The 115,343-nt window shown below is 37.7% G+C and carries 128 protein-coding genes, 3 pseudogenes and 2 other annotated features (2 of these 133 only partly in view); of the genes and pseudogenes, 13 read left to right on the top strand and 118 right to left on the bottom strand.

Going from position 1 to position 115,343, the window contains the following annotated elements; genetic code table 11:
• The 21 genes from UtA1_RS03920 to UtA1_RS03820 form a co-directional block, all read right to left on the bottom strand.
• Positions 1 to 954, bottom strand: the 5' portion of a protein-coding gene (locus UtA1_RS03920; RefSeq protein ID WP_096550103.1) for an ABC transporter substrate-binding protein. The gene continues 645 nt to the left of window position 1, outside the view; only the first 954 of its 1,599 coding nucleotides appear in the window; it begins with the start codon at positions 952 to 954; its stop codon lies beyond the left edge, outside the window.
• A gap of 12 nt (positions 955 to 966) precedes the next feature.
• The gene (gene hypF / locus UtA1_RS03915; protein WP_172597820.1) at positions 967 to 2,952 is read right to left on the bottom strand and encodes a carbamoyltransferase HypF; all 1,986 of its coding nucleotides are present in this window, start codon (positions 2,950 to 2,952) and stop codon (positions 967 to 969) included.
• A gap of 29 nt (positions 2,953 to 2,981) precedes the next feature.
• Positions 2,982 to 4,007, bottom strand: coding sequence for a hydrogenase expression/formation protein HypE (gene hypE / locus UtA1_RS03910; protein ID WP_096550101.1), 1,026 nt, complete (start codon positions 4,005 to 4,007; stop codon positions 2,982 to 2,984).
• 30 nt (positions 4,008 to 4,037) lie between these two features.
• Entirely contained in the window at positions 4,038 to 5,153 is a 1,116-nt protein-coding gene (hypD, locus tag UtA1_RS03905) for a hydrogenase formation protein HypD (protein WP_232019894.1), read from the bottom strand.
• A 23-nt stretch (positions 5,154 to 5,176) separates the two neighbouring features.
• A complete protein-coding gene (locus UtA1_RS03900) occupies positions 5,177 to 5,440 on the bottom strand; it encodes a HypC/HybG/HupF family hydrogenase formation chaperone (protein ID WP_096550100.1) in 264 nt (87 codons plus the stop codon).
• Positions 5,409 to 6,314, bottom strand: a complete 906-nt coding sequence (locus UtA1_RS03895; RefSeq protein WP_232019893.1) for a NifU family protein — start codon at positions 6,312 to 6,314, stop codon at positions 5,409 to 5,411. Before UtA1_RS03895 ends, UtA1_RS03900 begins: the two co-directional genes overlap by 32 nt.
• A gap of 5 nt (positions 6,315 to 6,319) precedes the next feature.
• Positions 6,320 to 6,694, bottom strand: coding sequence for a hypothetical protein (locus tag UtA1_RS03890; RefSeq protein ID WP_096550099.1), 375 nt, complete (start codon positions 6,692 to 6,694; stop codon positions 6,320 to 6,322).
• Positions 6,695 to 6,706: 12 nt separating this feature from the next.
• Positions 6,707 to 7,918 (bottom strand): tetratricopeptide repeat protein, encoded by a 1,212-nt coding sequence (locus UtA1_RS03885; protein ID WP_096550098.1) that lies wholly within the window; start codon positions 7,916 to 7,918, stop codon positions 6,707 to 6,709.
• Positions 7,919 to 8,061: 143 nt separating this feature from the next.
• Positions 8,062 to 8,349 (bottom strand): hydrogenase maturation protease, encoded by a 288-nt coding sequence (locus UtA1_RS03880; protein WP_096550097.1) that lies wholly within the window; start codon positions 8,347 to 8,349, stop codon positions 8,062 to 8,064.
• Positions 8,330 to 8,806 carry a hydrogenase maturation protease gene (locus UtA1_RS03875; RefSeq protein WP_096550096.1) on the bottom strand — a complete coding sequence of 159 codons (477 nt, stop codon included), beginning with the start codon at positions 8,804 to 8,806 and terminating at the stop codon, positions 8,330 to 8,332. Before UtA1_RS03875 ends, UtA1_RS03880 begins: the two co-directional genes overlap by 20 nt.
• A gap of 99 nt (positions 8,807 to 8,905) precedes the next feature.
• On the bottom strand, positions 8,906 to 10,510 hold the full coding sequence (locus UtA1_RS03870; protein WP_096550095.1) for a nickel-dependent hydrogenase large subunit: 1,605 nt from the start codon (positions 10,508 to 10,510) through the stop codon (positions 8,906 to 8,908).
• 37 nt (positions 10,511 to 10,547) lie between these two features.
• Positions 10,548 to 11,519, bottom strand: coding sequence for a hydrogenase small subunit (locus UtA1_RS03865; RefSeq protein ID WP_096550094.1), 972 nt, complete (start codon positions 11,517 to 11,519; stop codon positions 10,548 to 10,550).
• Positions 11,520 to 11,526: 7 nt separating this feature from the next.
• Entirely contained in the window at positions 11,527 to 12,219 is a 693-nt protein-coding gene (gene hypB, locus UtA1_RS03860) for a hydrogenase nickel incorporation protein HypB (protein ID WP_210730816.1), read from the bottom strand.
• A gap of 2 nt (positions 12,220 to 12,221) precedes the next feature.
• Positions 12,222 to 12,566 carry a hydrogenase maturation nickel metallochaperone HypA gene (gene hypA, locus UtA1_RS03855; protein ID WP_096550093.1) on the bottom strand — a complete coding sequence of 115 codons (345 nt, stop codon included), beginning with the start codon at positions 12,564 to 12,566 and terminating at the stop codon, positions 12,222 to 12,224.
• Positions 12,559 to 13,077: a DUF1641 domain-containing protein gene (locus tag UtA1_RS03850; RefSeq protein ID WP_096550092.1), complete on the bottom strand. Its 519-nt coding sequence runs from the start codon at positions 13,075 to 13,077 to the stop codon at positions 12,559 to 12,561. The genes hypA and UtA1_RS03850 overlap by 8 nt, the downstream gene beginning before the upstream one ends.
• Positions 13,078 to 13,461: 384 nt before the next feature.
• Complete coding sequence (locus UtA1_RS03845; protein WP_096550091.1) at positions 13,462 to 14,586, bottom strand: IS4 family transposase; 1,125 nt, start codon at positions 14,584 to 14,586, stop codon at positions 13,462 to 13,464.
• A gap of 326 nt (positions 14,587 to 14,912) precedes the next feature.
• Complete coding sequence (prpB, locus tag UtA1_RS03840) at positions 14,913 to 15,821, bottom strand: methylisocitrate lyase (RefSeq protein ID WP_096550090.1); 909 nt, start codon at positions 15,819 to 15,821, stop codon at positions 14,913 to 14,915.
• Between the two features lie 13 nt (positions 15,822 to 15,834).
• On the bottom strand, positions 15,835 to 17,262 hold the full coding sequence (locus UtA1_RS03835; RefSeq protein ID WP_096550089.1) for a bifunctional 2-methylcitrate dehydratase/aconitate hydratase: 1,428 nt from the start codon (positions 17,260 to 17,262) through the stop codon (positions 15,835 to 15,837).
• 23 nt (positions 17,263 to 17,285) lie between these two features.
• Positions 17,286 to 18,812, bottom strand: a complete 1,527-nt coding sequence (locus UtA1_RS03830; RefSeq protein WP_096550088.1) for a tripartite tricarboxylate transporter permease — start codon at positions 18,810 to 18,812, stop codon at positions 17,286 to 17,288.
• A gap of 15 nt (positions 18,813 to 18,827) precedes the next feature.
• Complete coding sequence (locus UtA1_RS03825) at positions 18,828 to 19,310, bottom strand: tripartite tricarboxylate transporter TctB family protein (protein WP_096550087.1); 483 nt, start codon at positions 19,308 to 19,310, stop codon at positions 18,828 to 18,830.
• 19 nt (positions 19,311 to 19,329) lie between these two features.
• Complete coding sequence (locus tag UtA1_RS03820) at positions 19,330 to 20,343, bottom strand: tripartite tricarboxylate transporter substrate binding protein (RefSeq protein WP_096550086.1); 1,014 nt, start codon at positions 20,341 to 20,343, stop codon at positions 19,330 to 19,332.
• Between the two features lie 409 nt (positions 20,344 to 20,752).
• On the opposite strand from UtA1_RS03820, the gene UtA1_RS03815 reads away from it, so the two are divergent.
• Entirely contained in the window at positions 20,753 to 22,336 is a 1,584-nt protein-coding gene (locus tag UtA1_RS03815) for an ATP-binding protein (RefSeq protein ID WP_096550085.1), read from the top strand.
• Positions 22,337 to 22,339: 3 nt separating this feature from the next.
• On the top strand, positions 22,340 to 23,014 hold the full coding sequence (locus UtA1_RS03810) for a response regulator (RefSeq protein WP_096550084.1): 675 nt from the start codon (positions 22,340 to 22,342) through the stop codon (positions 23,012 to 23,014).
• A gap of 165 nt (positions 23,015 to 23,179) precedes the next feature.
• Here UtA1_RS03810 and UtA1_RS16980 read toward each other — a convergent pair whose 3' ends face one another.
• Together UtA1_RS16980 and rpsI (UtA1_RS03800) are read right to left on the bottom strand one after the other, a co-directional pair.
• Entirely contained in the window at positions 23,180 to 23,323 is a 144-nt protein-coding gene (locus tag UtA1_RS16980) for a hypothetical protein (RefSeq protein WP_172597779.1), read from the bottom strand.
• Between the two features lie 474 nt (positions 23,324 to 23,797).
• Positions 23,798 to 23,866, bottom strand: a pseudogene (rpsI, locus tag UtA1_RS03800) (30S ribosomal protein S9); the annotation flags it as partial.
• 352 nt (positions 23,867 to 24,218) lie between these two features.
• Between rpsI (UtA1_RS03800) and istA (UtA1_RS03795) the strand changes: the two are divergent.
• From istA (UtA1_RS03795) to UtA1_RS03775, 6 genes are all read left to right on the top strand, one after another.
• Complete coding sequence (gene istA, locus UtA1_RS03795; protein WP_232019835.1) at positions 24,219 to 25,343, top strand: IS21 family transposase; 1,125 nt, start codon at positions 24,219 to 24,221, stop codon at positions 25,341 to 25,343.
• 9 nt (positions 25,344 to 25,352) lie between these two features.
• Positions 25,353 to 25,751, top strand: coding sequence for a hypothetical protein (locus UtA1_RS17610; protein ID WP_232019834.1), 399 nt, complete (start codon positions 25,353 to 25,355; stop codon positions 25,749 to 25,751).
• Positions 25,748 to 26,503, top strand: a complete 756-nt coding sequence (gene istB, locus UtA1_RS03790; protein ID WP_016839664.1) for an IS21-like element helper ATPase IstB — start codon at positions 25,748 to 25,750, stop codon at positions 26,501 to 26,503. Before UtA1_RS17610 ends, istB (UtA1_RS03790) begins: the two co-directional genes overlap by 4 nt.
• 1,082 nt (positions 26,504 to 27,585) lie before the next feature.
• Positions 27,586 to 28,710: an IS4 family transposase gene (locus UtA1_RS03785; protein ID WP_096550083.1), complete on the top strand. Its 1,125-nt coding sequence runs from the start codon at positions 27,586 to 27,588 to the stop codon at positions 28,708 to 28,710.
• 185 nt (positions 28,711 to 28,895) lie between these two features.
• Positions 28,896 to 29,354, top strand: a complete 459-nt coding sequence (locus UtA1_RS03780) for a hypothetical protein (protein WP_096550082.1) — start codon at positions 28,896 to 28,898, stop codon at positions 29,352 to 29,354.
• 47 nt (positions 29,355 to 29,401) lie between these two features.
• Positions 29,402 to 29,971: a hypothetical protein gene (locus UtA1_RS03775; RefSeq protein WP_016839623.1), complete on the top strand. Its 570-nt coding sequence runs from the start codon at positions 29,402 to 29,404 to the stop codon at positions 29,969 to 29,971.
• A 625-nt stretch (positions 29,972 to 30,596) separates the two neighbouring features.
• On the opposite strand, the gene UtA1_RS03770 is transcribed toward UtA1_RS03775, so the two are convergent.
• Positions 30,597 to 31,250 (bottom strand): IS3 family transposase, encoded by a 654-nt coding sequence (locus UtA1_RS03770; RefSeq protein WP_096550081.1) that lies wholly within the window; start codon positions 31,248 to 31,250, stop codon positions 30,597 to 30,599.
• Complete coding sequence (locus tag UtA1_RS03765; protein ID WP_016839621.1) at positions 31,207 to 31,434, bottom strand: hypothetical protein; 228 nt, start codon at positions 31,432 to 31,434, stop codon at positions 31,207 to 31,209. The genes UtA1_RS03770 and UtA1_RS03765 overlap by 44 nt, the downstream gene beginning before the upstream one ends.
• A 73-nt stretch (positions 31,435 to 31,507) precedes the next feature.
• Between UtA1_RS03765 and istA (UtA1_RS03760) the strand changes: the two genes are divergently transcribed.
• Positions 31,508 to 33,013 carry an IS21 family transposase gene (istA, locus tag UtA1_RS03760; protein WP_016839620.1) on the top strand — a complete coding sequence of 502 codons (1,506 nt, stop codon included), beginning with the start codon at positions 31,508 to 31,510 and terminating at the stop codon, positions 33,011 to 33,013.
• Positions 33,014 to 33,067: 54 nt separating this feature from the next.
• Here the strand turns inward: istA (UtA1_RS03760) and UtA1_RS03755 are convergent, their stop codons facing one another.
• From UtA1_RS03755 to UtA1_RS03515, 49 genes and pseudogenes are all read right to left on the bottom strand, one after another.
• Complete coding sequence (locus tag UtA1_RS03755) at positions 33,068 to 33,556, bottom strand: ATP-binding protein (RefSeq protein WP_016839619.1); 489 nt, start codon at positions 33,554 to 33,556, stop codon at positions 33,068 to 33,070.
• The gene (gene istA / locus UtA1_RS03750; protein WP_232019932.1) at positions 33,549 to 35,075 is read right to left on the bottom strand and encodes an IS21 family transposase; all 1,527 of its coding nucleotides are present in this window, start codon (positions 35,073 to 35,075) and stop codon (positions 33,549 to 33,551) included. The genes UtA1_RS03755 and istA (UtA1_RS03750) overlap by 8 nt, the downstream gene beginning before the upstream one ends.
• 84 nt (positions 35,076 to 35,159) lie before the next feature.
• Positions 35,160 to 35,708: pseudogene (locus UtA1_RS03745) on the bottom strand (transposase); the annotation flags it as partial.
• A 49-nt stretch (positions 35,709 to 35,757) separates the two neighbouring features.
• Positions 35,758 to 36,483 (bottom strand): IS21-like element helper ATPase IstB, encoded by a 726-nt coding sequence (gene istB, locus UtA1_RS03740; protein ID WP_016839616.1) that lies wholly within the window; start codon positions 36,481 to 36,483, stop codon positions 35,758 to 35,760.
• Positions 36,476 to 37,906: an IS21 family transposase gene (gene istA / locus UtA1_RS03735; RefSeq protein WP_016839615.1), complete on the bottom strand. Its 1,431-nt coding sequence runs from the start codon at positions 37,904 to 37,906 to the stop codon at positions 36,476 to 36,478. Before istA (UtA1_RS03735) ends, istB (UtA1_RS03740) begins: the two co-directional genes overlap by 8 nt.
• Positions 37,907 to 38,224: 318 nt before the next feature.
• Entirely contained in the window at positions 38,225 to 39,286 is a 1,062-nt protein-coding gene (locus tag UtA1_RS03730; RefSeq protein WP_197722741.1) for an ISL3 family transposase, read from the bottom strand.
• Between the two features lies 1 nt (position 39,287).
• Complete coding sequence (locus tag UtA1_RS17440; protein ID WP_197722740.1) at positions 39,288 to 39,497, bottom strand: hypothetical protein; 210 nt, start codon at positions 39,495 to 39,497, stop codon at positions 39,288 to 39,290.
• Positions 39,498 to 39,618: 121 nt separating this feature from the next.
• The gene (gene tnpC, locus UtA1_RS03725) at positions 39,619 to 41,178 is read right to left on the bottom strand and encodes an IS66 family transposase (RefSeq protein ID WP_096550079.1); all 1,560 of its coding nucleotides are present in this window, start codon (positions 41,176 to 41,178) and stop codon (positions 39,619 to 39,621) included.
• Positions 41,179 to 41,226: 48 nt separating this feature from the next.
• Complete coding sequence (gene tnpB / locus UtA1_RS03720) at positions 41,227 to 41,523, bottom strand: IS66 family insertion sequence element accessory protein TnpB (RefSeq protein ID WP_096550078.1); 297 nt, start codon at positions 41,521 to 41,523, stop codon at positions 41,227 to 41,229.
• 46 nt (positions 41,524 to 41,569) lie between these two features.
• Positions 41,570 to 41,767 (bottom strand): hypothetical protein, encoded by a 198-nt coding sequence (locus UtA1_RS03715; RefSeq protein WP_016839676.1) that lies wholly within the window; start codon positions 41,765 to 41,767, stop codon positions 41,570 to 41,572.
• A 271-nt stretch (positions 41,768 to 42,038) separates the two neighbouring features.
• Positions 42,039 to 42,431 carry a 30S ribosomal protein S9 gene (gene rpsI, locus UtA1_RS03710; protein ID WP_016839401.1) on the bottom strand — a complete coding sequence of 131 codons (393 nt, stop codon included), beginning with the start codon at positions 42,429 to 42,431 and terminating at the stop codon, positions 42,039 to 42,041.
• A 22-nt stretch (positions 42,432 to 42,453) separates the two neighbouring features.
• On the bottom strand, positions 42,454 to 42,891 hold the full coding sequence (gene rplM / locus UtA1_RS03705) for a 50S ribosomal protein L13 (RefSeq protein ID WP_016839400.1): 438 nt from the start codon (positions 42,889 to 42,891) through the stop codon (positions 42,454 to 42,456).
• Positions 42,892 to 43,054: 163 nt separating this feature from the next.
• Positions 43,055 to 43,795, bottom strand: coding sequence for a tRNA pseudouridine(38-40) synthase TruA (truA, locus tag UtA1_RS03700; RefSeq protein ID WP_096550077.1), 741 nt, complete (start codon positions 43,793 to 43,795; stop codon positions 43,055 to 43,057).
• 15 nt (positions 43,796 to 43,810) lie between these two features.
• Positions 43,811 to 44,608, bottom strand: a complete 798-nt coding sequence (locus tag UtA1_RS03695; protein ID WP_016839398.1) for an energy-coupling factor transporter transmembrane component T family protein — start codon at positions 44,606 to 44,608, stop codon at positions 43,811 to 43,813.
• Positions 44,605 to 45,474, bottom strand: a complete 870-nt coding sequence (locus tag UtA1_RS03690) for an energy-coupling factor ABC transporter ATP-binding protein (protein ID WP_016839397.1) — start codon at positions 45,472 to 45,474, stop codon at positions 44,605 to 44,607. The genes UtA1_RS03695 and UtA1_RS03690 overlap by 4 nt, the downstream gene beginning before the upstream one ends.
• Positions 45,450 to 46,295 carry an energy-coupling factor ABC transporter ATP-binding protein gene (locus UtA1_RS03685; RefSeq protein ID WP_096550076.1) on the bottom strand — a complete coding sequence of 282 codons (846 nt, stop codon included), beginning with the start codon at positions 46,293 to 46,295 and terminating at the stop codon, positions 45,450 to 45,452. The genes UtA1_RS03690 and UtA1_RS03685 overlap by 25 nt, the downstream gene beginning before the upstream one ends.
• 369 nt (positions 46,296 to 46,664) lie before the next feature.
• Positions 46,665 to 47,045 carry a 50S ribosomal protein L17 gene (gene rplQ / locus UtA1_RS03680; RefSeq protein ID WP_016839395.1) on the bottom strand — a complete coding sequence of 127 codons (381 nt, stop codon included), beginning with the start codon at positions 47,043 to 47,045 and terminating at the stop codon, positions 46,665 to 46,667.
• A gap of 42 nt (positions 47,046 to 47,087) precedes the next feature.
• Positions 47,088 to 48,032, bottom strand: coding sequence for a DNA-directed RNA polymerase subunit alpha (locus UtA1_RS03675; protein ID WP_096550075.1), 945 nt, complete (start codon positions 48,030 to 48,032; stop codon positions 47,088 to 47,090).
• Between the two features lie 128 nt (positions 48,033 to 48,160).
• Positions 48,161 to 48,550, bottom strand: coding sequence for a 30S ribosomal protein S11 (rpsK, locus tag UtA1_RS03670; RefSeq protein WP_016839392.1), 390 nt, complete (start codon positions 48,548 to 48,550; stop codon positions 48,161 to 48,163).
• Between the two features lie 24 nt (positions 48,551 to 48,574).
• Positions 48,575 to 48,940: a 30S ribosomal protein S13 gene (gene rpsM / locus UtA1_RS03665; RefSeq protein WP_096550074.1), complete on the bottom strand. Its 366-nt coding sequence runs from the start codon at positions 48,938 to 48,940 to the stop codon at positions 48,575 to 48,577.
• Positions 48,941 to 48,961: 21 nt separating this feature from the next.
• Positions 48,962 to 49,075, bottom strand: a complete 114-nt coding sequence (gene rpmJ, locus UtA1_RS03660) for a 50S ribosomal protein L36 (RefSeq protein ID WP_000868344.1) — start codon at positions 49,073 to 49,075, stop codon at positions 48,962 to 48,964.
• A 36-nt stretch (positions 49,076 to 49,111) separates the two neighbouring features.
• The gene (gene infA, locus UtA1_RS03655; RefSeq protein WP_016839390.1) at positions 49,112 to 49,330 is read right to left on the bottom strand and encodes a translation initiation factor IF-1; all 219 of its coding nucleotides are present in this window, start codon (positions 49,328 to 49,330) and stop codon (positions 49,112 to 49,114) included.
• Positions 49,331 to 49,739: 409 nt separating this feature from the next.
• Complete coding sequence (locus tag UtA1_RS03650) at positions 49,740 to 50,396, bottom strand: adenylate kinase (protein ID WP_096550073.1); 657 nt, start codon at positions 50,394 to 50,396, stop codon at positions 49,740 to 49,742.
• 58 nt (positions 50,397 to 50,454) lie between these two features.
• The gene (secY, locus tag UtA1_RS03645; protein ID WP_096550072.1) at positions 50,455 to 51,750 is read right to left on the bottom strand and encodes a preprotein translocase subunit SecY; all 1,296 of its coding nucleotides are present in this window, start codon (positions 51,748 to 51,750) and stop codon (positions 50,455 to 50,457) included.
• Positions 51,750 to 52,190 carry a 50S ribosomal protein L15 gene (rplO, locus tag UtA1_RS03640; protein WP_016839387.1) on the bottom strand — a complete coding sequence of 147 codons (441 nt, stop codon included), beginning with the start codon at positions 52,188 to 52,190 and terminating at the stop codon, positions 51,750 to 51,752. The genes secY and rplO overlap by 1 nt, the downstream gene beginning before the upstream one ends.
• Positions 52,191 to 52,225: 35 nt before the next feature.
• Positions 52,226 to 52,408, bottom strand: coding sequence for a 50S ribosomal protein L30 (rpmD, locus tag UtA1_RS03635; protein WP_016839386.1), 183 nt, complete (start codon positions 52,406 to 52,408; stop codon positions 52,226 to 52,228).
• Between the two features lie 12 nt (positions 52,409 to 52,420).
• A complete protein-coding gene (rpsE, locus tag UtA1_RS03630) occupies positions 52,421 to 52,921 on the bottom strand; it encodes a 30S ribosomal protein S5 (protein WP_016839385.1) in 501 nt (166 codons plus the stop codon).
• Between the two features lie 21 nt (positions 52,922 to 52,942).
• Positions 52,943 to 53,302 (bottom strand): 50S ribosomal protein L18, encoded by a 360-nt coding sequence (gene rplR / locus UtA1_RS03625; protein WP_016839384.1) that lies wholly within the window; start codon positions 53,300 to 53,302, stop codon positions 52,943 to 52,945.
• A 31-nt stretch (positions 53,303 to 53,333) separates the two neighbouring features.
• Positions 53,334 to 53,873, bottom strand: a complete 540-nt coding sequence (rplF, locus tag UtA1_RS03620; RefSeq protein WP_016839383.1) for a 50S ribosomal protein L6 — start codon at positions 53,871 to 53,873, stop codon at positions 53,334 to 53,336.
• 30 nt (positions 53,874 to 53,903) lie between these two features.
• Positions 53,904 to 54,302: a 30S ribosomal protein S8 gene (rpsH, locus tag UtA1_RS03615; protein ID WP_096550071.1), complete on the bottom strand. Its 399-nt coding sequence runs from the start codon at positions 54,300 to 54,302 to the stop codon at positions 53,904 to 53,906.
• 32 nt (positions 54,303 to 54,334) lie between these two features.
• Complete coding sequence (locus tag UtA1_RS03610; protein ID WP_016839381.1) at positions 54,335 to 54,520, bottom strand: type Z 30S ribosomal protein S14; 186 nt, start codon at positions 54,518 to 54,520, stop codon at positions 54,335 to 54,337.
• A gap of 18 nt (positions 54,521 to 54,538) precedes the next feature.
• Entirely contained in the window at positions 54,539 to 55,078 is a 540-nt protein-coding gene (gene rplE / locus UtA1_RS03605) for a 50S ribosomal protein L5 (RefSeq protein ID WP_096550070.1), read from the bottom strand.
• Positions 55,079 to 55,105: 27 nt separating this feature from the next.
• Positions 55,106 to 55,414: a 50S ribosomal protein L24 gene (gene rplX, locus UtA1_RS03600; RefSeq protein WP_016839379.1), complete on the bottom strand. Its 309-nt coding sequence runs from the start codon at positions 55,412 to 55,414 to the stop codon at positions 55,106 to 55,108.
• A 37-nt stretch (positions 55,415 to 55,451) separates the two neighbouring features.
• A complete protein-coding gene (gene rplN, locus UtA1_RS03595; RefSeq protein WP_016839378.1) occupies positions 55,452 to 55,820 on the bottom strand; it encodes a 50S ribosomal protein L14 in 369 nt (122 codons plus the stop codon).
• 44 nt (positions 55,821 to 55,864) lie between these two features.
• Positions 55,865 to 56,128 carry a 30S ribosomal protein S17 gene (rpsQ, locus tag UtA1_RS03590; protein WP_016839377.1) on the bottom strand — a complete coding sequence of 88 codons (264 nt, stop codon included), beginning with the start codon at positions 56,126 to 56,128 and terminating at the stop codon, positions 55,865 to 55,867.
• Between the two features lie 18 nt (positions 56,129 to 56,146).
• Positions 56,147 to 56,347: a 50S ribosomal protein L29 gene (rpmC, locus tag UtA1_RS03585; protein ID WP_016839376.1), complete on the bottom strand. Its 201-nt coding sequence runs from the start codon at positions 56,345 to 56,347 to the stop codon at positions 56,147 to 56,149.
• A complete protein-coding gene (gene rplP / locus UtA1_RS03580; protein WP_016839375.1) occupies positions 56,337 to 56,771 on the bottom strand; it encodes a 50S ribosomal protein L16 in 435 nt (144 codons plus the stop codon). Before rplP ends, rpmC begins: the two co-directional genes overlap by 11 nt.
• Before the next feature lie 2 nt (positions 56,772 to 56,773).
• On the bottom strand, positions 56,774 to 57,430 hold the full coding sequence (gene rpsC / locus UtA1_RS03575) for a 30S ribosomal protein S3 (RefSeq protein WP_016839374.1): 657 nt from the start codon (positions 57,428 to 57,430) through the stop codon (positions 56,774 to 56,776).
• Positions 57,431 to 57,432: 2 nt separating this feature from the next.
• Positions 57,433 to 57,780 (bottom strand): 50S ribosomal protein L22, encoded by a 348-nt coding sequence (rplV, locus tag UtA1_RS03570; RefSeq protein ID WP_096550069.1) that lies wholly within the window; start codon positions 57,778 to 57,780, stop codon positions 57,433 to 57,435.
• A 22-nt stretch (positions 57,781 to 57,802) separates the two neighbouring features.
• The gene (gene rpsS, locus UtA1_RS03565; RefSeq protein ID WP_016839372.1) at positions 57,803 to 58,081 is read right to left on the bottom strand and encodes a 30S ribosomal protein S19; all 279 of its coding nucleotides are present in this window, start codon (positions 58,079 to 58,081) and stop codon (positions 57,803 to 57,805) included.
• A 60-nt stretch (positions 58,082 to 58,141) separates the two neighbouring features.
• Positions 58,142 to 58,972, bottom strand: a complete 831-nt coding sequence (rplB, locus tag UtA1_RS03560; protein ID WP_016839371.1) for a 50S ribosomal protein L2 — start codon at positions 58,970 to 58,972, stop codon at positions 58,142 to 58,144.
• 46 nt (positions 58,973 to 59,018) lie between these two features.
• On the bottom strand, positions 59,019 to 59,303 hold the full coding sequence (gene rplW / locus UtA1_RS03555; protein ID WP_096550068.1) for a 50S ribosomal protein L23: 285 nt from the start codon (positions 59,301 to 59,303) through the stop codon (positions 59,019 to 59,021).
• Complete coding sequence (rplD, locus tag UtA1_RS03550) at positions 59,303 to 59,926, bottom strand: 50S ribosomal protein L4 (RefSeq protein WP_096550067.1); 624 nt, start codon at positions 59,924 to 59,926, stop codon at positions 59,303 to 59,305. Before rplD ends, rplW begins: the two co-directional genes overlap by 1 nt.
• Positions 59,927 to 59,952: 26 nt before the next feature.
• Positions 59,953 to 60,585 (bottom strand): 50S ribosomal protein L3, encoded by a 633-nt coding sequence (rplC, locus tag UtA1_RS03545; RefSeq protein ID WP_096550066.1) that lies wholly within the window; start codon positions 60,583 to 60,585, stop codon positions 59,953 to 59,955.
• Positions 60,586 to 60,626: 41 nt separating this feature from the next.
• Positions 60,627 to 60,935: a 30S ribosomal protein S10 gene (gene rpsJ / locus UtA1_RS03540; RefSeq protein WP_016839367.1), complete on the bottom strand. Its 309-nt coding sequence runs from the start codon at positions 60,933 to 60,935 to the stop codon at positions 60,627 to 60,629.
• A 466-nt stretch (positions 60,936 to 61,401) separates the two neighbouring features.
• Positions 61,402 to 63,369, bottom strand: a complete 1,968-nt coding sequence (locus tag UtA1_RS03530) for an FtsX-like permease family protein (RefSeq protein ID WP_232019931.1) — start codon at positions 63,367 to 63,369, stop codon at positions 61,402 to 61,404.
• Entirely contained in the window at positions 63,350 to 64,114 is a 765-nt protein-coding gene (locus UtA1_RS03525; protein ID WP_016839365.1) for an ABC transporter ATP-binding protein, read from the bottom strand. Before UtA1_RS03525 ends, UtA1_RS03530 begins: the two co-directional genes overlap by 20 nt.
• Before the next feature lie 103 nt (positions 64,115 to 64,217).
• Positions 64,218 to 65,210, bottom strand: a complete 993-nt coding sequence (locus UtA1_RS03520) for a sensor histidine kinase (RefSeq protein WP_096550064.1) — start codon at positions 65,208 to 65,210, stop codon at positions 64,218 to 64,220.
• Positions 65,207 to 65,884 (bottom strand): response regulator transcription factor, encoded by a 678-nt coding sequence (locus UtA1_RS03515; RefSeq protein WP_096550063.1) that lies wholly within the window; start codon positions 65,882 to 65,884, stop codon positions 65,207 to 65,209. Before UtA1_RS03515 ends, UtA1_RS03520 begins: the two co-directional genes overlap by 4 nt.
• A 161-nt stretch (positions 65,885 to 66,045) precedes the next feature.
• On the opposite strand from UtA1_RS03515, the gene UtA1_RS03510 reads away from it, so the two are divergent.
• Positions 66,046 to 66,933 (top strand): LysR family transcriptional regulator, encoded by an 888-nt coding sequence (locus UtA1_RS03510; RefSeq protein WP_016839362.1) that lies wholly within the window; start codon positions 66,046 to 66,048, stop codon positions 66,931 to 66,933.
• A 54-nt stretch (positions 66,934 to 66,987) separates the two neighbouring features.
• Here UtA1_RS03510 and UtA1_RS03505 read toward each other — a convergent pair whose 3' ends face one another.
• The 34 genes from UtA1_RS03505 to UtA1_RS03340 all read right to left on the bottom strand — a co-directional run bounded on the left by UtA1_RS03505 (position 66,988) and on the right by UtA1_RS03340 (position 103,085).
• Positions 66,988 to 69,171 carry a malate synthase G gene (locus UtA1_RS03505; protein WP_096550062.1) on the bottom strand — a complete coding sequence of 728 codons (2,184 nt, stop codon included), beginning with the start codon at positions 69,169 to 69,171 and terminating at the stop codon, positions 66,988 to 66,990.
• Between the two features lie 213 nt (positions 69,172 to 69,384).
• On the bottom strand, positions 69,385 to 69,528 hold the full coding sequence (locus UtA1_RS16975; protein WP_172597779.1) for a hypothetical protein: 144 nt from the start codon (positions 69,526 to 69,528) through the stop codon (positions 69,385 to 69,387).
• Between the two features lie 482 nt (positions 69,529 to 70,010).
• Entirely contained in the window at positions 70,011 to 71,198 is a 1,188-nt protein-coding gene (gene tuf, locus UtA1_RS03495; protein WP_096550061.1) for an elongation factor Tu, read from the bottom strand.
• 123 nt (positions 71,199 to 71,321) lie between these two features.
• On the bottom strand, positions 71,322 to 73,400 hold the full coding sequence (fusA, locus tag UtA1_RS03490; protein WP_016838551.1) for an elongation factor G: 2,079 nt from the start codon (positions 73,398 to 73,400) through the stop codon (positions 71,322 to 71,324).
• An 89-nt stretch (positions 73,401 to 73,489) separates the two neighbouring features.
• A complete protein-coding gene (gene rpsG / locus UtA1_RS03485; RefSeq protein ID WP_016838550.1) occupies positions 73,490 to 73,960 on the bottom strand; it encodes a 30S ribosomal protein S7 in 471 nt (156 codons plus the stop codon).
• A gap of 37 nt (positions 73,961 to 73,997) precedes the next feature.
• Entirely contained in the window at positions 73,998 to 74,417 is a 420-nt protein-coding gene (rpsL, locus tag UtA1_RS03480) for a 30S ribosomal protein S12 (RefSeq protein ID WP_016838549.1), read from the bottom strand.
• Between the two features lie 98 nt (positions 74,418 to 74,515).
• Positions 74,516 to 74,767 (bottom strand): 50S ribosomal protein L7ae-like protein, encoded by a 252-nt coding sequence (locus UtA1_RS03475; protein WP_016838548.1) that lies wholly within the window; start codon positions 74,765 to 74,767, stop codon positions 74,516 to 74,518.
• Positions 74,768 to 75,023: 256 nt separating this feature from the next.
• Positions 75,024 to 78,713: a DNA-directed RNA polymerase subunit beta' gene (rpoC, locus tag UtA1_RS03470; RefSeq protein ID WP_096550060.1), complete on the bottom strand. Its 3,690-nt coding sequence runs from the start codon at positions 78,711 to 78,713 to the stop codon at positions 75,024 to 75,026.
• A gap of 111 nt (positions 78,714 to 78,824) precedes the next feature.
• A complete protein-coding gene (gene rpoB, locus UtA1_RS03465; RefSeq protein WP_172597819.1) occupies positions 78,825 to 82,385 on the bottom strand; it encodes a DNA-directed RNA polymerase subunit beta in 3,561 nt (1,186 codons plus the stop codon).
• A gap of 244 nt (positions 82,386 to 82,629) precedes the next feature.
• Entirely contained in the window at positions 82,630 to 83,229 is a 600-nt protein-coding gene (locus UtA1_RS03460) for a class I SAM-dependent methyltransferase (RefSeq protein WP_096550058.1), read from the bottom strand.
• Between the two features lie 88 nt (positions 83,230 to 83,317).
• The gene (rplL, locus tag UtA1_RS03455) at positions 83,318 to 83,683 is read right to left on the bottom strand and encodes a 50S ribosomal protein L7/L12 (protein ID WP_096550057.1); all 366 of its coding nucleotides are present in this window, start codon (positions 83,681 to 83,683) and stop codon (positions 83,318 to 83,320) included.
• Between the two features lie 73 nt (positions 83,684 to 83,756).
• Positions 83,757 to 84,257, bottom strand: a complete 501-nt coding sequence (rplJ, locus tag UtA1_RS03450; protein ID WP_096550056.1) for a 50S ribosomal protein L10 — start codon at positions 84,255 to 84,257, stop codon at positions 83,757 to 83,759.
• Between the two features lie 32 nt (positions 84,258 to 84,289).
• Positions 84,290 to 84,433 (bottom strand) — a sequence feature (ribosomal protein L10 leader region).
• Positions 84,434 to 84,500: 67 nt separating this feature from the next.
• The gene (rplA, locus tag UtA1_RS03445) at positions 84,501 to 85,199 is read right to left on the bottom strand and encodes a 50S ribosomal protein L1 (protein WP_096550055.1); all 699 of its coding nucleotides are present in this window, start codon (positions 85,197 to 85,199) and stop codon (positions 84,501 to 84,503) included.
• Between the two features lie 109 nt (positions 85,200 to 85,308).
• Positions 85,309 to 85,734: a 50S ribosomal protein L11 gene (rplK, locus tag UtA1_RS03440; RefSeq protein WP_016838541.1), complete on the bottom strand. Its 426-nt coding sequence runs from the start codon at positions 85,732 to 85,734 to the stop codon at positions 85,309 to 85,311.
• A 251-nt stretch (positions 85,735 to 85,985) separates the two neighbouring features.
• A complete protein-coding gene (nusG, locus tag UtA1_RS03435; RefSeq protein WP_016838540.1) occupies positions 85,986 to 86,522 on the bottom strand; it encodes a transcription termination/antitermination protein NusG in 537 nt (178 codons plus the stop codon).
• 149 nt (positions 86,523 to 86,671) lie between these two features.
• Complete coding sequence (gene secE, locus UtA1_RS03430; RefSeq protein WP_016838539.1) at positions 86,672 to 86,857, bottom strand: preprotein translocase subunit SecE; 186 nt, start codon at positions 86,855 to 86,857, stop codon at positions 86,672 to 86,674.
• Positions 86,858 to 86,901: 44 nt separating this feature from the next.
• Positions 86,902 to 87,045 carry a 50S ribosomal protein L33 gene (gene rpmG, locus UtA1_RS03425; protein WP_083839531.1) on the bottom strand — a complete coding sequence of 48 codons (144 nt, stop codon included), beginning with the start codon at positions 87,043 to 87,045 and terminating at the stop codon, positions 86,902 to 86,904.
• 81 nt (positions 87,046 to 87,126) lie between these two features.
• Positions 87,127 to 87,774 (bottom strand): RNA polymerase sporulation sigma factor SigH, encoded by a 648-nt coding sequence (sigH, locus tag UtA1_RS03420; RefSeq protein ID WP_016838538.1) that lies wholly within the window; start codon positions 87,772 to 87,774, stop codon positions 87,127 to 87,129.
• A 70-nt stretch (positions 87,775 to 87,844) separates the two neighbouring features.
• A complete protein-coding gene (locus UtA1_RS03415; RefSeq protein WP_016838537.1) occupies positions 87,845 to 88,357 on the bottom strand; it encodes an NYN domain-containing protein in 513 nt (170 codons plus the stop codon).
• A 2-nt stretch (positions 88,358 to 88,359) separates the two neighbouring features.
• Positions 88,360 to 89,109 (bottom strand): 23S rRNA (guanosine(2251)-2'-O)-methyltransferase RlmB, encoded by a 750-nt coding sequence (gene rlmB, locus UtA1_RS03410; protein ID WP_096550054.1) that lies wholly within the window; start codon positions 89,107 to 89,109, stop codon positions 88,360 to 88,362.
• A 1-nt stretch (position 89,110) separates the two neighbouring features.
• A complete protein-coding gene (locus UtA1_RS03405; RefSeq protein ID WP_096550053.1) occupies positions 89,111 to 89,521 on the bottom strand; it encodes a Mini-ribonuclease 3 in 411 nt (136 codons plus the stop codon).
• Position 89,522: 1 nt separating this feature from the next.
• The gene (gene cysS, locus UtA1_RS03400) at positions 89,523 to 90,926 is read right to left on the bottom strand and encodes a cysteine--tRNA ligase (protein ID WP_016838534.1); all 1,404 of its coding nucleotides are present in this window, start codon (positions 90,924 to 90,926) and stop codon (positions 89,523 to 89,525) included.
• Between the two features lie 126 nt (positions 90,927 to 91,052).
• Positions 91,053 to 91,266: a binding site (T-box leader), on the bottom strand.
• Positions 91,267 to 91,314: 48 nt separating this feature from the next.
• Positions 91,315 to 92,775 carry a glutamate--tRNA ligase gene (gltX, locus tag UtA1_RS03395; protein WP_016838533.1) on the bottom strand — a complete coding sequence of 487 codons (1,461 nt, stop codon included), beginning with the start codon at positions 92,773 to 92,775 and terminating at the stop codon, positions 91,315 to 91,317.
• Positions 92,776 to 92,965: 190 nt separating this feature from the next.
• Positions 92,966 to 93,445, bottom strand: coding sequence for a 2-C-methyl-D-erythritol 2,4-cyclodiphosphate synthase (gene ispF / locus UtA1_RS03390; RefSeq protein WP_016838532.1), 480 nt, complete (start codon positions 93,443 to 93,445; stop codon positions 92,966 to 92,968).
• A 177-nt stretch (positions 93,446 to 93,622) separates the two neighbouring features.
• Positions 93,623 to 94,333 carry a 2-C-methyl-D-erythritol 4-phosphate cytidylyltransferase gene (gene ispD / locus UtA1_RS03385; protein ID WP_096550052.1) on the bottom strand — a complete coding sequence of 237 codons (711 nt, stop codon included), beginning with the start codon at positions 94,331 to 94,333 and terminating at the stop codon, positions 93,623 to 93,625.
• A 32-nt stretch (positions 94,334 to 94,365) separates the two neighbouring features.
• Positions 94,366 to 95,460, bottom strand: coding sequence for a PIN/TRAM domain-containing protein (locus UtA1_RS03380; RefSeq protein ID WP_016838530.1), 1,095 nt, complete (start codon positions 95,458 to 95,460; stop codon positions 94,366 to 94,368).
• Between the two features lie 198 nt (positions 95,461 to 95,658).
• A complete protein-coding gene (radA, locus tag UtA1_RS03375; protein ID WP_096550051.1) occupies positions 95,659 to 97,029 on the bottom strand; it encodes a DNA repair protein RadA in 1,371 nt (456 codons plus the stop codon).
• A gap of 119 nt (positions 97,030 to 97,148) precedes the next feature.
• Positions 97,149 to 97,412, bottom strand: a complete 264-nt coding sequence (locus UtA1_RS03370; RefSeq protein WP_126434401.1) for a hypothetical protein — start codon at positions 97,410 to 97,412, stop codon at positions 97,149 to 97,151.
• A gap of 129 nt (positions 97,413 to 97,541) precedes the next feature.
• On the bottom strand, positions 97,542 to 99,980 hold the full coding sequence (locus UtA1_RS03365; protein WP_016838527.1) for an ATP-dependent Clp protease ATP-binding subunit: 2,439 nt from the start codon (positions 99,978 to 99,980) through the stop codon (positions 97,542 to 97,544).
• Entirely contained in the window at positions 99,970 to 101,070 is a 1,101-nt protein-coding gene (locus UtA1_RS03360) for a protein arginine kinase (RefSeq protein ID WP_016838526.1), read from the bottom strand. The genes UtA1_RS03365 and UtA1_RS03360 overlap by 11 nt, the downstream gene beginning before the upstream one ends.
• On the bottom strand, positions 101,067 to 101,621 hold the full coding sequence (locus UtA1_RS03355; RefSeq protein ID WP_096550049.1) for a UvrB/UvrC motif-containing protein: 555 nt from the start codon (positions 101,619 to 101,621) through the stop codon (positions 101,067 to 101,069). The genes UtA1_RS03360 and UtA1_RS03355 overlap by 4 nt, the downstream gene beginning before the upstream one ends.
• A gap of 14 nt (positions 101,622 to 101,635) precedes the next feature.
• A complete protein-coding gene (locus tag UtA1_RS03350; RefSeq protein WP_096552383.1) occupies positions 101,636 to 102,100 on the bottom strand; it encodes a CtsR family transcriptional regulator in 465 nt (154 codons plus the stop codon).
• A gap of 212 nt (positions 102,101 to 102,312) precedes the next feature.
• A complete protein-coding gene (locus tag UtA1_RS03345; RefSeq protein WP_016838523.1) occupies positions 102,313 to 102,618 on the bottom strand; it encodes a DUF4870 domain-containing protein in 306 nt (101 codons plus the stop codon).
• Between the two features lie 239 nt (positions 102,619 to 102,857).
• Positions 102,858 to 103,085: a hypothetical protein gene (locus tag UtA1_RS03340; RefSeq protein ID WP_016838522.1), complete on the bottom strand. Its 228-nt coding sequence runs from the start codon at positions 103,083 to 103,085 to the stop codon at positions 102,858 to 102,860.
• A 151-nt stretch (positions 103,086 to 103,236) separates the two neighbouring features.
• Here UtA1_RS03340 and UtA1_RS18020 point away from each other — a divergent pair.
• Both UtA1_RS18020 and UtA1_RS18015 read left to right on the top strand, forming a co-directional pair.
• A pseudogene (locus tag UtA1_RS18020) lies at positions 103,237 to 103,740 on the top strand (protoglobin domain-containing protein); the annotation flags it as partial.
• A 21-nt stretch (positions 103,741 to 103,761) separates the two neighbouring features.
• Positions 103,762 to 104,553: a methyl-accepting chemotaxis protein gene (locus tag UtA1_RS18015; RefSeq protein WP_408056484.1), complete on the top strand. Its 792-nt coding sequence runs from the start codon at positions 103,762 to 103,764 to the stop codon at positions 104,551 to 104,553.
• Positions 104,554 to 104,667: 114 nt separating this feature from the next.
• Here UtA1_RS18015 and UtA1_RS03330 read toward each other — a convergent pair whose 3' ends face one another.
• The 5 genes from UtA1_RS03330 to adh form a co-directional block, all read right to left on the bottom strand.
• Positions 104,668 to 105,162, bottom strand: coding sequence for an acyl-CoA thioesterase (locus tag UtA1_RS03330; RefSeq protein WP_016838520.1), 495 nt, complete (start codon positions 105,160 to 105,162; stop codon positions 104,668 to 104,670).
• Between the two features lie 100 nt (positions 105,163 to 105,262).
• Positions 105,263 to 106,690 carry an aldehyde dehydrogenase family protein gene (locus UtA1_RS03325; protein ID WP_096550047.1) on the bottom strand — a complete coding sequence of 476 codons (1,428 nt, stop codon included), beginning with the start codon at positions 106,688 to 106,690 and terminating at the stop codon, positions 105,263 to 105,265.
• Between the two features lie 61 nt (positions 106,691 to 106,751).
• On the bottom strand, positions 106,752 to 107,720 hold the full coding sequence (locus UtA1_RS03320; RefSeq protein WP_016838518.1) for a DUF4003 family protein: 969 nt from the start codon (positions 107,718 to 107,720) through the stop codon (positions 106,752 to 106,754).
• A 99-nt stretch (positions 107,721 to 107,819) separates the two neighbouring features.
• On the bottom strand, positions 107,820 to 108,182 hold the full coding sequence (locus UtA1_RS03315; protein ID WP_016838517.1) for a DUF779 domain-containing protein: 363 nt from the start codon (positions 108,180 to 108,182) through the stop codon (positions 107,820 to 107,822).
• Between the two features lie 24 nt (positions 108,183 to 108,206).
• Positions 108,207 to 109,742: an aldehyde dehydrogenase gene (gene adh, locus UtA1_RS03310; protein ID WP_096550046.1), complete on the bottom strand. Its 1,536-nt coding sequence runs from the start codon at positions 109,740 to 109,742 to the stop codon at positions 108,207 to 108,209.
• Between the two features lie 361 nt (positions 109,743 to 110,103).
• Between adh and UtA1_RS03305 the strand changes: the two genes are divergently transcribed.
• Positions 110,104 to 110,823 (top strand): DUF6904 family protein, encoded by a 720-nt coding sequence (locus UtA1_RS03305; protein ID WP_096550045.1) that lies wholly within the window; start codon positions 110,104 to 110,106, stop codon positions 110,821 to 110,823.
• 80 nt (positions 110,824 to 110,903) lie between these two features.
• Here the strand turns inward: UtA1_RS03305 and UtA1_RS03300 are convergent, their stop codons facing one another.
• The 5 genes from UtA1_RS03300 to UtA1_RS03280 all read right to left on the bottom strand — a co-directional run.
• A complete protein-coding gene (locus UtA1_RS03300; RefSeq protein ID WP_096550044.1) occupies positions 110,904 to 111,611 on the bottom strand; it encodes an ABC transporter ATP-binding protein in 708 nt (235 codons plus the stop codon).
• Positions 111,611 to 112,387, bottom strand: a complete 777-nt coding sequence (locus UtA1_RS03295) for an ABC transporter ATP-binding protein (protein ID WP_096550043.1) — start codon at positions 112,385 to 112,387, stop codon at positions 111,611 to 111,613. The genes UtA1_RS03300 and UtA1_RS03295 overlap by 1 nt, the downstream gene beginning before the upstream one ends.
• Positions 112,384 to 113,322, bottom strand: coding sequence for a branched-chain amino acid ABC transporter permease (locus tag UtA1_RS03290; RefSeq protein ID WP_096550042.1), 939 nt, complete (start codon positions 113,320 to 113,322; stop codon positions 112,384 to 112,386). Before UtA1_RS03290 ends, UtA1_RS03295 begins: the two co-directional genes overlap by 4 nt.
• 12 nt (positions 113,323 to 113,334) lie before the next feature.
• Positions 113,335 to 114,210, bottom strand: coding sequence for a branched-chain amino acid ABC transporter permease (locus UtA1_RS03285; protein WP_016838511.1), 876 nt, complete (start codon positions 114,208 to 114,210; stop codon positions 113,335 to 113,337).
• Positions 114,211 to 114,342: 132 nt separating this feature from the next.
• Positions 114,343 to 115,343, bottom strand: the 3' portion of a protein-coding gene (locus UtA1_RS03280) for an ABC transporter substrate-binding protein (protein ID WP_016838510.1). It continues 229 nt past the right edge of the window; the window shows 1,001 of its 1,230 coding nt (coding positions 230-1,230); its start codon lies off the right edge, out of view; the stop codon is at positions 114,343 to 114,345.

The following is a 115,343-nucleotide window of genomic DNA, read 5'->3' as shown; positions in this document are numbered from 1 at the left end:
CGAAAAAGCAGGAGTGCCGAATCCTTCAAGAACATCTTCCACTAGCTTGTCCCTGTCAATGCCGATATTCAGCGCTTTTCGAATGGCCAGATCCGATGTAACCTCATGCCCAATTTCAATTCCTTTTTCAGCATCGTATCCCGGTTTTACGAAAGGCAGCATAATCCCCCGGTTATCTACACTATCCAAGGCGATTAACTTCATTCCAGAAATGGATTCTTTCGCTAAGTTTGGCGGAACGGATACAATATCCACCTGTCCCGCTTTTGCCGCTAAAAATGCGGCATCCTGGGATAAAAAGAGGAATGTTAATTTCTTAAAAGGAGATTTTTTTCCGTAATAATAAGGATTCTCCTCGACAATCAGCTGCTGCCCTTTATCCCATTGCACTAACTTATATGGTCCAGAGCCAATTGGATTTTCCCGATAGTTTTCAGAATAGGCATGTTTCGGCACAATTCCTAGCATTGTTAATGTGTATAAAAAGGTCGATTGGGGTCTTTCTAAAACAAATTTCACTGTTTGGGCATCAAGTTTTTCAATCTTTTTTAAGTTTTGTAAGTCCACCACTGATTGGCTGTTTTTGGCCGTTTCAAAGGTAAATATCACATCCTCGATTGTCAGCGGCTCACCGTCGGAAAACTTCACATCATCGCGAATTTTTACAGTCCACTCCAATCCATCTTCACTCACGCTATAGTCCACGGCCAAATCCGGCTGCACATTGAAATTTCGGTCCAGTGTAAGCAAGGTGCTTTGAAACAATGGGGAACCGTACCGCCCCCATCCAGTCGTTGGATCAAATCCATCGGTCGGTTCTGAGCCGATTGCCAATACTAAACTATCTTTTTTCTTGTCTGTTTCTGAGTCAGAAGCTTGGGATGCGCATGCAACCAGCAGGAAACATGCGAAAATCAGCACTGATAAAAGTAGGAATCGATTATTAACCTTCATAGTGCTCACCTTTTATTCAATGATTGTTGCTGAAAGAATGGCTGCTTGTCCCAAACTGATGCAGTTATCGCCCAATGGAACTTCATCATCATATAAAATTTCAATCTTTGAACCTTCCAATAAATCGAAAATGTCGGAAACCAGCAGACTATTATGGAACACCCCGCCGGACAATACGGCGTAATTCGTATCATATTCTTCACAAAGGGACTGAATCACATCCACAACCGCCTGGGCCAAACTGCGATGGAATCCCCTTGCAATCACTGATGGCGATTGGCCTTTCAGCTTTGATTGAATCATTTCTTCAAATAATGGGCGATAGTCTAATTCTTCACCCGTCCAAGGGAATGTGTAGACTTCTTCCACTTTGGATTGGCTGGCCAAATACTCCAATGCTATAGCCGCTTCCCCCTCAAAAGAGTTGTCCAAATGGAAACCTAGTAATGCCGCCACCGCATCATATAACCTGCCTACAGACGTTGTCGGAAATGTCCGAATATTGTTTTCCTTAATTTTCAGCGCTTTCGGGAACGGATCCGGAAGCTGCAGCCGATCAAACAAGTCTTTGTCAAAATCCCCAATAAATCCAGCTAATGCTTGAAGCGGATATGTTGCTGCGGCATCTCCGCCAATTAAAGATGCTTTTCTTAAATGGCCGCGTCGTGCGAAGCCTTCTTGTACGCTTCCAACAAAGATTTCACCGCCCCAAATTTCTCCATCTTCACCAAATCCAGCACCGTCAAAAACAATGCCAACAACCCGTTCGGACAGTTTATTTTTCACCGCCAATATGGAGGCAAGATGGGCTTTATGATGTTGCACAGCGACATGTTGACAGCCTTCCAATGTTTGGGCGAATTTCGTTGTAAAGTATTCCGGATGTAAATCATAACCGATAATGGTTTCGCTCAAGTCCACCCCATGGATGGCCAAATAATCCTTCACTGTCCGTTCAAACTTCAACTGTGTGCCATATTTCGTCATGTCGCCAAGATGGTGGCTCATAACGACTTTCTGGTCTTTTACCAGTGTAATGGTGCTCTTTAAATCTGCGCCGACCGTTAAAATCGGGCGGGAAGAAGGCAACGCGATATCCAGCAAGTTGTTATAGCCCCTGGATCTTCTGAAAGGCACCGCTCCGAGTTTCGTCACTTTCAATACCGTGTCGTCAACGCTCCGCTCGATTTCACGTTCACCGATCAAAGCCGCACATTGGAAATCTTCCATCAATCCCGTTAATTGGTCATCTTTATGAATCGTCGGTTCTCCGGGATAGTTGGCGCTCGTCATCACGATGTAACGCGGCGCGCCAAAGTGGAACAAAAGATGCTGCAATCCTGTATAAGGCACCATGAGGCCGATGTCTGTATTGTTCGGCGCAACGATGGAGCTCAATTCTTCATTCTTTGATTTGGCAAGCAAAATTGGACGTCTTTTCGATAGTAAAATCTCTTCTTCCTTTTCAGATAAATGAACAATTTCTTTTGCTGCCTCCAAATCTTTTACCATGATGGCAAAGGCTTTTCGTGGGCGGCCCAATTTATTTCTCATGACTTGAACCGCTTTGCCATTAAAGGCATCACATACTAAATGGTAGCCGCCATTGTTTTTCACAAGAAGGGTTTCCCCGGCATTCAACAGTTCGGCTACCCGCCGGAACATCTCTTCACCTTCAACACGTTGTCCATTTTCAAACAGATAATAGTTTGGACCGCATTGCGGACAGCAGTTTAATTCCGCATGATATCGGCGGTTCTGCGGATTTTCATATTCCTCTTTGCAGGATGGGCACATTTCCCAATCCGCCATGGTTGTATTTTGGCGTTCAAATGGGACATTTTTCATTAACGCATATCTTGGTCCGCAATTAGGGCAGCCGATATATGGATATAAATAACGTTTACTTTCCGGGTCAAACAATTCTTTTAAACAATCATCGCAAATAGCAGTATCAGGTAAAAAAGTATAGGTCATTGTACGATATGGCGTTGTCATTTTTATTCCTCTCTTTCTAGGAAAGATTGCTAACATATCCGTGGGAGCGGATCACCGACTAACATATCAATCGCACGCGTTCCTCCATAGGAAGAGCGGGAAAGGACAATATGGCGGTCGCTTTCAAACACTTCTCCAATGATGGCTGCCTGTTCTCCACCTGGAACTTGTTGAATGGCTTTTAATGCGGTATCGGCATATTCCTCACTAACAACAGCAATGAATTGTCCTTCGTTTGCTATATGCATAGGATCAAGACCTAGTATTTCACAAGCGCCGCGAACTTCTGGATTCACTAGGATGGCTTCTTCTTCAAGCATGATTGCCACTTTTGCATCTCTTGCTAGTTCATTTAAAGCCGTCGCCATTCCTCCACGGGTTGGATCTCGCATCCATTTTAATCCCGGTGCTGCAGCATCAATCAGTTTCGAAACAAAGGGCCAAACTGCACGGGTATCTGTTTTGATATTTGCCTCTAAGTCAAGTTCTCCCCGGGCAAAGAGAATGGTGATGCCATGATCTCCAATAGGCCCTGAGAGAATGATTTTGTCTCCTTGCTTCACCCTGCCTGCTGATAAATTGACTCTTGAATCCACCAAACCAATGCCTGCTGTTGTAATAAACAGCTTGTCCGCTTTTTGATGTTCGACCACTTTTGTATCGCCGCCTACAATGGCCACATTTGCTTTTTCCGCCGCTTCATGCATGGCTTTTATTTCAGCTTCCAATATTTCTGTTTCCAGACCTGCTTCGATGATGAAAGTTGTCACAATTGCCAGTGGTTTCGCACCGCCCATTGCAAGATCATTTACCGTTCCATTGATTGCTAGCTCACCAATGGAACCTCCTGGAAATCTCAATGGATTCACTACAAAACTATCTGCTGTAAAAGCAATTTGGGCTTGATCGATTTGGACATAGGCCGCATCATTTAATTCACTAACATTTAAATATGGCGCTAATAGTCCCTCAATTAACCTCCTGCTTGCCTTCCCGCCGGCTCCATGGGCTAGTTGAATGGTTGGTTCTCTAAATGCGATTTTCTCTTTCAGCATGGCAACGACTCCTTTTTCCTTGATAAAATGTTATAAGCTCATGGTTGAATAGAGATGATTGTAATAAGTTGCACACGCCCCTTCAGAAGAAACCATGAGAGCGCCGACAGGATTGTCTGGCGTGCATACTTTTCCAAACAATTTGCATTGATTTGGCTTGAGCATTCCTTTTAACACCTCGCCGCATTGGGCATCTTTATTTTCTTCAATCGTGATTTTTTCAACATTAAATTGCACTTCTGCGTCCCATTTAGAAAATTCTGGCTTTAGCTTCAATGCAGAATTTTGAATCGCTCCTAATCCGCGCCATTCGAATGCTGGACGGTCTTCAAACACTTGATTCATGATTTCGAGCGCAGAAACATTGCCTCCTTCCATCACAACCCGCTTATATTGAATTTCCACTTTGGATTCCCCGTTTTTCAATTGTTTGATTAACATTAAAATGGACTGTAATAAATCCAACGGTTCAAATCCAGAAATCACAACCGGCTTCTTATATTCTTTTGCAATAGTTTCATAAGGGTGGGCGCCAATGACGACTGATGCATGCCCCGGTCCTATAAAACCATCAATCCTCATATTAGGCTGATCTAAGATGGATTTTAAAACAGGTACGATTTTTACATGGTTGGAATAGACGAAAAAGTTGTCGATATCCAATTCTTTTGCCTTTAACACCGTAATGGCCGTAGAAGGCGCCGTCGTTTCAAAACCGATTGCGAATAATATTACTTTTTTATCTGGATTTTTCATGGCAATGTTTAATGCATCAAGAGGGGAATAAATCATCCGCACATCTGTACCCATCGCTTTGTAGTTTAAAGGCGAGCCTTTTTTTCCGGGCACTCGCATCACATCCCCAAAAGCTGTAAAAATCACATCCGAATTTTTGGATGCAATCTCCAATCCTTCATCCACACGACCTGGAGGAAGAACACAAACAGGACAACCTGGTCCATGTATAAACTCAATATTTTTCGGCAATAATTCTTGTAAACCGAAATGGAAAATGGAATAGGTATGCCCCCCGCATGCTTCCATAATACGGAAATGGTCATCCGGCTCGATGATTCGCTCAATTTCATCTAAAGTTTTTCGGATGAGTTCAGGATTGCGAAATTCATCCACAAATCGCATTTTCATGTTTATCCCCCAATCATACCCACTTATTCAAATTGATAGCCTTTCACTTCTGCTAATGCTTCCTGTTCTTCTCCAATTTCCGCTAACAGCTGTAATTGCTCTTTCGCTTGTTCTTCACTAATTTTATTCATTGCAAAACCGACGTGGATTAACACCCAGTCATCTACTTGCACATTTTCGTGTTTGATTAAACTGATGTTGACTTTACGTCTAACACCTGAAACATCAATCATCGCCAAATTGTCATCCAAAAGCTCAATGATTTTTCCTGGAATCGCTAAGCACATCTACAATCCCCCCATTCCCGGTTCTAATCCACACTTTTTGATTTTCTATTCGGACAGGAAACGGTTCTAATTGAATATATGGGACAGTTATACATTCCCCATTGGTTAAGTCAAAGCGAAACGTTTCGTCATGCCCGATTAAAAACATATTTCCTTCTTGCTCAACTGCCTCTTGTGTAAAAGGGGTTCCTTTATGAGGGCATCGATTTCGGTAAGCCATTACTTTGTTATCAATAATAATGAGCAACACATCTATGCCATCAATCGTGATGTAATAGGGTTTATTCTCTTGAAGCTCTTTGATATTTGGCCCTTCTCTCCAACCTGATTCTAATAAGCTCCTCTCGTCCACTTGTTGATGAAATGGCATAAAGCCCGGAGATAACTCGTTCACCATCTCAACTCTTTCAATTTCCGGAACCCGAGTTTTGATGACTTCTTCCACTCCACTTTTTAATGTCACCGCCGATAAGGAACACCCCGAACAAGCTCCTTGCATTCGTACATAGACCACATTGTCTTCTATTTTCTCTAATTCAATATTGCCGCCGTGGGAGTTTAAATAAGGCCGAATCTCTTCCATAACCGCTGCGACTTTTGTATATAAGTTTTGTTTAATAATTCCATGCAATAAAAGCATCGTATAGACAGAAGGGTCTTCAATCGCCTCCATCATCAACCTTTTTCCTTCATCCGTTGAGCGCACAATTTTGACTAGCTTTCTTAGGGCATCTTCATGAAAAGCTTCAATGGCTTTTTTTAACTCCATGATTTTTTTCAGTTGATAGTCCGTAAAATCCATGTCCCGTATCTCTCTTAAAATTTGATCGATCCGCCCTGTCAAATCCTCTACACTTCTCGATGGTGTTTTCAAAAGGTTCACCCCCCAAAAGCTACATGCTGTTCAAGCAATTCCTCTGCCTTTTGTTTTAACAGCTCCCCAAACACTTCTTTTGCCATCTTCTTGATAATTTCTTCCACCGTTAACGCTTGTTGAGGCAATAATTCTAAGTTATAACGCCTTTTTGATAATGCTTGCAAGATAAAACAAGAACCAGCAGTATTATCAAGTAAAAATTCCTCAAAAAAAGCATTGATGAATTTATCCAGCCATATCCCGTTGCCATAAGGGTCTGTACGCAGCAGGCGCAAAGCTTTTTCTGCACCTTCCGACCGTTGAACGGCCCGCTCTACCAATCGCTCTGTTGCTATTTGCAGCAATGTATTAAAATATTGTTTTTCATAATCGCTCACTAGCTTCCCCCGCTACTGTTTGGAAAGTTCTTCTTGTTTCATCCTGATTTCCTGCAACATATCCTCCACAACTTTTGCAGATTCCTTATCACCAAGCTCTTTAAAAATTTGTTTTGCTTCGGTTAGTTTTGGAACCGCGCTGGAGAACGCGCCCAGATGAGAGAGGGCTGTACCTTGATTTGCGACAAGCCGTGCATAGCCATGAGGATCTGTTTCCTTCCTGCGCACTTTTAACACATCTTCATAAAGCGCCACAGCTTCCCATAAGTTATCTTCAATGTGGGAAGACTTAGCATATTGCAATGCATTGGCTAAATTAATTGTTGCACTGCACCATAAATCCCTATGGCTCTCTTTATCCAGATAACGCAATGCTTCCCGAAGAGACTGAATCGCCATTGCATTTTTTAATTGATAATTATGGGCATTGGGCGGCATCGCTATATAAGACAAAGCTAAATTCATATGAATCATGGCGTAGTTTTCAGGATATTGATCTTTCCTGAACGTTTTTAATGCTTTGTTATAGCATTTGATGGATTCCTGATAATAGGTTTTATTGCCATCTGCTAATTCCTGATAAGCTGTTCCTAGCTGAAAAGTCAATTCTGCACGCATATCTTCAAAAGGCGATTGTTCGATTAGTTTTAATGCTGTTTTATATAACTCAATTAACTGCTTGTCTACCATTCCTAATGATTGTTTCGTTGAAGCCGCTTCACTTAGCAGCCTTGCTGAAAAAATCGGTGAAATATCCTGGACAGCTTGAGCAGCTTCTTCTAATAGTTCAATTCCTTTTATCCAGTTGTTCTGTTGAAAAGCATCATACGCATGGGTTGCTAAAATGAAAGCGCGAATTTCGCCAACTGTTTTGTCATCATAGCAGGGAGGTTCTTGTTTCATATTGAAACGCCAGGCAACTGCATCTAAAAGCAAAAGCAAATCTTCTTCCAACATGGATTTTGCTTTTTCGTAATATTCTTTCTCTGGATATAAAATAAATCGATTAAAATGGCTTTCCGGTGTTTCAGGCAATAACTCCTCTACTCTCTCAACCGGTTCTCCTTCAATTGCAGCTAAAAAAAATTGCCATTCTTTCGGACAAGGTTTTGGCATAAAACCTTGCAGTAAAGAAGGCATAATGGTATCCGCATGATCAATGGGAGGCAATAAAAAGAATCCTGCTGTACCTGGAAATACACCAATTGGCTGACGTTTTAACATTTTGACACTCCCCTTCCATCCAATCCACTACAAAATTTCGCTTATCAATAAGTGGGGGGATCTCGGGTATTCCCGTTCCAATGACGGGAAATTGTCCGAGCATACCCTCAAAGATTTTCTATGCCAAAAAACATCGGGCAATCTTACGTTATATAAAGTGGTATCCGAAGCGCCAATGCTTCTTCATCCCACTGGACGTCACGCATACCATAGTCCACATCTTCCGGCAAAAGTTCGGAAAGCAATACAGAACGGTCTCCTTTGGCATTGCGATATTTTAAAATTAACCCGCCAGCTCCTACATAATTCACTGGCATGATCAGCAGTTCTTTTCCTTTCAAAAGGGCGATCACTGCCCCAGTCGTAAAATACTGTTGTGCAATTTCTGCAGGGATATGTAAATAGCCACTCTCAGTTATTTGACACTTCAATTTCTTCACCTGATACTTTCCGAATGATTTTTTTGGCTAGTTTGTTTACACTTTCATCCACTGCTGGCGAAAGCCCCGTACCGTAAGATAAATCCTGAACTTCAATTAAATAGACCGTTACTTTTTTTGGAAAGTCATTTTTCAAAAGCCATTTTCCCATGGCAATGGCATGATTCCAGCGAAAATCATGCAAGTTGATATTCTCTAACGGCGTTTCCTCCACTTCCTCACCGGGTATTTCAAACACCGTCCCCGGTTCAGCTCCTGTTGTGCAAGCATCAATAATGATCAATTCTTCAGCTTTTCCGATTTGGAATACAACATCCATTCCCGCCGTTCCTCCATCCGCTAAGCGCACATGCGAAGGAACACCTAAATCCCATAATTTTCGTATTAAAATCGGACCAGCTCCATCGTCTTTTCGAATCAAATTACCGCAGCCTATAATTGTAATCATGCTGTCCCCCATTAATGATTACTTTTATGAATAAATTAGAGGGCTTATGAGAAAAGTGCCCTCTAATAGTTTTGTTTGCATTTAATGCATCTCTAACTTTTAAAAATTCGTTACACGATACTTTGCTAATTGTTTATTCGTTTTTGCATCATATGCATGGACTGTACATACAAGGCAAGAGTCGTAGCCTTGTGCAATATGTGCCAGCTCGATCGGATCTTCCGGATTTTTAATTGGTGTGCCGATCAATGCCGTTTCGATTGGTCCTCTTTGGCCAAAGCGGTCACGTGGTCCAATATTCCATGCAGTCGGTGTAATAATTTGATACTTTTCAATTTTTCCGTCCTTCACTTGAATCCAATCGGCTAAAAATCCTCGCGCTGCTTCCGTTGCTCCAAAACCTCTTCCTTCAATTAATTCGCCTGGTTTTATGTAGAATTTCTCATTCAAGTCAATTTGCTTTAACCAATTTTGTACATAACGAATATATTTTGGTGCTTCATGGAATCGAGCTAACACGCGAACCATCACGCTTGGTCCAATTTCTTTTACAATGTTGTAAATCAATGGATCATAATCTTGCCAATCTTCCGCGCCTTCCCGAGCAACCATCAATTGTCTTGCAAGCGGTCCAACTTCTAACGGCGTCTCTTCTCCGTTATCCAATAAATAGCGTGGAGCTTTTGCAAACGTATATTTTCCTTGTTTTAGCCCTTCTTCTGGATCAAGTGGATTTGTAAATCCTTCAAATGGATGGTATGAACCCGTTCCTTCATAGAAGGAATGTGTGTGATCTTCGCGAACTCGGGCTTGGTCAAAATCATAGAAATTCTCACCATCGTATACACCAGAACGGGCAATCAATGCACTATTTCTTGATTCAATTGTTGGATGCATAAATTTCTCAGGATGCGGGAAACTTCCAGCAGCCAAATATTTGCCTGGTCCAGCTCCATATTTATCTAATCCGATTTCTTGGCTGTAACGAATAAACAATCCTAAATCGGATTCATAATGCTCTTCTTTTTCTTCCAACCACTCAAGCACATCGGACCAAGTTTTGTTTTGGAGCCATCTTTCCATTGAACAGCCAAGTAAAACATCTTCCAGCCAATTTTTCCGGAAATATTCCAAAATGGAGATGGAACGTGTCACATCTGATAAAGTTGGAGCACACATAACCCCACCAGGAATCATAAAGCTGGAATGTGGCCATTGCCCTCCAAATATTGCATAAATTTCCACCGGCTTTGCTGAAAGAATGACTCCTTTTTCATAGTTCACTCCAACAAACGGTGCCCATCTTCTCGTTACCTCTTCATATAAGGAAGAAGATTGATAGTTTTTATGCGTTAACCCAATGGCAAACAATGCGTAGAACCATCGTGGAATACTTTGAAGTGTTTCCACCGCTTGTGCGATATTTCTTATCAAAGTGGCATTTGGTGGCACTTCAGTATGAAATGCCGTATCCAACGCATAGGCAGATTTTGTCAAGTGGCTTCCGCCGCAAATTCCGCAAATTCTTGGCGTCATGATGAGGCCAGCTTGAGGGTCTTTTCCAATTAATATTTTTTCGAATCCCCTAAACATTGTCGCTTCTGTCCAAGCATCTACCACCACACCATCTTCAATTTTTACTTTGACGTCTAAATCCCCTTCTACACGACCTAACGAAGGTACCTTAATTGTTTGCTGTGCCAAATTCTCCCCTCCTTAATTTTTACAACCCTTCCAATTATCACGGTACAAACATATCTTCTTTTGCCCATTTAGGCGCTACTGTGCGCGCGATGGCAGCATGCGTTGAATAGCTTAGTGAATCCATACCTGTAGGCACTTCTTTTGGAATTGTTCCCAAGATTTTTTGCGTTTTAAATACAGTTCCCGGCGCAAGATCAAAGAATGGGAATTGCGGCTCTGTACATCCGATGCACGGCATGCCTGCTCTTGTCTTAGAAGATTGTCGGTTCCATAAAATGCGGTTACAAGATGAATGAGTCATTGGACCGCGGCAGCCTTGTTCGTAAAAGAGGCAGCCTTTTCTCGTTCCTTGACCAAACTCTTCCACCGGTTCTTTATATTCATAATATTGAACGCGTGTACAGCCGGTTTGCGTAAAGGTTTTAAAAAATGTTTCAGGGCGGTGATATTCATCCAGTGTAATATCAGAAGTTCTGCCCGTTGCAATCGCTACAAGTATTTGCGTTACCCAGTCCGGATGGGCAGGGCAGCCTGGAATGTTGATTACCGGCAAACCTGCTTTGGAACGGAACTCTGATGTTAAAAAGCCGCCTGGTTTATCTTTAAAGAATTGCAATCCCGTTGATTCGGATGGATTCGGGCTTGTTGCTGGAATTCCACCCCAACATGCACAATCACCAATAGCCACAACAAATTTGGCTTTATGGGCTAAATCATAAATCCAATCTTTTTTAGGGCGTTCAAATAACGTATCGAAGCGGCCTGTTCCATTCGGACCTTGAATGACGGTGCCTTCCACTACTAAAATGTCTAATTCCGTACGTTCTTCAATGATGTCGTCTAAAATTTCTTTCACCTGGTTTCCAAATTCCATTGAAACTGAATGATGATAAAGAATATTGATGCCAAAGTCCGTTACTAAATCAATCACGGTAGGTTCATCTGCATTTAAAAAGGATTGTGTGTTTCCATTGCAGGCTCCTCCATGAATCCAAAAGACATTTACCATTACCTCTTCACACCTCCATTTTTTTAAAAGCTTTCATTTTTTCTTCTATTAAGAAATCAATCCATTGATCAATTCCCATATCTTTTTTTGCTGATACTTCAAAAACTTTCATATTCGGTCTAGATTGATAGATGGATTGATAAAATGATTCTTTATTAAAATCCACCGCTTCTAGCAAATCTATTTTTGTAAGAATGGCAATGTCGGCGCTGTTGACGATTGTCGGATATTTTTCGGGTTTATCTTCGCCTTCCGTTGTAGAGAATAAGACAACCCGTAAATTTTCACCTAAGTCATAACTGGAAGGGCAAACTAAATTTCCAACATTTTCAATAAATAAAAAATCCAGCTGATTTAGATCCCAATTTTTTATGGAATCTTCGATCATTTGGGCTTCCAGATGACAAACTGTTCCTGTTGTTATTTGTTTTACTTTTGCTCCGCTTTGTTCTAGGCGATGGGCATCATTCTCTGTTGCCAAATCTCCTACTAAAGCTGCCACATTAAATTTTTGGCTAAGCCGTGCCAATACTTCCGTCAGCAATGTTGTTTTTCCGGAACCAGGGCTTGAAACTATATTGACAACGTAAACTTGCTTTTCTTGGAAGCGCTTTCTTAATTCTCGAGCTAAAATATCATTTTTCTTCAACACATTCTCTCTTATTTTAACGATGCGAGGCTGCTCAATAGCTTGGCTCAATATTAACCACCTACTAGTTCATATAATTCGATTTCTTTTCCCTCTAAAATCTGATCCGTTCCAATGCTGCATTTCGGGCATTTGACTGGAACTGGCTTCTTTAGCACATACTCTTTTTCACATTGTGGACAATAGATTTTTAATGGAATTTCATCAATAATTAAGCGGGCTCCTTCAATGATGGTTCCTTCTGTTGCAATATCAAAAGAAAACTCCAATGCTTCTTTGACTACACCAGAAAATACCCCTAACTTTAAGCGAAGGGCTTCCACTTTTTTTAAATGATTTTGTTCTGCAGTCTCTACTGCTAATTGCACTAGACTATATGCAATAGACAGTTCATGCATTCTTAAGCTCCTTTGAAAATATTTTTGCGAAGTTCAAAACAAAATGGATAGCAGGTTGTATTTCTGGATTTGTCAGTTCTTTCAACAATACAAAAATGCCGGAGCTGCCTGAAACATTGTAATTTTCTTTGGAAGCAGCTTCTGATACAGAACTGCATAAATTGCTTACTAATTTAAGCGTTCTTTCATTCAGTAATGTTTCTTCAATTTTCTTGAATTCTTCAGTGTTAATTAGATTTTGAATACGCATTAAAGTATCGACGCTTTTTTTCAAATTACTAATGAAATTGTTTTTTGGTAATTCCTCTCGCAAAGCCAAAATTAACCTGTTAATAGAATCCGCCATCTCTGGACTGCGGGAAATAAATTGCTCAATGACGCTAAACAATTCGTTAAATTTTTCCAGATTATCAAGCAGGGTAATTAATTGGGCAATGGTCTCTGGCTCTGACAGCTTATTCATTAAAACAGCTTCACTATTCATTGTTACCACATTGTTTTGGCTGCTCAATTTTCCACCTCCTCTTTTGCTAGCTTATGAATCTATGAAAAAAATTTAATTGAACACACGTTTTTTTCAAAATAACCTTTTTGGAGAACCGAATTCATATTAATATAAAGAATTGAAATAATCTTCTGAAAATTAAATTTAACTAATACATAACATAATCTCCTTATTTTTGTCAAATGTATTTTTTCCTAAAGTTTCCTAAAATATTTTGTTTTTTAAATATTATTTCTAATTTCAATCACTACCGTCGCATAAATGATGTCTGAATTTTCAGTTTTATTTTTTCTGGACTTTAGAGAAAAAACGAAAACACCTAAGCGAGGGTAGTAAACATCCATTTTTTTACTATAACCTATGACTTGTGCAACAACGACTGGCAAACCTTTATGGGACGCCGTTTCCTTCGATTTTTCGTAACCAAATGTGAGCGGATTTCCACAAAGAAGCCTTCAAATAGCGACTAATTTGTAAGTAACTCCGTTCGCTATTCGTGTTCAACTGAGCTAAAACATTCAGACAGTACACTATCATGGCTACGTACACTTGATTATGTACAGCTTGTTCACTGTGACCAAAAAACTTTTTAATGTTCAGATGTTGTTTCATCCATTTGAAAAAAAGTTCGATTGCCCAACGTGATTGGTAGATTTCTGCAATTTCATCTGCGTCAATGTCAAACCGATTTGTCAGTAAATGAAGCTCATTTCCTTTTGTATCATGCAATTTGAGTAAGCGAAACACGTTTTCAGAACGATTTTGTGGTGTTCCAATGACAACCATTTCATCAGAGAATACGGGTGAATCTTCTGGTAACGAAAAGGATTCTAACACTCGGACAACAGCGTTTTTACGCAAACGGGTCACAAAGAAATAGCCATCTTCCGTCATTTGATCAAAGCGCCCATAATCCAAGTAACCACGATCAAACACGTACATGCATTCTTTGTCATCCACGAATACTTCTAGTTGACCACGATCATGTTCGTTGGCATTCGTGAGTACGGCTTTATCTGGATAGGAGAGTCCTTTTTCCATAAAAACAAGTCGTAAGTGAAGCTTTACTCCTGATTTTGTTTTTCGAAACTCTGCCCACTGATGATTGGTCAAATTAAGCGGTAATGTACTCGAATCAATGATTTTCAAAGGCGTTGTCACTTTTCTTCTTGTTTGGAAATTGGTTTTCCGGTGAATTTGTGCCACTAAATCGAGAAAAATCGTTTGAAAGAACTCAGTTGGGATGGTATTGATTCGTCTCCCTAACTGTGAAAAACTAATCGATTCCAATCCCGTTGCTCGTTGTAATTCTTCTAAAAAGACAGCGTCACTCAACGCCCGTAAACTCTCGGTTTCATGGAGTTGGGCATACAAAAGCAGTTTCATAAATGAAGCCATATAAAGCTTCTTGGTATAGTGATTTAATTGATGTGTTTTCACTAGGTCGTCAAATAATGGACGATTAATCGGTGAAAACCATTGTTCAAATGATGTTTTTCGTGTAGACTTATCCATAGTTTCGTCCTTTGTATTGGATTTGGATGGTTTACTACCACCCAACCATTATAAAGGATTTTTTTGTGTTCAGATTATATTTCAGAAAATTCGGTTTATTTGAAGGTGTTAAATTATTTTAATGCGACGCTAGTGAATTTCAATATATATATCTAGAATATCTAGAGGCTTATTCATGCATATAGAGGTTATAGAAAAACACTGTTTTCTTCTTTTAGCCAAGTTTTTGAACAAATAAAAAAACCTGCGAATTATACAAGTTGTACAATTCACAGGCTTCATCTTATTTGAACTTCTTTCTAAAACACACCAAATTTTTCTATCTCTTATTGTTTATCGGAAAGAATAGTTTTTGAGATGGTTTGGTCCAATTCTTCAAATTTATAGTAAGATATTGTCTCGTAAAGTTCACTGCGCAATTGCATATTGTTTAGAGCATCAATCTGTGTTCCCGTATTTTTTATCAATTTAAATACATTTTCATAGGCTTTTGCAGCAACTCTTAAAGATGTTACAGGATAAATAACCATACTATATCCCATATTTTTAAATTGTTCGGCTGTATAATATGGCGTCCTTCCAAATTCAGTCATGTTTGCTAATAACGGAACTTTAATAGTTTCTTTAAATTTTATAAAATCCTTTTTGTCTTCTAGCGCTTCTGGAAAAATTGCATCTGCACCTGCTTCTATATATAATTCAGCGCGTTTCACAGCTGAATCCAAGCCTTCTACAGCAAAAGCGTCCGTTCTCGCAACAATATACAATGATGGTGCCACTTTTTTAATTGTATGAATTTTTTGCGCCATTTCTTCTGCTGTAACTAGCTTTTTGCCATTTAAATGGCCGCATTTTTTTGGCAAGTCTTGATCTTCAATTTGAATTGCGGCTACGCCTGCTTCTACCATTTCAACAGCGGTTCTAGCTACGTTTAATATCCCGCCAAACCCTGTATCGATATCTACAAGTAAAGGCAATTGAGTAGCACGAATAATTTCTTTTGCGCGATTTACTACTTCATCTAATGTAACGATTCCTAAATCAGGCAATCCTTTTGAAGCAGTTAATGCTGCTCCGGAAAGATACAGAGCTTTAAAACCTACTTGTTTAGCAATTAGCCCTGCCATTGCATCATGTGCACCAGGAATTTGCAAAATACTTTCCTGAATCACTAATTCTTTAAAATTCTCGTAAAGTTGTTGTTGGGTTAAGGGCTGATCAATAATCCAAGGCATATTGTCCCCCCAATTAGATGAATAGTTCCACAAATTCAGGTACTGTCAAGTTCATTAATTTCTCTTTATTGATGCATTTCTCTTCAATTTCAGCAAGTTGTTTTGGGCTGAATCTAGTTGCCACGTTTTGCATGAATTTTTTGTCCACTAGCGGATATGCTTCATTTCTTCTAAATCTATGGCCAATTGGATATTCACATTCCATTTCGATATAAGTGCCATCTTTAAAGAATACTTTGACTGCATTTGCAATGGAACGTTTTTCAGGATCTAAATAATCCTTTGAATATTGCTCGTTTTCCACTGTATACATTTTTGCACGCAATGCATCAATACGAGGATCAGCTGCAGTCTCATCTTCATAATGATCGGCCGTGATATCACCATAAAGTAACCCGATTGCTGTAATGTATTGGATGCAGTGATCTCTGTCAGCAGGGTTGTTCAATGGCCCTTCCTTATCAATAATACGAATAGCTGATTCTTGGGTTGTAATTTGAATTTTCTCTATTTCATCTAAGCGGTTGATCACTTCTTTGTGTAATTTAACTGCACATTCAGCTGCTGTTTGTCCATGGAATTCTGCTGGATATAATTTAAATAGTACGTTTTCCATTACATATGAACCTAAAGGTTGGGCTAATTTTAATGGTTTTCCTTTAAGAACTACATCTTCAAATCCCCAAGTTTTTGTTGAAAGGGCTGTTCTGTAACCCATTTCTCCTTTTACAGCCATCATCGCAAGCCGAACAGCTCTGCTTGTTGCATCCCCTGCGGCCCAAGATTTTCGAGAACCTGTATTTGGTGCATGGCGATAAGTTCTTAAACTTGCTCCATCAATCCAAGCATTGGATAATGCATTGATGACTTCTTCTTTTGTCCCTCCAAGAGCTTTTGTTATGACAGCGGTTGAAGCTACTTTAACAAAATGAACATGGTCAATACCTACGCGGTTTAAACTGTTTTCAATCGCTAAAACCCCTTGAATTTCATGGGCTTTAATCATCATTTCCAAAACATCTTTTATCGTTAAAGGCGCTTTTCCTTTTGAAATGTTTACATTGCTTATATAATCCGCTACTGCTAAAATACCTCCCAAGTTGTCAGAAGGATGGCCCCATTCAGCTGCCAGCCATGTGTCATTGTAATCTAGCCATCTTATGATTGTTCCGATATTAAATGCAGCAGTAACCGGATCTAATACGTAAGGGGTACCTGGTACACGAGCTCCATTTGGAACAATTGTACCTGGCACGATTGGCCCCAACAATTTTGTACATTCCGGATATTGCAAAGCAAGAATGCCGCAGCCGATTGTATCAATTAAAATATAACTGGCCGTTTTGAAAGCCTCTTCACTTGTAATTTCATAATCCATGACATAATCTGCTATTTCTTCTAATAGACGATCTGTCCCCTTAATTTCGTTTGTTTTTACCATGCTCATTTCCCCATCCTTATTTATTATCCTTCATCGCTAATCACTACATTTTTACCGCGCATTTTTAATAGCAATGGTATAAAAATCCATAAAAGCGCAATAATTAAAAATGCTAATGAAAATGGTTCTTTTATGAAGACGCTATAATCCCCGTTTGAGATTGTAAGTGCTCTCCGCATATTGCTCTCCATCATTGGCCCTAAAATCAATGCCAAAACCAGCGGGGCAACTGGAAAATCATTTTTTGACAAAAGGTAGCCCAAAATCCCGCAAACAAGCAATAATATCAAATCAAAAGTTGTATACTGAACCGCATATACACCAAAAATTGAAATAGCAATGATAATAGGCAATAAATATTTCTTTGGTGTATCAATAATTTTGGCGAATACTTTTACTAACGGCAAATTTAAAATAAGAAGCATGACATTGCCAATAAACATACTGGCAATTAAGCCCCAAACCACATTTGGTTTTTCTTCAAATAATAGGGGGCCTGGCTGCACGTTATACATAATCAGCGCACCCATTAATATAGCTGTAGTACCGGATCCTGGAATGCCTAATGTTAATAGAGGAATCATTGCTCCACCAGAAGCTGCATTATTTGCTGACTCTGGCGCAGCCACTCCCGCAATATACCCTTTTCCTAATTTGTCTCGTTTTTTATTCACTTTCTTTTCCAGGGAATAGGCAAAAAACGAAGATAACGTTGCTCCTGCACCTGGAAGTACGCCTAATAAAAATCCTAAAATCGAACCCCGCGCAATAGGAGCTGCACTATCCTTCATTTCTTCTTTCGTCGGGATAATTCGATTGATTTTGGAAATTTCCTCTTGTTTATAATCTTTTTCCAAAATAGTTTTAAATACCTCACCTAATGCAAATAATCCTACTGCTACAGTTAAAAACTCTATTCCGCTGTATAGTACGGACTGGTTATATGTAAATCTTGCAACCCCAGTCACCACATCAATTCCGATAGTTCCTAAAAATAAACCTGCGCATGTCATAATTAACGCTTTCGTAATGGATTTCCCTGCTAAACCGCTTACAGCAGCCAATCCTAATACCATAAGAGAAAAATAGTCTGCTGGGCTAAAGTCTATGGCTAATTTAGATAATGGTTCTGCTAGTAAAATCAATCCAATTAACGCCACTATGCCGGCTATAAATGAACCAATTGCTGCTATAGCCAATGCACTTCCTGCCCGTCCTTGTTGTGCCATTTGGTATCCATCTAGCGTCGTCACAACTGAAGATGATTCACCAGGTGTATTCAGCAAAATGGAAGTAGTGGAGCCACCATACATTGCACCATAATATACACCCGCTAAAAGGATGATTGAACTTGTAGCAGCACTTTCTAGCGGCATCCCAGAAGTGAGCGTAGCTGTTACGGGGATGAGTAAGGCAACACCACTCATTGGGCCGATGCCAGGCAAAACCCCTACTAATGTACCGATGATGACTCCAAGAAGCGCAAACAAGATGTTGTACCATGATAGAGCTACAGTAAATCCGTCAATTAAATAATTTATTGTATCCATCTATATACCCCCCTTTTAAAATGGCAAGCCAGGGAGATTACCGCCCAAGATTTTAACAAAGCCTACGTAAATAGTTCCTGTAAATAATGCTGCTACAATAAACGAAGTAATCCATTTTGATCTTTCAAGGGTTTGAAATGCGACAAATAAAAACAGAAATGTTGTAATGACATAACCAATTTTTTCAAGAAACAAAATATATAAGAATGTAGAAATGATAATGATGAAAAAGACTTTTTTATTGGATTGGCTTTCCTCATCATTTGATTCCTTCTCGGTTTCTTTCTCAATGATTTTATAAGTCTTTTTAAATTTGATAGTTTCTATAAACAAAACAACACTAAGCACCATTAAGGCAATGCCTATCACCGCGGGAAAAACACCTGGTCCAATTGCAGTGTCCAAAGTACTTTGCGAAATTTTTCTCGACTCCAAAAATATAAATAAACCAAGGATGAAAAAGACTAAGCTGCTGATTTTATCGAATTTTAAATTCACTCAGGTACCTCCTGTATTATTATTTGTGCATACCTAAAGCTTTGAGTAAGTCGCTAATTACCACTTCTTGTTCTTCTAAGAATTTCTCAAAATCTTCTCCGCTTTTAAATTCTTGTTGCCAGCCATTGCGAGCTAAATCTTCTTTCCATTCCTCTGTTTCATTTAAAGCTGTAAGTTTTTCAATCCAATATTCTTTTGCTTCTTGAGACATTTCTTTTGGACCAAAAATTCCACGCCAAATTGTAAATTCAGTATCTAATCCTAATTCTTTTAAAGTCGGCACATCTTCCAAACCTTCAATTGAAACTCTTTCAGGAGCTGTTACAGCTAATACGCGAACTTGTCCGCTTTTCACATATTGTGAAATTGTAGAAACGTCTGTACCAATGGCATCTGCATTTCCACCTAATAAGGCTACGGATTCTCCACCGCCATCAAAAGAAACATACTTAACAGATTTTGGGTCGATTCCATATTTATAAACCGGCAAAATCGTAATCAGATGGTCCATAGAACCTGGAGATGAAGCACCAGCTAATGTAACGGATTTCGGATCTCGTTTAATGTCTTCTAATAAATCAAATAAAGTTTGGTATTTAGAATCAGCTTTTACAGCGATTGCGCCATAGTCTTTTGTTAACTGAGCTAATGGAGTTGTATCTCTGAATCCAAATTGACTATTACCTTCAGCTTTTAAGTTATTGATAATAATTGGTGGTGACTTAACCATTAACATGTAATCATTATTGGCTTCTTTTGTAGCAAATGTAGCCATAAAAGTGACACCGCCGCCACCAGGTTTGTTTTCAACAACGATTGGTTTTTCTACTAATTTTGTTTCAGATAAGTTTTTGGCAATTGCACGGGCTGTTAAATCCCATCCCCCACCAGCACTTGTTGGAGCAACAATGGTAATTGTGCTGTTTGGATAATTCCCTTTACCTGAACCGGAAGAACTTCCTTCGCTCTTCCCACATGCCGTTAATAAAACAGCTACTATGCTGATTATCAAAAACGTAACCCACTTCTTCATGAATTTTTCCTCCCCTTTTTTGAATCGTAAACGCTTTTGTAAACGCTTATATCGTTATTAAAATACACACCACATATTTTTTAAATATTTAGAAAATAAACTCTTTTTTATCTATAATTGCAATAAAAATCATATTGTTCACGGGAACATTATTTTCTTCTATCGATGGAATTGTCAGGGAGCGAAGGCATGGAAGGTGAACACTCGGAGAAATTGTTGATGAAACTTACCAATATGAGGATAAAGGGGACTATATATAAATCGCTAAGAGCGAAAAGTAAGTAGCTATTATAGGTGTTTTTTAAATATAATATCTATCAGAACATTTTTCAGAATTAGAAAAAATTTAGTGAACAATGGGAATTTAATAGTCAATACATTAAAAATAGACTGTATGGGGAGTGATGTTATGTATGGTGAATCGATAAAGGACTATTTTATAAAATATAATTTTATATTCGCTTTAATCATCATTTTAATTATGCTTGTGTTTGGTTTTATCAATTTAAGTGAAGCCGTTAAAAATGAATTGGGCAAGCGCGCCCTAAGTTCAGCACAATTAGTCGCTGAACATCCCGTTGTTATCGAAGGATTGAAAAAATCGGAGCCCACGCCAGAACTGCAACAATTCACCACAGACATAAAGGAGCAGATAGGTGCTGAATATGTTGTCCTTGGGGATGAAAACGGCATCCGTTATACCCATCCGGATGTTAATAAAATAGGCAAAAAAATGGTGGGCAATGATAACTACCGCGCTTTAGTCAAAGGGGAATCCTATGTCTCCATCGCGGAAGGTTCACTGGGAAAAGCTTTACGGGGAAAAGCTCCCGTGAAAGATGAGAATGGTGACATTATTGGTGTTGTATCGGTTGGATTTTTGTATGACCAAATTTATGAAATGAATCTCAATTATTTCAAATATTTAGCCATTGGTTTAATCTTAATCTTTTTCGTTGTTATTTTGGTTTCAACTTTTTTAGCAACAGGCATTAAAAAAGAATTACTTGATTATGAACCTTCAGAAATTAGTTTATTGTTGAAGGAGAAAAATGCCATTTTAGAATCAATTCATGAAGGAATTATTATCTTAGATAGTAATAAATGTATTACATATGTCAATAAGCGCGCTTTAGAAATTTTAAATTTAGATAGTACCATCGTAAACAAAAATATCATGGAGGTTTTTGAAGATCGGAATATCGATCATATGATTTCCAGCGGCAAACCGGAATTGAATCGATCTATCCGTTATAAAGAGGAAAAAATCATATTTAATAGCGTGCCTTATAGAAATAATGAGGAACTGGAAGGAGCCATCATTAGCTTTAAATTATTTGATGATGTAGATTTAATTGCAAGGGAATTATCTCAGGTAAAGACATATATTGAATCATTGCGTGCCCAAACACATGAATTCAATAACTTTTTGTATACCCTTTCTGGACTAATCGAGTTGGAAGAATATGAGGAAGTGCAAAGGCTCATTAATAAAGAGCGTATTGGCAATAACACTTTACTGGCATTTATCACCAAACATATTAAAGACTCTTTTTTAATTGGTTTAATTATTGGTTTTTATAATCGTGCTAAAGAATTAAAAGTCAACTTAATCTTGGATGAGGACAGTTATTGTGGGAAGCTGACGACCATAAGCGATAAACATATTATTATCTCGATTTTAGGAAATTTAGTAATTAATGCTTTTGAAGCAGTGGAACATCTAGATGTTGAAAATCGCGTTGTTCGCATTTATATCCGTGAGCTAAAAAATGAACTGATTTTTGAAGTTGAAGATTCCGGGGATGGCATTGATTATTCAATGTTAAATACTTATACGCAAAAAAGAATTTCTACAAAAAATCCGGAAAACCGGGGCTATGGATTATCAATTGTTTTAGAAAGCATAGAAAAATTGAATGGAAATATTACATTAGAAAAAGGGGATCTAGGCGGAGCTTTATTTTACATTTGTATACCAAAAGGGGTGTGAACATTGAATATCGAAGTTTTAGTTGTAGATGACGATATTCGTATTGCCAATATTCACGAGAAATTCATCAATAAAATTGAGGGATTTACTACTGTGGGGATATCTAACGATGTGGAAGAAACTAAAATCTGGTTAGAAACGCTGAAACCTGATTTAGTTTTATTGGACATCTATTTTCCTGAAAAATTAGGTACAGAGTTAATTGAATACATTAAAAAGAAAAAATTGCCTGTTGATATCATTTTAATAACAGCAGCTTCTGAAGTAGACATTGTAAAGATGGCCTATAACAGCGGAGTAGTCGATTTTCTGCTGAAACCATTAACTTTTCAACAATTCAAAGAATGTTTAGAACGTTATCGGGCGAAAAAAATCCTTTTATCATCCAACACGAAATTAAGTAAAGAAGATATTAATAAGTTATGGAATAATACTTCAACTACAATAAAAGAATTGAATCCAAAAGGAATCGACGAAGTAACGAAAGAGAAGATTTTAAATTATTTAAAAACCACGAAAGAAGGTATTACCGCTGAGGGATTGGCGAAAAATCTTGGATTGAGCAGAAGCACTGCCAGAAGATATCTGGAATTTTTATATAATGAAGGCATTATCAAAGTGGAATACTTATATGGAAAAATTGGAAGACCTGAACGTTATTATACATTCATAGGTTAATAAAGCGACTATAATGATGTCGTCCGGTGAACTCCAAGAATCAAAAAATCTTGTCTGATCATCAAAAGTGCATCAAAAACATATTTCCTTAATCGAGTAGGAGGGAGCGATTAACTCCCGTCCTCTCACACCACCGTACGTACGGTTCCGTATACGGCGGTTCAATTAAGATGATTGACGCAAGTCTTTATAACTTCCGTGAATAGCTGTTCTCTTTATGCCAGTGGTCACTCCACCCTCCAAGAGGTCTCCCACGGGATTCACCGCTTCCTTCCTCAAGTGAGGTACTACGTTTTCTGTGTTCATCACGACTCACTGAATGCCAAGGGCTATTCTCTCTTAATTGTTCGGTCCTTCTTAGTAGTTCTAAACCAACTAATACTATGACCTCTGCTGACTTCTGACGGTTCAGCTACTTATCACTAAGTAGGTTATGAAGCGTACTTCACATATCCGCCAGACCTCCCCGGGTAAGAATGTAATCTTTCCTTCCATCTATCTGCTTCATTTACTCTGTACCACCTTTGGCAGAAAGGACTTTGTTTTGTTTAGCAAACTCATCCAATGATACCTAGCCTTATATGAAGTTCGTGTTCCTCAGACCGGAAGTTTGCCGCTCGCTTCCTTCAGATTCCGCGTCACCACGGACACCCTTGCGTTAAGCTAACTGTTACTTCTGCCTTCACAGTTCGGGACTTACACCCTATAGATTACACCCATGCCAGGCGCACTAAAAACAGCCTTCTTCTCTTGTCCGAGAAGAAGGCTGTAAACGTTGATAAATTAACGTTTTGAGAATTGTGGTGCGCGACGAGCGCCTTTGAGACCGTATTTTTTACGTTCTTTTATTCGCAAATTTTACTACTTTATATAAACTTACACAGGACCTTGATATATCAATTTTTTATAGTTTTGTAGAATAAATCATAATTTTTATATTTTAATATAAAAATTACAGTCAATTTACATTCAATTTATAGTCCCCTACATTCATTCTTTTTATTCACATAAAGACATTTTAATATATCCACAAATATATATACGTATATTAAATTGTAAACGCTAAACTAGAATCAACAGTTTTCCACAAATAGAACTCAACAGAATTCCCCAAATAAGATTAAACAGTTTCCCCACCATCAATCACTTTCAAATATACTGTTACTAGTCTATTGAAAGTGAGGAATTAGGAGTGAACAGATTTATGCTTTACATCGAGATTCATCGTTTATACAAAGAGGGATTCTCCAAGAGTGCTATTGCAAGAAAACTAAATATTTCAAGAAATAGAGTGATAGATTATTTGAATATGAGTACTGATGAGTTTGAAGAATTTTTAAGTACATTACGTACAAGAGAAAAGAAACTAGACCCTTATCATGATCAAATTCTAGGGTGGTTGAAGGAACATCCTGATTTAACTGCTGCACAAGTTTATGATTGGTTGGAAGAAAAGTTAGGTTTCAGGGAAGTCGCTGAGAACACTGTACGAAATTATTTAAACGAAATGAGGGATTACTATCGGATTCCAAAGGTAAAGGTTCAGAGGACATATAGTGTAGTTCCAGAATTACCAATGGGAAAACAGGCTCAAGTGGATTTTGGACAAACTACCGTCAAAAACAGACAAGGTGAGAATAAAAAGTTGTATTTTATCGCATTTGTTTTATCACATTCAAGATATAAATATGTAGAATGGCTCGATCGACCTTTTCGTACTTCCGATATGATTCGAATGCATGAAAATGCATTTGAATACTTTGGAGGAATGCCAGAAGAAATGGTCTATGACCAAGATGCGTTATTAGCAGTTAGTGAAAATGCAGGTGATTTAATTCTTACAGCTGAATTTACTAAATATCATCATACCCGTAAATTTAATGTTTATTTATGTAGAAAGAGTGATCCGGAATCAAAAGGTAAAATTGAACAGGTTGTGAAATTTGTAAAAAATAATTTTAGCAAAAATCGAGTATTCGATCATCTTTCAGATTGGAATCAATCGTGCCACGCTTGGTTGAAAAGAACAGGAAACTATAAAGTTCATCATAATACGAAAAAGAGACCTTCTGAAGTGCACGCCCTGGAAAAGCAACACTTAAAGAAAGTCTCTGGTACTTACATTTTCGCAAATGTTTCAACTCCAAGTATAACAAGAAATATCCATAAGGACAATGTTATTCGTTATGAAGGAAATCGATATAGCGTTCCTAAAGGAACATATAGAGCAGATGCCCCAAATCTTGCTTATTTACAAGAAGAGGATGGTTGGTTAATTATTCGACTGAAAGAAACTGGGATGGAGTTAGCAAAGCACCGAATATCCTAAGGAAAAGGATTGATTATTACAGATCCCTCCCATCGGGAACATAGCACAAGTAAACGAGATCTTTTAATTCATCAAATTCAAGAAACATTCATAGATAAAGAGAATATTCAATGGTTAATACACAAATTGAAAGAACGATATCCACGTCATTTAGTGGATCAACTCAAAGTACTACAACAAGCCATCAGAATTTACCCAAATCATTGTGAGGAAGCTTTATCTGAAATGAAGAAACTTGGAATGACCAGTGCAAATGATTTTCGGGATATTGCACATGCATTATCTGTACAATATCAAAAAAGTTCACCTAAAATCGTTGAATTGAATGAGAAGTATAAAGATTTATCAGCACCAGAACGATCCGAAGACATTTATTTAAAAGTCTTATCTGGAGGTGAAAATGAATGAATCATCATCCCTATGAAATTTTACAAGATAAATGTCGTACCTTGCGCCTCGCTGAGACGGCTAAAGAATTACCGAATTTACTCCGTGAAGCTGAAGCAAAGAATTGGACATATCATGAACTGGTTTATGAAATCTTAAGCTATGAGATGCGATGTAGAGAGCAGAAAAATAATGAGAGATTAATGAAATGGGCAGAGTTCCCAGAAATATTGACGTTTGATACCTATGATTTGAAGGAACAAACAGCTCTTGGTGAAAAACAACTAAATGTATTAAAAGAACTGAATTGGATTGAAGAATTTTTTACTTTAATTTTGATGGGACCAACAGGAGCAGGAAAAACACATTTATCCGTTGCATTAGGAATACACGCTGTGGAGAGAGGATACAAAGTATCCTTTGTCTCCATGAATCAGCTTATGTATATTTTAAAAACAAAAGAATATATCAATAAATCTAAAATACGCTACAAACGTATTATAGCTTCGGATTTAATTATTATTGATGATGTCATGTACATGACTTACGAGACTCAGGAAGCCAATCTATTTTTCCAGTTTATCTATGATTTATATGATAAAGCAGCATTCATTCTAACCTCTAATAAAGGGCCAAATGAATGGGGAAAATTTCTTGGTGATCCTACTTTAACAACAGCTATACTTGACCGTTTATTACATAGGAGTGAAATTATCACTTTCGATAACGAAACGGATAGCATTCGTATGAAATACAGAAAGGTATTATTTTAATTTAGCAAACTGTTGAATCTTAATTGTAGAAAACTGTTTAAAATTATTTGTGGAAAATTGTTTAATTCTACTTGACGGTTACATAAATTCACCTGTATATTCATACATTTATATATCCTATACCTGTATATTTACATATCTATATATGATATATTTGTAGACTTGTTTATTTATATACCCATATATTGATATATCCGTATACATGGTTATTTTAGCGTCTCATTGTAGAATGATAACGCAAAATTCATTAGACCCAATACCCTCAACATTTTGAGTTATTCTCCTCTATGTAGAATAACTCAAAAACAACTCAAACTAACGTTCTATTCTGGTGCTTATTGGTGCAATTTTTAGGCAAAAAATATCAGTAAGCATGTTTATAGGAATGGGTGAGTTTTTTAACTAAGGATAAAAAACACCTAAAAAGTGTAGCTATTTTTGCATACGAATTAACTTTCATGAATGTATGGAAACGGCGGGAGTCGAACCACTTTTACACAAAATAACTACAGATCAATAAATAATTAGAAGTATTTTTGCACAAATCAAAATACATCAAATGCCATTCTAAATGCCATCTACAAAATGTTGTTGGGGGCAAGTTTAAAATTTATAATAATTTCTACACATAAGTAAACTTTAAATGTTGGATCACTTATTTTAACCGTCACACTTGAAAGAATAGAAACTCTTTCAATTACTATAAAACTATAAAAATGTTGTTATTACTAATATTTTCCTTATTTAGAAAATGATTTACACTTTATTACATAATCTATATTTTACAAAATTGGTAATTATATACTATTCCTTGTATTAACTGGTTGATTTTATAATATAAATAACTCGAGTTATAAATGGTACTATGCATAGTAATAACTAAAATATTTTTATAGGGTGGTAGATAAATATGAGTACAATAAAAAAATTTTTAATATATTTTTCCACTAGTGTCGCATAAAAAATATCAATAGACATAATAAATCTGAATTTTCTGTAACTATATTTTTCCATAAAAAAATCCTTTATAATGGTTTGGTGGTAGTAAACCTATCCAAATCCAATATAAAGGAATCACGATTATGGATAAGTTTACACGAAAAACATCATTTGAACAATGGTTTTCACCAATTAATTTCAACTTATTTGACGATATGGTGAAAGCCTATCATTTAGATTACTATACAAAGAAGCTTTATATGGCTTCATTTCTGAAATTACTGTTGTACGCTCAATTACATGAAACCGAGAGTTTGCGAGCTTTAAGTGACGCTGTTTTTTCTGAAGAATTACAACGTGCAACAGGTCTTCCATCGATTAGCTTTTCCCAATTAGGAAGACGAATCAATGCCATTCCAACGGTTTTCTTTCAATCGATTTTTCTTGATTTAGTGGCTCAAATTCATGAGAAAACACATTTTCAAAAGCGAAGAAAGCTGACAACGCCACTAAAAATCATTGATTCGAGTACGTTGCCACTGAATTTGACGAACCACAAATGGGCAGAGTTCCGAAAAACAAAATCGGGCGTGAAGCTTCACTTGCGTCTTGTATTCATGGAAAAAAGACTTTCTTATCCCGACAAGGCCGTACTGACAAACGCAATCGAACATGATCGTGGTCAATTAGAGGTATTCATTGATGATCAAGAATGCCTGTACGTGTTCGATCGTGGATACTTAGATTATGAGCGATTTGACCGTATGACGGATGATGGGTATTTCTTTGTTTCACGTTTACGAAAAAACGCTGTCGTCCGTGTGTTAGAACGATTTTCGTTACCTGAAGATTCGCCTGTATTCTCCGATGAAATGGTGGTTATTGGAACCACGCAAAATCGTTCTGAAAACGCGTTCCGTCTCATCAAATTGTTGGATACAAAAGGAAATGAACTTCATTTACTGACGAATCGTTTTGATATGGATGCAGATGAAATCGCTGAAATCTATAAGTCACGTTGGGCCATTGAACTCTTTTTCAAATGGATGAAACAACACTTGAATATCAAGAAGTTCTACGGCCACAGTGAACAAGCCGTACACAACCAAGTATACGTAGCGATGATTGTATACTGTTTAAATGTGTTAGCTCAGTTGAACACTAATAGTGACCGAAGTACGTTACAAATAAGTCGATATTTGAAAGCAGCTTTATGGAAATCTGCACACATTTGGTTACGGAAAATCGAAGGGATGAGCGTTCCTTAAAGGTTGATTTGTCGTTGTTGCACTCGTCTTAAGCTATAGGTAAAAAATGGATGTTTACTACCTTTATTTAGGTGTTTTCGTTTTTCGCTAATTTTCCAGAAAAATAAAATCTGAAATTTCAAAACTTATTTATGCGACGCTAGTGATATTTTTCAGTTTTAATATTATTAGTATCAAACATTCCAATGGTTAATGCTCAGGAAAATAATAACTTAGAAAAGGAATCTTTCATAGTAAACGAAAAAGAGTTCTTAGTTGAAACGGATAACTCAGTACAGCCTGCTGCTTTACCATTACTTGTAGTACCAGCAATTGCTATCTCTGATTATGTTTGGGAAGCAGCAGGATTAACTGTAGCAGCTGGAGTTTATCAATTATGGTTGAAAGAACCAACTTTAGTTGAAAATATTAATATAGCATACAAAGCAATTCCAAAAAAACTATTAAATAATGATGGTTATGTAGATTTGGGTAAATTTACCGATAAAGTAAATGGGAAAACTGCCTATAAAGATCCAAAAACGGGATGGCAAATAGATAAAGATACAGCAGGACATGGAGGTAGAAAATGGAAACTAAAAGATAATAAAGGAAATACTGTTGCTTCATTAGATGAAAAAGGAAAAATATTGAATAGATATTAAGATAGAAAAGTGGTGTTTATTATAAATTGAAAGAGAACTATAATAATATGACATATAAAGAAATAATTGCTTCATTTAATCTTTCAATTCCATTTGATAGTGATGGATTTATTAATGAAGAAGAGCTTTTCAATTTATATCCAGAAAATTTTGTATTGATAGATCGTTTTCCAATGATAATTAATAAAACTATGGAATGGTTTTCTCCACTAGATGTTTTTTTTACTCGAAAAGAGCAAACAGTAAATGAATATTTTGAAGTTGAAAGAAAATATATCAATACTTTAACAATATTGTCCTGCTATAGTCCGTTATGGGTACAAAGCTCTTTTTACTTCTCAAAAAGATTACCAGATTACCTCTCTGAGGAAGAAAGAAATTACCTTATAAAAATTAAGGATTATCTATTCATTCAAGTTAATACCCCCATAGAATTAGCATGTCTCTTAAAACTGAGCCTTAGAGGGTATGAACAAACTATAATCTATTTACCAGAATTAAAGGTGATTGCTTGGGTAAATGAATTAATAGTTTCTCTATATTATCAAGATGAAAAATCTAGAAAGCTTATTGAGATGATTACTACAACTGAAGGATTATATTTAAGAAAAAAATAAGTATTATTTATTATTTGAACTATTTTTTAAATGCCATCTAACCTATTTTCATATATAATTGCAGAGGCAGCTGCCCAGAAAGTGAAATGGTCCCTATTAAATAAATAGATAAAAAATCATCTCTCATTAATAGAGGCTCTATAATATTTGGTGTTGGTGAGAAAAACCAGCACCAATTTTTTGTAAAAAGGAAGGGACTGTCCAGAAAGTCAATCACTTTCTGAACAGCCTCAATTTTTATATTAATATTCTCTTAAAAAACTTTTCTCTTGTTATGGTAACATCAAAATATCATCATCCTTATCACAAGGAAGGAGTGGAATGTCAACATTAAATTGAACAATATTTATAAGGGTTGGCCTAGTTTAAGAATTCTTGCTCTCCTTAAAAATATTTCTTATGTTCCAAGTGGCTTGACATGGAGCCTCTACGGGCATGACTCTCGAGCCAAGGAACCAGCTTTATAATATGGCTGGCTCTGCCAATCAAGGCAGTCATGCCCACCTCTCCATGTAAAGCCTTTCTTCAATTAGATGTTTTCTTATCCCTTGCTTTGCCCATATTTTTGCTTATACTCTACTGGTGTTAAATAACCTAATGTTTCATGAATTTGTATGTGATTGCACTAGTCAACATGATCCCACATTTCGATGGTGAGTTGTTCAAGTGTTTGGAAGGTTTTCTGATACACAAATTCAATTTTGAAACTTTTAAATGTTGCTTCTGCTACGGCATTGTCATATGGACATCCTTTGGTACTTAAAGATCGCTGGATACAAAATGTTTCAATTGCTTCAACGATTAATTGATTGTTAAATTCTGAACCACGATCTGTATGGAATAATTGGACATTCATTAAATTCCCTTGAATGCTACTTAACGCCTTATAGACTAAGTTGGTATCTTTGTTTAGTCCTACACTTGTACCTACAATTTCCCTATTGAACAGGTCGACAAATAAACATACATAGTTCCACCTTTTTCCGACACGTACGTATGTTAAATCACTGACCAGTACAGAGAGTTTCTTTTCTTGTTGAAATGCTCGGTTTAAAATATTGGCGATTTTGGCTTCATTACTTTGTTTTTTCGGTGGTTTGTAATAGGCAACCGTATAGTTTGACACCAAATTTAACTGCTTCATGATTCGACCAATTCGGCGACTTGAAACAATCTTTTCTTTCTTTTCTAATTCTTTTTTGATTTTACGAGTACCATAGTTATTGCGACTTTGCTTAAAAATCTTGTAAATAAGCTTCTTCAGCCTGTCTTTCATCATCTTCACGTTTCTTTATGTGATGATAATAGGTACTTCTTGGAATTAGTAGGACGTCACACATTGTGACTGTCGCTTCGCTTTCGTCACATAAAACATTTGCTGATACCGAATGTATTTGATAATTTAATTTTGAGCCATTTTTAAGGCTTTCGATTACATATAAAATGAGCCACCCTATTTCCAATTTTTATCTTCCCTCTTAAGATTGAGTAATTCCGAATACTCAATCGAAGGAGAGATAAAAAAGGATGATTAAGATGGCTCAATTTCATATTATCAAATATCTATATGAGGTAGAAGGTTTATCTCAACGAAAAATAGCTAATAAACTTGGCATCTCAAGAAATACTGTAAGTAAATATTTGAAATCGAATCAGCCACCAACCATTATTCAACGTGAAAAGTCCTATGGAAAGAAGGAATTCTCAAGTGAAACGAAACGAATATTGCCTATTATCGATCAATGGCTTGAAGAAGATTTCAAACGATGGGGAAAACAGAGACATACAGCTGCGAATATTCATCGAAGGCTCGTTCGTGAATATGGTTTTAAGGAGTCTGAATCCAACATTAGAAAAATTGTGAGAGAACGCAAGAAAGTACTACAAGAAGTCTTCATTCCACTTGAATTCCAACTCGGCCACCAATTCCCATTCGACTGGGGAGAGGCGGATATTATTCTTCAGGGTAAAAAACGACGCGTTTTCCTCTTTTACGCTCAACTTTCGGCAAGTCGTGTACGTTTTGTCAGAGCGTATCTCCACGAAAAACAAGAGGCTTTCTTAGATGGCTTTGTTCATGCGTTTGAATTTTTTGGAGGTATCCCTACAGAAGGACTCTTTGATAATTTAAAAACATCTGTGCAGAAAATTCTTCAAGGAAGAAATCACTTAGAGCAGGAATCATTTCTGGCTTTACAAACCCATTATCTCTTTAAAGCAGAATTCTGTAATCCTAGCTCAGGTAATGAAAAAGGACGAGTTGAAGGTTCCGTTGGTTATGTACGAAGAAATGCTTTGGTGCCTGAACCTGAAGTTCAATCGATTGAAGAATTAAATGAATACTTATTCCATTGGTGTTTGGAAGATGCTAAGGAAAGAAAAGTTCCTCATTCCAACGAATTAGTTGTTGAAATGTGGGAAAAAGAAAAAGAATACCTTCATCCTCTCCCAGAACAACGATTTGAAGCCTGTAGGCTTGTTTCTCCCATTAATAAAACATTAGAAACCTATGATTTTAGCTTAATGCCCAGTTTAAACAAAAATCGATTGATGAAACTTGCAAAAGGTGAGTTTGTGGAAAGGAAAGAGAATATTATTTTCTTAGGCAATAGTGGTACTGGTAAAACTCACCTCGCAATCGCTCTTGGGATGGAAATGATTCTGAACGGCTACAAAGTAAAATTTACAACTGCCTACGAATTAGTGGAACAATTACTCATCTCCAACGACGAACATAAGCTAGGTGCATTTGAAAACAAGTGGCTCAAATATGATGTAATCATCGTGGATGAATTAGGGTATGTTCCGTTTTCTAAGATTGGAGTCGAATTACTGTTTCAGTTCTTTTCCAATCGTTATGAACGTGGCAGTGTAATGATTACAACTAATCTAGAATTCTCTGAATGGACAAATCTGTTTGGTAATGAAAAAATTACGACTGCATTACTAGATCGCTTAACTCATAAAGCACATATCCTTTTGCTTAATGGTGAACCCTATCGTTTCAGAGAAAGTTTAAAACATCGAAAAACAGAAGAATAATAATCAATCCACAAGGAGTGAGAGGATAATGTCCCTCTCCAAGGCATGATCTCCTCACTCCAAATTCTCCATTTTGTAAATTTCATTCAGTAAGTGGCTCAATTTTATATTGACAAAAACAATTAAATCTCCCATGGTGACAAAATATACTTGATATCCTTTTTCAATCGCTTCAATTCCCAAACCAACCGATAATAATGTTTTTCCCGCTCCTGGCGGACCAAGCAAGATGATATTGTAAGTTTGTTCAATCCACTGATACTCCCGGAGCTGTTTTAACTGACGTTCTGTAATCGCTGTTTGCTCGTTTATATCAAACGTTTCGATCGGTTTATGGAATGGAAAACGAGCCCAGTTTAATCGCTTTTGAATACTTTTTTCTTCGCGCCTTTTTAATTCAAATGTAGTCAGCTCCTCTAAAAATTCTAAATATGTCCATGAGGATTGCTCTGCTTTGCGAAGGAGCTCGGGGAGCTCCTCCGCTGTCTCTGCTAACCGCAATTGTTTAAAGGCTTGTTGAATTTCCGTGACACTCTTACTCATGCATATTTCCTCCCATTCGTTGAATGTAGTCCTTCAAATCTCTTGTTTCTACAGGTATTGAAACAGAGGTGGCGGATGCTACATGAATTTTGGGAATGGGATGCAATTGTTGCCGTTTTAAATAATCCACAACATCACGAAAGGCATTCGCACTATACAATTTTTCACCCATACACTTCTCAAGTGCAGCTGAAATCCATTGGGGATTCTCTTCGGCTACTTTTTTTAATAAAAGTAATTGGTCACGGCGATAACGCCCATAAATATGACAAATTTCCTCAATATACTGTTTTGCTTTTTCTTCTCTTTGAAAAAGGTTCAATACATGTCGTTTAAGTGCTTCTATTGATTTAGAACGATCTCTCGTATGATTCGTATTTTTAATCAGCTTTCCTTTTTCTGAACTAATTGTATGTTTGGCAAGAATCTCACCTGTAGTTGAGTTTACTATGATTAGTTGTTGCCCGTTGATTTGTAGCTTCACTTGAGGACACTTCGTGTATGTGCCAATCGGCACTGAATATCGATTCGATTGAAAACGAATCGTGTTGTCCTTATTCACATTCCTTGTTATAATTTCTGTAGGGTTGCTTTCAACTTCTGAAAGCGGTGAAGAGATTTTTCGTAAGTGTTGCTTTTCCAGGAGAAACACTTCGAAAGGTCTCTTTTTTATGGTTTGATGCACTTTGTAATTACCCGTTCGTTCTAGCCATTTCCACGCTTTTTCATTCCAATCTTCAATCGTTGAAAAAACACGATGAAGAGCGAAATTCTTTTTCACATACTTCACTACATTTTCAATTTTTCCTTTTGATTCTGGATCAGCCTTTCTACAAAGGTAAACCTTAAATTTTCGTTCCTTTACATACTTTTGAAATTCTTTTGTTAAAATAATGTCTCCTGCATTTTCATTCACTGCAATTAGATTGTCTTGACCATAAACAATTTCTTCGGTTACTCCTTCAAAAAATCGAAATGCATTTTCATGACAACGAATGGTATCCTGTGTAGTAAAAGGACGGTCCTGCCACTCCATATACTTTTGCCGAGAATGAGCCAACACAAAGGCAATAAAATAAAGCTTTATTTCTTTTTTCTGAGTGTTTTTCTGAATTGTTTGGCCCCAATCAACTTGCATCTGTTTGCCTGGTGGTTGCTCGACAACTGCTTCGTATTCTCTAGGTTCATTTGTTTTTTCAATATGATAGATTTCTCTCATTTCATTGACATATCTTCGAACAGTGCTTTCTCCAACTACAATGTCAGGAAACCTTTCTTGAAGCCAATCTAAAATTTGCGCTCCACTGATACTTGGATATTCTTGTAACCAATTCACAATCCAATCCCGATAGGGATCTAATTTTTTCTTTCGCTCAATTAGACCAAATTCTTCAACCGCTTCTTCAAATGTCATACTTAAATACTTATAAACTGTATTACGAGAAATTTTTAACTGCTTTGCAATTTGTGAAATTCGTAATTTCCTATCATGCAAGCGGTGAATATCTACATATAACACTAACTTCTCCTCCATTAGTACAGCCTCCAATAAACTAAAACTACTAGTTTACTAGAAGTGTATTGAATAGTGAAAAAGTGTTCAATCCAAATGAGCAAATTCTGTTGATTCTATTTTAGCGTTTACAAATTGAAAGTATTCCTTTAAATAAGCGTTTACGCGTTCGACTGCTGTACGTTCTTGATAAAGCAGTTTCCATCGTTCTGTCCCACGTGCTGGATAGGTAAATTTACGGATATCTATATCACATTTGATTTTGAAAACTTTTTGGCAAAGGGTGTCTTCTCGTAATGGGCAAGTTGCACATTCCTTTGGACGTGTGAATTTTAATGTATTGTACTTAGCGTCAAAACTGTCATATTGGTAACTATGTTCACGCACACAGGTTGGACGAAAATGTTCATCGAATCCTATATATTCTCCTTCTCGGCGAACGTTGTAAGGAATCACGACTCGCATGGACTGTGATACGGCTTGACGGTAAATAGGTTCAACATCATAACCAGCATCAAATATAGCTATTGTAAATTGACCGTTTCCTAAGTGATGAAGTTTTTTCAATAATGGAATCGCAGCTTTACAATCACTTAAATTACCTGAGGACATCAAACGAGTTGTATTTTGCAAGATAAAAGTGCAGAGAATTGCAATGAAAAATGCAGAGTGTTGCCACCCATTATTTTTACTGTTTTCTCGACAATGCATTCGCTAAACGGAAGCTCTGTCCCGTATAAGAGATGATGTGGGCATGGTGAATTAATCGATCCACCAGAGCTGCCGTTAAACGCGAATCTGAAAAAATACGATTCCACTGACTAAACTCTAAATTTGACGTAATAATCAAACTTTTTTGTTCATAAAACTCTGAAATAATTTGAAAAAGTAACTCTGCTCCTTCTTTTCCAATTGGAAGATAACCCATTTCATCCAATATCATTAAATCATTTTTTTCTAACTTCTTTCTAAATTGCTTTAGTTTCCCTATATTCAAAGCCTGTTCCAATTCTTCAACTAGATGCGAAACTCGATAAAAGCGTACTTCAAAACCTTGTTCACAAGCTCTTCTACCAAGTGCGGATGCTAAATGTGTTTTACCTGTTCCAGGTGCTCCTACTAAAATGACATTCTCTTTTTTTCGAATAAAATCAAGTTGCACCAACTCTTCTTTGGATAGATGGCTAGGTAAACAAATATCTTTGTGCCATTCATAGCTCTCTAATGTTTTCATATCGATAAATCGGGCATTTTTTAAATTTCTTGCAACTTTTGCTTGTTCTCTACCTTCTTGTTCTTTTAATAAAAGCTGGTAAATATATTCTTCCGGTGTTGTAAATGGAACTTCGTGTATTGCTTCAGCGATATATGCTAATCGCAATTGTTTACACAATTGTAAAATGGCATTATTCATGACCAGATTCCCCCGTTCCTTTTGGAGATAGTGCATCATAATCAGTCCATTTTACACCGTAAGGATGTTCTTGTTCTTCTGTGTTGTTTCCAATTAATTCGTAAAAGTTCTGATTAATCTCCTTCATATCATGGTTTATTAAAAGTGTAATCAATTCATTTATTCGTTGTTTTCTCAATGAGTAAGAAGGGACCGTTAAATATTCCTTTATACGAGTTGGTAAGTAACCTGAATATCGTGAATAATCAACTACTAGGGGCTTTTTCAACCAATCTTTTAATATATCTTTCCAAGGAATGAAACGTCGTTTCTTCATATATGGTCTTGCATCTGATAATAAAATTTCTCCTTCATTTGTAATCACTTTGAATGAATCCCAATACGTAATGCAATATAACTGTACATAACTACGCGCTCTAGGCACATGAATTAAATGCTTATCCAATTTAAACTCATTATATTTATTAAACTTGATTGGAAATTGTTTAAATACTGGATACGGCTCTTTTGGTAATTTGTTTAATTGCTTTTGCTCTTGTTGCCATAAATCCTCAATGAGTTCTCCCTTTTCATAATGTAGTCGATTACGATCGTCCTTCAATTGTTTCTTTAGTTTCTCCGTTAAATCTTCAAAGTCTTTTATAACTGGTGGTAAGCTGAAGAAGTTATATCGAACATAACCCACTTTATTTTCCACATTTCCTTTTTCATTACCTCTCGATGGATTACACACTTGTACCTTAAAGCCATAATAGTTTTGAAAATGGCGAAATGCTTCTGTTAATTCAGCTTCTGTATCACCGTTACGTACTTTTTTGACCGCAGGTGTTAAATTATCAATTCGAATACTAAGGGGCACTCCACCAGCTTGCTTAAACAGTTCTTGTAATCCACCTAAGAAACACTCTAAATTTTCTCCAGGCATCGGTATCGCAAACCCTGTATTACTTGCCGGGAACGTCATCACTAAAACATGAACATCGACAATCTCTCCGTCTTGCACAGCTTCCATTACGCCAAAATCTAATTGTGCTTCTCCTTCTGGATGGTCTAATCGCTCATGTCCTTTACTGATTTCATCATCTTCTCTGGCACGCCATTCTTGAATAAAATTACAAACTGTTCTATAGGACCCTTGAAAGCCCATCTCTTTTAAATCTTCAACAATTTTTTTGTTTGTTCGACGAAGTTTTTTCTTTAACTTGAGATCTTCCTCAAGCCAGTCTATAACGATTTGTCCCCATTTCTCTTCATACATCATCCCTTTTTTAATATGCTTTTTTTCTTGAGGTAATTGATCGCCATCACCATACTTCTTGGCGGTACGCCAATTCACATTCATAGTTTCTGCAATTTTGGAAATAGACAATCCTTTTTCATTTCTTAAAGTTTTGATACAATTAATTTCAGACATTGCTAGCATCCTTTCAAACCACCACTGGTAAAATTCGACACTTTTACAGTAGAGGGACTTGGGGTGGCTGGCAAGTCTTTTTTTTATTGCACTAAAAAAAGTGCTAGACTCTGTACAAATTCGTTGCACTAGTCTGCACTTTTATTATGCAATAAACAGCAAATCTTAAATATCTTGAAAGAGTCATAATAAAATTCCGAAAAAAATTACATTCAAAATACATTCAAATACAACTTTTTATGGTTCTTTGTCAAATAGTGTTGGTGAAAAAATTTTGTGACTTTCCTGGTATATGCAACCGCACAGCTTAGAGGAACTTCGATTCCTCTAAGCTTTTTTCATTGTCATTAAATTTTGGGTGATCAGAATCCGAGTTTTAAAATGTCGGAAACAGCGATAGCCGAAAGAAATACGCTTTATCACCTTAATTTTGTTATTAATCCCTTCTAAAATACCGTTGTTATAATCGTATTTCAACGTATTCTCCACGTAATTTATGTATTTGTTTATTGTCTTGATGGCGGTTTTCATATAGCTGGAAACGCTGTTCCGTTTATTCGCCAAGGTTTTCTTCAAGAGCTCAAAGTCTTTGGTTTTGATGCAATGTCGAACGTATTGGTATAACTCATAGGACGCCTTTAATTCAGAATCCAGATTAATGATGTAGTGTAGAATATCCACCTCACACATGAGCTTTTTAAAGCAGTGATGATATTTGTAGTTTTTATAATCGAGTTTTGTTTGATCTTTCAGAAGGAGCTTCCAGTATGTTTTCAATTTATTGTAATTCTTTTTATCCCGATTCATGACGTTGATGCGCGTTTTGTTTAAAGCTCTGCTAAATAGTTGGAGGATATGAAATTTGTCGAGTACGATTTCCGCTTTAGGGAAAACTTCGTGGATTAAGGAAATATAAGGGCTGTACATATCGATGACAATCGTTTTTACCGCATCTCTCGTCTTCTTGGAATACCGTAAGAAATACTCTTTGAGGACATGTAATCTCCGGTCCTCCACGATATCCACCATCTCCCCCGTTTCAGAGTCGCAGAAAATAAAGGACATCGCTCCAGCTGCGGATTTCACTGATTTAAACTCATCAAAACACAAATGCTTTGGAAGGTAGTGAACATTTGGTTGATAGTAGCTATAAAAGCTGTCAATGACACGACTGACAGTGGCATGAGAAACATTATGTTTCATCGCAATATCTTTTTCGGATATTTTATCTTTGGCGTTTAAAGCAATCGATACTTTGGTATTGTTGGAAATACAACAGTTTTTAGCCACGACGCTCGTTTTTAAAGTAAACGTGGAATGACAATGTTTACAGAAATAACGCTGTTTACGCAATTTTAAGTAGGTATGAAAACCTGAAACACTAGGCATTTTAATGAGAGAAGTTTAAACCGTGTTTAATGATTTGATCATCGAAGACATGGCCACAAGCATAGCACGCTTTTGGTTGATACGTTAACGTCCCATGAAAGACTTTAGCTTTTACTTTTTTGATCGTTTCGGTAGAACAAAAATTTTCATCAAATGTGATATTTTTGTCTTTTATATTGAGTAGGTTTCGTATAGAATGATGGTGAGACATGTGACACAACGTAAGCCCGAAATATGTGAGATAAATAAAAAAATGCGCACCCTTCTGGTACACACGACGAATAGCCCTTCAATCCCAAGTTTTTTCGGATTGAGGGCTATTTTGCCATTGCTCATGATTCACGAATTGTTTTCGACCATGGCAAATAGCGATCTAATATTTCTGGCTGTTGATGGATTGGTAAACTTGGGAGTTCCGACAATACTTTCACTAAGTATTGATAAAAATCAATTCCATTAGCTTTTGCCGTTTCAGCCAAGCTTAAACAGATGGCATTCGCATCGGCTCCAGATTCACTGACGGAAAACAGCCAGTTTTTTCTTCCAATGACATTTGGCCGAATCGCATTTTCAGCTGGGTTATTGTCCATTTCAATGCGCCCATCATACAGAAAAGCTTTTAAGCCTTCGGCATGCTTCAATGTATACTCCGCAGCTTTGGCAAGGGCATTCTTTCCATAGAAAGGAGATTCATCAATCCATTTGAAAAATGCCTCGACGATTGGTTTGGACTCCTTTTGTCTTGCTTTTCTACGTTCACTCGGTCGAAGTTTTTTAAATTTACGTTCTAACCGATAAAGTTGATTGCAATAATCCACACCAATCCGTCCATTTTTACTATCAGCTTTTAACCAGTATCGACGAACATGAGCCCAGCAGTTGGCAAAATGAATATTCGATACATCATGATATGCAGAATATCCATCGCAGATCATCGTTCCTTTAAAGCCTTTTATAAAGTCAGTCAAAATTTCCCGACTTCGAGATAAAGCACTATGGAACAGAACAATTGCTGGACCTTGAGATGCTACGCTACGGAATACCCAGTTGTAAGCCTTAGACTGGGCTGGCTTCCCATCAGAGCGGTTCAAAACTTGGGCATAGGTTTCATCGACATGAAGGATAGATTTTTTCAAGAGCGTTTCTTTCATCCGATTATATAATGGAAGAAGCCAATCTTCTGCAGTGCGAATCACCCAGTTGGATAGGTTCTTATCATTGGTTAGTAAACCATAACGATGCCATTCCTTTACCTGCCTATATAAAGGTAAATAAAGAATAAATTTATCATAGATGAGTTTTGCTAAGACCGTTGGTCCTGCGATACTTCGCTGAATGGCAGGTTGCGGTGCTTTTCCACGTTTGATTTGTGAGTCTTTATTCGAATCTTTTTTACAAGACCTGCACTCATAAGCGTGTTCAATATGCTGAACACGCTTCATAGTAGCTGGTATGAATTTTGCTTCTTCTCGTACAATCGTGCTGCCAATCTCTGTCATAGGTGATTGACAACACTCGCATTGTAAGTTTTCTGGATGATGATGAATTTCTTCAATTTCTAAACCATCCATAAAAGAATCATTTCGTTTTTTCTTGTTATGTCGTTTACGAACAACTGTGTATGTCACAGTGTCCGTGCTTTTTTCTCCTGTGTGCTCAGGTTCATTAAAAAAAGAGTCGTCATCAAACAAAGAACACTGTCCGTCTGGAGCTTGATACTTTGATTTTTCAGATTTTGAGCCATAAAGCCGTTTAGTTAAATAACGAACTTGTTGTGACAATAATTCAATTTGTTTCAACAGTTCATCATTTTTTTGATTGGCATGAGCTAGTTGCTCTTCTAATGACTGAATTAACTTTTCGTTTGAATCATTGTTCACAACATCCACCACTTTTCCGTACTGATTCTATATAGAGTTGATTATATCATGAATCGGTATTTAGAAGGCACCTTTTTTCGATTTTTGGATGGCTTTAGGTTGTTGAATCGAGAGCCCTTCGAGCAACCATCGAAGCTCCTGTTGAGTCAAATTTCGAACCTCATTTTCATTTCTGGGCCATTGGAGTTTGCCGTTATCGATTCGTTTGTATAACATGGCGAAGCCATCTCCATCAAAATACAAACATTTATAGCGGTCTTTCTTCCGTCCACAAAATAAGAAAATGGCGTTGCTATATGGATCCAGTTCGAAAGAATCCTGAATTAAGGTGGCAAGACCATCAATTCCTTTTCTCATATCCGTACGACCACAAATGATATAGATATTTTTTCACTTAGTAAAATCATGAATCACTGCTATTCAACTCCTTGATGACCGTTTGAATGATGTGAGGTTTTACACCGGGGTAAAAGGAGATTTTAAAATTTGTTGCTTGAATAACGCATACAGGTTTGAGAGGACCACGACTCGTTGAGGGTGGAGTTGAATCAGAATCGGATTCCAAATTGACAGGGACGATATTTAGTTTTTCAACTGCCAAACAAAAACACCTCCTCTGTAATCGATAACTCTATCTTACAGGGAGGTACGATCGATTGATATGCGTCGTTTGAATTCGGGCTTACGACACAACTCCTTTGGGAAATGTGGTTTGGCGATTACATTTTACCAGAGTTTGTCACATGTTTCATTTTTTTGTGTAAAAAAATTGGTGCTGGTTGTATCCACCAACACCAAATATTATAGAGCCCTTTTTATTAAATATACAGCCCATTCTAAAAAATCCAGAATGGGCTGTAAACGTTGATAAATTAACGTTTTGAGAATTGTGGTGCGCGACGAGCGCCTTTAAGACCGTATTTTTTACGTTCTTTCATGCGTGGGTCACGAGTTAGTAAACCAGCTTGTTTTAAAGCTGGACGGAAATCTGGATCAACTTGAAGTAACGCACGAGCGATACCGTGGCGGATAGCGCCAGCTTGTCCAGTATAACCTCCACCTTTAACGTTTACTAATACATCGTAACTACCTAAAGTTTGAGTTAATTTTAATGGTTGTTTAATCACTTCACGTAATGTTTCGAATGGAATGTACTCTTCTACATCACGTTTATTAATAATGATTTTGCCTTCGCCAGGTACTAAACGTACACGAGCTACTGAGCTTTTACGACGACCTGTGCCAGTATATTGAACTTGTGCCAAGTGAATATCCTCCTCTAATTAATTATCCGCGAAGCTCGAAGCTTTCTGGTTTTTGTGCAGCATGTGGATGATTTGGACCAGCATAAACATGAAGCTTTTTGAACATTTTGCGTCCTAAAGAGTTTTTAGGAAGCATTCCTTTTACTGCTAATTCGATCATTCTTTCTGGATTTCTTTCAAGCATTTCGCCTGCTGTACGTTTCTTTAAACCGCCAGCGAATTGAGAGTGACGGTAGTAAATTTTATCTTCTAATTTGTTACCAGTTAAATGAATTTTTTCAGCGTTAATTACGATTACATAGTCACCAGTGTCAACGTGTGGTGTATAAATTGGTTTATGTTTACCGCGTAAAATAGCAGCAACTTCTGAAGCTAAACGACCAAGCGTTTTACCTTCTGCGTCAACTACTAACCATTTACGCTCTACTTCATGACCTTTCGCCATAAATGTTGTACGCATGTATATATCCTCCTAATCGATTTCATGAACCGTTAATTTTCCATTTTTCTCACTAATAAGTTTCGGGGCTTATAAGTGGAATGAAAATACCATATGTTATAATATTATAGTTCAAAACATAAGTCAAGAAAAATGTTGAACACAAGGAAAAGTTGTTATCGCATTAATAGTATACTTTTTCTAAATATAGCCCGTGGGGAGGAGCCGTTGTACCTGCCATTTCGCGATTTTTCGATTCAATAATGTCCTTAATAGATTCTGCCTCTCTTTTTCCAATCCCAACTTCCCATAAAGTACCAGCAATAATCCGAACCATATTATATAAAAAGCCACTTCCTTCAATGACCATATGAAGTTCCTGATCGTGCCACTCAAAATCGATGGAATAAATCGTGCGAACTTTGTCATCAACAGGTGTACTCGCTGCACAAAAACTAGTAAAGTCATGAGTACCAACTAAATAAGCTGCGCCGTTTTCCATTTTACTTACGTCCGGCTTTCTTCCTCTCGTTTCAACAGTATAGTTTCTCTTGAAAGGACTTTGGACTTCATCACAATTCCATTTATACCGGTATCGTTTTCCTTTCGCATCAAATCGAGCATGAAAATCAGGGGAAACTTCTTCCATATCGAGTATTCGAACATCAGCTGGCAATTGTGCATTTAATGCCACTTTATAGTTTTCTGCTGGAATCGAAAGAGTCGTATCAAAATGAATGACTTGTCCAGTGGCATGAACACGCGCATCTGTACGTCCGCTAGCAAAAATGCGTATGTGTTCGCCCTTATGCATTACTGTTAATACTTTTTCAATTTCAGATTGCACCGTTCTTTTTCCCGGCTGCGCTTGGTAGCCAGAAAAGTGCGTTCCATCATAAGAAATAATTGCTTTTAAGCGTCGCAAGTCTCTCACCTTTTTCTAACTGCGGAAGAACACTAAAAGAGCAGTTATCAATACTAATGCAAAAATACAGGTTGTATCTTTCGCATCCCATTTTAACTGGCGATATCGAGTGCGTCCTTCTCCTCCTCGATATCCCCGCACTTCCATTGCTGTTGCTAAATCTTCTGCCCGTTTAAAGGCGCTTACAAATAAAGGCACCAGAAGGGGAACAACCGCTTTAATTCGATCTTTTATTGGTCCTGCTCCTAAATCGGACCCTCTCGCCATTTGTGCTTTCATGATTTTATCCGTTTCATCCATTAGCGTTGGAATAAAGCGTAACGCAATGGACATCATCAATGCTAATTCATGAATCGGCAATTTAAATTTCTTCAAAGGATTTAATAGTACTTCAAGTCCGTCTGTTATTGAAATAGGAGAAGTTGTTAATGTTAAGATTGTTGTAATAAATACAAGTACAACAAAACGGATCGATATGAAAATTCCTTGTCTTAAACCTGCTTCATAAACCTTTAGAAAACCAAGGTTCAGTAGTACATCTCCTTCTCTAGTAAAGAGAATGTGAATGAGAAACGTGAAAATTACTAAAATGATAACCGGTTTTAATCCATTTATTAAAAAATGTAATCGAATTCTTGAAATCAAAATGACAAACAATGTAAAAATTAACAATAGGCCATATGTAGCCGCATTGTTCGCTAAAAATACAATAACCACAAAAATAAACGTAAATATGAGTTTGGAACGTGGATCTAACTGATGTACGAAGGAATCTCCTGGGATAAATCGTCCGAAAATCATTTTCTCCATCATGAATGATCACGCTCCTTTAACGACCGAGCAATCTCATCCGCTAGCTCTTCCTCAGTTAAACAAATTTTTGAAAGTGGCTTTCCTATTAACTTTTCAATCTTTTGTTGAAATTTCACGATACGAGGAATTTCTAATCGATATTTTTTTAGCGTTTCACTTTCTGAAAATATTTCCCGTGGAACACCTGTTAACACACAGCGTCCTTCATGCATAATCGAAATTTGATCTGCGTATTTCGCCGCATCTTCCATGCTATGGGTGACTAGAATGGTTGTTAATTCTCTCTCTTTATGCAGACGATAAAACAAATCCATAATTTCTTTCTGTCCTCTAGGGTCGAGCCCAGCAGTAGGTTCATCTAATACAATCACATCTGGATTCATTGCAAGTACTCCAGCTATTGCAACCCGTCTCATTTGTCCGCCTGATAAATCAAAAGGCGACTTGTCTAACACTTCTTCAGGCAATCCAACTTGTTTGATGCCTTCGCGAGCCCTCTTCTCCGCTTCTTCTTCAGAAACACCAAAATTCATCGGACCGAACATAATGTCTTTTAATACTGTTTCTTCAAATAGTTGGTGCTCTGGGAATTGGAATACAATACCTACCTTTTGACGAATTGGTTTTAATTCTTTTGCCTTTTTTCCCGCTTCGATTTTTCGTTCTCCAATATGTACGATTCCTTTTGTTGGTTTTAATAATCCATTGAAATGTTGGAGAATCGTTGATTTACCAGAACCTGTATGTCCAATGATTGCATGATAGGTTTTAGATGGAATATCCATCTCCACATCAAATAAAGCATACTTCTCAAAAGGTGTACCTGCTGAATATGCATAGCTTACTTGCTGAAGTTTGATGTCCATAGATCATTCACCAACTCTTCTTCTGTTAAATTATTGCCTGATAAATGTACACCTTTTGCTTGGAGCAGCTCTGTCATCCTCATTGCAAAAGGCAATTCTAAACCAAATTCAGTCAATTTATCCCCTAATGCAAAAATTTCTTCTGGTGAACCTTCTGCATATTTCTTGCCCTGGTTCATAAAAATAACTCGGTCTGCGAGAAGTGCTTCTTCAACATCGTGCGTAATCGATAAAACTGTTAAGCCAATTTCTTTTCTTAATTCTAGAACTGTTTGTAATACTTCTTCTCGACCTTGTGGATCAAGCATGGAAGTTGCTTCGTCTAAAATTAATAATTTCGGATGCATTGCAAGTGCTCCGGCAATGGCAACACGTTGCTTTTGACCACCTGATAAATGATGGGGTTCATGGTTTAAAAACTCATACATTTTGACTTTCTTTAAAGACGAAGAAACCCGTTCAACCATTTCTTCAAAAGGCACTCCGTTGTTTTCTAATGCAAAGGCAACATCGTCTTGCACTGTCGCTCCAACAAATTGGTTATCAGGATTTTGAAAAACCATTCCAATTTTTGAGCGAATATCCCAAAGAGTCTCTTCATTTAATATGCTTTGCATGACGCGAATTTCCCCCTCTTGCGGGAAGAGGAGACCACAAACCATTTTCACCATTGTAGATTTGCCTGAACCATTATGACCGACAATGGCAATCCACTCGCCCTCATTAATTGAAAACGAAACATTTTGAACAGCTTTACGGGCATCAGGTTTGTCAGGTGTGTATGAAAAAGATACATTATGAAATGATAGAATTTCGGTCACATCTATGCTCCTCTCTCCAGGGCTCTACATTTCTAGTTCTAAATGAATCTCCTATATATAAAAATAAAACACGTTTAAAAATTTTGAAAATTACATGAAGAAACGTATTTTATTTTTACATACTCTTTAATAGATTTTGGTTTGAATAAAAAAGCGCGCACCTCATTCAGGAGAAATGCGCTAATAACATTTATAGAAGTACGGTTTATTAACGTTCCGTAATCTGATGAATGAGGTGCGGAGAGCTAGACGATACGAATTTTTCATTCGATCATCATAACGCTCATGTGCCATTTTATTGTCGTATAAATCACACATTTGTAAAAAAGGGGGCGAGTTCAACCGGAAACCCGGACACCCCCTAAAAAATTAAACTAACTCGATAATTACTACAGGCGCTCCGTCACCACGACGAGGACCTACTTTTAAGATACGTGTATAACCACCTTGGCGATCAGCGTAACGTGGCGCAACATCATCAAATAATTTTTGAAGAGCAAATTTCGTTTTTTCGTTTCCTTCTTCATCAGTAGTTGTCACTACTTCACGACGGATGAATGCTGCAGCTTGACGGCGAGCATGTAAATCTCCGCGTTTACCTAAAGTAATCATTTTCTCAACAACTGAACGTAATTCTTTTGCACGAGCTTCAGTTGTTTCAATGCGTTCATTAATAATTAAATCAGTTGCTAAATCACGTAATAACGCTTTACGTTGAGAACTTGTACGGCCTAGTTTTCTGTAACCCATGAATGTTCCCTCCTTTATTCGAACATAATAAATAACGATTGCTTAGTCTTCTTTACGTAAAGATAAGCCAAGCTCTGCAAGTTTTGCTTTTACTTCTTCTAATGACTTACGTCCAAGATTACGAACTTTCATCATATCGTCTTCAGACTTATTCGTAAGTTCTAATACTGTATTAATACCTGCACGTTTTAAACAGTTATAGGAACGAACAGAAAGATCTAATTCTTCGATCGTCATCTCTAATACTTTTTCTTTTTGGTCCTCTTCTTTTTCTACCATGATTTCCGCTGCTTGTGCTTCATCTGTTAGACCAACAAAAATATTTAGATGCTCTGTTAATATTTTCGCTCCGAGTGAAATCGCTTCTTTCGGACCGATGCTACCATCAGTCCACACATCAAGGGACAATTTATCGTAATCGGAATTTTGTCCTACACGAGTATTTTCCACTTGATAATTAACGCGTGAAACTGGAGTGTAAATAGAGTCGATCGGGATCACGCCGATAGGAAGATCCTCACGTTTGTTTTGATCAGCAGGAGTGTAACCACGGCCTCTCTTAGCATACATACGTATACGCAAATGACCGTTGCTTGCGATTGTTGCTATATACAAATCTGGATTTAAAATTTCAACATCACTATCATGTGTGATATCACTTGCTGTAACTGTTGCTTCACCTTTCACATCAATCTCAAGAATTTTTTCCTCATCGGAGTAGATTTTCAGTGCAAGTTTTTTTAAGTTTAAAATGATTGAAGCAACATCCTCTACTACCCCTTCAATAGTTGAGAATTCATGTAATACCCCATCAATTTGTACAGATGTAATCGCTGCACCCGGTAATGAGGATAGAAGGATACGACGTAAAGAATTACCCAAAGTAGTACCATATCCACGTTCTAGTGGTTCTATAACAAACTTACCATATGTGGAATCTTCGCTGATCTCAACAGTTTCAATCTTTGGTTTTTCAATTTCGATCATTCAATTTACCCTCCTTCAAAACATCGACTGTATAGGTCATACCATCATAATAGTCAAAAAATCTTGACTTTATAAATTTGTACAATTCTTCTTGCACAAGAATGATGTACTCCAAAGAGTTGCACCCATTACACACGACGACGTTTTGGCGGACGGCAACCGTTATGTGGAACTGGTGTAACATCTTTAATTGCTGTTACTTCAAGTCCTGCAGCTTGAAGTGCACGGATAGCCGCTTCACGACCTGCACCTGGACCTTTAACAGTTACTTCTAACGTTTTTAAACCATGCTCAAGGGAAGCTTTAGCAGCGGCTTCAGCAGCCATTTGAGCAGCGTATGGAGTAGATTTACGAGAACCTTTGAATCCAAGAGCACCTGCACTTGACCAAGAAACTGCATTCCCTTGCATATCAGTAATCGTTACGATTGTATTGTTAAATGTAGAACGAATGTGTGCAATACCTGATTCGATATTCTTTTTCACACGACGTTTACGTGATTGTTGTTTACGAGCCATTACGGAAGGAACCCCCTTTACTTATTATTTTTTCTTGTTCGCAACAGTTTTACGAGGACCTTTACGAGTACGTGCATTGTTTTTCGTATTTTGTCCACGAACAGGTAGACCACGACGGTGACGGATACCACGGTAGGAACCAATTTCCATTAAACGTTTAATGTTTAGTGATACTTCACGACGTAAGTCACCTTCAATTTTGTACTTATCTAATTCTGTACGGATTCTGTCTAATTCATCTTCAGTAAGATCACGTACACGAGTATCTTCAGATACACCAGCTGCAGCTAATACTTTTTGAGCAGTTGGTTTACCAACACCATAAATATAAGTTAATGAAATTACTACGCGTTTATCGCGAGGAATATCAACACCAGCAATACGTGCCATTTATTCGCACCTCCTTAAAAATTATCCTTGTTTTTGTTTGTGTTTTGGATTTTCACAGATTACCATTACTTTACCGCGTCGGCGAATAACTTTACATTTTTCGCAAATCGGTTTTACAGATGGTCTCACTTTCATTTAACTCAACCTCCTTAGTCTTCGGAGTGCAAAAGATTATTTAAAACGGTATGTGATACGACCGCGAGTTAAATCATAAGGAGATAACTCAATAGTAACCTTATCTCCAGGTAAAATTCGAATGAAATGCATACGAATCTTTCCGGAAACGTGTGCAAGCACCGTGTGCCCATTTTCTAATTCTACCTTAAACATCGCGTTTGGCAAAGTCTCAACAACTGTTCCTTCGACTTCAATTACATCGTCTTTCGCCATCAACCCTGTCTCCCTTCTATATGTGCTAAATCGTTCTCCCTAGAGAACACTCGCAACAGATTTTACAGGTTAGAAGCAACTCCATTAACAAACGTTGGATTGTATGAGAGATGTTCGAAAGACGCTCGTCTGGTTTCGCTTCACACAATCCAGGGAATGAACAGATCCGGTAAGGAAACTGTATTCCTTTGTTAAAATGTCCGGATATCATGGAAAATTCACACCCGTTCACTTGATGCTTCCACGAAACCCATAACACTCTTCACAAAAGAACTTTCTAAGTAAGTATAAGCACTTTCGCAAGTAGTGTATACCGGGCACTAATATGCTTTTGCAACTCTCAATATTTTATGTTGCCTCCGATTACCCCTCGCGAAAAGTATTATGACTTTCGAAAGAATGACGGGTATCAGCTGCGACTGCCCTGTAATAATAGAGCGTCAAGATCAGCAAACACTTTTTCAATCTCTTGCTGACCATTAATATTTGTTAATAAACCTTTAGATTCATAAAAATCAAGTAAAGGTTGTGCTTGTTTCATATTTACTTCCAGGCGATTAGCAACCGTCTCAGGATTGTCATCAGCTCGAGTGTATAATTCTCCGCCATCCTTATCACATTTTCCTTCCACTTTAGGAGGATTAAAAATAACGTGATAAGTAGCGCCGCAAGTTTTACAGATACGACGACCGCTTAAACGTGCAACTAGTTCATCTTTTTCAACTTGGATATTAATCACATGATCGATTTTTTTCCCAAGTTCTTCTAAGATGTTATCTAATGATTCAGCTTGAGGTACCGTGCGTGGGAACCCATCAAGTAAGAATCCATTTTCACAGTCTTTTTGTGCAAGTCTTTCGCGCACGATGCCAATAGTAACCTCGTCTGGAACTAATGCACCTTGATCCATATAGGATTTCGCTTTAAGACCTAGTTCCGTACCTTGACTGATAGCAGCACGGAACATATCACCTGTAGAAATATGAGGGATTTCGTACTTATTCACGATTTTTTCTGCTTGCGTACCTTTACCAGCACCTGGCAAGCCCATTAAAACGATATTCATACGGTTATTTCCCTCCTAAGTGCTGGCTTAGGAAACAATAATGTTTCCTAACCAACATTTATTTCATAAAGCCTTTATAATGACGCTTAACTAGTTGGGCTTCTAATTGTTTCATTGTTTCTAATGCCACACCGACAACGATGATAACACTCGTTCCACCAATTTTTGCGGAAGCCGGTAAATTCATAAAATTAATGAATAAAATCGGCAAGACAGAAACAACAGTTAAAAACAGCGCACCAACAAATGTTAAACGATATAACACTTTTGTTAAGTAGTTTTGAGTATCATTCCCTGGACGAATTCCAGGAATATATGCACCTTGTTTTTTCAGGTTATCTGCAACGCGTTCGGGATTTACTTGAATAAATGCGTAGAAATAAGTAAACGCAATAATTAAAGCAACATAAATAATCATTCCAACAGGTTTTGTATAGTCAAACGTGTTGATAATGAACGTGGTGATTTTGTTCTCACCGAAGAACGCAGCTAAAGTCTGAGGTGTAACGATGAACGCTACTGCGAAGATTACTGGAATAACTCCTGCAGCGTTCACTTTTAAAGGTAAGTGCGTTTGTTGTGCACCAACATTCATTGCTCGACCAGAAACTCTTTTTGCATACTGAATTGGAATCTTACGTAACGCTTGTTGTACGTAAATTACTCCAACAATAATGGCCAACATTATTAATGCAAGAAGTACTAAAACGACAATGCGGATGAATAGTTGATCCCCTGCACCTTCAATTTGTTGAGCATAAATTTGGTTAACCGTAGTAGGTATTGCAGCGACAATACCAGCAAAGATAATGATTGAAATACCATTACCAACGCCATGTGCGGTAATTTGCTCACCAAGCCATAGCAAAAATGCAGTACCAGCCGTAAGCACAATTGCTATTGTCAAATAAGATAAAACACTAGTATCTGTTATTAATGTTCCACCATATAATTGGTTAAAACCGAATGACATAGCGAAGGCTTGGATGAAAGCTAACACTACAGTAAAGTAGCGAGTAAATTGGGCTAACTTTCGGCGACCTACTTCACCTTGACGTCCCCATTCTGCAAACTTAGGCACGACATCCATTTGTAACAATTGAACAATGATTGAGGCAGTGATATAAGGCATAATTCCCAATGCAAAGATTGAGAAGTTTGCTAATGCACCGCCACCAAACACGTTAAGAAAACCAACTATGTTAAATTGATCCGTTACTTTTAATACATCTGCATCTACGTTAGGTACAGGGATGAATGTTCCTAAACGAAAGACGATAAGCATTAATAATGTGAAAAAGATTTTATTTCGAATATCACGAACGCGCATAAAGTTTGCGAATGTTTGAAACATTAAATCACCTCAGCTGTTCCGCCGGCGTTCTCAATTGCTTCTTTCGCAGAAGCAGAGAACTTGTGAGCTTTCACGTTAAGCTTTTTATTAAGCGTTCCGTTACCAAGAACCTTAATACCAGCTTTTTCTTTGCTCACGATACCTGTTTCGATTAATAATGCAGGTGTAACTTCTGCACCATCTTCGAAACGATTTAATGCATCTAGGTTCACGATTGCATATTCTTTACGGTTTACATTTGTAAAACCACGTTTTGGTAAACGGCGGAATAGTGGGTTTTGACCACCTTCAAATCCTGGACGTACACCGCCTCCAGAACGAGCGTTTTGACCTTTTTGACCGCGACCAGAAGTTTTACCGTTACCAGAACCGATACCACGACCAACACGGTTACGTTTTTTACGTGAACCTTCTGCTGGTTTAAGTTCATGAAGTTTCATTATAGGTGGCACCTCCTTGTACATTTTATAAATCATTAAATTTCTTTAACTGATACTAAGTGTGACACTTTATTAATCATACCACGAATAGCTGGATTATCTGCATGTTCTACAGTAGAATTAACCTTTTTTAAGCCTAAAGCTTCAACTGTTTTACGTTGTTTTTCATTAGCTCCGATTACAGATCTTTTGAGGGTGATTTCTAATTTGTTAGCCATGATTATCCCCCCTTATCCTAATAGCTCTTCTACTGTTTTACCACGAAGTTTTGCAACTTCTTCAGCACGTTTTAATTGTTTTAATCCCTCAACTGTAGCACGTACCATATTGATTGGTGTGTTAGAACCTAGAGATTTTGAAAGGATATCCGTAATTCCTGCTAACTCAAGTACTGCACGTACTGGTCCACCAGCGATTACTCCAGTACCTTCAGAAGCAGGTTTCATTAAAATTTCTCCTGCACCGAAGTGACCAATTACCTCGTGTGGAATAGTTCCACCTACACGTGGTACTTCGATTAAGTTTTTCTTCGCATCTTCTACAGCTTTACGAATCGCATCTGGTACTTCTTGAGCTTTACCAGTACCAAATCCTACATGACCGTTTTTATCTCCTACTACTACTAAAGCTGAGAAGCGGAAGCGACGTCCACCTTTAACAACTTTCGCAACGCGGTTAATCGTTACAACGCGTTCTTCAAGTTCCAGTTTGCTTGCGTCAATACGACTCATGAAGTATGTCCCTCCTTCTTATTAAAATTGTAAACCGTTTTCGCGTGCAGCATCTGCTAATGCTTTTACACGTCCATGATATAAATAACCACCACGGTCAAATACAACTGTAGTAATATTTTTCTCTAATGCACGTTTTGCGATCAATTCGCCAACTTTTGCTGCAGCATCTTTATTGTTGCCAGCACCTTCGAAATCTTTTTCTAATGTTGAAGCACTAACAAGTGTATGTCCTGCAACATCGTCAATGATTTGTGCGTAAATGTTTTTGTTAGAACGGTATACGTTTAAACGTGGACGTTCAGGTGTACCGTGGATTTTTGTACGCACACGTGCATGACGTTTTTTACGAACTTTATTTTTATCTAGTTTCGTAATCACAGTGGTCACTCCTTTCTAAGGATCAAGCTAATTATTTACCTGTTTTACCTTCTTTACGACGTACATATTCGCCTTCGTAACGAATACCTTTACCTTTATATGGTTCAGGTGGACGTACAGCGCGAATGTCAGCTGCGAATGCACCTACACGTTCTTTGTCAATTCCTTTAACAACAACTTTTGTATTTGAAGGAACTTCGATTTCGATACCTGGTTCAGCAGTGAATTCAACAGGATGTGAGTAACCAACGTTTAATACAAGTTTTTTCCCTTGTAATTGAGCACGGTACCCAACCCCAATAAGTTCTAAAGAACGAGAGAATCCTTCAGATACACCTTTCACCATGTTTGCAAGTAACGCACGAGTTGTACCGTGGATTGTACGGTGTTCTTTTGAATCAGAAGGGCGAACAACAGTAATTACGTTGCCTTCTTGCTCGATTTTCATATCTTGATTGAATTGACGAGTTAGTTCGCCTTTCGGCCCTTTTACTGTTACAGTGTTGTCCTCAGCAACTGTTACTGTAACGTTAGCAGGAACTTCGATCGGTTTTTTACCTACACGAGACATTTCATTGCACCTCCATTCACAAATTACTTATTACCAAACGTAAGCTAAAACTTCTCCGCCCACTTTTTTAGCACGTGCTTCTTTATCAGTTAACACGCCTTGAGAAGTTGAAAGAATTGCGATACCTAAGCCGTTTAACACTTTTGGAATTTCGTCAGTTTTCGCATATACGCGTAAACCTGGTTTAGAAATACGTTTTAATCCAGTAATTACACGTTCGTTATTTTTTCCATACTTTAAGAAAATACGGATGATACCTTGTTTGTTGTCATCGATATATTCAACGTCACGGATGAAGCCTTCTCGCTTAAGGATTTCAGCGATTTCCTTTTTAATGTTGGAAGCCGGTACTTCTAACTTTTCGTGACGAACCATGTTCGCATTACGGATGCGAGTTAGCATATCTGCAATTGGATCTGTCATTGTCATATTCTTATTACCTCCTTCCCATTTTTTGGGGATTACCAGCTAGCTTTTTTCACACCAGGAATTTGTCCTTTATATGCAAGTTCACGGAAACAAATACGGCAAAGTTTAAATTTACGATATACAGAGTGTGGACGACCACAGCGCTCACAACGTGTATATTCTTGTACTTTAAACTTAGGTTTACGTTTTTGTTTAACGATCATTGATTTTTTTGCCACGTTTTCGCCCTCCTTTTATTATTTTTGGAACGGCATACCGAATTGTGTCAATAACTCGCGAGCTTCTTCATCAGAGTTCGCTGTCGTTACGATCACGATATCCATACCGCGCACTTTTGAAACTTTATCGTAATCGATTTCAGGGAAAATCAATTGTTCTTTAACACCTAATGTGTAGTTTCCACGACCATCAAATGCTTTTTTAGAAACACCGCGGAAGTCGCGTACACGCGGAAGTGCGATAGAAATTAATTTATCAAGGAAATCATACATACGTTCACCACGTAATGTAACTTTTGCACCAATTGGCATCCCTTCACGTAAACGGAATCCAGCGATTGATTTTTTCGCTCTAGTAACAACAGGTTTTTGACCAGTAATAATAGCTAGTTCTTCAACAGCAGCATCTAATGCTTTAGAGTTTTGTACTGCGTCACCAACACCCATGTTAACTACGATTTTTTCAACTTTTGGAACTTGCATGATTGATTTATATCCAAACTTATTCATTAAAGCAGGAACTACTTCGTTGTTGTATTTTTCTTTTAGGCGGTTCATGTTTGTACCTCCTTTCAAAATTTCTTATTAGTCGATTACTGCACCAGATTTTTTTGCAACACGAACTTTTTTGCCATTTTCGATTTTATAACCTACACGAGTCGGCTCGCCAGTTTTTGGATCGATTAGCATAACGTTCGAAACGTGGATTGGTGCTTCTTGGCTTACAATACCACCTTGTGGGTTTAATTGATTAGGTTTTACGTGTTTTTTAACGATGTTTACACCTTCAACAATTACCCGATCTTTCTTTGGAAAAGCAGCAAGTACGATACCTTCTTTACCTTTGTCTTTTCCTGTAATAACTTTTACTTTGTCGCCCTTTTTAACATGCATTATGTGTCGCACCTCCTTAATTGGTACTATCAGATAATTAAAGAACTTCTGGAGCTAGGGAAATGATTTTCATAAAGTTGTTATCGCGTAACTCACGTGCAACCGGTCCGAAAATACGAGTACCACGCGGTGACTTATCGTCTCTGATGATAACGCATGCGTTTTCGTCAAATTTAATGTAAGTGCCATCTTTACGGCGAACACCAGATTTAGTACGTACTACAACGGCTTTTACAACGTCACCTTTCTTAACAACGCCTCCTGGTGTTGCTTTCTTAACTGTGCAAACGATAATATCACCGATGTTTGCAGTTTTACGACCAGAACCACCAAGCACTTTAATTGTTAACACTTCACGTGCACCTGAGTTGTCAGCAACTTTTAAACGAGATTCTTGTTGGATCACTTAGGTTACCTCCCTTCGGAATTCGCGTATTTTCCGAATTTCTATTAAATAATAACCGCTTTTTCTACTACTTCTACAAGACGGAAATGCTTTGTAGCTGATAGCGGGCGTGTTTCCATAATGCGTACGATGTCACCGACTTTTGCTTCGTTGTGCTCATCGTGAGCTTTGAATTTTTTAGAATACTTTACACGCTTGCCGTATAATTTGTGTTTTTTATAAGTTTCAACTAGGACAACGATTGTTTTGTCCATTTTGTCTGAAACTACACGGCCAGTGTAAACTTTGCGCTGTTTACGCTCAGTCATATTAGCGGACCTCCTTTATCAGTTATCTCCACTGATTTCTCTTTCACGAATCACAGTTTTCATACGCGCAATCGCTTTACGAACTTCACGAATGCGAGCTGTGTTTTCTAATTGACCAGTCGCCAATTGGAAGCGAAGGTTGAAAAGCTCTTCTTTCAGTGATTTAACTTTTAATTCGATTTCAGAAGTGGCAAGTTCACGGATTTCTTTAGCTTTCATTAGAATCACCACCAGTTTCTTGACGTTTCACAATTTTACATTTCACAGGAAGTTTATGTGATGCCAAACGAAGCGCTTCGCGTGCAACTTCTTCAGAAACACCTGCAACTTCGAACATAACTTTTCCTGGTTTTACTACAGCTACCCAACCTTCTGGAGAACCTTTACCGGAACCCATACGTACCTCAAGAGGTTTTTTCGTATAAGGTTTGTGTGGGAAAATTTTAATCCAAACTTTACCGCCACGTTTCATGTAACGAGTCATCGCAATACGAGCGGCTTCAATTTGACGGTTAGTGATCCAGCTAGCAGTTTGAGCTTGAAGACCCCATTCACCAAATTGTACTTCACGACCGCCTTTTGCTTGACCGCGCATTTTACCGCGATGTTCGCGACGATATTTAACACGTTTTGGCATTAACATAATTATTTTCCTCCTTCCGCAGAGTTTTTCTTCGTAGGAAGGACCTCACCACGATAAATCCATACTTTTACACCTAATTTTCCGTATGTTGTATCTGCTTCTGCGTGAGCGTAATCGATGTCTGCACGAAGCGTATGAAGTGGTACAGTTCCTTCACTATAATGTTCTGCACGTGCGATATCCGCACCGCCTAAACGACCAGATACTTGCGTTTTAATCCCTTTTGCTCCTGCGCGCATAGTGCGTTGAATCGCTTGTTTTTGAGCACGACGGAATGAAACACGATTTTCAAGTTGACGAGCGATATTTTCTGCAACTAATTTTGCATCAAGATCCGCTTTTTTAATTTCAACGATGTTGATGTGCACCCGTTTACCAGTGATATCGCTTAAGTATTTACGTAAGTTTTCTACTTCCGTACCACCTTTACCGATTACCATCCCTGGCTTTGCAGTGTGAATCGTAATGTTCACTCGATTTGCAGCACGTTCGATTTCAACTTTGGAAATCGCTGCTTCTTTTAAAGTAGTTTCGATATATTTACGGATTTTGATATCTTCGTGAAGTAATTCAGCGTAGTCTTTTTCAGCGTACCATTTTGACTCCCAATCACGAATGATACCAATTCGCAATCCGTTTGGATGTACTTTTTGACCCAAAATTAACCCTCCTTCTTCTCAGATACCACTACAGTGATGTGGCTTGTGCGTTTATTAATTGCGCTTGCACGTCCTTGCGCACGTGGACGATAACGTTTTAATGTTGGTCCTTCATCAACATAAATTTCAGAAATGTATAAGTTGTTTGGATTTAATTCGTAATTGTGCTCAGCATTTGCAACTGCAGATTTTAATACTTTCTCAACGACTGGAGACGCCGCTTTTGGAGTATGACGTAAAATTGCAACTGCTTCTCCTACTTGCTTGCCTCTAATTAAATCTACTACTAAGCGCACTTTACGAGGGGCAATTCGGACTGTGCGAGCAACGGCTTTAGCTTTTGTTGTCATCAGGATCTACCTCCTCTCAAAATTAGCGTCTTGTTTTTTTGTCATCCGCACCGTGACCTTTATAAGTACGAGTTGGTACGAACTCGCCAAGTTTGTGACCTACCATATCTTCTGTGATGTATACCGGAACATGTTTGCGTCCATCATAAACCGCAATTGTTAATCCGATGAAGTTAGGGAAGATCGTAGAACGGCGAGACCAAGTTTTAATTACTTGTTTTTTGTCTAGACCTTGTTGTGCTTCTACCTTTTTCATTAAATGTTCATCACAAAATGGTCCTTTTTTCAAGCTGCGACCCATTTAGTAACCTCCCTCCGTGATTTCACCACGGCTCTTCGCTCGAACCGTAGCTTTATCACATTATTTTTTACGTCCACGAATAATTAATTTATCAGATTTATTACGTTTCTTACGTGTCTTGTATCCAAGAGCTGGTTTACCCCATGGTGTCATTGGTGATTTGCGACCGATTGGTGCTTTACCTTCACCACCACCGTGTGGGTGATCATTAGGGTTCATTACAGAACCGCGAACTGTAGGGCGTTTACCTAACCAACGAGAACGACCCGCTTTACCGATGTTTACTAATTCGTGAGATTCGTTACCCACTTGACCGATTGTTGCGCGGCAAGTAGCTAATACTAAACGAACTTCACCAGATTGAAGACGTACGATTACGTATTTTCCTTCACGTCCAAGTACTTGCGCAGATGCACCAGCAGAGCGTACTAATTGTCCACCTTTACCTGGTTTTAATTCGATATTGTGAACTGTAGTACCCATTGGGATGTTTGCTAATGGTAAAGCATTACCTACTTTAATATCAGCATCTGGACCAGAAATAATTTCTTGACCTACTTTTAATCCTTTTGGTGCAATAATATAACGTTTTTCACCATCAACATAGTTAATTAATGCGATGTTAGCAGAACGGTTTGGATCGTATTCGATTGTAGCAACGCGTCCTGGAATGCCATCTTTATCACGTTTGAAATCGATGATACGGTATTGGCGTTTATGTCCACCACCGTGATGACGAACAGTAATTTTACCCTGGTTGTTACGACCAGCTTTGCGTTTTAAAGGCGCTAATAATGATTTTTCCGGTTTATCCGTTGTGATTTCCGCAAAGTCAAATGATGTCATGTTACGACGACCATTTGAGGTTGGTTTATACTTTTTAATCGCCATGTTGTTTCCCTCCTTCTTTAAATGTCAAAACGAACACATTTTACAATTAGAAATCGAATAATTCAATTTCTTTGCTATCAGGTGTTAATGTTACGATTGCTTTACGACGTCTGTTTGTTAATCCTTGGAATTTACCTACACGTTTTACTTTGCCTTTGTAGTTCATGATGTTGACTTTAGCCACTTTTACGCCGAAGATTTCTTCTACTGCATCTTTCACTTGTGTTTTGTTCGCACGAAAATCAACTTCGAAAGTGTACTTTTTATCAGCCATCAGTTCAGAAGAACGCTCAGTAATGACAGGACGTTTAATTACATCACGTGCATCCATTATCCAAGCACCTCCTCAACTTTTTCTACTGCAGCTTTCGTGAATACAACTTTGTCATGACCTAATAAATCAAGAACGTTGATTCCAGAAGCTGTTAAAACTGTTACGCCTGGGATGTTACGTGCGGATAATGCCACGTTTTCATCTAATTCAGCTGTAACAAATAATGCTTTTGAATCGATTTTTAAGTTACCTAAAATTTCTTTGAAGTCTTTTGTTTTAGGTGCATCTAATTTCAATGCATCTAACACTAGGAAGTTTTGTTCGTTCACTTTAGCAGATAATGCAGATTTAAGAGCTAAACGACGAACTTTTTTAGGTAATTTATAGCTATAGCTTCTTGGTTGTGGTCCGAATACAGTACCACCACCACGCCATTGTGGAGAACGGATAGATCCTTGACGAGCACGACCTGTTCCTTTTTGGCGCCATGGTTTTCTACCACCACCAGAAACTTCAGAGCGGTTTTTTACTTTATGTGTACCTTGACGTAGAGATGCGCGTTGAGCGATTACTGCGTCGAATAATACTGCTTCGTTTGGTTCGATACCGAAAATCTCATCATTCAATTCGATTTCTCCAACAGAAGCGCCTGTTTGACTAAGTACAGTTACCTTTGTCATTCCTGTTTCCTCCTTTCTTCAAGAAATTAGTTAGATTTTTTAACAGCTGCTTTTACTGTTACTAAAGATTTTTTAGAACCAGGAACATTACCTTTTACTAGTAGTAAGTTACGTTCAGTATCCACTTTAACAATTTGTAAGTTTTGGATAGTTACTGTATCTCCACCAGTTTGACCAGGTAAAGCTTTTTGTTTAAATACTCGGTTTGGAGCAATAGGTCCCATTGAACCTGGACGACGGTGGTAACGAGAACCGTGAGACATTGATCCACGAGATTGGCCATGGCGTTTAATTACACCTTGGAAACCTTTCCCTTTTGTTACTCCTGTTACATCTACCCAATCGCCTTCTGCAAAAATATCTACTTTGACTTCTTGACCAACTTCATACTCATCTAAGTTTACTCCACGAATTTCACGAATGAAGCGCTTAGGAGCAGTATTTGCTTTTGCTACGTGTCCTTTTTCCGGTTTGTTAGCAAGCTTTTCGCGCTTATCTTCGAAACCAAGTTGGATTGCTTCGTAGCCATCGTTTTCAACAGTTTTCTTTTGAAGTACAACGTTTGGAGTTGCTTCAATTACTGTTACTGGTATTAAATCGCCGTTCTCAGCAAAAACTTGCGTCATACCGATTTTTCTACCTAAGATTCCTTTGGTCATTTGTCACACCTCCTGTGATAATTAAAAGTTTTATTTTACTATTAAAGTTTGATTTCGATGTCAACGCCAGACGGTAAATCAAGCTTCATTAACGCATCAACTGTTTGAGGAGTTGGGTTAATGATGTCGATTAAACGTTTGTGAGTGCGCATTTCGAATTGTTCGCGTGAATCTTTATACTTGTGAACAGCTCGAAGGATTGTGTACACAGTTTTTTCCGTTGGTAACGGAATCGGACCTGATACACTTGCGCCTGAACGTTTAGCAGTTTCAACAATTTTTTCAGCGGATTGATCTAATACTCTGTGATCATACGCTTTTAAACGAATACGAATCTTTTGTTTTGCCATTATTTTCCCTCCTTTATCGCCTAATTACTAGACATTCTCCACGGAAATTTCCCACACACTCGCCATGGCAAAGCGGCCGGGTGTGTCGGCAACCTCCCGCTTCATCGCAGTCAAAGACCAACATTCAACATTATATACAATAAAATAGTTGTTAGCAAGTGTTTTCTCGAATTTTATTGGTCTTTCAAATTTTGCACTCCCTAAGCTGTTTTTTAGTATATAGGAGGAGATTATATAAATCAACTCCAATAAAATTCTGAAAATTCCCCGCTATCTACATTAAAATATATATCTGCGCTTTCATAAAATGTTTCCTATTATAAATAGGAACATAGTTTTTAACTATCAAAAATACTTTGCGGCATTCAAGATGAATGCGAAAAAAGTGGTCGGCCAAAATTTTTTGCCAACCACTTGATCATGGAGTCTAAAAATTAATCTCTCCCTATTTAATTGTTTCCTATCTTTATAATGCTTCTTTTACTATTTTTTTATAATACAAAACAGATAATATGCCAAATACCGTGTACATCGCTACATAGAATATGTTGATAATCATCATTGGCGTAGTCATCTCTGAACCAAACAGCCACCAGCCGGATTTCACTGCAAAGTAACTGTGAAAAAGTCCAATCATAAGCGGCATGCCGAAGTTAAACAATTGTTTTACATAAATTCCGCGCATTAACTCACCATTGGAAAATCCGATTTTCCGCAAAATTGTATAGGAATCTCTTTCATCTTCCGCTTCACCCATTTGTTTAAAGTAAAGAATGCTTCCTGTTGTCAATAAAAATGCCAATCCCAAAAATCCTGTTACAAAAATACTCATTCCACTAATAGCTATATTCTCATCGTAATATTCTTTATAAGTTTTTAGATTTGCATATTGAATGACATTACTTTCCCTCAAGTTCTTAAATATTATCTCTGCCCTTTCTCGGTCTTTTTCTTTTGCTAAATTAATACCAATTTGAGTTGAAATAGCAGGATTTTGAGCTTTTTCTAATTCATGAAATAATTCATCTTTCACAATCAACACAGGCGAACTACCACTTGCTAACACTGATAGAAAAAATTGATCTTCTCTTACTTCTTTAATAAATAAAGAGTAATTCTTCTCACTTGTTTTTACATTAATTTTCTTTTTGCTTTCCAACGGCAGTAATTTAGATAATACATTTGAGTAGCTTGTCATCATGATTTCCCCATCTTTCAAATGGACTTCCGGATTTATTTTTTTGTAATCTGATAGAGGAACGGCAGCTGTTACCACCTCTTGATTGACATTTATATACTCAGCATTTTTTTCATCTAAATTAAATAAATCAGACGTTTTAATATTTACGTTAGAAATATGAAAAGTTGTTTTTTCATATTCAATTCCTTCTGCCTTTAGCTGTTCTAAAAATTCATTTCCGTTATTATTAAGTAAGATATAATCAAATGGAGAAGATTGTTTTGCATTGGATTCTGAAGAGTAGTAAGAAATATAAGACAGCGTCATAATCCCGACGGCTAATCCTGTCAACACAGTAATCAATGTAAGAGAACTAGCATTTCCCTTCATGCGGTGCATAATTGTTGTAACACCTAAAACATCTGTTATTTTTAAATGTCCCTTTTTGCTTTTCCGGATTAAGTTCATGATAAGTGCCACGGAATATCGGAAAAATAAATAGGTGCCTAAAATTGTTGAACCAAGAATAAGCAACATATTGACCAACAAGTTGTTTGTTGTGGCACCCTCCACGCTGAACAATCTTGTAGAATCGTAATACCCATATGCAATTAAACCAATTCCTATGATTCCCATAATCATATGGAAAATGCTGAACTTTTTAATTCGTTCATCGGCTATTTTTGCTGCATTAAATAGCGATAACAGCGATGCTTTCCGAATCATAATAAAAATTTGAATCAAGACCACCACTAATAGAAGAGCAAAAATAATGATCGATTTTGAAAAAGCAGTCATGGAAAAAGATAAACTGACAATTGCGTCGTTTAACATTAACTTCATTAAAATCATCGCAAAAAAACGAGAAGTTAAAAATCCCCAAACCATCCCGATTCCTACAGCCAACGTGAACAATACTACATTTTCAATCAATAATAACCGAAAGATCAAACCTTTAGTCATTCCGATTAATTGATATAAGCCAATTTCTTTACTGCGGCGTTTCATAAATAATTGGTTCGCGTAAAGAATAAAAAAAATCAAAATAAAATATAAAACATACGTAATGGATTCAAAACCTGCCGTTGCGGTACCGCTTGCTTCCAACGCCGCGGTAACAGAAGGGTTATATTGTATGGTGATGAACGAAAAGCAAAGGGTCACACTAAAAATTAATGCAAAGAAGTATAAGTAATAATGCTTTATGTTCTTCTTCATACTTTTAAAAACTAAATTAGTTAACGTCATATCCATCACCGCCAAGCACTCTTTGGGTATTCAAAATATCTTGGAAAAACGCCTGTCTCGTTTTATCCCCTTTATAGAGCTCCGTATAAATTTGACCGTCTTTCAAGAACAACACTCGACTACAGAAGCTTGCTGCCACTGCATCGTGGGTCACCATCATGATGGTTGCTCCTCTTTCCTTATTGATGTTTTCCAAATTTGTCAGTAATGCCGTCGCCGCTTTAGAATCAAGCGCCCCTGTCGGCTCATCGGCAAAAACGATAGATGGTTCAGTAATAAGAGCTCTTGCAGCAGATGTTCTCTGCTTTTGTCCGCCGGATATTTCATTTGGATATTTACTTAAAATGTCTTTGATTCCTAAATATTCGACGAGCATTGCTAAACGCTTCTCTGCCGCGTTTTTTGATACTTTGCCAACAGATAACGGCAGCAGAATATTCTCTTTTACCGTTAACGTATCAAGCAAATTATAATCTTGAAAGATGAACCCTAAATGTTCCCGGCGAAATTTTGCCAAATCCCGTTCTTTCATCTTTTGTAACGGTTTCCCGTTGATTTCAACAATTCCTTCTGTCGGATAATCTATGGAACAAAGGACATTTAATAAAGTTGTTTTACCCGAACCGGATGGCCCCATGATACCAACGAATTCTCCTTCATGTACTTCCAGGTCAATCCCTTTTAACACTTCTTGTTGTAACGTACGTTTTCCATAGGTTTTTCTTATTTTTCTTGCCACTAAAACAGCCATTTCGTCAACCCCTTGTATTGATTCCTTACTAAATTGTACCCTTTCAGTACCTTACAATCGTTCGATTCTCGTGACAAATAAAAAATGGTAAATGACAATTTTGTCACATACCATAAGATTGAATGTATTGATTTTCAAGAGGAAATTGGATTGTAAAAGTTGTGCCGGCACCCACTTGTGAATCTACCTTCAGCGTAAGCCCAAGTTTTTCAGCCGCTTCCTTTGCCAAGTATAGACCCATCCCTGTCGCAGCGATTGTTTCCCTTCCGATCGTTCCTGTATAGGACCGTTGGAAAATACGGGGCAAGTCTTCAGCTCGAATCCCAACTCCGAAGTCTTGTATATGTAATAATAGATGCCCCTCTTGATTCCGAGTTGTAAATATGTGAATTTCACTATTTTCATGGCTGTACTTCACTGCATTAGAAAAAATTTGGCGAATAATGAACCCAAGCCATTTGGCATCTGTTGTCACGGTCTTTTGCAAATTCTTGGTTTCAACACCAATCCCTTTTTCAATACACCATGAACGAAAATCTTTAATTTGTTGATGAACGACTGTTTCCAAACAAACCTTTTCCAGCCGGTTATCTTTTTCAATCGTTGAAAGCCTTGTTTCATGGATTTTTTGATCAAGCAACAAAAATATGCGAACCCATTCTTTTTCAATCTTCTCTCTTAACGCATAAGGTTCTACTTGTTCCACGATTAATTTCATGGCAGTCATCGGCGATTTCATTTCATGCACCCACGCCAGCATCTGATCTTGCTGTTCAAGCATTTCCATTTTTATTTGATGAAGTCTATAATCTATTTCTTCATATTGTTGTTGCAAATGTTCCATGTACTTTCGCTGGAAAGGAGAAAGTAGCTCTTTATTGATTGGTTGCTCATAGATAGCTTTTAGCTGCTTTGTTTCTCTTCCATAACGCCAAATTAAGAAAAGAAGAAAGAATAAAAGATTCATGATGTTTACATATATGATGGATATATTTGATATGCCGCTATCGATGAAAAACAATCCATTCAGCCATATTTGCATAAACAGGAAGAATAAAATCCACGATCTTCTTTCTTTTAAAAATAGTCCAATCATTTTGTCACCGCCATGTAGCCAAGTCCTTTTTTCGTTACAATGGTATCCGATAAACCAATTTCATCTAATCGCTGTCGCAATCGATTGACATTGACCGTTAACGTATTATCATTCACAAATCGCTCGTCATCCCATAATTTACGCATTAGCTCATCACGAGAAACAATTTTGTCAACAGAAGCTAATAATGTCTTCAAAATAAACAATTCGTTTTTCGTCAATTCTATCACTTTCTCACCGTATTGAATGGTTCCTCTGTCATAATCAATAATTGCACCATTCCATCTCACAACATGTTGCATATTCTCCCCATAATCATAAGTTCTTCTTAATATCGCCTGTACTTTTGCTAGCAATACTTCCATATGAAAAGGTTTTTGCACAAAATCATCCGCCCCCATTTGCATAGCCATTACCATATCCATTGGATGGTCTCTAGATGATAAAAATAGAATTGGCACTTTTGAGATGGCACGAATTTCACGGCACCAATGAAAACCATCAAATGCGGGGAGTTGAATATCAATGATGACTAGATGTGGCTGCACGTTTAAAAAATCATCTAGCACTTGTTGAAAATCTTTTGGTCCTATTACTTCCATCGACCATTGGTTAAAACGTTCCCTTATTGAATTGAAAATGGATTGATCGTCCTCTATTAAAAATATTTTCATCCTTTCATCCTTTCACATACATAAAATTTTTATATTATATTGTAATATATTTTGCACTTTGTTTAAGAAAATCAATTTTATTCTCTTTTTATGAGAAATATGTATGTAAATTAGTATAATGGAACAAAGAACAAATAGTGCGTAAAAAGGAGATGTTTGTAGTGGACATCCGCCAAATCGAGTATTTTACAGAAGTAGCCAAACATTTGAGTTTCACGAAAGCTGCTTCCACTTTACACGTATCACAACCATCCATTAGTAAAGCCATTCAAAATTTAGAAGCCGAACTAGGTGTACCTTTATTTTACCGTTCTTCAAAACAATTGGAGTTGACGGATGCAGGAAAGGCGGTATTAGCAAATGCACAACATGTATTAGCCGCCTTTAAAAATTTACGTTCAGAATTAACGGATTTAATGGAGTTGAAAAAAGGAGAAATTCGTATTGGAATTCCACCGATTGTAGGTGTGGAGTTTTTTTCAAAATTAATTAGTTTATATAAAGAAAAGTATCCTTATATTGAAATTAAACTAACGGAAGTTGGGACGAAAAAAATTCGGCAAGGGGTAGAAGAAGGAGAATTGGATATAGGACTCATTTGTAATTTATGTGCTCCAAACGATCAATTAGAATCTATTAGTATATTAAAAGATCCGTTAATGTTAATTGTTCATAAAGACCATCCACTTGCTACATTGTCATCCGTTGAAATGTCCCGGTTAGAGAAAGAAGATTTTATTATATATCGCAAAGATTTTACATTGTACGATCGCATTATAGAAGAATGTTCAAAAAATGGGTTCTACCCTACAATAGCTTGTGAATCATCACAGAAAGATTTAATCGTTGAGATGGTGGCTGCTAAAGTAGGGATTGCGTTACTTCCAAAAAAAATATGTGAAAAACTTCAAAATGAAAAAATTGTTTCAATTCCTTTCAAACATGAAAATCTTTTTCTAGAGTTAGGATTGACTTGGAAAAAGAATAAGTATTTATCTTTCGCTGTAAGAGAATTTATTGAATTAGCCCAGCAATTTATTACGAAATAAAAAAGACATCCTTCCAAAATGGTTATCTATTTTGGAAGGGATGTCTTTTTATAATTAGTTTGTACTTACAACGCCATATTTTTGTTTCGCTTCAAGGCGTCGCTTATGAAGGATTGGTTCAGTATAACCATTTGGTTGCTCATATCCTTTGAAAATGAGGTCGCAAGCTGCTTGGAAACCAACAGACTCTTCGAAGTTTGGAGCCATTGGGCGATAGTTTGGATCATCAGCATTTTGTTTATCCACCACTACAGCCATACGTTTAAGCGTTTCATACACTTGTTCTTTTGTCACAATTCCATGATGTAGCCAGTTTGCGATATGTTGGCTGGAAATACGAAGTGTTGCACGGTCTTCCATTAATCCAATATCGTTAATGTCTGGTACTTTTGAACATCCAACTCCTTGTTCTACCCAGCGAATTACGTATCCTAAAATTCCTTGACAGTTGTTGTCCAACTCTTCTTGAATTTCTTCTGGGCTCCAGTTTGGATTTTTCTCTACAGGAATTTGAAGAATATCATCTTGTAAATCTTCAAAGTCAGTAATACCTCTTTGAACTTCTTTTACATCTACTAAATGATAGTGGATGGCATGCAACGTTGCAGCTGTTGGTGATGGTACCCAAGCTGTATTGGCTCCTGCTTTTGGATGAGCGATTTTTTGCTCTAGCATTGCAGCCATTAAGTCAGGCATTGCCCACATTCCTTTACCAATTTGGGCACGGCCTTGTAAACCGCAATTTAATCCTACGAATACATTTGATCTTTCATATGCATTTAACCAAACAGAAGATTTCATTTCATTTTTGCGAATCATTGGACCTGCTTCCATTGATGTATGAATTTCATCACCTGTTCTATCTAAGAATCCCGTGTTAATGAAGACAATCCGTTCTTTTACTTCTTTAATGCAATTTTTTAAGTTTAGAGACGTACGACGTTCTTCATCCATTACCCCAACCTTTAATGTGTAACGCTCAAGCCCAATTAAATCTTCAATTCTACCAAATAATTTGTTTGTAAATGCTACTTCTTTTGAACCGTGCATTTTTGGTTTTACAATATAAATAGAGCCTTTTTTCGAATTTTTGTATTTTGTTTTACCTAATATATCAAGTTTAGCAATTAAGCTCGTAATGACACCATCCATAATTCCTTCTGGGATTTCTTCTCCATTTTTATCTAAAATGGCGTTTGTTGTCATTAAGTGACCTACATTGCGGACAAACATTAATGAGCGACCTGGTAATGCAATGTCTTCGCCGTTAACCCCTTTATACGTGCGGTCAGGATTTAACGTACGAGTCATTATTTTCGAACCTTTATCAAAAGTAGCTGATAAATCTCCTCTAATTAATCCTAACCAGTTGCTGTATACTTCTACTTTATCTTCTGCATCAACTGCAGCAACAGAGTCCTCACAGTCCATTATTGTCGTCACAGCTGATTCTAAAATAATGTCCTTAATACCAGCCGGATCTGATTTTCCTACAGGATGATTTCGATCGATTACAATTTCAATGTGCAGGTCATTATTCTTTAATAAAACTACAGAAGGTTCTTCTGGCGACCCGTTATACCCCACAGCTTTTGATTCATCCACAAGTCCTGTTTCATTGCCATTTGAAAGTGTAGCAACTAGCTTTCCGTTTACAATCGCATATTTTGTAACATCTAAATGAGTTGCATCTTTTAAAGGAACTGCTTGATCTAAAAACTTCTTCGAATATTCAATTACTTTCTGGCCACGAACTGGATTGTAGCTGTTTCCTTTCTCCGCTCCATCTTCCTCGCTAATGGCATCAGTACCGTATAATGCATCGTAAAGGCTTCCCCAACGAGCATTGGCAGCGTTCAGAGCATAACGTCCATTGTTTACTGGTACAACTAATTGAGGACCAGCTTGAAACGAAATTTCTTCGTCAACGTTTTCAGTTGTAATATGGTAGTCTTCTACTTTCGGTTCAATGTAGCCGATATCTTCAAGGAATTTTTTATATTGATCGAAATGAAAGTGATCTTTATTTTCTTTATGCCAGTTATGAATTGCCTCTTCTAATTCTCTTCGCTTTTCAAGAAGTTCTTTATTTTCCGGCGTTAAGTCATGAATTAATGTATCAAATCCTGCCCAAAATTCATCTTTATTTACTTCTGCATCAGGCAAAACTTGCTCATTTACAAAATCGTATAACACTTTTTCTACTTGTAAATTCCCCACTGTAACGTAATTTGCCATAATACCGCATCCCCCTCAATAATTCGAACAATGATTTTGAAGATTCCAAAATCTTCTTAATAATATTATAAGGGGGAGAGAGCATATAAATGAAATACATATTTTGAATAAACAATATTCACTTTAGCTATAGAAAAAAATCGAGTAGGAGGGAGCGATTAACTCCCGTCCTCTCACACCACCGTACGTACGGTTCCGTATACGGCGGTTCAATTAAGATGATTGACGCAAGTCTTTATAACTTCCGTGAATAGCTGTTCTCTTTATGCCAGTGGTCACTCCACCCTCCAAGAGGTCTCCCACGGGATTCACCGCTTCCTTCCTCAAGTGAGGTACTACGTTTTCTGTGTTCATCATGACTCACTGAATGCCAAGGGCTATTCTCTCTTAATTGTTCGGTCCTTCTTAGTAGTTCTAAACCAACTAATACTATGACCTCTGCTGACTTCTGACGGTTCAGCTACTTATCACTAAGTAGGTTATGAAGCGTACTTCACATATCCGCCAGACCTCCCCGGGTAAGAATGTAATCTTTCCTTCCATCTATCTGCTTCATTTACTCTGTACCACCTTTGGCAGAAAGGACTTTGTTTTGTTTAGCAAACTCATCCAATGATACCTAGCCTTATATGAAGTTCGTGTTCCTCAGACCGGAAGTTTGCCGCTCGCTTCCTTCAGATTCCGCGTCACCACGGACACCCTTGCGTTAAGCTAACTGTTACTTCTGCCTTCACAGTTCGGGACTTACACCCTATAGATTACACCCATGCCAGGCGCACTAAAAAAACCATCTTGTAGATAAACTACAAGATGGTTCAATCGTAAGCTATTTACGTTTATTATTTAATGATTTCAGATACAGAACCTGCTCCTACAGTACGTCCACCCTCACGGATAGAGAATTTAGTACCTTCTTCAATCGCGATAGGAGAGATTAATTCTACAGTCATTTCGATGTTATCACCAGGCATAACCATTTCTACACCTTCTGGTAAAGTGATTACACCAGTTACGTCTGTAGTACGGAAGTAGAATTGTGGACGATAGTTAGAGAAGAATGGAGTATGGCGTCCACCTTCTTCTTTAGATAATACGTAAACTTGTGCTTTGAAAGCTGTGTGTGGTGTAATTGAGCCTGGTTTTGCTAATACTTGACCGCGTTGAACTTCATCACGTGAAATACCACGTAATAAAGCACCGATGTTGTCACCAGCTTCAGCATAGTCAAGTAATTTACGGAACATTTCGATACCTGTTACAGTTGTTTTTGTTGGCTCATCAGCTAAACCGATGATTTCTACTTCGTCACCAACTTTAACTTGACCGCGTTCTACACGACCAGTAGCAACTGTACCACGACCAGTGATAGAGAATACGTCCTCTACTGGCATCATGAATGGTTTATCAGTTTCACGTTGTGGAGTTGGAATGTATTCGTCAACTGCATCCATTAATTCAATGATTTTTGCTTCCCACTCAGCATCTCCTTCAAGAGCTTTAAGAGCAGAACCTTTAATTACAGGAACTTCGTCGCCTGGGAAGTCATATTCTGAAAGTAAGTCACGAACTTCCATTTCTACTAATTCTAATAATTCTTCGTCGTCAACCATGTCACATTTGTTTAAGAATACTACTAAGTATGGTACACCCACTTGACGAGAAAGTAAGATGTGCTCACGAGTTTGTGGCATTGGACCGTCAGCTGCAGATACTACTAAGATACCGCCGTCCATTTGAGCAGCACCAGTGATCATGTTTTTAACGTAGTCAGCGTGTCCTGGGCAGTCTACGTGTGCATAGTGGCGTTTTTCAGTTTCATATTCAACGTGAGAAGTGTTGATTGTGATACCACGTTCTTTTTCTTCTGGTGCGTTGTCGATTTGGTCGTAAGATTTAGCTTCACCACCAGTTTTTTTCGCAAGAACTGTTGCGATAGCAGCAGTTAAAGTAGTTTTACCATGGTCAACGTGACCAATTGTACCAATGTTAACGTGTGGTTTTGAACGATCAAATTTTTCTTTAGCCATTAGAGAAAGCCTCCTATTACTTGTATTTTTTATTTTTACAACTGCTGACAAGAAATTACTTTCTTGTCAAACAATCATAGCTTACAAATTATTTATACTTGATTAAAGGTGAGATTTCAATTATTATTCACCTTTATTTTTTTTGATAATTTCTTCTGCAATTGATTTTGGTACTTCTTCATAGTGGTCAAATACCATTGAGAATACACCGCGACCTTGAGTAGCAGAACGTAATGTAGTTGCATATCCGAACATCTCAGCAAGTGGAACCATAGCACGAACTACTTGTGCGTTACCGCGTGCTTCCATACCTTCAACACGACCGCGACGTGCAGTTACGTGACCCATGATATCGCCTAGATATTCTTCTGGTATTACAACTTCAACTTTCATTATTGGTTCAAGTAATACAGGGTTACATTTTGCTGCAGCATTTTTAAGTGCCATGGATGCAGCGATTTTGAACGCCATTTCGTTAGAGTCAACATCGTGGTAAGAACCATCGAATAATTTCGCTTTGATGTCAATCACTGGGTATCCAGCTAGTACACCATTTTCCATAGCGTCTTTTAAACCTGCTTCTACAGCTGGGATGTATTCACGAGGTACTACCCCACCGACAATCGCGTTTTCAAATTCAAAGCCTGCTCCTTCTTCATTTGGAGAGAATTCGATCCAAACGTGACCGTATTGACCACGACCACCAGATTGGCGAACGAATTTACCTTCAACTTGAGCAGTTGTACGGAATGTTTCACGATATGAAACTTGTGGAGCACCTACGTTAGCTTCCACTTTGAATTCACGTCTTAAACGGTCAACAATGATATCAAGGTGAAGCTCACCCATACCAGAGATGATTGTTTGACCTGTTTCTTGGTCAGTATGAGCACGGAATGTTGGGTCTTCCTCTTGAAGTTTTCCAAGAGCTGTACTCATTTTATCTTGGTCTGCTTTTGATTTTGGTTCAATAGCAACCGAAATAACTGGTTCTGGGAATTCCATTGATTCTAAGATAACTGGGTTTTTCTCATCACAAAGTGTGTCACCAGTTACTGTATCTTTTAAACCTACTGCTGCAGCAATATCCCCTGCGAATACTTTTGAAATTTCTTCACGGTGATTTGCGTGCATTTGTAGAAGACGTCCAATACGTTCACGTTTACCTTTTGTAGAGTTAAGAACGTATGAACCAGAATCTAGAATACCTGAATACACACGGAAGAATGTTAACTTACCTACATATGGGTCAGTCATAACTTTGAATGCCAATGCTGAGAATGGCTCTTCGTCACTTGCATGACGCTCAGTTTCTTCTTCAGTTTTTGGCACGATACCCTTAATAGCAGGAATATCGAGTGGTGAAGGTAAGTAGTCGATTACTGCATCAAGCATTTTACGAACACCTTTATGTTTGAACGCAGTACCGCAAAGTACAGGGTAGAATTGTACCGCAATTGTTGCTTTACGGATTGCAGCTTTTAATTCTTCTACTGTAATTTCTTCACCAGAGAAGTATTTTTCCATTAATTCTTCATCAAGTTCAGCTACTGCTTCAATTAATTTTTCACGGTATTCTTCAGCTTGTGCTTTGTATTCTTCTGGAATTTCTCCTACAGTAACATCTGTACCTTCGTCGTTACCGTAGAATGTCGCATTCATTTCAACCAAGTCAATAATACCTTTAAATTGATCTTCCGCACCAATAGGTAATTGAATTGGATGCGCATTCGCTTGAAGACGATCATGTAAAGTATTTACTGAGTATAAGAAGTCGGCACCAGTTTTGTCCATTTTGTTAACAAATACGATACGAGGAACTCCATATGTTGTAGCTTGGCGCCATACAGTTTCAGTTTGTGGTTCAACACCAGATTGAGCATCTAGTACTGTAACTGCACCGTCAAGTACACGTAATGAACGTTCAACCTCTACAGTGAAGTCCACGTGTCCCGGAGTGTCGATGACGTTAATGCGGTGACCTTTCCACTGAGCCGTTGTAGCAGCAGAAGTGATTGTAATACCACGTTCTTGCTCTTGCTCCATCCAGTCCATTTGAGAGGCACCTTCGTGAGTTTCACCGACTTTGTGAATCTTACCAGTGTAATAAAGGATACGCTCAGTTGTTGTTGTTTTACCAGCATCAATATGAGCCATGATCCCAATATTACGTGTATTCTCTAGAGAGAATTCGCGTTTCATAGGGAATTGTCTCCTTCCAAATTGGGTTTAGACTAAAAAAGTGTTATATTTAAATTTTGTACTAGCAAAAAGCTAGTACAAAATTTAGATTACCAACGATAGTGTGCAAAGGCTTTGTTTGCTTCTGCCATTTTATGCATATCTTCGCGTTTTTTCACTGCAGCACCAGTGTTGTTTGCTGCATCTAGGATTTCGTTAGCTAAGCGCTCTTCCATTGTTTTTTCACCGCGAAGACGAGCGTAGTTCACTAGGTAGCGAAGACCTAGAGTAATACGACGGTCTGGACGAACTTCAACCGGTACTTGATAGTTAGAACCACCAACACGGCGAGCACGTACCTCAAGAACTGGCATTACATTATTTAATGCTTCTTCAAACACTTCTAATGGATCTTTGCCTGAACGTTCTTTTACAATATCGAACGCACTGTAAAGAATTTTTTGCGCTGTACCTTTTTTACCGTCAATCATGATTTTATTAATTAAACGTGTTACTAATTTTGAATTGTAAATCGGATCAGGTAACACGTCACGTTTGGAAACAGGACCTTTACGAGGCATGTGTTTTCCTCCTTTCAACGAGTATTACGAATTTTTATTATTTTTTCTCTTTTGGTTTTTTCGTACCGTATAAAGAGCGTGATTGCATACGGCCGTTTACACCTGCAGTGTCAAGCGCACCGCGAATGATGTGGTAACGTACCCCTGGTAAGTCTTTTACACGTCCACCGCGAATTAATACAACGCTGTGTTCTTGTAAGTTGTGACCTTCACCAGGAATGTAAGCTGTAACCTCGATTTGGTTTGTTAAACGAACACGTGCATATTTACGTAACGCTGAGTTTGGTTTTTTCGGTGTCATTGTACCAACACGTGTACATACTCCGCGTTTTTGAGGTGAATTAACGTTTGTAAGAGACTTTTTAAAGCTATTGTAACCTTTGTTTAACGCAGGTGATTTTGATTTAGTAATTTTAGATTTACGAGGCTTACGTACCAATTGGTTAATTGTAGGCATCGGTTTTTCCTCCCTTCATGTTATCGTTTTTTAATACCACATATCCAGGTGGTTCATTTTTAGGGTAAAAACAAAGCTTTTGTGTTTTTCCACAAAAACTACTCCGCAGCAATCGCAACAACTGCAGCTCCAACTTGGATTCCGCACGCTTTGCCAAGCTCTTTTCTTGATTCCACAAGATCTACCGGAATTCCATTTTCCTTTGCAAGGGCAATAACCGGTTCTGTTATTCTCTCTTCTGCATCTTGTGCTACAATGAGCTCTTTTACTCGGCCAGCTTTTATTGCTTTTACTGCTTGCTTTGTACCAATGATTGTTTTACTTGCCTGTTTAACTTTTTCATAAGACATTGACAATATCCTCCGAAGTACAGACAGTTACTATCAACCCTAAGTATATTATCATTATCATTTCAATCTGTCAATTTTTTTTGTAATTGAGTTAAAAAATTTTTTTGATAAGTATAGAAACAGAGCAAGTAAACGATTTAATGAATTTATTCCATTATTCATCCAGTGAAAATGGCTTGAGCCTCCCTATCGCATAATGTTTGTTTACAACTTCGGAGACTCAAGCTCTTGTATTTTCACTGAAATGTTTTCCGAATTATTCGGCTGATGTTAATTCTTCTAGAGCGCTAACAGGCTCTTCTTTGATCTTGATTTGACGATATCTTTGCATACCTGTACCTGCTGGAACAAGTTTTCCTAGAATTACGTTCTCCTTCAATCCGAGTAGCGGATCTCGCTTACCTTTAATTGCAGCATCTGTTAATACACGAGTTGTTTCTTGGAATGATGCAGCAGATAAGAAGGATTCCGTTTCAAGCGAAGCTTTCGTAATTCCAAGGATAACTGGACGACATGTTGCAGGTACTTTACCATTCATAATCGCTTCTTTATTTGCTTCTGTGAATTGGTGAACATCGAGGAGTGTTCCAGGAAGTAAGTCTGTATCTCCAGCTTCAATTACGCGAACTTTTCGAAGCATTTGACGTACCATTACTTCGATGTGTTTGTCCCCGATTTCTACCCCTTGCATACGGTATACTTTTTGAACTTCTTTTAATAAATATTCTTGTACCGTTGCTACGTCTTTGACTTTTAATAATTGTTTTGGATCAATTGAACCGTCAGTTAGAATTTGACCTTGTTCTACTTCGTCACCTACAGCAACTTTCAATCGTGCATTGTAAGGAGCTTGATATTTACGAGTTTCAATTTCACCAACAACAGTAATTTCTCTTAAGCCGTCACGACTTTCTTCAACTTCAGTAACGACACCTTTAATTTCTGAAATAAGAGCCTGACCTTTTGGATTACGCGCCTCGAAGATCTCCTGAATACGTGGAAGACCTTGCGTAATGTCGTTACCAGCAACCCCACCAGTGTGGAATGTACGCATCGTTAACTGTGTACCTGGTTCACCGATTGATTGAGCAGCGATAATTCCAACCGCTTCTCCCACTTCAACCTCTTCACCAGTTGCTAAGTTGATACCATAACATTTTTTACATACACCATGTTTTGTATTACATGTGAATGCTGAACGGATTGATACTTTTTCAATACCAGCATCAATAATTTTTCGAGCGATATCTTGCGTAATTAAATTGTCGCGCTCTAAGATTATTTCGCCTGTTTCAGGATGACGAATTGTTTTCTTAGCATAGCGTCCAACAATACGTTCTTCAAGCGTTTCAATTACTTCAGTACCATCCATTAACGCACCGATCGTTAATCCACGGTCTGTACCGCAATCTTCTTCACGAATAATCACGTCTTGTGCAACGTCAACAAGACGGCGAGTTAAATAACCAGAGTCCGCAGTTTTTAGCGCAGTATCCGCAAGACCTTTACGGGCACCGTGTGTTGAAATGAAGTATTCCAATACGCTTAAACCTTCACGGAATGAAGATTTAATTGGAAGTTCGATAATACGACCAGCTGGGTTGGCCATGAGTCCACGCATACCTGCAAGCTGAGTGAAGTTCGATGCGTTACCACGGGCACCGGAGTCACTCATCATGAAGATCGGATTCAATCTTGGTAAAGAGTTCATTAGTTTTGCTTGGATTTCATCTTTTGCTTCAGACCAGCTTGAAATTACGCGGTCATAACGTTCTTCTTCTGTAATTAAACCGCGACGGAATTGTTGCATTACTTTATCAACTTTTTTCTGAGCTTTATCTAAAATTTCACCTTTTTCAGGTAATACAACGATATCTGAAATACTTACTGTAATACCCGCACGCGTTGAATATTTAAATCCTAAATCTTTCATGCGGTCTAGCATTTTGGATGTCTCTGTAATATGGAATCGCTTGAATACTTCCGCAATAATGCTTCCTAAGAATTTTTTACGGAATGGAGGAATCAACTCTTGATCCTCAATGTATTTTTTCAATACCGCTTTACGCTGATATTCGATTTTTTCTTGTTCAGATAGTTGATTATATTCTTCTGAAGCTTCTAGTTCTTTTAGTAGCTCATCATCGATTGTTAAGCTGACAAAGTATTTATCTGGTGTAGCTACTTCCAAGTTGTAAGATGTTGGTTCGTTAATGTATGGGAAAGACTCTGGCAAAATTTCATTAAAGATAATTTTACCTACTGTTGTAATCAAGATTTTTTTATTTTGCTCTTCCGTAAATGTTTTATTGTTTAAAGAGCTTGCTTTTACGGCAATTCGGCTATGCAGGTGCACATTACCGTTTTGGTAAGCAATTAACACTTCATCTGGACTAGAGAATACTGAACCTTCTCCACGAGCACCTTTGCGCTCAAGAGTTAAATAGTAGTTTCCTAATACCATGTCTTGGGAAGGTGTTACAACCGGCTTACCGTCTTTTGGATTTAGGATGTTTTGTGCAGCAAGCATCAGTAAACGAGCTTCCGCTTGAGCTTCTGCTGATAACGGCACGTGAACCGCCATTTGGTCACCGTCGAAGTCAGCGTTATAAGCTGTACATACAAGCGGGTGTAGTCGTATTGCACGACCTTCAACTAAAGTTGGTTCGAACGCTTGAATTCCCAATCTGTGAAGCGTTGGAGCACGGTTAAGTAACACTGGATGTTCTTTAATTACGTCTTCAAGCACATCCCATACTTCGTTGTGCATACGTTCAATTTTGCGTTTTGCGCTCTTAATGTTGTGAGCCAAGCCTCTTTCAACTAACTCTTTCATTACAAAAGGCTTAAATAATTCAATCGCCATTTCTTTAGGTAGACCACATTGATACATTTTTAACGTTGGACCAACGACGATAACGGAACGACCAGAATAGTCTACACGTTTACCAAGCAAGTTTTGACGGAAACGTCCTTGTTTACCTTTTAACATGTGTGACAAGGATTTTAATGGTCGATTACCCGGTCCCGTTACAGGACGACCTCTACGTCCATTATCGATCAATGCATCTACCGCTTCTTGCAACATGCGTTTTTCGTTTTGAACTATAATGCTAGGAGCCCCTAAATCTAAAAGGCGTTTTAAACGATTGTTACGGTTAATAACACGACGATATAAATCGTTTAAGTCAGATGTTGCGAATCGGCCACCATCCAGCTGTACCATTGGTCGAAGCTCTGGTGGGATAACCGGAAGCACCTCTAATACCATCCACTCTGGTCTATTTCCAGAACTGCGGAATGATTCAATGACTTCAAGGCGTTTAATTGCTCGGGTGCGACGTTGACCTTGAGCTGTTTTTAATTCTTCTTTTAATTTATTTGCTTCTTCCTCTAGGTCAATTTGCTCTAGAAGTTTCTTGATAGCTTCTGCACCCATTCCTGCTTCAAAGCTATTACCAAACTTTTCACGGCAAGTACGATATTCTTTTTCAGATAAAAGTTGTTTCTTCTCTAAGTTTGTAACGCCAGGATCGATTACTACATAAGAAGCAAAATAAATTACTTCTTCCAATGCCCTTGGAGACATATCAAGAATGAGCCCCATACGGCTTGGAATTCCTTTAAAGTACCAAATGTGTGAAACTGGCGCCGCAAGTTCGATGTGTCCCATACGTTCACGTCGAACTTTTGCTCGCGTTACTTCTACACCACATCGGTCACATACTACACCTTTATATCGAACGCGTTTGTATTTTCCACAGTGACATTCCCAGTCTTTCGTCGGACCAAATATGCGTTCGCAGAAAAGACCATCTTTCTCAGGTTTTAATGTACGATAGTTAATTGTCTCAGGTTTTTTTACTTCCCCATAGGACCAAGAACGAATTTTATCCGGTGAAGCCAAACCAATTTTCATAAATTCGAATTCATTTACGTCAACCAAGGAGCCTACCTCCCTTTAGTTATAAGTCCTTTTGACATTCATTAATTAAGATTTCTGAATCAGAGAGTTTTAATGAAGAATCGGGCAGGCGTCTACCTGCCCACATGTAGATTAATTTTGAGTTTCAACAGGTTTTTCTTCTTTAGTTGGCAAGATGTTTAGGGCATCAGCTGGTTGTAGATCATCATCATCATCCATATCTCTCAGTTCAATCTCTTCTTCGTCTACAGTAAGCATTTTCACATCTAATCCTAGTGATTGAAGTTCTTTAATTAATACTTTGAAGCTTTCTGGCACGCCTGGTTCTGGAACACTTTCACCTTTTACAATCGCTTCATATGTTTTCACACGTCCTACAACGTCGTCTGATTTGATTGTCAATAGTTCTTGTAGTGTATATGCTGCACCATACGCTTCAAGTGCCCAAACCTCCATCTCACCGAAACGTTGACCACCAAATTGTGCTTTACCACCTAATGGTTGTTGCGTTACAAGTGAATATGGACCTGTTGAACGGGCATGAAGTTTATCGTCAACCATGTGCGCCAATTTGATCATATACATGATACCAACTGATACTCGGTTATCAAACGGTTCTCCTGTACGTCCATCATAAAGAATTGTTTTACCGTCTCTATTCATTCCGGCTTCTTCCATCGTATTCCAAACATCTTCTTCGTTCGCACCATCGAATACAGGTGTCGCCATGTATTCGCCTAATAAGTGTGCAGCCATACCTAAGTGTAACTCTAACACTTGTCCGATGTTCATACGAGATGGTACGCCCAATGGATTTAACATGATGTCAACTGGAGTTCCGTCTGGCAAGAATGGCATATCTTCTTCAGGTAAAATACGGGAAATTACCCCTTTGTTACCGTGACGACCGGCCATTTTGTCACCGACGCGAATTTTACGTTTTTGAACAATATAAACACGCACTAATTGGTTTACTCCAGGTGGTAATTCATCACCGTCTTCTCGATTAAACACTTTAACATCGAGGACGATTCCACCTGCTCCATGTGGTACACGTAATGACGTATCTCGAACTTCACGAGCCTTTTCACCGAAAATGGCATGAAGTAAGCGTTCTTCAGCAGTTAATTCCGTAACTCCTTTTGGTGTTACTTTACCTACTAAAATATCACCGTCACGTACTTCAGCACCAATTCGAACGATACCGCGATCATCAAGATTACGTAGCGCATCTTCACCGACATTTGGTATATCGCGAGTAATTTCTTCTGGGCCTAGTTTAGTATCTCGAGATTCAGATTCATATTCTTCAATATGAATGGATGTATAAATATCATCTTTTACAAGACGTTCGTTCATAATAATCGCGTCTTCGTAGTTGAAACCTTCCCAAGTCATGAAAGCAACAAGAACGTTGCGACCTAGAGCAAGTTCGCCTTTATCCATGGAAGGTCCATCTGCAAGAATATCTTTTGGTTTTACGCGATCCCCAACTTTAACGATTGGGCGTTGATTAATACAAGTTCCATGGTTGGAACGCTGGAATTTTTGAAGCTTATATTTATCCAGTTCGCCTTTTACTTCTTTTCCATCTCTAATTTCAATTCGACGAACATGGATTTCACGCGATTCAACATGTTCAACGATTCCTTCATACTTATTAACTACAGCAGCACCAGAGTCCCGAGCGTTTACGTATTCCATTCCTGTCCCTACATACGGAGCCTCTGGTTGAATTAATGGTACTGCTTGACGTTGCATGTTTGCACCCATTAATGCACGGTTAGAGTCGTCGTTTTCTAAGAATGGGATACATGCTGTCGCAGCAGATACGACTTGTTTAGGTGATACGTCCATGTAGTCAACTAATTCTCTTTTGAATACTGTGTTGTCTCCACGGAATCGACCTAAAACTTCCTCGTTGGCAAAAGTTCCGTCTGGATTTAACGGTGAGTTTGCCTGAGCTACGATGTAGTTGTCTTCCTCATCGGCTGTTAAGTAGTCAATTTGGTCTGTCACTCGGCCTGTTTCAGGATCAACACGACGATAAGGTGTTTCAATAAAACCAAACTTATTCACTTTCGCATAAGTTGATAATGAGTTAATTAGACCGATGTTTGGACCCTCTGGTGTTTCAATAGGACACATGCGGCCATAGTGCGAGTAGTGAACGTCCCGCACTTCCATACCAGCACGTTCTCTCGTCAAACCACCAGGTCCTAAAGCGGAAAGGCGGCGTTTATGCGTCAATTCTGCTAGTGGATTTGTTTGGTCCATGAATTGCGATAATTGAGAGCTACCAAAGAACTCTTTTATTGATGCAATAACTGGACGAATATTAATCAATTGTTGTGGTACGATTGACGCTGTGTCATTAATTGACATGCGCTCACGCACAACTCGTTCCATACGCGATAGTCCAATACGGAATTGGTTTTGCAACAACTCACCAACAGAGCGTAAACGACGATTTCCTAAATGGTCGATGTCATCAACATTTCCTACACCATAAAGTAAGTTGAAGAAGTAGGATAATGACGCGATAATATCCGCAGGAGTTAAATGTTTTACCTCTTCATCAACGTAAGCATTGGAAATGACATTGATGATTTTTCCATCTTCGTCATTAGGAGCATATATTTTAATGGATTGGATTGTAATATCTTCATCCAATACACCACCTACTTGAGATAATGTACGGAATCCAACACCCTTCTCTAAATAAGGAATAATTTTATCTAACGTACGTCGGTCAAGAATTGTATCTTTTTCAACAATAATTTCTCCTGTTTCAGGATCTACTAACGTTTCTGCGATTTTTTGATTAAATAGACGATTTTTTATGTGAAGCTTTTTATTCATTTTATAACGCCCAACGGCTGCTAAATCATAGCGTTTAGCATCGAAGAAGCGGGAATATAGCAAGCTTTTTGCACTTTCAACTGTCGGTGGTTCACCTGGACGAAGGCGTTCATAGATTTCTAATAGCGCCTTTTCAGTGCTATCTGTATTATCTTTCTCAAGCGTATTTCTCAAATACTCATTATCACCGATAATATCGATAATTTCTTGGTCTGAACCAAAGCCTAACGCTCTTAGAAGCACTGTTGCAGGCAATTTACGTGTGCGATCGATGCGAACATAGATAATATCTTTTGCATCCGTTTCAAACTCCAGCCATGCACCACGGTTTGGAATGACTGTTGCACCGAAGCCTTTTTTGCCGTTTTTGTCCGTTTTATCGTGATAATATACGCTTGGTGAACGTACCAATTGGGATACAATTACACGCTCGGCACCGTTAATAATAAAAGTGCCTGTTTCTGTCATTAATGGGAAATCCCCCATAAAGACATCTTGTTCTTTAACTTCATCTGTTTCTTTGTTATGAAGACGTACCTTTACGCGCAATGGTGCTGCATAAGTTACATCGCGCTCCTTACATTCATCGACATCATATTTTGGTTCTCCTAAAGAATAGTCGATGAATTCTAGTGAAAGATTGCCTGTGAAATCCTCAATAGGGGAAATTTCTTTAAACATTTCAAGCAATCCTTCTTTAAGGAACCAGTCGTAAGAGGCTGTTTGAATCTCTATTAAATTCGGAAGCTCCAGCACCTCTTTAATACGCGCAAAGCTTCTACGCTGGCGGTGTCGTCCATACTGAACTAGTTGACCTGTCAACTTATTCACCCCTCAATAAAGCGATAATAGGTCTTTGCAAAATCAAATAAATAGTGTATGATTTTCCAAAGACAAAAAGAAAACGAGACTTTTTCAAAACCTCATTTTCGGTTAAACTTAACTTATTCATGGCAAGTATACCCACATAAAAATTATTGCATACAAAAGGGCATACTCCCAAAAAATAATATTTTTGCATTTTATTATGTTATCATAGCCGATTTGTCAAGTCAATATTTAATGGGAATTCGTTTTATTTTTCAGCTTTGATAATCCAATATCCCTTTTTCTTCTCGACAATTTCCACTGACCGAAACTTTTCTTCCAAATACTTTAACGTAGATGGTGCTCCTTGTTTCTTCTGAATCACAACCCAAAGTTCTCCACTTGTACACAAATGCTGATAAGCCCCGTCATAGATTTTAAAAACCGTCTCTTTCCCAGCTCGAATTGGCGGGTTCGTTAACACAGCAGCAACTTGGACTTGCTCATCCACATATACACCGTCACTTTCATAAATACGCACATTTTGGATTCCGTTCAATTCTGCATTCTTTCTAGCTAATTGAAGTGCTCGCTCATTAATATCCATCATATATACTGTTCGCTCTGGATATTGTTTTGCTATCGCTAACCCGATTGGACCGTAGCCACAACCAACGTCTAAAACAATTCCTTCTACATCGGGCATGTTAAATGTATCAATTAACAAACGGGATCCAAAATCTACTTCGCTTTTACTAAACACTCCTGTATCTGTTTCAAATAAAAATGAGTGTCCTAATAAAGTAAACTGCCATTGTTGAGGTTTACTTTCCGTTTGAGGCTTTCGTGAATAATAATGTTCAGTCATTTGAGTGGCCTCCCTAAATAAATGAAGAAAAGCTCGCCAAATAGGACGAGCTTTTTATTTTTTGGTATAAACGATACTCAAGCAATTATTACTTAAGTTCTACAGAAGCGCCAACTTCTTCAAGTTTAGCTTTGATTTCTTCAGCTTCTTCTTTAGAAACGCCTTCTTTAAGTGGTTTTGGAGTGTTGTCAACTAATTCTTTTGCTTCTTTTAAGCCAAGGCCTGTAAGTTCGCGTACAACTTTGATAACTTTGATTTTTTGATCTCCAGCGTTAGCTAATACTACATCGAATTCAGATTTTTCTTCTGCAGCAGCACCTGCAGCAGCGCCACCTACAACTGCAACTGGAGCAGCAGCAGTTACGCCGAATTCTTCTTCGATAGCTTTTACTAAATCGTTTAATTCAAGAACTGTCATTTCTTTAATAGCTTCAATAATTTGTTCTTTAGTCATTCCATATTCCTCCTATATAGGTATTTTTGTTAGGCTATTTGCCTGTATTCGAAATATTGGTTTAAGCGATAAATTACGCACCTTGTTCTTCTTTTTGTTCTGCAACAGCTTTTGTTGCAAGAGCGAAGTTGCGGATTGGAGCTTGAAGTACAGATAGTAACATTGAAAGTAAACCTTCGCGAGATGGAAGGTCAGCAAGAGCTTTAACCTCTTCAACTGTAGCAACGTTTCCTTCAATAACACCCGCTTTAATTTCTAATGCATCGTTTTCTTTTGCGAAGTTGTTAATGATTTTAGCTGGTGCTACAACATCTTCTGTAGAGAAAGCGATCGCATTTGGACCTGTTAAATATTCATTAAGTCCTTCTAGTCCAACTTCTTCAACAGCACGGCGAGTTAAAGTGTTTTTATAAACTTTAAATTCTACGCCAGCTTCACGAAGTTGTTTACGCAATTCAGTAACTTGAGCTACGTTTAAACCGCGGTAATCAACAAGCACTACAGAAGCAGAATTTTTAAATTTGTCTGCAATCTCTTGTACTTGTACTTTTTTTGCTTCAATTGCCTTAGACATTTTGACACCTCCTATTAGAATGGGTCATTCATACCGATAAAACAAAAGCCTTCGTGTAGACACACGAAGGCATAAAAAGTCATCATCTTAAAAAAGAATCCGATTTTATGTCCTCGGTAGGGAAGTTTAAGTGCAAAGAGCACCCCTACTGTCTACGGTACAAATGGATTACTATATTCAGAACATCATCCATAATACTAACGAATAGGATGAATGTCAATAGTTTTATTCTATCTTTATTTATTATTTAATCACTACGCTAGAAGCGTCAATTTTAATTGATGGCCCCATTGTAGTAGTGATGTTTACAGATTTCATGTAAGTACCTTTAGCTGCAGCAGGTTTTGCTTTTTGAATTGCTTCGAATACAGCTAAGAAGTTTTCTACTAATTTTTCTGTTTCGAAAGATACTTTACCGATAGGAGCGTGAACGATACCAGCTTTATCAGCGCGGTATTCTACTTTACCTGCTTTGATTTCTTGGATTGCTTTCGCAACATCGAAAGTAACTGTTCCTGTTTTAGGGTTTGGCATTAATCCTTTTGGACCTAAAATACGACCTAATTTACCAACCTCACCCATCATATCAGGTGTAGCTACGATTACATCAAACTCAAACCAACCTTGTTGGATTTTGTTGATGTAGTCTACATCGCCTACATAGTCTGCTCCAGCAGCTTCAGCTTCCTTCGCTTTTTCACCTTTAGCAAATACTAATACACGTTGAGTTTTACCTGTTCCGTTTGGAAGCACAACTGCTCCACGGATTTGTTGGTCATTTTTACGAGTATCAATATTTAAACGGAAAGCTACTTCTACTGTTGCATCAAATTTAACATTGCTTGTTTTTTGAGCTAATGCAACAGCTTCTTCTACTGGATATAATTTAGTTTTATCAATTAATTTTGCAAGTTCTTGCATTCTTTTACTGCGTTTTACCATTACTTTTTCCTCCTTTGTGGTTTTAGCGGAAATTTACCTCCCACGAATAAAGGTTGCGTGTTCAACAGAACTTGCGCAACCTACAAAAACTAACACGAATTACAATGGATTAGTCAACGATTTCAATACCCATGCTTCGTGCTGTACCTTCAACCATTGCCATAGCCGCTTCAACAGATGCAGCATTTAAATCAGGCATTTTTAGTTCTGCGATTTCGCGAACTTTATCACGTTTAACCGTTGCAACTTTTTTACGGTTTGGCTCACCAGAACCTGATTCAATACCTGCTGCTTTTTTAAGCAATACAGCTGCAGGTGGAGTTTTTGTAATAAAAGTGAAAGAACGGTCTTCGAATACTGTAATTTCAACAGGTATAATTAAACCTGCTTGATCAGCAGTACGAGCGTTAAATTCTTTACAGAATCCCATGATGTTTACACCTGCTTGACCTAATGCAGGACCAACTGGTGGAGCTGGATTCGCTTTACCAGCAGGGATTTGAAGTTTAACAATTTTAATAACTTTTTTAGCCACGAGACACACCTCCTTAAGTCCGTGATGTGGTATATTGGGTTGCCCCTCCCACTCAAATATACATTTATCAGCCATGCCGATAAAATATCATTAACTCATATCGCAGACTAAAAAAACTAGTCTGACCTATGAAATGATATCATTTTTCATATTCTTAAGCAAGTAAAAATATTATAAAGATATAAATTATTTGTTAACCAAATTGGTTAAAATGTGCAAACCATTGAAATTTTTTACTCTTTTTTAAAGGTTTATACCCGTTGTACTTGTTCGAAATCTAATTCCATTTTCGTTTCCCGACCGAACATGTCAACTGAAACTTTTACTTTTCCTTTATCCACATCGATTTCCTCTACATTTCCTTGGAAATGAGCAAATGGTCCATCTAACACTTCAACTAGATCGCCAACAGCAATATCTAACTCGCCAATTGCTTTTTTGTGTAATCCCATTGAACGAAGCAGACGATCTACTTCTTCAGGCAGTAAAGGTGTCGGTTTTGCTCCTCCGCCTGATGAGCCAATAAATCCTGTCACTCCTGGGGTATTGCGAACAACGTACCAAGAATCATCAGTTAAAATCATTTCAACTAATACGTAACCCGGGAAAACTTTTCGCATCACCGTACGTTTTTTTCCATCTTTTAAATCAGTTTCTTCATGTTCAGGGATGATTACACGGAAAATGAGATCTTGCATCCCCATTGTTTCTACTCGTTTTTCGAGATTTGCTTTTACACGATTTTCATAACCTGAATAAGTATGAACTACATACCATTGTTTTTCCATAATGTATATTGGACTATTCGTCCTTCCCTCCTTTACAATTACAACCCGTTGAATCTGTATTTAATATTATAATTTACAACATAAATGAAAAAAACCCGCGAAATGTTAGACGGGCTATTTTTCGAAAGATATTTAGTATGGGGCTATAATTATATTTTTAAATACCAACGGAATGCTCCCGAAATCAATAAATCTACAAGCACAAAAAAGATTGCTACAAAAATGACTGTTGTGATTACAACAATCGTATATTTTGTAAGCTCTTTGCTTTTTGGCCAGCTTGTCTTTCTCATTTCGGACATAACTTCTTGCAGAAATTGTTTTATTTTGCCCATTCTAGCTTAACCTCCGAATAAATCATCTGTCTTCTCTATTTCAACTAGCGCGTTTGTTTGTGTAATGTGTGTCGATTGCAGCGCTGACAATACTTTTTCAATTGTAATCTAGTTGAGCTGTCTTTTTCAGGATAAGTGTAATTTCTAGAACCACACTCTTCACAGCTTAATACAATTTTCTTTGCCACTGAAAAAACCTCTATTCTGGCATTTTATCTTTTAAAGACTAACACCAAAAAAACATGCTGTCAATAATTGAGGAATGAGTTTCAAATAATTTCCCCATTTTCTAAATGGCGCTCCAATTTCCGTTTCACCCGTTGCAATGCATTATCAATTGACTTTACATGACGATTTAATTCTTCAGAAATCTCATTATAAGATTGTCCATCTAAATATAAAGTAAGCACTTGTTGTTCAAGTTCGCTTAAAATTTCGCTAATTTTTTCTTCCAAATAGGAGTACTCTTCTCGGTTAATCATTAAATGTTCTGGATTTTCTGATTCCGAGCATGTAATGACATCCATCAACGTCCGATCCGACTCTTCATCATATATTGGTTTATCAAGAGAAACATAGGAATTGAGTGGAATATGTTTCTGACGCGTTGCCGTCTTAATAGCAGTAATAATTTGGCGCGTAATACATAACTCTGCAAAAGCTTTAAAGGAAACAAGCTTGTCCTCTTTAAAATCTCTTATGGCTTTATATAAACCTATCATTCCCTCTTGTATAATATCTTCCTTGTCCGCTCCTATTAAAAAATAAGAGCGAGCTTTCGCCTTTACGAATACACGGTATTTATTAATTAAGTAATCTAACGCCTCTGTATTACCTTGATGCACTAGTTCAACAAGTTGTTCATCCGTTAGCTCGTCAAAAGATTGTACTACTTGCGATTGCTCTGTTTTTAGCAACGGCCTCACCCCAGACGTATAAATCATATTAGGAACAGTATATATGAATTGGAAAATATAGGTCAATTGATTATTTTAAACCTCTTCTCCATTTTTCGAAGGCTAACTCTACTTCTTTCGATAATGGGATTCTAGATTTAGGTCTTTCTTTCTGCGAAGTTTCTACTCTTTTTGATATTTTTGATTGAATAATTTCCAACTCTATTTCTAGTTCACGGGCTGATTTCCGAAGGGCACCATTCCCAAATATTACGTTTTGCTCCGTCATATCAGAAGTTGCTACGTATATTTGGACTTTCCTCCCTTTCAGCTCGTTTGATAATTTTTCAATACGCTCATCTGCCGTTTCGTTCTTTCTTGTAAAAATTACTTCCACCGCATTTTGTACATAAGATTTCTCTGCCCCAGAAACATGATAGGCATCGAAAACAACAATCACCCGCCATCCCATAGCGGCTTTATATTCTGCCATTAGTTCAAGCAGGCGATTTCTAGCTTCCTCTAAATCTGTATCTTTTAAAGGCCGCAATTCTTTCCAAGCACCTATCATATTGTATCCATCAACTATTAGAATGTTTTTCATAACTAATCATTCACTTCTTGACGTTTTCGGTACACTTCATACATTAATAATGCCGCCGCAACAGACGCATTCAATGAATTAACATGCCCAACCATTGGCAAATGGTAGAGAAAGTCACATTTCTCCTTCAGTAGTCTACTCATTCCTTTCCCTTCACTTCCAATAATGATAGCTAGCGGCAAGGTAGCATCCATTTTTCGATAGTCGGTGCTACCTTTTGCATCTGTTCCAGCAATCCAGACGCCTCTTTCTTTTAACTCATCTACTGTTTGCACTAAATTGTTCACTCTGCAAACAGGAACATGCTCAATAGCTCCTGTAGAAGCTTTCGCTACCGTTGCTGTAAGTCCAACAGAACGTCTCTTTGGTATGATTATACCATGAACGCCAATCGCATCTGCAGTTCGCATAATTGAGCCAAGATTATGAGGGTCTTCTAATTCATCTAAAATGATGAAAAATGGATCTTCGCTTCTTGCTTTGGCCACATCAAATAAATCATCGAGTTCCGCATACTTATAAGCAGCGACAGAAGCAACGATACCTTGATGGTTGGCGCTTGAAAGTTGATCGATTTTTTTCTTTGGCACAAACTGTACAAATACTCCTCGTTCGCGGGCTAAATCCAGCACTTCCTTAATTCCCGATTTTTTCACACCTTCACTAATCCATATTTTGTTCATTTCTCGGCCTGAACGAAGGGCTTCTAATACCGGGTTTTTACCAGCAATCATTTCTCCACTTTCGCTCATGTTATGACGCTCCTTTCGCTTCTTCAACGATTTGTATTGCATATTCAATTATTTTATTCATACGTTCATACTGTTTTGTTAAATAAAGACTGCCGAGAACTGCTTCAAATCCGGAACTATTGCGATAAGTTTGAACATCCGTATTTTTCGGAACAGTACCAGACTTTGCATTGCGCCCACGTCTATAAATTGCTAACTCTTCTTCCGTTAAATACTGTTCTTCTATCATGCGATGCACAATCATTGATTGAGCTTTAGCAGAGACATATTTTGTCGCCTCATGGTGCAGCGTATTCGGTTTCGTTCGACCGCTTAACAATAAATGTTCCCTAACGCGCACCTCTAAAACGGCGTCCCCCATATATGCTAATGCAAGTGCGTTTAATTGCTTAATATCAACTTGTTGTGCCATCTTATGAACCTCGTTTCCAGCGAGTACCTTGTCGTGTATCTTCTAAAATTATGTTCATACTTAATAATTGGTCACGAATTTCATCCGCTCTCTTGAAATCACGATTTTTTCGTGCAATATTACGCTCTTCAATTAACTTTTCAATTTCTTCGTCTAAAATTTCCATCTCAACAGCTAATTTAATTCCTAAAACACCACTAAGAACTTCAAATGTTTCAATAAATGCTTTTAGCACTTTTTCATCCGTATTTGTTTCGTTTACATACGTATTTGACGTGCGAGCTAGTTCAAATAAAACAGAAATACCGTTAGCTGTATTGAAATCATCATCCATTTCCTTCTCGAATTGTTTTTTCAACTCATCGATTTTTTCTAAATACAATTCACTATTTTCTGCAAGGTTCGTCGTAGATTTTAGTCGATGTTGAAGATTCGAATAAGCTGTGCGCAAGCGCTCCAATCCACTTCGAGCGGATTCAATCAATTCTTCTGAGAAATTGATTGGATGACGATAATGTACAGAAAGCATGAAAAATCTTAATACTTGCGGATCAATTTTCTGGATAATATCGTGGACTAATACGAAATTCCCAAGAGATTTTGACATTTTTTCGTTATCAATATTAATATACCCATTATGCATCCAGTAACGGGCAAAAAGTTTTCCGGTATAGCTTTCAGACTGAGCAATTTCATTTTCGTGGTGCGGGAACGTTAAATCTTGACCTCCAGCATGAATGTCAATTGTGTCACCTAGATGAGCTCTTGCCATTACGGAGCATTCAATATGCCATCCAGGTCGTCCTTCACCCCAAGGGCTACTCCAGTGAATTTCACCTGGTTTTGCAGCTTTCCAAAGAGCAAAGTCTAGTGGGTCTTCTTTCTTTTCACCCGCTTCGATACGTGCGCCTACTTTTAAATCATCAATTGACTGATGACTTAGTTTTCCATAACCTTCAAACTTGCGTGTGCGGAAATATACATCCCCTTGAGATTCATAAGCATACCCTTTATTGATTAATACTTTAATAAATTCAATAATATCATCCATATGTTCTGTCACTCTCGGATGAACATCCGCTTTTTTGCATCCAAGTGCAGTGATATCCTCAAAATAAGCTTTTATAAAACGCTCTGTCAGTTCAGAAACTTCTTCTCCTAACTCGTTAGCTGCCTTAATAATTTTGTCGTCCACATCGGTGAAGTTTGATACATACTTCACATCAAACCCTTTATATTGCAAATATCTTCTTACGGTATCATAGACAATGGCAGGACGTGCATTGCCTATATGAATGTAGTTATAAACAGTTGGTCCGCATACGTACATTTTTACTTTTCCCTCTTCAAGAGGAACAAATGGTTCTTTTCTTCTTGTTAACGTATTGTAAATTTGAATTGCCATGTCATTCTCTCCTTTAGCCAATTTTCTCCGAACAAATATATCCTTCTATAACTAAATTACCACCATTTCTCTACAGGTAGCCAATAAAAATTAGCTGAATAAAAAACGCCTCCATCATATCACTATGACAGAGACGCCAATTCGCGCGGTTCCACTCTGGTTGAAAGCATGAAGCTTTCCGCTCGAGGTCTTTAACGGTGACTAGCCGACTTGCCTACTCCATTTCAGCAAAGTGCTCAAAGGTGCATTTCCGTAAAATAGAGGTTTAGGTCACTTTCAGCCTGTGGTGACCCTCTCTTTCAAACATATTTTACGTACTTCTCCTTTTCAACGCTTTCACTTTTATATCATTATATCCAAGGCTCAAAAACCGTTCATCTAAAAAATATTAATTTGTGAATTTTTCTAATCGGGCTAAAACTTTTTCTTTGCCCACTAATTCGATTGCATCCGCCAATTCCGGACCATGAGTTTGGCCTGTTGTCATCACTCGAATTGGCATAAATAAGTTTTTCCCTTTATATCCAGTTTCTTTTTGTACTGCTTTAATTGCCGCTTTAATTGACGAAGCATCAAAAGCTTCCGAAGCCTCTAATTGCTGTTTAAATGATGCAGCCAATTCTTTAATATGTTCTAAAGCTAGTACTTCTTGGGCAGCTTCATCATATTCAATTTCATCTTTAAAGAACAAGCTAGATAATTCAACAATTTCTGCACCATAACTCATTTGATTATGGTATAACGCAATCAATTTTGTTGCCCATTGTTTTTGTTCACTAGTCAATTCTAAAGGAAGTAAACCGGCTTTTTGCAAGTGAGGAAGTGCTAAGTCTACTACTTCATCCAATGACAATTTTTTAATGTATTGGTTGTTCATCCATGTTAGTTTATTCCGGTCAAACATTGACGGTGATTTTGATAAACGCTTCTCATCAAAAATTTCAATCAATTGTTCTTTTGTAAAGATTTCTTCTTCCCCTTCCGGAGACCAACCAAGCAATGCAAAGAAGTTGAACATCGCTTCTGGTAAATATCCAAGCTCTTTATATTGAGAAACGAACTGGATAATGGATTCATCACGTTTTGATAACTTCTTATGATTTTCGTTCACAATGATTGTTAAATGGCCGAACTCAGGGTATTCCCAATCGAAAGCATCAAAAATCATCATTTGTTTCGGCGTATTAGATAAGTGTTCTTCTCCGCGGAATACATGCGTAATTTCCATATAATGGTCATCCAAAACAACCGCAAAGTTATAAGTAGGAATTCCATTCGCCTTCACGATAACCCAATCGCCAATATCTTTAGATTCAAAAGTAACTTCTCCGCGCACTAAATCATTAAATTTGTATGTTACATTTTCTGGAACTTTAAAACGGATTGTATAAGGAATTCCCTGCGCTTCTTTTTCAGCGATTTCCTCTTTCGTTAAATGGCGGCATTTGCCTTCGTAAGTTGGAGCAGGAATGCCTTTTGCTCTTTGGGCTTCTCTTGAAGCTTCCAATTCTTCAGGTGTGCAGAAACATTTATAAGCTAGACCTCGTTCTAATAGCTCTTCCGCATGTTTCTTATATATATCTAGTCTTTCCGTTTGGCGATATGGCGCATAAGGTCCGCCAATATCTACAGATTCATCTGGAATTATTCCAAGCCAGCGCAGATTATCAAGCTGTGACGCTTCTCCACCCTCAACATTGCGCTCCGTATCCGTATCTTCAATGCGAACAACAAATGTTCCGTTGTAATGTTTTGCAAACAAATAATTAAATAACGCAGTACGCGCTCCACCAATATGTAAATGACCGGTAGGACTTGGCGCATACCGAACACGAACTTGTTTTGTCATAATTTTTCCTCCTAAGTTTACCAGATAAAAACCTTCATTTTTATTTGGCCACTACTAGAATATTGCCATTTCCAATGCTTCCCTTAACTTTTGTACATTTTACCACTCTGTCTTCACATTGAAAAGTTAATGAGAGGGAAGAAATTTTAACTTTTCAGGAACGAATTCATCTTCTTTCAACATTTGAGAACTATTGCTTTTTTATTAACAATATTGTTGCTAATGCTGCTATACCTTCTTCTCGGCCAACAAAGCCTAATTTTTCCGTTGTAGTTGCTTTGACGTTTACTTGAGACGGGTTCGCATCCAAAAGTTCTGCTATGCGATTTCGCATTTGCTCAATATATGGAGCCATTTTAGGCTTTTGAGCCATAATTGTACAATCAACATTCCCAAGAATATACCCTTTATCATTTACTATTTTCCATATATACTCCAATAATTTCGCTGAATCTGCATCTTTATATTTTGGATCTGTATCTGGAAAATGACGTCCGATATCTCCTTCTCCAATTGCTCCAAGGGCCGCATCTGTAATTGCATGTAATAACACATCCGCATCGGAATGACCAACAAGGCCTTTCGTATGAGGTATCTCTATGCCTCCGATAATAAGTGGCCGCCCTTCTTGAAACGCATGCACATCAAATCCTTGTCCAACACGAAACATATTGTAGCTGCATGATGAAAGACTGTTCAGCCTTATATGCAGCGTTCACCATCCTTTACTGTAAAATCAGATTCCAATTTGCCACTTCATATATTAACATATTTCCCATTTGTATGGATTGTAAGCATGCATTTAACCCAATTATTATGTATGGAAACAAGAAAAGACCTCACCAATCTAAAAGATTTGTGAGGTACCTTCTTTCTGCATCTGGCGGTTTTTTAAGATGGCTTCACCAAATAATAAATCTTCTTTCGTCGTCATTTTAATATTTTCATAATTGCTTTCAACAATATGGATTTCATAACCGAGGCGCTCCACTAGCATCGCTTCGTCCGTTCCTAAAAATCCTTCTTTTTCCGCTACATCCTCCGCATGCCGTAACAGTTCGTAACGAAATGCTTGCGGCGTTTGGATTGACCATAGGTTTTCCCGATCTACCGTTTCAACAATAATACCATCTTGTACTTTTTTCATCGTATCCTTCGCTCGAACTCCTGCTATCGCAGCCCCTTTTTCATATGCGGTTTCCACTAAACGGTCAATGACTTGTTGGGATATAAACGGTCTTGCAGCATCATGGACGAGAACAATCTCCACATCATTCATTACTTTTAAACATGAATGAACAGAATGTTGACGTTCTTTCCCTCCATTTGGTAAACCCTTTACCTTTGTAATTTTATAATCTTTTAATAAATGTTGAATATAGTCCCTTTCTTCAGGTTTTACCGCTAAATATATTCCCGTACAGTTTCTATCCTTTTGAAAAATTTCGAGGGTGTGAATGAGGATCGGTTTATTCGCTAAAGATAAAAATAATTTATTTTTTCCCGCTCCCATCCGTTTTCCGCTACCGGCTGCTGGCAATACTACTTCGTAATCCACTTGCTCAACTCCTACTCTTACTTTTCAACGGTTTATGCAACTTGTTCGTCTTTTGGTTTAGCAAAAATCATGCGACCGGCGGATGTTTGCAGTACGCTTGTAACGGTGACTGTAATAGATTGCCCAATGTAACTACGACCACCTTCTACAACAATCATCGTTCCATCATCTAAATAAGCAACACCTTGATTTTGTTCTTTTCCATCTTTGATGACAACGACTTGCATATCCTCTCCTGGTATAACAACCGGTTTTACTGCATTCGCAAGCTCATTAATATTCAATACTTGTACATGATGAAGATCACATACTTTATTTAAGTTAAAATCATTTGTTAAAATTTTTGCTCCCATTTTTTTCGCTAACCGTACTAATTTTAAATCTACTTCTTGAACATCATCAAAATCTTCTTCAGAAATGATGACATTTACCGTTTTTCCGTCTTGTAATTTTTTCAACATATCTAACCCTCTTCGTCCACGGGTACGCTTCAATGTATCACTGGAATCCGCAATATGTTGTAATTCGGTTAATACGAACTGCGGCACCACTAAAACACCTTCTATAAATCCTGTTGTTGCGATATCCGCAATTCGACCATCTATTATGACGCTCGTATCTAACAATTTATATAGCGTTTTTTCTTGTGAAACAACTTGCCCAGAATCTCCAACTTTCTTTTTTGATCCTACACCGGATTTGGTAAATATTTGTGATAATTCTTCCCTCTTTTTAAATCCGACTCTAAATCCTAAATATCCGAGTGTAATAGATAAGATTATTGGTAAAAAATCAGTAATTACCGGTATATTGATTCGTTCAATCGCAAACCCAACAAAATATGCTACAATTAAACCGACAATTAACCCAAGAGTACCGAATAGTAGATCTGCAGCTGGAATTTTAAAAAGTACCTCTTCCATCCAGTTGATGAATTTTACACAATAATCTGATAAAGAAAACGATAGAAGAAATAATAACAACGCTCCTAATGCGACTGATGTATATGGATTATTTAACAACGGATTAGATGACAAATTTATAATTTCGTATAATGGCGGTAAAAAAACGAAACCTAGTGCTCCCCCAATAAAAAGAAAAGCAAATTGAATTACTCTTTTTAACATACAGCCACCTCCTTTTTGTGATATATTATCTTACTATTAATTATACATCGTTCATGAATCGTTTGCGATTTGAAACAACTACGAAATACATAATTTGTACTTTTTTCCCTTTTCGTCCAGAATATAAAATTATTTTTCCCAATTTCAAAAGGAAAAATGCCCATACATTATAAATATTGGTATGGACATCCCTTTTCATCAATTACCAAAACAAACTCTTAATGCTTCGTTAATGGTTTGCACCCCAATTACTTCAATGTCTTTTGGGTATTCCCAACCTCCTATATTAGAAGCAGGGATAATGGCTCGTTTAAATCCAAGTTTTGCAGCTTCATGAACTCTTTGTTCGATGCGGGATACCCGTCTTACTTCTCCGGTAAGTCCTACTTCACCGATATAAACATCTGTAACTTGAACAGGCTGATTTCTAAAGCTGGAGACTATGGAGGTAAGAACGGCGAGATCAATCGCAGGTTCGTCCAGCTTTACGCCTCCTGCCACCTTAATATATGCATCTTGCGCTTGCAACAGCATACCCATTCTTTTTTCCAAAACAGCCATCAATAATTGAACTCTATTTTGATCAACACCGGTAGCCATTCTTTTTGGATAATTGAAACTAGTTGGTGTAACTAATGATTGAATCTCGACAAGTATAGGTCTTGTACCTTCCATGGAAGCAACGACCGTCGAACCAGCTGCCCCATGTGAACGTTCTTCTAAAAATAATTCAGACGGATTTAACACTTCTTTTAAACCCGAATGAATCATTTCAAAAATAGCAATTTCATTAGTTGATCCGAAGCGATTTTTATGGCTTCTTAATATTCGATACGTATGATGTCTTTCACCTTCAAAATATAGTACGGTGTCTACCATATGTTCTAATATTCTAGGCCCTGCAATTTGCCCTTCCTTTGTAACATGTCCTACAAGAAATGTTGCAATTCCTTTCGTCTTCGCTATTCTCATCAATTCTGAAGTACATTCTCTAACTTGCGATACGCTCCCAGGAGCACTCGTCACTTCTGGATGATGCACTGTTTGAATGGAGTCAACAATGATAAACTTCGGTTGAACCTCTTCAATACTATGACGAATGAGTTCTAAATCAGTTTCAGCATAAATAAATAATTCATTTGATTGGACACCGATTCTTGTTGCGCGTAATCTTGTTTGTTTCAACGATTCTTCTCCTGAAATGTAAAGCACCCGATGTCCATTATTGGATAATTCAGCGGAAAGTTGCATAAGTAGCGTTGATTTCCCTATACCAGGATCTCCCCCAATCAAAACAAGTGAACCTGGTACTATGCCACCTCCAAGCACACGATTTAGTTCCACCATGCTTGTTTGGACTCTTTGTTCTTCTTGCGTTTCGATGCTGATAATTGGTACGGCCTTCTGACTTATAGCTTCCGAATGCTGAAACACTCCACGAGATTTCGTCATCACTTCTATTTCTTCTACAAAGGTATTCCACTCACCACAACCAGGACATCTCCCCAACCATTTAGGAGATTCATAGCCACATGATTGACAGCAAAACTTTGTTTTCTTTTTTGCCATTAGGTCCTCCTGCAAATTTTTTTGGTATAGCTATTATAACAAAGGTACTAGATTAGATTCATTGATGTACTAGAAAATTTCGTTAGACTAGGTAGGTCTATTTATTGAATATATCGGTTTTAGCACAAGAACTTGTTTGTGTAGTTACACTCTACGAAAGAAAAGCTACTTGCTCGTGCGTATGAATCCTTCACTTGTGCAGATATCCCCTCTGCTTGTGCATTTAACCACCAAACTTGTGCACATACTACCTCCACTCGTGCACATAACATCCAAACTTGTGCAAATACCACCTCTACTCGTGCACATAACATCCAAACTTGTGCAAATACCACCTCTACTCGTGCACATAACATCCAAACTCGTGCAAATACTACCTCCACTCGTGCACATAACATCCAAACTTGTGCGGATGCTCCTTAAATGGAGATGTACCTGTTAATATAAAAAAAATAAGCTGTACCAAAAAGACAGCATACAGTGTCTTTTGGTACAGCTCGACTAATCAAAAATTATACACTTTCAACAACATCTTTTTGTTTTACGACAAATTCGCCATCCACATAGTCAAATACAACTGTACTGTTCGTTGAAACTGTGCCTTTTAATAACTCTTCTGATAAACGGTCTTCCACATTTTTCTGTAAAGCTCTTCGAATTGGTCGTGCACCGTATTGTGGATCGTACCCTTCTTCAGCAATTTTCTCTAAAGCTGCATCTGTTAGTTCTAGTTCAATGTTTTGTTCTTTTAAGCGTTTGATTAAAGATTTTGCCATCAATAATACAATTTGTTTCAATTCTTCTTTATCCAACGGCTGGAATACGATTGTTTCATCAATACGGTTTAAGAACTCTGGGCGGAATGCTTTTTTCAATTCTTCAAGCATCGTGCTCTTCATGTCTTTATATTTATTATCTCTTCCACCCACACCGAATCCTACATTCTTTTGATACTTTAATGCTTCTGCACCAATATTGGATGTCATAATGACAACCGTATTGCGGAAATCTACTGTGCGGCCTTTTGAATCTGTTAAACGACCGTCGTCAAGCACTTGTAATAAGATATTGAATACGTCTGGATGCGCTTTTTCAATTTCATCTAAAAGTACCACTGAATATGGTTTGCGGCGGACTTTTTCCGTTAATTGCCCACCTTCTTCAAATCCTACATATCCAGGAGGTGAACCCACTAGGCGAGAAGTAGAGTGTTTCTCCATATATTCGGACATATCGATACGAATCATTGCATCTTCATCGCCAAACATTACTTCTGCTAAAGCTCTAGCAAGTTCCGTTTTACCAACCCCAGTTGGTCCTAAGAAAATAAATGAACCAATCGGGCGTTTCGGATCCTTCAATCCTGCGCGAGCACGGCGGATAGCTCTAGAAATCGCCTCAACCGCTTCATGTTGTCCGACAACGCGCTTATGCAATTCTTCTTCTAAGTTCAACAGTTTTTCAGACTCTTCTTGAGCCAGTTTATTCACTGGTATTCCAGTCCACATGGATACCACTTCTGCGATATCTTCTACTGTTACTTTTGATTCTTCTTTACCTTGCTTTTCTTTCCATAATTTTTTCGTTTGTTCTAGTTCTTCTTTAATTTTTTGCTCTGTGTCACGTAGTGCTGCTGCTTTTTCAAATTCTTGACTTGAAACTGCTGCATTTTTCTCATTGCGCACATGTTCTAATTTTTCTTCAAGCGCTTTTAAATTTGGTGGCACTGTAAATGAGCGCAAACGCACTTTAGATCCGGCTTCATCAATCAAGTCAATGGCTTTATCTGGCAGGAAGCGGTCTGAAATGTAACGGTCAGATAATTTTGCCGCAGCTTCAATTGCTTCGTCGGTAATCTTTACTCGGTGATGCGCCTCGTAACGATCGCGAAGACCTTGAATAATTTGAATTGTTTCTTCCACAGTTGGTTCATCGACTTGAATCGGTTGGAATCTACGTTCTAAAGCTGCATCTTTTTCAATGTATTTACGATATTCATCTAGCGTAGTTGCACCGATACATTGTAATTCACCGCGAGCTAATGCCGGTTTTAAAATGTTCGAAGCGTCAATCGCACCTTCTGCACCACCAGCACCAATCAATGTATGAAGTTCATCAATGAATAAAATGACGTTACCCGCTTGGCGAATTTCATCCATTACTTTTTTCAGACGATCTTCAAATTCACCACGATATTTTGTACCTGCTACAACAGTACCCATATCAAGCGTCATTACACGCTTATCGCGCAATGTTTCCGGTACTTCATTATTAACGATTTGTTGAGCAAGTCCCTCAGCAATCGCTGTTTTACCTACACCAGGTTCACCAATTAATACCGGGTTATTTTTCGTGCGGCGAGATAACACTTCGATAACTCGTGTAATTTCTTTGCTACGTCCAATTACAGGGTCAAGGGAACCTTCACGGGCAATTGCAGTTAAATCTCGAGCCAGGCTATCAAGTGTTGGAGTGCTTACTGTTTGAGTTGGATTGGAATTTTGAGAAACATCGTTGTTACCGAGAAGCAATAAAACTTGTTGACGCGCTTTATTTAAGCTTACCCCAGCGTTCGCAAGCACTCGAGCTGCAACACCCTCACCTTCACGAATTAATGCAAGTAAAATGTGTTCTGTTCCGATGTAAGCATGACCCAGTTTTCGAGATTCATCTACGGATAGTTCAATAACTTTCTTAGCTCTTGGTGTATAGTGAACGATTGGTCCAACATCCTTCGTACCTTTTCCAACTAGTTCCTCGATACCTCGTTCAATCATCTCTGGGCTTACATCAATCGCTTCTAAAGCTTTTGCAGCAATGCCTCCACCTTCGCGAATTAGCCCGAGCAAGATATGTTCAGTTCCGATGGATTCATGCTTCCAACGAATGGCTTCTTCTTGCGCCAACTGTAACACTTTTTGAGCTCGTTGAGTAAAACGATTAAACATCATGTTTTTCCTCTCCTTTTTCCTTTAATTTCGAATTTCCATCGTTTAATTTTTCTCGTATTAATTTTGCTCGGAATACATCTCGCTCTCCTGGTTCCAAAGTTGTGCCTGCGTATTGTTGTACGAATCCTGGTTGAATCAGTATTGTGCATTCATTTAATACATGTTTTGAAACATTTTTAATTATGCCTAAATCTATGCCTAAGCGAACATTAGATAAACATGTTGCTGCTTCTTCACTTGTCATAATCCGCGCATGTTTCAAAGTACCAAAGGCACGGTGAATACGGTCCTCCAAAGCAACTTGGGATTGTTTTAATAGAGTTTGTCTTGCGTTTCGTTCTTGTTCAATGATTTGCATCACGACAGTTTGTAAATCATCAATTATTTCATCTTCTGCTTTACCGAGGGTTACTTGATTTGAAATTTGATACATGTTCCCTAGATTTTCACTGCCCTCACCGTAAATACCTCTCACGACCATGCCAAAACGAGCTAGCATTTGTGTTAATACTTTCATTTGCTTCATCATCGAAAGTCCTGGTAAATGCATCATCACAGATGCTCGTAAACCAGTTCCTACATTTGTAGGGCAACTCGTTAAATAGCCGAATTGGTTATTGAAGGCAATCGGTAAAAGTTTTTCAAGCTGACAATCTAATTTATTAGCCATTTCATAAGTTTCTATTAGTTGAAGTCCAGGGGATAAACATTGGATTCTTAAGTGGTCTTCTTCATTTACCATCACACTAATGGCTTCATCTTTTGAAATGATAACTGAAGCGAATTTTTCTCTATTGGCAAGCATCGGGCTAATGAGATGTTTTTCAACTAATACTTGACGTTGTAATACGGGCATTTCTTGAATTGTGAAATGAGAGAAATGGTGATTTCCGTTATTCAATTGGGAAAAAGCTTGCGTAACCATTTGATCAACCGTTTTCGCTTCTTCATCAGTAAATATTAATGGGAAACGGAAACCATCCAAGTTTCTCGCTAATCGAATCCGGGTGGAAATGACAATGTCATTTTCTTCACCGTCAACGCCCATCCAACTCGGTGCTTCCGCTTTTAAGAAATATTCAAGGTTCATGGTGTATCAACACCTCCCATCTCAAGCTTGCGTTCCAATGCTTTAATTTCATCTCTGAATTTCGCCGCATCTTCAAAACGTTCATCTTGTATAGCTAATTGCAGCTGTTCGCGTGCATGTTCAATTTGTTTTTTAATAATTCGGTTGTTATCCACTTTTTGTCCAGGCCTTTTTCCAGTATGTTTGGTTCCCGCTTGTATTTTTGCAAGTACTTGCGGAAGTTTTTCGCCAAAGGTTTCATAGCATTGTGGGCAACCCAATTTACCTTCATTTAAAAATTTACGAAAAGTAAATCCGCAAGCCGGACATGCATTTGTCTGGATGGATGGTTGAACAGCTCTTTCTTGTGTTTCATTTTTCCAAATAGGCATCCCAAACCAATTAGATAACAATTGATGGATTGGGATTTGTTCTTCTTTATGAAAGTCTAGGTTGAATGGATGAAATTGTGCTGCACATACTTCACAATAATGCTTCTCACTTTTATGGCCATTTATTATTTGTGTAACTGTAACGGTTGCTTTCCGTTGTTTACAGTGATCACAAATCATGACCCACCACCTCTTTATTTTTCATATTTTAAAGTTAGTAACATCGATGTTAAAATAGCGGCCCTCAATTCATCACGAGCTGGGAGTTGTAACTTTAACGTATTCCGGTCGATGGCAGCGAGCATTAACGTTGCCTCTCTGTAGGTTATAACGCCTTCGTCCAGCAGCCTATATATAATATCTTCAGCCATGTTTTGCGTGGCACCTTTTTCAATTTGTTTAATGATATTTTCAATCAGCTCAATTTTTGAACTTGGTTTCACACGAAAAATTCTTATATATCCACCGCCACCACGTTTGCTTTCAACAAGGTAGCCTCGTTCCACGGTGAATCGGGTATTAATAACGTAATTAATTTGCGAGGGGACGCATTGGAACATATCGGCTAATTCGCTGCGTTTAATTTCAATATGTCCTTTACCACCTAATTCGATAACTTGTTTTAAATACCCTTCAATTAAATCTGAAATATTTTTCATTATGATTACAACTTCACCTCGCTCTTTTTGACTTTGACTATCTTTGACTTTATTATATTTCCTTTTTTCCATATTTGCAACGATAAACCCTTGACCATTTTTATTGTAAAAAAATCGACAATACGTATGAAAGTACGCTTTGCCGATTTTTTATCAATATATTCATCTAAGCTGAAGAATACTCAGGAGTTTTACATTTACGAGAAATTATTTTATACCCAACGGCCAACAATTGGGTAATTCCAAGGTGTTTCTCGCAGCGCATTGAAAATACCGATAATTGGTACAACAAATGTCATAATTCCAAAGATAATTAAGAATGGAATACCGATTAAAAGAAAACTTAGTACGACAGAAATACCGATTAATACCCACATAACAAACTGGAAGAGCAATGCTTGAATCGATATTCGTTTAACACTTTCTTCACTGCTTATTAAGAAAAATAAAATTGGTACTAGAACTGGTGCAAAAAAAGCACTTGCGTGAATAATCACTTTAGCCCATTTTTCTTCCATATATTAGTTAACCCCCTTTAAGGTTATTGAAATTCTTGTTATATACATGTACGAATGATTTGATTAATAGTTTCAAAAACCTTGCGTGATTGATCATTGATTTTATTCTTTTGTCCGTTTCATATCTTTTCCACAATTTTCATTTTATAGTCAAAAAAATCTTTAGATACTACTAAATAATATGGTATTCTGTAAACAGAAAAACAGAAATGAAAAAAGCCCTCTCAAATTAGGAGGGCTTAATTACCATTCTTTTTATTATCTGTATGTTTAGAATCGATTTCATCAGGATGATCAGCAGGGAATAACCCGCGGGCAAAAAGACCTGAAAACAAGGTGGCACTAATGATAATTAAAATTTTATGATTTTTCGGTACCTCATCAAACATATTGTTTAACATTAATGTGGAAATAACTGCTACTGTCACCATGGACACAATAATATAAGCAAGCCTTCGCTGATTCATCTTAACAAACTTCCTTTACTAATTTAATAAAAAACAATACGAACTAATAAACTAATCGTATTTTACATTGTTTATAATAAAAATACAAATTCAGGAATTAAACTGTAATGGGTCAAACAATAAAAAAATTAAATTAGAATGGAGCATACATATGAGGTTTATACTTTATAACAAGGAAAACAAATCAAATTATAATCAATTTTTTGATGAAGAAAAACATATTCACGAAGTAGGAATAAACGTTTCTGCGAACCCTATTGTAGCCAAACAAATTGAAATGGTTCAGTTAACAAAAAAAGAATTAGCCATCCTTAAACAATTAAAACCACTTATTGAGAACTATATTCCAAAGATGGTTGATATTTTTTATGAAAACATTTCAATGAATAAACATTTAGTAGAATTAATTAATCAATACTCAACAATTGATCGATTGAAAATTACTTTAACAAAGCATTTACAAGATATTTTTGAAGGACAAATTGATAATCATTATTTAGAGAACCGAACTAGAATTGCCCTTGCTCATATCAAAATTGGATTATCATCTAAATGGTATATCGCTTCTTTCCAATCTTTAACAACAGCATTTACTCAGTTTATTAATAAGCTTGATATTTCTAAAGAAGAAGCAATTCTTGCCATCAATGCATTTTCTAAAATTATCAATTTAGAAATGCAACTTGTGATTGAAGCATACGAAATTGAGCAAGAACGATTACGTATGGAAAATGATCAAGTAAAACAATCATTATTAATCTCCATCCAAAACATTGCTGAAGATTTAAATGCCATGAATCAAGAAACGACAGCATCGATTCAAATGATTTCTGAACAATCACAAAATATCGCATCAGCCACATCACAAGGTTTAGATTTCGTTGCTGATACAGAGGAAAAATCTAACCAAGGGAAAGCACAATTAGCAAAACAGACAAACTTAATGAACACGATTTTAAACAGTGTAAATTTATTAGAAGAGTCCATGACAAACCTACGTTCTTCTTCTAAAAGCATTTCTGAAATTGTAAACTTAGTGACGAACATAGCGGATCAAACAAACTTACTTGCTTTAAATGCATCAATTGAAGCGGCTCGTGCGGGTGAACACGGAAAAGGATTTGCTGTCGTTGCAGAAGAAGTTCGAAAACTGGCTGAAGAAACGAAGAAAGCAGTACAAAATGTCTCTGGATTAATACAAGAAATGGAAGAAAACATTACGGATATGACGTCTAGTGTCAACAATGTAGATGAACAAGTACAATTAAGTGTACAAACTCAAGAGCACTTAGCAGAATCATTTGAACAAATTGCCCAAAAAGTTTCTGGGATACGCAATCAGTATGCTTCCACGTCAAAAGATATCGAAAATATTTCAAGCAATATTGCTAATTTAGTAGAAAGTTCAACTCTAATTTCAAAATCATCTGACACATTACTCAAAGTGGTAAATGATTTTTCCAAATGAGAGATAAAAAATACTAAATTTAGTAGTAAATTGTCCTTTTTGATGTATAAAAACCGCAGACATTAAAAGTGTCTACGGTTTTTTTATTTGAGGCGGTTTTTGTCCCAACCTAATTTACTTTTGAACGACGACCTCTTTTACTTTATTTCTTTTTTCTTTTCTTAATCTTTGTCTTTCTAACCCCGCTTTATATAACTTCTCCTCTTCCTCAGTCTCAGGGTAGATTGCTGGAATCGGTGTCGGTTTTCCACCCTTATCAATTGCTACCATCGTAACAAATGATTCGGTTGTCAATTTTTCTTCACCTGTTTTAACATTGCGAGACATAACACGCACATACACTTCCATTGATGTTCTTCCAGTGGATGTGACAATTGCTTCTAACTCCAACATATCTCCAACATATGCAGGGGAAACGAAATCTACTGAATCAAAAGAAGCGGTTACCACTTCTTTTTTCGTATGCTTCATACAAGCAATTGCCGCGATTTCATCAATATATGCTAGTATCTTCCCACCAAAAATGGATCCATACTGGTTCGTATCTGGGGGTAATACAAGTCGTGTTTGAGTTGAGCGTGATCTGCTCATCGGGTATGCAATACTCATTTGTTGTCCTCCTAATACATGGTGTGCTTTACCGAGAAGTTTGCAATTATTATGCAAACATAATATTAATTTCATACGGTTGAGTATTGCAACTTTTCTTTTAAAATTCTGTTTTAATCGTAATAAACTTTAATTCCGTCATTTCTTCAATAGCGTATTTTATTCCTTCGCGTCCATATCCACTATTTTTCACGCCACCATACGGCATGTTGTCTACACGGAATGTCGGGATATCGTTAATTACAACTGTACCCGCTTCCAATTCATCCGCCGCTTTTAAAGCATCCGTTAAAACATTTGTGTAAATGCCAGCATTTAAACCTAAATCGGAATCATTTACATATTTTATGGCTTCGTCTAATGTTTTATAAGGTACAATCGAAACAATTGGGGCAAATGTTTCTAAACACATAATTTTCATATCTGGTTTTACGTTCACCATCACAGTTGGTGTCATCGTACGTTCCGTAAATTCAGCTCCTGTCGCTACTTTAGCTCCTTGAGCCTTCGCTTCTTCAATCCACTCTTTCATGCGCTCAACTTCTTTCGGATGAATCATAGCGCTTAAATCTGTTGAAGGGTCAAATGGATTACCTAATTTTAATTTTTTCGTTTCTTTCACGAATGCCTCTGTAAATTGGTCGTAAATGGATTCATGAACAAAAATTCTCTGCAGGGAAATACATACTTGTCCAGAAAAGCCGAAAGCACCGCTTACCGTGCGAGAGATGATTTTCTCAAATGGCGTACTTGGTTCAATGATGACAGCTGCATTGGAACCTAATTCCAATGTAACTTTTCTCAATCCGACCTTTTCTTTGATTTTCATTCCGACTGCGCCGCTGCCTGTAAACGTCACTTTCTTCACCAGAGGATGAGTTACAAGAACATCGCTAAGTTCTCCACCCGAACCCGTCACGATTTGTAGTGCACCATCAGGAAGTCCTGCTTCCTTAAAAATCTCCGCCATTACTAAAGCACTTAGAGGTGTTTGAGTTGCTGGCTTTAGAACAACCGTATTTCCAACTGCAAAAGCGGGTCCTAATTTATGCGCAACTAAATTAAATGGAAAGTTAAAAGGGGTGATGGCTGATACAACGCCAATGGGAACTCGTTTCGTATAACCTATACGATTTTTTCCTCCGGGAGCTGCGTCCATTGGCACCGTTTCGCCAAAAGTGTGTTTTGCCAGTTCAGCTGAAAATTGATATGTAGAAATGGTGCGATCCAATTCAGCCAGTCCAGCAGTAATCGGCTTTCCAGCTTCATTTGCAAGAATCTCTGCAAATTCCTGCTTTCTTTTCTGCATGATGTCCACAACTTTATATAAAATTTCCGCTCTTTCATAGGCTGTGGTTTTCTTAAACGTTTGAAACGCTTCATGTGCGCCTTCAATTGCACGTTCCACATCTTGTACAGAAGCCTTTGCCACTTTCGCAATCACTTCACCAGTGTAGGGAGCGGTCAAGTCATACGTTTCTTTTGCTTCCTCCCATTGACCGTTAATCCATAATTTTGTTTCTTTCATGTAGGACACCTCCATTATGATTTATTTCCATTTTATCACTCCCAACATTTTTTGGAGTGCATTAAGAACTGAAGAAATCGAAGAAATCACCTGCACTTCCCGGTATTAATGCAAAATCCAAAACATCCAGTGTTATACCCAATACATGAATCAAATTTTCGAGAAATGCATGATCTTTCATATTGACCATATTTTGAACTTCGACCAGCTCTCTGATGATTTTCTGGATGGAAACAATCAACGCCAATTCCTTTGCCATACGGAAAATTTTCAATTCCATTAACGATTTATGTAATTCCGCAATTTCATCAATTTTTTCATTATCTGTTGCATTCAACGCCAAAATCCCGATATAGGGATAATGAATCGGTTTTATTTTGATTCCTTTCTGATTCAATCCCCTTTTCAGCTCGGCAACATACTGAAGCAACATTTCGTTATATTCGGAACTATACATCGTTAAGATTTGTGCAAGGCATTGAAGAGAGTTGCCCAACATAAATCCTTGCTTTCTTAGGCTTTGGTAATATTGCAAAATCGTATCCACCTGCGTATGCGGTTGTTCCATCCCTTTCGACAAAAGAACCACATAGGGAATATCTTCTTTGGAAGTTAAAAAGTATTGTTTTCGGTGCATTTCATCATATAAAGTTTTTGCTCGTTTGGCGTGAAGAAGAATGTCTTCTTCCAGCATCATGGCGCCCGCCAGTCGAAAAGGAGATTTAGTAAATCCGGCTTCTTTTAACGCCATATCCCTTTGCAATAGGTTTTCCATGCAACCATCTATATTCTGCCCTAAAAATTGAACGGCAATATGATAGGTGACGGGAGAATTCCTTTGTATTGCTTTGTTAGAGTTTTCTACCATCCTATCTACCACTTTTTGCAAAGCGACGCCGCTAAATTCTCTGTTTTCAAGTGTGTATTTGCTTGCAAGAGACATAAAAAAGTTTTGATTATAGGCATTGCCAAAAAAATTTACGGCTCGATTATAGTTGTTCTGAAAGTTGATGTGGAAATTTGTATCCATTTCATATCACTCCTAGTCTTATTACGATTGAAAGGAGGATATGTTTCAAAATAAAGAGGGAACTCCAATACTTGAAGCTCCCCCATATATTATTTTATGTTAACCAACCTTATTTAATTCTGCTAGCTCCTCAGAAGTAAATGCTCTCGACCTTGTTAAGAAACGTTTACCTTCAACGCCTTCTAAACTAAACATACCTCCGCGACCGTCAACGACATCGATAATTAATTGAGTATGTTTCCAATATTCAAATTGAGTTTTATGCATATAAAACTTTGCTCCACCAATTTCCCCTAGTAATATATCCGAATCACCAATGATTAAATCTCCTTCAGGATAGCACATAGGGGAAGAACCATCACAGCAACCGCCTGATTGATGGAACATAATTGGGCCATGTTTTTTCTTTAATTGTTCAATGAGGGCAAGGGCTGCGTCTGTTGCTACAACGCGTTTTACCAACGCCATCCCTCCTAAATTTTAGAATCAGAAGAAACCAAGTTTATTTGGACTATAACTTACTAACAAGTTTTTCGTTTGCTGATAGTGTTCAAGCATCATTTTATGAGTTTCTCGACCGATTCCACTCATTTTATAGCCACCAAATGCTGCATGAGCTGGGTATTGGTGATAGCAGTTTGTCCATACGCGTCCAGCTTGAATTCCTCTTCCCATTCGATAAGCTGTATTAATATCGCGAGTCCATACTCCCGCACCTAATCCATACATCGTGTCATTTGCAATTTCTAATGCTTCTTCTTGCGTTTTGAATGTTGTAACAGCAACTACTGGACCGAAGATTTCTTCTTGGAAAATGCGCATTTTGTTATGACCTTTAAATACAGTAGGCTTAATGTAGAAACCTTCTGATAATTCTCCACCTAAATTGTTGCGTTCTCCACCGATAAGCAACTCTGCTCCTTCTTGTTTACCAATATCAATATAGGATAAAATTTTTTCCATTTGTTCTGTTGAAGCTTGAGCTCCTATCATTGTAGTTGGATCTAATGGGTTACCTTGTTTGATGGCTTTTACTCGCTCAAGTGCGCGTTCCATAAATTTATCGTAAATGGATTCTTGAATTAATGCTCTTGAAGGGCATGTACACACTTCTCCTTGGTTAAGAGCAAATAATACAAATCCTTCAATTGCTTTATCTAAAAATTCATCGTCTGCTTCCATTACATCTTCAAAGAAGATATTTGGCGATTTCCCACCAAGCTCCAATGTAACCGGAATAATATTTTGTGAAGCATATTGCATGATAAGTCTACCTGTTGTTGTTTCACCAGTAAAGGCAACTTTTCCAATACGTGGATTGGAAGCTAACGGTTTTCCAGCTTCTAAACCAAAACCGTTTACAATATTCACAACACCAGGTGGTAATAAGTCTTCAATAAGTTCCATTAATACTAGTATAGAAGTTGGTGTTTGTTCTGCAGGTTTTAAAACCACACAGTTTCCTGCTGCAAGGGCTGGTGCGAGTTTCCATGCTGCCATCAAGATTGGGAAGTTCCACGGAATAATTTGCCCGACAACACCAATTGGTTCTTGGAAATGATAAGCTATAGTATTGTCATCAATTTGGCTAATACCGCCTTCTTGCGCACGAATCACTCCTGCAAAATAGCGGAAATGATCGATAGCTAAAGGTATGTCCGCATTTAAAGTTTCACGAACCGGTTTACCATTTTCCCAGCTTTCAGTAACTGCTAACAATTCTAAATTTTCTTCCATGCGATCTGCGATTTTGTTTAAGATTCTTGCTCTTTCTGCAACGGAAGTCTTGCCCCATGAATCCTTCGCATTGTAAGCTGCATCGATGGCAAGTTCAATATCTTCCGCTGTGGAACGAGCAACCTTTGTGTAAACTTTTCCTGTTACTGGCGATACATTATCGAAATACTCGCCATTAACTGGTGGTGTCCATTGTCCTCCGATATAGTTATCGTAGCGTTCCTTGAAGTTTACAATCGCTCCTTCAGTATTAGGAAATGCATATGCAGCAGTTAATACAGACATTTTCCTACTCCCCCTATTTTTTGATTTTTATACCTTTACTTCTTGATGACAACATACTCACTCCTAAAGGTATCTAATAATATATATTCGAAAGATTAGTAGATTATTTCTAATATTGAAAAATATTTTATATTTTCCTTCGTCACCCTTCTCTATGAAACGACCTTTTTAGAGTGAGCTTTGCTAACCATATACCCCAAAATGAAAAAAATAAACTTTTCATTTTCAATTTTTACAATTTTCTATATTTTATATAAATAACGATTAACTAGTAGAATCAAAGATATATATAGTTTTTTCTATTTAAAAGATTGTACAATATATGTAATAGATTTTGCGGACTAGAAAAGGTGGGATAAAAATGTTATCCATTCAAAGCACTGAACGTTTAACAGGGGGACGAATTAGTGGTGACTATTGGGATTTAGATGAGTTAATTAAGAATATCTACGAAGTTATTGGAGATGAAAATAGATATTATGATTACCGAGGTGCGAGACAACGTATATTAGGGGTTTGTCTTAAATTGCGGAAAGCAACTCAAGGAGAATGTAATATCGAGTTTGTAGCGAACGGCATCCATAAAGGAATTGAAAAGAAAAAAGACACGCTTGCTCCTGAAAAAAATGTATATTTCTCCGTTGAAATTTTATGGCCTGAATTAATTTTTACAGCACTCGCTTTAAACGACTTCATCGATTTATACAATGAATTTATAGACAATAATCCATGGAACCCACATACTACATCCATTCGAAAATTCCAATCTCTTGTTACGGAATGTTTAAAAGAACATTTGCCTGAAGAACATTACAATGTACTTATACACTTAATGTTATCAAAATCGCCTAAATACTTCCGTTATGCAACTCAATATGTAGATATTTTAAACTTAGAATATCTTAAGCTAACATTTGAAGAAAGAAAAAAGCATTTAGGTGCCTTTGCTATTCGATTAATGGTGGAAGATGATGAATACTTGGCTTTAAAGGATCAAATATTAGCCACTGCCAATATCACAAAACATGAAATTCATGAATTACCTCTTCAAATGAAATATCCTGAATATATTGAATGGTAATATTAGATTGCTATTCAGTCAAATGATAAAAAAAGACTGTACCGAAAAGTTTCCCTCCTCTTTTCGGACAGTCTTTTTTATTATACTCCTCCCAAATATGCCGCCTTTACTTCTTCACTTTCTTGAAGTTCCTTCGCTGTTCCTGACAATACAATTTTTCCAGTTTCGATAACATAAGCTCGGTCTGCTATCGATAAAGCCATATGAGCGTTTTGTTCAACAAGTAAAATAGTTGTTCCTTCTTTGTTGATTGTTTGAATAATTTCAAATATTTGTTGAACAATTAGTGGGGCAAGTCCCATTGAAGGCTCATCCAACAATAGTAAATTTGGTCTTGCCATAATCGCTCTTCCCATTGCCAACATCTGTTGTTCCCCACCGGATAAAGTACCGGACAATTGTTTTCTTCGTTCCTTTAATCTTGGAAATAGTTCAAATACATGGTCTAAATCTTTTTTGATTCCATCGCGATCTTTCCTAAGAAAAGCACCCAACTCCAAGTTTTCTTCTACTGACATATTCGCAAAAACCCTGCGTCCTTCAGGCACATGAGAAATACCACTTTTCACAATCACTTGAGCTGGTTTGCCACCAATTTGTTGCATTTTGTACGTAATCGTACCTTGCTTAGGTTTCAGTAATCCAGATAACGTTTTCAACAAAGTAGTTTTTCCTGCGCCGTTTGCACCGATTAACGTAACAATCTCACCTTCATTAACTTCCAAGGAGATATTTTTTAATGCATGAATATTCCCGTAAAACACATCAATATTATTTACTTGTAGCATTAGTGTACGACCTCCTCGCCAAGGTAAGCTTCAATTACCTTTGGATTGTTACGTATTTCTTCCGGCGTTCCTTCAGCAATTAATTGACCATGGTCTAATACGTAGATTCTTTCACAGATTCCCATTACTAGACTCATATCATGCTCAATTAATAAAATTGTTAAATCAAATTCTTTTCGAATTAATGCAATTAAATCCATCAATTCTTGTGTTTCTTGTGGATTCATTCCCGCTGCAGGCTCGTCTAATAATAGAAGCTTTGGTCCAGCAGCTAACGCTCGAGCGATTTCTAGACGTCGTTGCATTCCATAAGGCAAGTTTTTCGCTAATTCATCTTTATAAACGTCTAGCTCAAAGATTTTTAAAAACTCAATAGACTCTTTCTCCATAGTTGCCTCGCCTTTAAAATGAGTTGGCAAACGCAAGATGGAAGAAAGGATTGAATGTTTCGCAAGCTGATGGTTTGCGATTTTTACGTTATCTAATACCGTTAAATCCTTAAATAATCGAATATTTTGGAATGTACGACTGATTCCTTTATGCGATACTTGGTATGGTTTTAATCCCTTAATACTTTGACCATTAAAGGTAATTTCACCTTCTGTTGGTACATATACACCAGTTAACATGTTGAAGGTTGTGGTTTTCCCTGCTCCATTCGGTCCAATTAGTCCAACAAGTTCTCCTTTATTTAAATACATGTTGACATTTTGTACCGCTTTCAATCCACCAAATTGTATACCAATATTTTCTAATTTCAGAAGAGGATTACTCATGCTTCAGACCCCCCTCTATTTTTTACTTTAAATAAGTCTTTTAACTCTTTTGTTCCCATCAATCCTGTTGGACGATATAACATCACGATAATCAATACGACAGAGTAAATGATCATTCGCGTTTCTGGGAACGCTTGCAAGTATTGTGAAATTGCCGTTAAGAAAATAGCTGCCATGACAGAACCTGAAAGGCTTCCTAAACCGCCTAATACGATATAAATCAGAATTTCAAAAGATTTTAAGAAGTTGAATGCTGTTGGTTGAATAATATAGAAATTATGTGCATATAAAGCACCTGCTACCCCTGCAAAAAGGGAACCGATTACAAAGGCAACAACTTTATAATAAGTTGTATTGATTCCCATCGCGTCGGCTGCTATTTCATCTTCACGAATAGCTAAACAACCGCGTCCATGACGAGAGTTTATAAAATTAGAAATAACCATGATTGTAATAACCGCACCGACAAAAGCATATGTCCAAGTTGTAGCATGATTGACAACCATCCCTGCTGCTCCGCCAACATAATCAACATTCAAGAATACAATTCGAATAATCTCAGCAAATCCTAATGTAGCAATCGCTAAATAGTCTCCTTTAAGTCTTAAAGAAGGTACTCCGACTAGTAAACCTGCTACAGCGGCAACAATCCCCGCTAATATGATTCCCACAATAAATGGCAACCCTAGTTTCATTGTACAAATTGCACTAATATATGCGCCTACTGCCATAAAACCTGCATGACCAATAGAGAATTGGCCTGTAACCCCTATTACGATATGCAAACTTACAGCAAGCATCACGTTAATACAAATCGTAATTAACATGTTTTGATAATATAAATCGAGCATTCCACTTGCAAGCATACCTTGTACAACTGCATAGATTACTAGTGCAAATGCTAAATAACCCCAAAAGGCTTTCGATTTTTTCATTTCCCCAGTCACCTACACTTTCTCACGGATGTTTTTACCGAATATACCTGCTGGTCGTAAAATTAAAATTAAGATTAAAATGATAAATGCTGCGGCATCGCGCCATAGTGAATAACCTACAGCACTTACAATTGTCTCAATGATTCCCAATATAAAGCCTCCAACCATCGCTCCTGGAATACTTCCAATTCCTCCTAATACAGCCGCAATGAAGGCTTTTAAACCAGGTAGAACGCCCATTAATGGGTCAATTCTTGTGTAATATGATCCGAAAATTACTCCTGCTGCACCTGCTAAAGCGGAACCAATTGCGAACGTTGCCGAAATTGTATTATCAACGTTAATACCCATTAGTCTCGCAGCATCTGCATCGTGAGAAACTGCACGCATCGCTTTACCAATTTTCGTTTTATGAACAATAAATTGTAAAAGAATCATCAAAATGATTGTAACTACAAGAATAAAAATAGTTTGAGAGTTTATATTCGCACCTAAGATATTAATATTTGTTTGCGGTAATACTTGAGGATAAGCCTCTGGTGTGGCTCCTCTAAAGAATATCATGGTGTACTCTATTAAGAACGATACCCCAATGGCTGTCGTTAACGCTGCAATTCGAGTTGCATTTCTTAAGCGCTTATATGCAACCCTCTCGATGATCATACCAATGATTGAACAAACAACCATAGCTATAATTAACGCTGGAATGAAACCCATTTCCCAACGAGTGATGGCAAAAAAACCGATAAATGCGCCAAGCATGAAAACGTCTCCATGGGCGAAGTTAATTAATTTGATAATACCGTATACCATCGTATACCCCAACGCAATCAATGCATAAATACTTCCTAAGGAAATACCATTAATGAGTTGCTGCAACCAATCCATAAAGTCACACTCCTTTTATGAAGCAAATATTTTATCTGTCAATTCTTAAAAGTTCAAAACATTCAACTAATATTTGGAAATTTGGGATACGAACGGGAAAAGGGAGGCGGTGTGCCCCCCTTTCTTGTAAAATTAAGGTTCAATTTTAGTTTTAAATGTTTGTGTACCGTCTACATACTCTAAAATTGTTGCAGATTTCACCGCATTATGCTTTTCATCCACAGAGACTGTACCAGATACTAGCGAAATATTTTTTGTTGCAGCAAGCGCGTCTTTAATTGCTGCTCCATCCACAGATCCTGCACGCTCAATTGCATCTTTAATGAAGTAAACTGTATCATATCCAAGAGCGTGGAAAGCATTTGGTGATTCACCGTATTTATCATTAAATGCTTTTACGAAGTCTTGAATTTTTGGATCTGGGTCTTCAGATGAATAGTGGTTAATAATGAATGAGTTGTTTAAGTTTTCAGCACCAGCTAATTCAACTAATTTTGGAGAATCCCATCCGTCAGCACCCATTAATGGAACATCGATTCCTAATTCACGCGCTTGTTTAACAATTAAACCAACTTCTTCATAATATCCCGGAATAAAGATAAACTCTGGGTTTTTAGATTTAAGAGTTGTTAAAGTTGATTTGAAGTCTGTGTCTTTCGCTACATACGCTGCTTCCGCAACTACTTGTCCGCCATTTGCTTCAATTTGTTCTTTGAATGCAGCTGCTAAACCTTTCGCATAGTCCGAAGAGTTATCTGCAAAAATCGCTACATTTTTTACTCCAAGTTCATTTGTAGCAAAGTTTGCAGCAATTACTCCTTGGAATGGGTCGATAAAGCATGTACGGAATACATACTCGTTAATAGATCCATCTGCATTCTCAGTAACGTTTGGCGCAGTTCCTGAAGCTGTAACAAGCGGAATTTTATTGTCGTTCGCAATTTGAACTGTCGCAAGAACGTTACCACTTGTTGCAGGGCCAATCATTACGTTTACTTTTTCTTGAGTTGCTAATCTGATAGCAGCAGATGTTGCTTCCGCGTTTTCAGATTTATTGTCAACTTTGACAAATTCTATTTTCTTACCATTGATTCCACCGTTATTATTAATTTCTTCAATCGCAAGTTCTGCAC

This window comes from Ureibacillus thermosphaericus (genome assembly GCF_002370195.2).
GTDB lineage: Bacteria > Bacillota > Bacilli > Bacillales_A > Planococcaceae > Ureibacillus > Ureibacillus thermosphaericus.
This window is presented reverse-complemented; position numbering and strand designations above follow the sequence as displayed.

Coding starts and splice junctions, on each gene's coding strand:
- hypF (WP_172597820.1), bottom strand. CDS start 2,952: ATGACAACGCCATATCGTACAATGACCTATACTTTTTTACCTGATACT.
- hypE (WP_096550101.1), bottom strand. CDS start 4,007: ATGCTGAAAGAGAAAATCGCATTTAGAGAACCAACCATTCAACTAGCC.
- hypD (WP_232019894.1), bottom strand. CDS start 5,153: ATGAAAATGCGATTTGTGGATGAATTTCGCAATCCTGAACTCATCCGA.
- UtA1_RS03900 (WP_096550100.1), bottom strand. CDS start 5,440: ATGTGCTTAGCGATTCCAGGAAAAATCATTGAGCTTTTGGATGACAAT.
- UtA1_RS03885 (WP_096550098.1), bottom strand. CDS start 7,918: ATGTTAAAACGTCAGCCAATTGGTGTATTTCCAGGTACAGCAGGATTC.
- UtA1_RS03875 (WP_096550096.1), bottom strand. CDS start 8,806: ATGATTACAATTATAGGCTGCGGTAATTTGATTCGAAAAGACGATGGA.
- UtA1_RS03865 (WP_096550094.1), bottom strand. CDS start 11,519: ATGGTAAATGTCTTTTGGATTCATGGAGGAGCCTGCAATGGAAACACA.
- hypA (WP_096550093.1), bottom strand. CDS start 12,566: ATGCATGAACTGTCTATTGCATATAGTCTAGTGCAATTAGCAGTAGAG.
- UtA1_RS03845 (WP_096550091.1), bottom strand. CDS start 14,586: ATGGATAAGTCTACACGAAAAACATCATTTGAACAATGGTTTTCACCG.
- prpB (WP_096550090.1), bottom strand. CDS start 15,821: ATGCCTTGGATTATTGATCAGCCCTTAACCCAACAACAACTTTACGAG.
- UtA1_RS03835 (WP_096550089.1), bottom strand. CDS start 17,262: ATGGTAAAAACAAACGAAATTAAGGGGACAGATCGTCTATTAGAAGAA.
- UtA1_RS03830 (WP_096550088.1), bottom strand. CDS start 18,812: ATGGATACAATAAATTATTTAATTGACGGATTTACTGTAGCTCTATCA.
- UtA1_RS03820 (WP_096550086.1), bottom strand. CDS start 20,343: ATGAAGAAGTGGGTTACGTTTTTGATAATCAGCATAGTAGCTGTTTTA.
- UtA1_RS03815 (WP_096550085.1), top strand. CDS start 20,753: ATGTATGGTGAATCGATAAAGGACTATTTTATAAAATATAATTTTATA.
- istA (WP_232019835.1), top strand. CDS start 24,219: ATGCTTTACATCGAGATTCATCGTTTATACAAAGAGGGATTCTCCAAG.
- istB (WP_016839664.1), top strand. CDS start 25,748: ATGAATCATCATCCCTATGAAATTTTACAAGATAAATGTCGTACCTTG.
- UtA1_RS03785 (WP_096550083.1), top strand. CDS start 27,586: ATGGATAAGTTTACACGAAAAACATCATTTGAACAATGGTTTTCACCA.
- UtA1_RS03780 (WP_096550082.1), top strand. CDS start 28,896: ATGGTTAATGCTCAGGAAAATAATAACTTAGAAAAGGAATCTTTCATA.
- UtA1_RS03775 (WP_016839623.1), top strand. CDS start 29,402: ATGACATATAAAGAAATAATTGCTTCATTTAATCTTTCAATTCCATTT.
- UtA1_RS03770 (WP_096550081.1), bottom strand. CDS start 31,250: ATGATGAAAGACAGGCTGAAGAAGCTTATTTACAAGATTTTTAAGCAA.
- istA (WP_016839620.1), top strand. CDS start 31,508: ATGGCTCAATTTCATATTATCAAATATCTATATGAGGTAGAAGGTTTA.
- UtA1_RS03755 (WP_016839619.1), bottom strand. CDS start 33,556: ATGAGTAAGAGTGTCACGGAAATTCAACAAGCCTTTAAACAATTGCGG.
- istB (WP_016839616.1), bottom strand. CDS start 36,483: ATGAATAATGCCATTTTACAATTGTGTAAACAATTGCGATTAGCATAT.
- istA (WP_016839615.1), bottom strand. CDS start 37,906: ATGCTAGCAATGTCTGAAATTAATTGTATCAAAACTTTAAGAAATGAA.
- UtA1_RS03730 (WP_197722741.1), bottom strand. CDS start 39,286: ATGCCTAGTGTTTCAGGTTTTCATACCTACTTAAAATTGCGTAAACAG.
- UtA1_RS17440 (WP_197722740.1), bottom strand. CDS start 39,497: ATGTCTCACCATCATTCTATACGAAACCTACTCAATATAAAAGACAAA.
- tnpB (WP_096550078.1), bottom strand. CDS start 41,523: ATGAGAAAAGGAATTGATGGTCTTGCCACCTTAATTCAGGATTCTTTC.
- rplM (WP_016839400.1), bottom strand. CDS start 42,891: ATGCGTACAACATTTATGGCGAAAGGTCATGAAGTAGAGCGTAAATGG.
- UtA1_RS03695 (WP_016839398.1), bottom strand. CDS start 44,608: ATGATGGAGAAAATGATTTTCGGACGATTTATCCCAGGAGATTCCTTC.
- UtA1_RS03690 (WP_016839397.1), bottom strand. CDS start 45,474: ATGGACATCAAACTTCAGCAAGTAAGCTATGCATATTCAGCAGGTACA.
- rplQ (WP_016839395.1), bottom strand. CDS start 47,045: ATGGGTTACAGAAAACTAGGCCGTACAAGTTCTCAACGTAAAGCGTTA.
- UtA1_RS03675 (WP_096550075.1), bottom strand. CDS start 48,032: ATGATCGAAATTGAAAAACCAAAGATTGAAACTGTTGAGATCAGCGAA.
- rpsK (WP_016839392.1), bottom strand. CDS start 48,550: ATGGCTCGTAAACAACAATCACGTAAACGTCGTGTGAAAAAGAATATC.
- rpsM (WP_096550074.1), bottom strand. CDS start 48,940: ATGGCACGTATTGCTGGTGTTGATATTCCTCGCGATAAACGCGTAGTA.
- rpmJ (WP_000868344.1), bottom strand. CDS start 49,075: ATGAAAGTGAGACCATCTGTAAAACCGATTTGCGAAAAATGTAAAGTT.
- infA (WP_016839390.1), bottom strand. CDS start 49,330: ATGGCGAAAGACGATGTAATTGAAGTCGAAGGAACAGTTGTTGAGACT.
- UtA1_RS03650 (WP_096550073.1), bottom strand. CDS start 50,396: ATGAATATCGTTTTAATGGGCTTGCCAGGTGCTGGTAAAGGTACGCAA.
- secY (WP_096550072.1), bottom strand. CDS start 51,750: ATGTTTCAAACATTCGCAAACTTTATGCGCGTTCGTGATATTCGAAAT.
- rplO (WP_016839387.1), bottom strand. CDS start 52,190: ATGAAACTTCATGAACTTAAACCAGCAGAAGGTTCACGTAAAAAACGT.
- rpmD (WP_016839386.1), bottom strand. CDS start 52,408: ATGGCTAACAAATTAGAAATCACCCTCAAAAGATCTGTAATCGGAGCT.
- rpsE (WP_016839385.1), bottom strand. CDS start 52,921: ATGAGTCGTATTGACGCAAGCAAACTGGAACTTGAAGAACGCGTTGTA.
- rplF (WP_016839383.1), bottom strand. CDS start 53,873: ATGTCTCGTGTAGGTAAAAAACCGATCGAAGTTCCTGCTAACGTTACA.
- rpsH (WP_096550071.1), bottom strand. CDS start 54,302: ATGACAATGACAGATCCAATTGCAGATATGCTAACTCGCATCCGTAAT.
- rplE (WP_096550070.1), bottom strand. CDS start 55,078: ATGAACCGCCTAAAAGAAAAATACAACAACGAAGTAGTTCCTGCTTTA.
- rplX (WP_016839379.1), bottom strand. CDS start 55,414: ATGCATGTTAAAAAGGGCGACAAAGTAAAAGTTATTACAGGAAAAGAC.
- rpsQ (WP_016839377.1), bottom strand. CDS start 56,128: ATGACTGAGCGTAAACAGCGCAAAGTTTACACTGGCCGTGTAGTTTCA.
- rpmC (WP_016839376.1), bottom strand. CDS start 56,347: ATGAAAGCTAAAGAAATCCGTGAACTTGCCACTTCTGAAATCGAATTA.
- rplP (WP_016839375.1), bottom strand. CDS start 56,771: ATGTTAATGCCAAAACGTGTTAAATATCGTCGCGAACATCGCGGTAAA.
- rplV (WP_096550069.1), bottom strand. CDS start 57,780: ATGACAACAAAAGCTAAAGCCGTTGCTCGCACAGTCCGAATTGCCCCT.
- rpsS (WP_016839372.1), bottom strand. CDS start 58,081: ATGGGTCGCAGCTTGAAAAAAGGACCATTTTGTGATGAACATTTAATG.
- rplB (WP_016839371.1), bottom strand. CDS start 58,972: ATGGCGATTAAAAAGTATAAACCAACCTCAAATGGTCGTCGTAACATG.
- rplW (WP_096550068.1), bottom strand. CDS start 59,303: ATGGATGCACGTGATGTAATTAAACGTCCTGTCATTACTGAGCGTTCT.
- rplD (WP_096550067.1), bottom strand. CDS start 59,926: ATGACAAAGGTAACTGTACTTAGTCAAACAGGCGCTTCTGTTGGAGAA.
- rplC (WP_096550066.1), bottom strand. CDS start 60,585: ATGACCAAAGGAATCTTAGGTAGAAAAATCGGTATGACGCAAGTTTTT.
- rpsJ (WP_016839367.1), bottom strand. CDS start 60,935: ATGGCAAAACAAAAGATTCGTATTCGTTTAAAAGCGTATGATCACAGA.
- UtA1_RS03530 (WP_232019931.1), bottom strand. CDS start 63,369: ATGGATATGACGTTAACTAATTTAGTTTTTAAAAGTATGAAGAAGAAC.
- UtA1_RS03525 (WP_016839365.1), bottom strand. CDS start 64,114: ATGGCTGTTTTAGTGGCAAGAAAAATAAGAAAAACCTATGGAAAACGT.
- UtA1_RS03520 (WP_096550064.1), bottom strand. CDS start 65,210: ATGATTGGACTATTTTTAAAAGAAAGAAGATCGTGGATTTTATTCTTC.
- UtA1_RS03515 (WP_096550063.1), bottom strand. CDS start 65,884: ATGAAAATATTTTTAATAGAGGACGATCAATCCATTTTCAATTCAATA.
- UtA1_RS03505 (WP_096550062.1), bottom strand. CDS start 69,171: ATGGCAAATTACGTTACAGTGGGGAATTTACAAGTAGAAAAAGTGTTA.
- UtA1_RS16975 (WP_172597779.1), bottom strand. CDS start 69,528: ATGATGAACACAGAAAACGTAGTACCTCACTTGAGGAAGGAAGCGGTG.
- tuf (WP_096550061.1), bottom strand. CDS start 71,198: ATGGCTAAAGAAAAATTTGATCGTTCAAAACCACACGTTAACATTGGT.
- fusA (WP_016838551.1), bottom strand. CDS start 73,400: ATGAAACGCGAATTCTCTCTAGAGAATACACGTAATATTGGGATCATG.
- rpsG (WP_016838550.1), bottom strand. CDS start 73,960: ATGCCTCGTAAAGGTCCTGTTTCCAAACGTGACGTGTTACCTGATCCG.
- rpsL (WP_016838549.1), bottom strand. CDS start 74,417: ATGCCTACAATTAACCAATTGGTACGTAAGCCTCGTAAATCTAAAATT.
- UtA1_RS03475 (WP_016838548.1), bottom strand. CDS start 74,767: ATGTCTTATGAAAAAGTTAAACAGGCAAGTAAAACAATCATTGGTACA.
- UtA1_RS03460 (WP_096550058.1), bottom strand. CDS start 83,229: ATGACTGAACATTATTATTCACGAAAGCCTCAAACGGAAAGTAAACCT.
- rplL (WP_096550057.1), bottom strand. CDS start 83,683: ATGACTAAAGAACAAATTATTGAAGCTATTAAAGAAATGACAGTTCTT.
- rplJ (WP_096550056.1), bottom strand. CDS start 84,257: ATGTCTAAGGCAATTGAAGCAAAAAAAGTACAAGTACAAGAGATTGCA.
- rplA (WP_096550055.1), bottom strand. CDS start 85,199: ATGGTAAAACGCAGTAAAAGAATGCAAGAACTTGCAAAATTAATTGAT.
- nusG (WP_016838540.1), bottom strand. CDS start 86,522: ATGGAAAAACAATGGTATGTAGTTCATACTTATTCAGGTTATGAAAAT.
- secE (WP_016838539.1), bottom strand. CDS start 86,857: ATGGGCAAAATAAAACAATTTCTGCAAGAAGTTATGTCCGAAATGAGA.
- UtA1_RS03415 (WP_016838537.1), bottom strand. CDS start 88,357: ATGAAAAACATTCTAATAGTTGATGGATACAATATGATAGGTGCTTGG.
- rlmB (WP_096550054.1), bottom strand. CDS start 89,109: ATGAGCGAAAGTGGAGAAATGATTGCTGGTAAAAACCCGGTATTAGAA.
- UtA1_RS03405 (WP_096550053.1), bottom strand. CDS start 89,521: ATGGCACAACAAGTTGATATTAAGCAATTAAACGCACTTGCATTAGCA.
- cysS (WP_016838534.1), bottom strand. CDS start 90,926: ATGGCAATTCAAATTTACAATACGTTAACAAGAAGAAAAGAACCATTT.
- gltX (WP_016838533.1), bottom strand. CDS start 92,775: ATGACAAAACAAGTTCGTGTTCGGTATGCGCCAAGTCCTACCGGTCAT.
- ispF (WP_016838532.1), bottom strand. CDS start 93,445: ATGTTTCGTGTTGGACAAGGATTTGATGTGCATGCGTTTCAAGAAGGG.
- UtA1_RS03380 (WP_016838530.1), bottom strand. CDS start 95,460: ATGTTAAAAAGAGTAATTCAATTTGCTTTTCTTTTTATTGGGGGAGCA.
- radA (WP_096550051.1), bottom strand. CDS start 97,029: ATGGCAAAAAAGAAAACAAAGTTTTGCTGTCAATCATGTGGCTATGAA.
- UtA1_RS03365 (WP_016838527.1), bottom strand. CDS start 99,980: ATGATGTTTAATCGTTTTACTCAACGAGCTCAAAAAGTGTTACAGTTG.
- UtA1_RS03360 (WP_016838526.1), bottom strand. CDS start 101,070: ATGAACCTTGAATATTTCTTAAAAGCGGAAGCACCGAGTTGGATGGGC.
- UtA1_RS03355 (WP_096550049.1), bottom strand. CDS start 101,621: ATGATTTGTGATCACTGTAAACAACGGAAAGCAACCGTTACAGTTACA.
- UtA1_RS03350 (WP_096552383.1), bottom strand. CDS start 102,100: ATGAAAAATATTTCAGATTTAATTGAAGGGTATTTAAAACAAGTTATC.
- UtA1_RS03345 (WP_016838523.1), bottom strand. CDS start 102,618: ATGGAAGAAAAATGGGCTAAAGTGATTATTCACGCAAGTGCTTTTTTT.
- UtA1_RS03340 (WP_016838522.1), bottom strand. CDS start 103,085: ATGAATCAGCGAAGGCTTGCTTATATTATTGTGTCCATGGTGACAGTA.
- UtA1_RS18015 (WP_408056484.1), top strand. CDS start 103,762: ATGCAACTTGTGATTGAAGCATACGAAATTGAGCAAGAACGATTACGT.
- UtA1_RS03330 (WP_016838520.1), bottom strand. CDS start 105,162: ATGAGTATTGCATACCCGATGAGCAGATCACGCTCAACTCAAACACGA.
- UtA1_RS03325 (WP_096550047.1), bottom strand. CDS start 106,690: ATGAAAGAAACAAAATTATGGATTAACGGTCAATGGGAGGAAGCAAAA.
- UtA1_RS03320 (WP_016838518.1), bottom strand. CDS start 107,720: ATGGATACAAATTTCCACATCAACTTTCAGAACAACTATAATCGAGCC.
- adh (WP_096550046.1), bottom strand. CDS start 109,742: ATGTCTGTATTAACTGCTGCATATGCATTTCCTAATACTGAAGGAGCG.
- UtA1_RS03305 (WP_096550045.1), top strand. CDS start 110,104: ATGTTATCCATTCAAAGCACTGAACGTTTAACAGGGGGACGAATTAGT.
- UtA1_RS03300 (WP_096550044.1), bottom strand. CDS start 111,611: ATGCTACAAGTAAATAATATTGATGTGTTTTACGGGAATATTCATGCA.
- UtA1_RS03295 (WP_096550043.1), bottom strand. CDS start 112,387: ATGAGTAATCCTCTTCTGAAATTAGAAAATATTGGTATACAATTTGGT.
- UtA1_RS03290 (WP_096550042.1), bottom strand. CDS start 113,322: ATGAAAAAATCGAAAGCCTTTTGGGGTTATTTAGCATTTGCACTAGTA.
- UtA1_RS03285 (WP_016838511.1), bottom strand. CDS start 114,210: ATGGATTGGTTGCAGCAACTCATTAATGGTATTTCCTTAGGAAGTATT.